The organism is Pseudomonas orientalis, from assembly GCF_002934065.1.
GTDB lineage: Bacteria > Pseudomonadota > Gammaproteobacteria > Pseudomonadales > Pseudomonadaceae > Aquipseudomonas > Aquipseudomonas orientalis_A.
The window spans coordinates 3,381,740-3,497,082 of sequence record NZ_CP018049.1 but is presented as its reverse complement, the minus strand read 5'-3'; the positions used below and the strand labels follow the sequence as shown (position 1 = coordinate 3,497,082).

General features: G+C 62.0%; 79 protein-coding genes (2 of these 79 running past the window's edge). 51 read left to right on the top strand and 28 right to left on the bottom strand.

Annotated elements, in window-relative coordinates:
- The 6 genes from oxdA to BOP93_RS15515 all read left to right on the top strand — a co-directional run.
- Positions 1-238: the 3' end of an aliphatic aldoxime dehydratase gene (oxdA, locus tag BOP93_RS15540; RefSeq protein ID WP_104503344.1), read on the top strand. Its footprint begins 821 nt before the window's first position; only the last 238 of its 1,059 coding nucleotides appear in the window; its start codon lies beyond the left edge, outside the window; its stop codon occupies positions 236-238.
- An 81-nt stretch (positions 239-319) separates the two neighbouring features.
- A complete protein-coding gene (locus BOP93_RS15535) occupies positions 320-1,186 on the top strand; it encodes a transporter (RefSeq protein ID WP_104503343.1) in 867 nt (288 codons plus the stop codon).
- Positions 1,187-1,337: 151 nt separating this feature from the next.
- Positions 1,338-2,852 carry an amidase gene (locus tag BOP93_RS15530; RefSeq protein WP_104503342.1) on the top strand — a complete coding sequence of 505 codons (1,515 nt, stop codon included), beginning with the start codon at positions 1,338-1,340 and terminating at the stop codon, positions 2,850-2,852.
- 70 nt (positions 2,853-2,922) lie between these two features.
- A complete protein-coding gene (nthA, locus tag BOP93_RS15525; protein WP_104503341.1) occupies positions 2,923-3,516 on the top strand; it encodes a nitrile hydratase subunit alpha in 594 nt (197 codons plus the stop codon).
- A gap of 38 nt (positions 3,517-3,554) precedes the next feature.
- Positions 3,555-4,211 (top strand): nitrile hydratase subunit beta, encoded by a 657-nt coding sequence (gene nthB, locus BOP93_RS15520; RefSeq protein ID WP_104503340.1) that lies wholly within the window; start codon positions 3,555-3,557, stop codon positions 4,209-4,211.
- Positions 4,208-5,461 (top strand): GTP-binding protein, encoded by a 1,254-nt coding sequence (locus BOP93_RS15515; RefSeq protein ID WP_104503339.1) that lies wholly within the window; start codon positions 4,208-4,210, stop codon positions 5,459-5,461. The genes nthB and BOP93_RS15515 overlap by 4 nt, the downstream gene beginning before the upstream one ends.
- 90 nt (positions 5,462-5,551) lie before the next feature.
- Here the strand turns inward: BOP93_RS15515 and BOP93_RS27995 are convergent, their stop codons facing one another.
- The gene (locus tag BOP93_RS27995; RefSeq protein WP_256095189.1) at positions 5,552-5,686 is read right to left on the bottom strand and encodes a hypothetical protein; all 135 of its coding nucleotides are present in this window, start codon (positions 5,684-5,686) and stop codon (positions 5,552-5,554) included.
- A 233-nt stretch (positions 5,687-5,919) separates the two neighbouring features.
- Here BOP93_RS27995 and BOP93_RS15510 point away from each other — a divergent pair, with 233 nt between their 5' ends.
- The 3 genes from BOP93_RS15510 (at position 5,920) to BOP93_RS15500 (ending at position 9,349) form a co-directional block, all read left to right on the top strand.
- On the top strand, positions 5,920-6,660 hold the full coding sequence (locus BOP93_RS15510) for a hypothetical protein (protein ID WP_104503338.1): 741 nt from the start codon (positions 5,920-5,922) through the stop codon (positions 6,658-6,660).
- A 140-nt stretch (positions 6,661-6,800) separates the two neighbouring features.
- Positions 6,801-7,082 carry a hypothetical protein gene (locus BOP93_RS15505; protein WP_104503337.1) on the top strand — a complete coding sequence of 94 codons (282 nt, stop codon included), beginning with the start codon at positions 6,801-6,803 and terminating at the stop codon, positions 7,080-7,082.
- A gap of 155 nt (positions 7,083-7,237) precedes the next feature.
- Positions 7,238-9,349: a TonB-dependent receptor family protein gene (locus BOP93_RS15500; protein ID WP_104505297.1), complete on the top strand. Its 2,112-nt coding sequence runs from the start codon at positions 7,238-7,240 to the stop codon at positions 9,347-9,349.
- Between the two features lies 1 nt (position 9,350).
- Here the strand turns inward: BOP93_RS15500 and BOP93_RS15495 are convergent, their stop codons facing one another.
- Positions 9,351-11,168, bottom strand: a complete 1,818-nt coding sequence (locus BOP93_RS15495) for a sigma-54-dependent Fis family transcriptional regulator (RefSeq protein WP_104503336.1) — start codon at positions 11,166-11,168, stop codon at positions 9,351-9,353.
- A gap of 358 nt (positions 11,169-11,526) precedes the next feature.
- On the opposite strand from BOP93_RS15495, the gene BOP93_RS15490 reads away from it, so the two are divergent.
- From BOP93_RS15490 to BOP93_RS15450, 9 genes are all read left to right on the top strand, one after another.
- Positions 11,527-12,621, top strand: coding sequence for an ABC transporter ATP-binding protein (locus BOP93_RS15490; protein WP_065885009.1), 1,095 nt, complete (start codon positions 11,527-11,529; stop codon positions 12,619-12,621).
- Positions 12,621-13,718: an ABC transporter ATP-binding protein gene (locus BOP93_RS15485; RefSeq protein ID WP_104503335.1), complete on the top strand. Its 1,098-nt coding sequence runs from the start codon at positions 12,621-12,623 to the stop codon at positions 13,716-13,718. The genes BOP93_RS15490 and BOP93_RS15485 overlap by 1 nt, the downstream gene beginning before the upstream one ends.
- Positions 13,715-14,581, top strand: coding sequence for a carbohydrate ABC transporter permease (locus BOP93_RS15480; RefSeq protein ID WP_003174635.1), 867 nt, complete (start codon positions 13,715-13,717; stop codon positions 14,579-14,581). The genes BOP93_RS15485 and BOP93_RS15480 overlap by 4 nt, the downstream gene beginning before the upstream one ends.
- Positions 14,582-14,612: 31 nt before the next feature.
- Positions 14,613-15,407, top strand: a complete 795-nt coding sequence (locus BOP93_RS15475; RefSeq protein ID WP_430758796.1) for a carbohydrate ABC transporter permease — start codon at positions 14,613-14,615, stop codon at positions 15,405-15,407.
- Between the two features lie 11 nt (positions 15,408-15,418).
- Positions 15,419-15,691 carry a DUF2160 domain-containing protein gene (locus tag BOP93_RS15470; RefSeq protein ID WP_003232363.1) on the top strand — a complete coding sequence of 91 codons (273 nt, stop codon included), beginning with the start codon at positions 15,419-15,421 and terminating at the stop codon, positions 15,689-15,691.
- Between the two features lie 161 nt (positions 15,692-15,852).
- Positions 15,853-17,595, top strand: a complete 1,743-nt coding sequence (locus tag BOP93_RS15465) for an ABC transporter substrate-binding protein (protein ID WP_065885013.1) — start codon at positions 15,853-15,855, stop codon at positions 17,593-17,595.
- A 278-nt stretch (positions 17,596-17,873) separates the two neighbouring features.
- On the top strand, positions 17,874-19,253 hold the full coding sequence (locus BOP93_RS15460) for an iron-containing redox enzyme family protein (RefSeq protein WP_104503334.1): 1,380 nt from the start codon (positions 17,874-17,876) through the stop codon (positions 19,251-19,253).
- A gap of 12 nt (positions 19,254-19,265) precedes the next feature.
- Complete coding sequence (locus BOP93_RS15455) at positions 19,266-20,210, top strand: methyltransferase (RefSeq protein ID WP_104503333.1); 945 nt, start codon at positions 19,266-19,268, stop codon at positions 20,208-20,210.
- A gap of 93 nt (positions 20,211-20,303) precedes the next feature.
- On the top strand, positions 20,304-21,548 hold the full coding sequence (locus BOP93_RS15450) for a zinc-dependent alcohol dehydrogenase (protein WP_104503332.1): 1,245 nt from the start codon (positions 20,304-20,306) through the stop codon (positions 21,546-21,548).
- Between the two features lie 120 nt (positions 21,549-21,668).
- On the opposite strand, the gene BOP93_RS15445 is transcribed toward BOP93_RS15450, so the two are convergent.
- Positions 21,669-22,100, bottom strand: coding sequence for a hypothetical protein (locus BOP93_RS15445; protein ID WP_104503331.1), 432 nt, complete (start codon positions 22,098-22,100; stop codon positions 21,669-21,671).
- 97 nt (positions 22,101-22,197) lie between these two features.
- Complete coding sequence (locus BOP93_RS15440) at positions 22,198-22,986, bottom strand: AraC family transcriptional regulator (RefSeq protein WP_104503330.1); 789 nt, start codon at positions 22,984-22,986, stop codon at positions 22,198-22,200.
- Positions 22,987-23,070: 84 nt separating this feature from the next.
- Between BOP93_RS15440 and BOP93_RS15435 the strand changes: the two genes are divergently transcribed.
- From BOP93_RS15435 to aqpZ, 4 genes are all read left to right on the top strand, one after another.
- Positions 23,071-24,069, top strand: coding sequence for a bile acid:sodium symporter family protein (locus BOP93_RS15435; protein ID WP_104503329.1), 999 nt, complete (start codon positions 23,071-23,073; stop codon positions 24,067-24,069).
- 172 nt (positions 24,070-24,241) lie between these two features.
- Positions 24,242-25,429, top strand: coding sequence for a sugar transporter (locus tag BOP93_RS15430; RefSeq protein WP_104503328.1), 1,188 nt, complete (start codon positions 24,242-24,244; stop codon positions 25,427-25,429).
- Positions 25,430-25,451: 22 nt separating this feature from the next.
- Complete coding sequence (locus BOP93_RS15425) at positions 25,452-26,012, top strand: hypothetical protein (protein WP_104503327.1); 561 nt, start codon at positions 25,452-25,454, stop codon at positions 26,010-26,012.
- Positions 26,013-26,802: 790 nt separating this feature from the next.
- On the top strand, positions 26,803-27,507 hold the full coding sequence (aqpZ, locus tag BOP93_RS15415; RefSeq protein WP_104503326.1) for an aquaporin Z: 705 nt from the start codon (positions 26,803-26,805) through the stop codon (positions 27,505-27,507).
- A 67-nt stretch (positions 27,508-27,574) separates the two neighbouring features.
- Here aqpZ and tal read toward each other — a convergent pair whose 3' ends face one another.
- On the bottom strand, positions 27,575-28,498 hold the full coding sequence (gene tal / locus BOP93_RS15410) for a transaldolase (protein ID WP_104503325.1): 924 nt from the start codon (positions 28,496-28,498) through the stop codon (positions 27,575-27,577).
- A gap of 572 nt (positions 28,499-29,070) precedes the next feature.
- Positions 29,071-29,322: a DUF6124 family protein gene (locus BOP93_RS15405; protein WP_065885027.1), complete on the bottom strand. Its 252-nt coding sequence runs from the start codon at positions 29,320-29,322 to the stop codon at positions 29,071-29,073.
- Between the two features lie 703 nt (positions 29,323-30,025).
- Here BOP93_RS15405 and BOP93_RS27845 point away from each other — a divergent pair.
- The 4 genes from BOP93_RS27845 (at position 30,026) to BOP93_RS15385 (ending at position 35,895) form a co-directional block, all read left to right on the top strand.
- Positions 30,026-33,766, top strand: a complete 3,741-nt coding sequence (locus BOP93_RS27845) for a hypothetical protein (RefSeq protein WP_237140359.1) — start codon at positions 30,026-30,028, stop codon at positions 33,764-33,766.
- On the top strand, positions 33,763-34,686 hold the full coding sequence (locus tag BOP93_RS15395; RefSeq protein ID WP_237140358.1) for an RHS repeat-associated core domain-containing protein: 924 nt from the start codon (positions 33,763-33,765) through the stop codon (positions 34,684-34,686). The genes BOP93_RS27845 and BOP93_RS15395 overlap by 4 nt, the downstream gene beginning before the upstream one ends.
- Before the next feature lie 8 nt (positions 34,687-34,694).
- Positions 34,695-35,093, top strand: a complete 399-nt coding sequence (locus BOP93_RS15390) for a hypothetical protein (RefSeq protein ID WP_157943507.1) — start codon at positions 34,695-34,697, stop codon at positions 35,091-35,093.
- Positions 35,094-35,487: 394 nt separating this feature from the next.
- Positions 35,488-35,895, top strand: coding sequence for a hypothetical protein (locus BOP93_RS15385; RefSeq protein WP_104503321.1), 408 nt, complete (start codon positions 35,488-35,490; stop codon positions 35,893-35,895).
- Positions 35,896-35,965: 70 nt separating this feature from the next.
- Here BOP93_RS15385 and BOP93_RS15380 read toward each other — a convergent pair whose 3' ends face one another.
- A complete protein-coding gene (locus tag BOP93_RS15380; RefSeq protein WP_065895963.1) occupies positions 35,966-36,217 on the bottom strand; it encodes a DUF6124 family protein in 252 nt (83 codons plus the stop codon).
- A 599-nt stretch (positions 36,218-36,816) separates the two neighbouring features.
- Between BOP93_RS15380 and BOP93_RS15375 the strand changes: the two genes are divergently transcribed.
- From BOP93_RS15375 to BOP93_RS15355, 4 genes are all read left to right on the top strand, one after another.
- The gene (locus tag BOP93_RS15375) at positions 36,817-49,755 is read left to right on the top strand and encodes a non-ribosomal peptide synthetase (RefSeq protein WP_104503320.1); all 12,939 of its coding nucleotides are present in this window, start codon (positions 36,817-36,819) and stop codon (positions 49,753-49,755) included.
- The gene (locus BOP93_RS15370) at positions 49,752-64,223 is read left to right on the top strand and encodes a non-ribosomal peptide synthetase (RefSeq protein ID WP_104503319.1); all 14,472 of its coding nucleotides are present in this window, start codon (positions 49,752-49,754) and stop codon (positions 64,221-64,223) included. The genes BOP93_RS15375 and BOP93_RS15370 overlap by 4 nt, the downstream gene beginning before the upstream one ends.
- A gap of 474 nt (positions 64,224-64,697) precedes the next feature.
- Positions 64,698-65,849 carry a macrolide transporter subunit MacA gene (macA, locus tag BOP93_RS15360; protein WP_065885031.1) on the top strand — a complete coding sequence of 384 codons (1,152 nt, stop codon included), beginning with the start codon at positions 64,698-64,700 and terminating at the stop codon, positions 65,847-65,849.
- A gap of 3 nt (positions 65,850-65,852) precedes the next feature.
- Entirely contained in the window at positions 65,853-67,811 is a 1,959-nt protein-coding gene (locus BOP93_RS15355) for a MacB family efflux pump subunit (protein WP_104503318.1), read from the top strand.
- 340 nt (positions 67,812-68,151) lie between these two features.
- Here BOP93_RS15355 and BOP93_RS15345 read toward each other — a convergent pair whose 3' ends face one another.
- Entirely contained in the window at positions 68,152-68,823 is a 672-nt protein-coding gene (locus tag BOP93_RS15345) for a LuxR C-terminal-related transcriptional regulator (RefSeq protein ID WP_104503316.1), read from the bottom strand.
- Positions 68,824-69,164: 341 nt separating this feature from the next.
- On the opposite strand from BOP93_RS15345, the gene BOP93_RS28015 reads away from it, so the two are divergent.
- A complete protein-coding gene (locus tag BOP93_RS28015; RefSeq protein WP_104503315.1) occupies positions 69,165-70,586 on the top strand; it encodes a M10 family metallopeptidase C-terminal domain-containing protein in 1,422 nt (473 codons plus the stop codon).
- Positions 70,587-70,592: 6 nt separating this feature from the next.
- On the opposite strand, the gene BOP93_RS15335 is transcribed toward BOP93_RS28015, so the two are convergent.
- A complete protein-coding gene (locus BOP93_RS15335; RefSeq protein WP_104503314.1) occupies positions 70,593-72,005 on the bottom strand; it encodes a PLP-dependent aminotransferase family protein in 1,413 nt (470 codons plus the stop codon).
- A 158-nt stretch (positions 72,006-72,163) separates the two neighbouring features.
- Here BOP93_RS15335 and BOP93_RS15330 point away from each other — a divergent pair, with 158 nt between their 5' ends.
- The 5 genes from BOP93_RS15330 (at position 72,164) to BOP93_RS15310 (ending at position 76,362) form a co-directional block, all read left to right on the top strand.
- The gene (locus BOP93_RS15330) at positions 72,164-72,346 is read left to right on the top strand and encodes a rubredoxin (RefSeq protein WP_057721870.1); all 183 of its coding nucleotides are present in this window, start codon (positions 72,164-72,166) and stop codon (positions 72,344-72,346) included.
- A gap of 27 nt (positions 72,347-72,373) precedes the next feature.
- Positions 72,374-73,243, top strand: coding sequence for a sugar phosphate isomerase/epimerase family protein (locus BOP93_RS15325; RefSeq protein ID WP_104503313.1), 870 nt, complete (start codon positions 72,374-72,376; stop codon positions 73,241-73,243).
- Between the two features lie 71 nt (positions 73,244-73,314).
- A complete protein-coding gene (locus tag BOP93_RS15320) occupies positions 73,315-73,947 on the top strand; it encodes a LysE family translocator (RefSeq protein ID WP_104503312.1) in 633 nt (210 codons plus the stop codon).
- Between the two features lie 78 nt (positions 73,948-74,025).
- Positions 74,026-75,084: a diguanylate cyclase gene (locus BOP93_RS15315; protein ID WP_104503311.1), complete on the top strand. Its 1,059-nt coding sequence runs from the start codon at positions 74,026-74,028 to the stop codon at positions 75,082-75,084.
- 48 nt (positions 75,085-75,132) lie between these two features.
- A complete protein-coding gene (locus tag BOP93_RS15310; protein ID WP_104503310.1) occupies positions 75,133-76,362 on the top strand; it encodes a M20/M25/M40 family metallo-hydrolase in 1,230 nt (409 codons plus the stop codon).
- Between the two features lie 54 nt (positions 76,363-76,416).
- Here the strand turns inward: BOP93_RS15310 and BOP93_RS15305 are convergent, their stop codons facing one another.
- From BOP93_RS15305 to BOP93_RS15290, 4 genes are all read right to left on the bottom strand, one after another.
- Positions 76,417-76,836 carry a hypothetical protein gene (locus BOP93_RS15305; protein ID WP_104503309.1) on the bottom strand — a complete coding sequence of 140 codons (420 nt, stop codon included), beginning with the start codon at positions 76,834-76,836 and terminating at the stop codon, positions 76,417-76,419.
- 6 nt (positions 76,837-76,842) lie between these two features.
- The gene (locus BOP93_RS15300; RefSeq protein WP_237140357.1) at positions 76,843-81,687 is read right to left on the bottom strand and encodes an RHS repeat-associated core domain-containing protein; all 4,845 of its coding nucleotides are present in this window, start codon (positions 81,685-81,687) and stop codon (positions 76,843-76,845) included.
- A gap of 110 nt (positions 81,688-81,797) precedes the next feature.
- Positions 81,798-84,872 (bottom strand): efflux RND transporter permease subunit, encoded by a 3,075-nt coding sequence (locus BOP93_RS15295; RefSeq protein ID WP_104503307.1) that lies wholly within the window; start codon positions 84,870-84,872, stop codon positions 81,798-81,800.
- Between the two features lie 2 nt (positions 84,873-84,874).
- Complete coding sequence (locus tag BOP93_RS15290; RefSeq protein WP_104503306.1) at positions 84,875-85,981, bottom strand: efflux RND transporter periplasmic adaptor subunit; 1,107 nt, start codon at positions 85,979-85,981, stop codon at positions 84,875-84,877.
- Positions 85,982-86,079: 98 nt separating this feature from the next.
- Between BOP93_RS15290 and BOP93_RS15285 the strand changes: the two genes are divergently transcribed.
- From BOP93_RS15285 to BOP93_RS15265, 4 genes are all read left to right on the top strand, one after another.
- On the top strand, positions 86,080-87,285 hold the full coding sequence (locus BOP93_RS15285) for a multidrug effflux MFS transporter (RefSeq protein ID WP_104503305.1): 1,206 nt from the start codon (positions 86,080-86,082) through the stop codon (positions 87,283-87,285).
- 76 nt (positions 87,286-87,361) lie between these two features.
- The gene (locus tag BOP93_RS15280) at positions 87,362-88,228 is read left to right on the top strand and encodes a pirin family protein (protein WP_104503304.1); all 867 of its coding nucleotides are present in this window, start codon (positions 87,362-87,364) and stop codon (positions 88,226-88,228) included.
- Positions 88,229-88,878: 650 nt separating this feature from the next.
- Positions 88,879-90,324: a mechanosensitive ion channel family protein gene (locus BOP93_RS15270; RefSeq protein WP_104503303.1), complete on the top strand. Its 1,446-nt coding sequence runs from the start codon at positions 88,879-88,881 to the stop codon at positions 90,322-90,324.
- A 93-nt stretch (positions 90,325-90,417) separates the two neighbouring features.
- Positions 90,418-90,855, top strand: a complete 438-nt coding sequence (locus tag BOP93_RS15265; protein ID WP_104503302.1) for a carboxymuconolactone decarboxylase family protein — start codon at positions 90,418-90,420, stop codon at positions 90,853-90,855.
- Between the two features lie 4 nt (positions 90,856-90,859).
- On the opposite strand, the gene BOP93_RS15260 is transcribed toward BOP93_RS15265, so the two are convergent.
- A complete protein-coding gene (locus BOP93_RS15260; protein ID WP_104503301.1) occupies positions 90,860-91,630 on the bottom strand; it encodes an AraC family transcriptional regulator in 771 nt (256 codons plus the stop codon).
- Positions 91,631-91,728: 98 nt separating this feature from the next.
- Between BOP93_RS15260 and BOP93_RS15255 the strand changes: the two genes are divergently transcribed.
- On the top strand, positions 91,729-92,859 hold the full coding sequence (locus BOP93_RS15255) for an MFS transporter (RefSeq protein WP_104503300.1): 1,131 nt from the start codon (positions 91,729-91,731) through the stop codon (positions 92,857-92,859).
- Here the strand turns inward: BOP93_RS15255 and BOP93_RS15250 are convergent.
- Together BOP93_RS15250 and BOP93_RS15245 are read right to left on the bottom strand one after the other, a co-directional pair.
- On the bottom strand, positions 92,849-95,011 hold the full coding sequence (locus BOP93_RS15250; RefSeq protein WP_104503299.1) for a TonB-dependent siderophore receptor: 2,163 nt from the start codon (positions 95,009-95,011) through the stop codon (positions 92,849-92,851). The genes BOP93_RS15255 and BOP93_RS15250 overlap by 11 nt on opposite strands.
- Positions 95,012-95,202: 191 nt before the next feature.
- Positions 95,203-96,096 carry a LysR substrate-binding domain-containing protein gene (locus BOP93_RS15245; protein ID WP_104503298.1) on the bottom strand — a complete coding sequence of 298 codons (894 nt, stop codon included), beginning with the start codon at positions 96,094-96,096 and terminating at the stop codon, positions 95,203-95,205.
- A 112-nt stretch (positions 96,097-96,208) separates the two neighbouring features.
- Between BOP93_RS15245 and BOP93_RS15240 the strand changes: the two genes are divergently transcribed.
- From BOP93_RS15240 to BOP93_RS15230, 3 genes are read left to right on the top strand one after another with little or no spacing between them, the layout of a single operon-like run.
- A complete protein-coding gene (locus BOP93_RS15240; RefSeq protein ID WP_104503297.1) occupies positions 96,209-97,213 on the top strand; it encodes an aldo/keto reductase in 1,005 nt (334 codons plus the stop codon).
- 16 nt (positions 97,214-97,229) lie between these two features.
- The gene (locus tag BOP93_RS15235; RefSeq protein WP_104503296.1) at positions 97,230-98,027 is read left to right on the top strand and encodes an SDR family NAD(P)-dependent oxidoreductase; all 798 of its coding nucleotides are present in this window, start codon (positions 97,230-97,232) and stop codon (positions 98,025-98,027) included.
- 28 nt (positions 98,028-98,055) lie between these two features.
- Entirely contained in the window at positions 98,056-98,472 is a 417-nt protein-coding gene (locus BOP93_RS15230) for an SRPBCC family protein (protein ID WP_104503295.1), read from the top strand.
- A gap of 13 nt (positions 98,473-98,485) precedes the next feature.
- Here the strand turns inward: BOP93_RS15230 and BOP93_RS15225 are convergent, their stop codons facing one another.
- The gene (locus BOP93_RS15225; RefSeq protein ID WP_104503294.1) at positions 98,486-99,019 is read right to left on the bottom strand and encodes an AAA family ATPase; all 534 of its coding nucleotides are present in this window, start codon (positions 99,017-99,019) and stop codon (positions 98,486-98,488) included.
- Between the two features lie 160 nt (positions 99,020-99,179).
- Between BOP93_RS15225 and dapF the strand changes: the two genes are divergently transcribed.
- Positions 99,180-99,995 (top strand): diaminopimelate epimerase, encoded by an 816-nt coding sequence (gene dapF / locus BOP93_RS15220; RefSeq protein ID WP_104503293.1) that lies wholly within the window; start codon positions 99,180-99,182, stop codon positions 99,993-99,995.
- Here dapF and BOP93_RS15215 read toward each other — a convergent pair.
- Together BOP93_RS15215 and BOP93_RS15210 are read right to left on the bottom strand one after the other, a co-directional pair.
- Positions 99,955-101,115, bottom strand: a complete 1,161-nt coding sequence (locus tag BOP93_RS15215; RefSeq protein WP_104503292.1) for a PAS domain-containing sensor histidine kinase — start codon at positions 101,113-101,115, stop codon at positions 99,955-99,957. The genes dapF and BOP93_RS15215 overlap by 41 nt on opposite strands.
- Positions 101,105-101,920, bottom strand: coding sequence for an alpha/beta fold hydrolase (locus tag BOP93_RS15210; RefSeq protein WP_104503291.1), 816 nt, complete (start codon positions 101,918-101,920; stop codon positions 101,105-101,107). The genes BOP93_RS15215 and BOP93_RS15210 overlap by 11 nt, the downstream gene beginning before the upstream one ends.
- Before the next feature lie 131 nt (positions 101,921-102,051).
- Between BOP93_RS15210 and BOP93_RS15205 the strand changes: the two genes are divergently transcribed.
- The gene (locus BOP93_RS15205; protein WP_104503290.1) at positions 102,052-103,251 is read left to right on the top strand and encodes a TPM domain-containing protein; all 1,200 of its coding nucleotides are present in this window, start codon (positions 102,052-102,054) and stop codon (positions 103,249-103,251) included.
- A 187-nt stretch (positions 103,252-103,438) separates the two neighbouring features.
- On the opposite strand, the gene BOP93_RS15200 is transcribed toward BOP93_RS15205, so the two are convergent.
- Positions 103,439-104,854 carry a purine-cytosine permease family protein gene (locus BOP93_RS15200; RefSeq protein ID WP_104503289.1) on the bottom strand — a complete coding sequence of 472 codons (1,416 nt, stop codon included), beginning with the start codon at positions 104,852-104,854 and terminating at the stop codon, positions 103,439-103,441.
- Between the two features lie 250 nt (positions 104,855-105,104).
- Here BOP93_RS15200 and BOP93_RS15195 point away from each other — a divergent pair, with 250 nt between their 5' ends.
- Positions 105,105-106,016, top strand: coding sequence for a LysR substrate-binding domain-containing protein (locus tag BOP93_RS15195; protein ID WP_065884768.1), 912 nt, complete (start codon positions 105,105-105,107; stop codon positions 106,014-106,016).
- Positions 106,017-106,137: 121 nt separating this feature from the next.
- Here BOP93_RS15195 and argE read toward each other — a convergent pair whose 3' ends face one another.
- The 5 genes from argE to BOP93_RS15170 form a co-directional block, all read right to left on the bottom strand.
- Complete coding sequence (gene argE, locus BOP93_RS15190) at positions 106,138-107,283, bottom strand: acetylornithine deacetylase (protein WP_104503288.1); 1,146 nt, start codon at positions 107,281-107,283, stop codon at positions 106,138-106,140.
- On the bottom strand, positions 107,280-107,957 hold the full coding sequence (locus tag BOP93_RS15185; RefSeq protein ID WP_065892920.1) for a DUF1028 domain-containing protein: 678 nt from the start codon (positions 107,955-107,957) through the stop codon (positions 107,280-107,282). Before BOP93_RS15185 ends, argE begins: the two co-directional genes overlap by 4 nt.
- Positions 107,958-107,968: 11 nt before the next feature.
- Positions 107,969-108,379, bottom strand: a complete 411-nt coding sequence (locus BOP93_RS15180) for a RidA family protein (RefSeq protein WP_104503287.1) — start codon at positions 108,377-108,379, stop codon at positions 107,969-107,971.
- 22 nt (positions 108,380-108,401) lie between these two features.
- Positions 108,402-109,733 (bottom strand): flavin-containing monooxygenase, encoded by a 1,332-nt coding sequence (locus tag BOP93_RS15175; protein WP_430758783.1) that lies wholly within the window; start codon positions 109,731-109,733, stop codon positions 108,402-108,404.
- Between the two features lie 208 nt (positions 109,734-109,941).
- Positions 109,942-110,544, bottom strand: a complete 603-nt coding sequence (locus tag BOP93_RS15170) for a response regulator transcription factor (RefSeq protein ID WP_104503285.1) — start codon at positions 110,542-110,544, stop codon at positions 109,942-109,944.
- Positions 110,545-110,657: 113 nt separating this feature from the next.
- Here BOP93_RS15170 and BOP93_RS15165 point away from each other — a divergent pair, with 113 nt between their 5' ends.
- Complete coding sequence (locus BOP93_RS15165) at positions 110,658-112,271, top strand: ATP-binding response regulator (RefSeq protein WP_104503284.1); 1,614 nt, start codon at positions 110,658-110,660, stop codon at positions 112,269-112,271.
- Here BOP93_RS15165 and BOP93_RS15160 read toward each other — a convergent pair.
- Positions 112,261-112,596, bottom strand: a complete 336-nt coding sequence (locus tag BOP93_RS15160) for a hypothetical protein (protein ID WP_104503283.1) — start codon at positions 112,594-112,596, stop codon at positions 112,261-112,263. The two genes, BOP93_RS15165 and BOP93_RS15160, sit on opposite strands and share 11 nt — an antisense overlap.
- 175 nt (positions 112,597-112,771) lie before the next feature.
- Between BOP93_RS15160 and BOP93_RS15155 the strand changes: the two genes are divergently transcribed.
- Positions 112,772-113,254, top strand: a complete 483-nt coding sequence (locus BOP93_RS15155; protein ID WP_104503282.1) for a GNAT family N-acetyltransferase — start codon at positions 112,772-112,774, stop codon at positions 113,252-113,254.
- A 115-nt stretch (positions 113,255-113,369) separates the two neighbouring features.
- Here BOP93_RS15155 and BOP93_RS15150 read toward each other — a convergent pair whose 3' ends face one another.
- Both BOP93_RS15150 and BOP93_RS15145 read right to left on the bottom strand, forming a co-directional pair.
- The gene (locus BOP93_RS15150) at positions 113,370-113,837 is read right to left on the bottom strand and encodes a copper chaperone PCu(A)C (RefSeq protein WP_104503281.1); all 468 of its coding nucleotides are present in this window, start codon (positions 113,835-113,837) and stop codon (positions 113,370-113,372) included.
- Positions 113,837-114,445, bottom strand: coding sequence for an SCO family protein (locus BOP93_RS15145; protein WP_065884732.1), 609 nt, complete (start codon positions 114,443-114,445; stop codon positions 113,837-113,839). Before BOP93_RS15145 ends, BOP93_RS15150 begins: the two co-directional genes overlap by 1 nt.
- A gap of 180 nt (positions 114,446-114,625) precedes the next feature.
- On the opposite strand from BOP93_RS15145, the gene BOP93_RS15140 reads away from it, so the two are divergent.
- Both BOP93_RS15140 and BOP93_RS15135 read left to right on the top strand, forming a co-directional pair.
- Positions 114,626-115,009 carry a DUF2946 domain-containing protein gene (locus BOP93_RS15140; protein ID WP_104503280.1) on the top strand — a complete coding sequence of 128 codons (384 nt, stop codon included), beginning with the start codon at positions 114,626-114,628 and terminating at the stop codon, positions 115,007-115,009.
- A gap of 62 nt (positions 115,010-115,071) precedes the next feature.
- Positions 115,072-115,343: the 5' end (the start) of a putative natural product biosynthesis protein gene (locus tag BOP93_RS15135; RefSeq protein ID WP_104503279.1), read on the top strand. It continues 274 nt past the right edge of the window; the window shows 272 of its 546 coding nt (coding positions 1-272); it begins with the start codon at positions 115,072-115,074; the stop codon falls past the right edge of the window.

Sequence of the window (115,343 nt, the reverse complement as noted above, 5' to 3'; positions counted from 1 at the left end):
CGACGTGAGCTACAACATCGGCCACTGGCGTTCGGTGGAGAAACTCGAACGCTGGGCCGAGTCGCACCCGACCCACCTGCGCATTTTCGTGACGTTCTTCCGTGTGGCTGCGGGTTTGAAAAAATTACGCCTGTACCACGAAGTGTCGGTGTCGGACGCCAAGAGCCAACTGTTCGAATACATCAACTGTCATCCCCACACCGGAATGCTGCGCGACGCGCAAACCGCAGCCGCCTGAGCCTGGCCACACGCAAAGCCCTGAATTCACCGGCTTGCCACCTCATCAGGTGGCACGGCACCCGTTTGCGAGGAATACACCATGAACAAGCTCCGCCTGCTCACACTCACCACGGTATTGCCGGTATTACCGGCGCACGCCGTTGAGGTCGCCCCCGGCGACTATGAGCAATACCCCGTTGGCGCGACTATCGGTGCGCTGTATTACCAGCACTCGACCACGGACTCGGCCTACGCCAAGGGGCATAAGACGAGTTCGGATTTCAGGCTGAATTCGGATGTCGGCATCCTGCGTCTGCTGCATGTGTATGCCCTGAGCGGCACCGTCACCATCGACCCGCAATTCCTGCTGCCCTTCGGGCATGTCTCCAGTGACGGTGACGCCTCGGCGCTGGGCAGTACCCGCGGGATTGGCGACCTGATCCTGACCGCACCGGTGAAGTGGCGCTTCAACGACGCCCGCGACACCCTGAGCATTGCGCCCTACGTCTTCGTCCCAACGGGCACCTACGACAAGGATGACGGGCTGAACATCGGTGAGAACCGCTGGAAATTCGAACTGCAGAGCGCCTACGTCAAGCACTTCACGCCACACTGGGCGGTGGACGTGGTGGGTGGCGCGACCTGGTATGGCGACAACACCGACTACGGTGCCAATGCCGATCGGCTCAAGCAGGATGTTTCCTACGCAGCGCAGCTGATGGGGCGCTATATGCCTGACGCCACCACCACCTTCGGGATCGGTTTTGGACGCACCTGGGGCGGTGAAACCAACGTCGAGCACGTCAACCAGGATAACGAACTGGGCACCACCAACGTCCGGCTGACGGCCACCAAGTTCGTCACCGCCCAGGACCAGATCCAGCTGCAACTGGGCAAGGATCTGTCGGTGGATAACGGGCCACGGGAAGATTTCCGCATGAACCTGCGCTACGCCCGCGTGTTTTAAGGTCACCGTCTTGCACGGCAGTGGCCGGCTGCCCTCGAGGGTTGCGCGGGGTGTCCGGCCCAGCCAAGTCGCTGTCCGTTTCAACCAAGCCTGTGCCCACTGGCGCAGATTATCTTGAGCGCCAGGCCACCCACGATAAGGACTGCCCTCCATGGCAATCGTTCGCCCCACTCTTGAGCAACTGCAGCACATTGCGAGTCGCTTGCACATGCAGCTTCGCCCCGAGCAAGCCAGTGAATACCTGGCCCTGATGCAGGGGAGCTTTGACGCTTATGACCTGATCGACGAACTGCCCGACTTCATTCCACCAACGCGCTACGAGCGCAGTGCGGGTTATCGCCCGTCGGCGGCGCACAACCGGCTCAACGCCTGGTATTACCGCACCGAAGTCAGCGGTGCCAGGGACGGCAAACTGGCAGGCAAGACGGTTGCGCTCAAGGACAATATCTCACTGGCCGGCGTGCCCATGATGAACGGCGCCAAGCCCCTGGAGGGCTTTGTGCCGTCGTTCGATGCCACCGTCGTCACCCGTTTGCTGGAGGCGGGCGCAACCATCCTCGGCAAAGCCACCTGCGAGCATTACTGCTTGTCCGGCGGCAGCCATACGTCCGATCCGGCGCCGGTGCACAATCCCTACCGCCAGGGCTACGCCTCGGGCGGCTCGTCTTCCGGCAGTGCGGCGCTGGTGGCCGCGGGCGAGGTCGATATGGCGGTGGGCGGCGATCAAGGCGGCTCCATCCGCATCCCTTCTGCGTTCTGCGGCACCTACGGCATGAAACCGACCCACGGCCTGGTGCCGTACACCGGCATCATGGCCATCGAAGCAACCCTCGACCACGCCGGCCCCATTACCGCAACGGTGCGCGACAACGCCTTGATGCTGGAAGTCATGGCCGGCGCGGACGGCCTCGACCCGCGCCAGGCCGCGCCGCAGGTCGATACCTACAGCGATTACCTGGACCGTGGCGTGCAAGGGCTGAGGATCGGTGTGTTGCGCGAAGGCTTCGAACTGGCCAACCAGGACCCGCGTGTCGCCGCCTCGGTGCGCACGGCCATTGCCCGGTTCGAGCAACTGGGCGCACAGGTCGAAGACGTGTCGGTGGCCGAACACCGGATTGCAGGCTCGCTATGGCACCCGATCGGTTGTGAAGGCCTGACCATGCAGATGATGCAGGGCAATGGCGCCGGGTTTAACTGGCAGGGGCTGTATGACCTCGCCTTGCTGGACAAGCAGGCCGGATGGCGCGAGCAGGCGGATGAGCTGTCGGCCTCCCTGAAGCTGTGCATGTTCGTCGGCCAATACGGGGTCGAGCGCTACAACGGGCGCTACTACGCCAAGGCGCAAAACCTCAGGCGAATGGCGCGCGCCGGTTATGACGCGGCGTTGGCCCGCTATGACCTGCTGGTGATGCCCACCGTGCCGATCATTGCCCAACCCCACCCGGAACCGGGTTGCTCGATCACCGATTACGTGGCCCGCGCCCTGGAAATGATCGGCAACGCCTCGGCCCAGGACATTACCGGCCATCCGGCCATGTCGATTCCCTGTGGCCTGGTGGACGGTATGCCGGTCGGGCTGATGCTCGTGGGCAAACACTACGCCGAAGGCACGATCTACCAGGCGGCCGCCGCGTTCGAAGCGGCCGTCGACTGGAAAACCGCCTAGCCGCTCCCGTGCAGCGCAACAACCATAACGCCAGGCGCTGCTTCGACCTTCACTGATGAGGAGCTCACCGATGACCACCCTTGAAAAACCCACATCAACCCCGGGCGAACGCGCGCAGGCGTTATTGCAGGTGCTCAAGCAAAAGGACCTGATCCCCGAGGGCTACATCGAACACATGACGCAACTGATGGCGCACGAATGGAGCCCGCAGAATGGCGCCAGGGTGGTCGCCAAGGCCTGGGTCGATCCGCAGTTCCGCGCGCTGTTGCTCAAGGACGGCACGGCCGCGTGCGCGCAGTTCGGCTATACCGGCCCGCAGGGCGAGTACATCGTCGCGCTGCAAGACACGCCGCGCCTCAAGAACGTCATTGTGTGCAGCCTGTGCTCCTGCACCAACTGGCCTGTGCTGGGCCTGCCGCCCGAGTGGTACAAGGGCTTTGAGTTCCGCGCACGCCTGGTCCGGGAAGGGCGCACCGTGTTGCGCGAGCTGGGCACTGAGCTGCCCGCCGACGTGGTGGTCAAGGTCTGGGACACCAGCGCCGAAACCCGTTACCTGGTGGTGCCGATGAGACCTGAAGGCTCCGAGCATATGACTGAACAACAGCTTCAGGCACTGGTCACCAAGGACGTGCTGATTGGCGTCGCCGTACCTCGGGTTGGCTGAGCCCAGCCCCTTATCGTTCAATTCCCGGAGGTTTCAGTATGGATGGCTTTCACGATCTCGGCGGTTTCCAGGGCTTTGGAAAAGTCCCCCACACCATCAACAGCTTGAGCTACCAACCGGTGTTCAAGCAGGACTGGGAACACCTGGCCTACAGCCTGATGTTCATCGGTGCCGATCACTTGAAGATGTTCAGCGTGGACGAAGTGCGCCATGCCGTCGAACGCCTGGACGTTCGCCAGCACGTCGGTACCCAGTACTACGAGCGTTATGTGATTGCGACCGCAACCTTGCTGGTCGAGAAAGGCGTGATCACCCAGGCGGAGCTTGATGAGGCCCTGGGGTCTCATTTCAAGCTGGCCAATCCTGCCCAGTCGAGTGGGCGTGCGGCACTCACCGGCCGCGCCCCCTTCGAAGTGGGCGACCGGGTGGTGGTGCGAAACGAATACGTGGCCGGGCATGTGCGCATGCCGGCTTACGTGCGCGGCAAGACGGGCGTGGTGCTGCACCGCACGGCAGAAAAATGGCCATTCCCGGACGCGATTGGCCATGGCGATACGCGTGCGGCGCATCAGCCGACCTACCACGTCGAGTTTCGCGTGAAAGACCTGTGGGGCGATGCGGCCGATGAGGGGTTGGTGGTGGTCGACCTGTTCGAAAGCTATCTGGACCACGCCGACGGCAGGGTGAGCGCATGACGGACGACACCTTGACAGGCCGACTGCCGGTGACGGTGCTGTCCGGTTTCCTCGGCGCCGGCAAGACCACGCTGCTCAACCATATCCTGCGCAACCGCGAAGGCCTGCGGGTGGCGGTCATCGTCAATGACATGAGCGAGGTCAACATCGACGCCGCCGAGGTGCAGCGCGATGTGTCGCTGCATCGGGGTCGCGACGAATTGATCGAGATGAGCAACGGTTGCATCTGCTGCACGCTGCGCGCCGATCTGCTGGAGCAGATCAGCGCCCTGGCACGTCAGCAGCGTTTCGATTACCTGCTCATCGAGTCCACCGGCATTTCTGAACCGATGCCGGTCGCGGAGACGTTCGCCTTTCTCGACGCCGACGGCTTCAGCCTCAGCGAACTGGCGCGGCTCGATACCTTGGTGACGGTGGTCGATGGCAGCCGTTTCCAAGGGTTGCTGGAGTCATCGGACACCGTCGCCCGCGACGACGCACAAGGCACGACCAGCCGGCCTCTGGCGGATCTTCTGATCGAGCAGGTGGAGTACGCCAACGTCATTCTCGTCAACAAACTGGACCTGCTCGATGCGCCGGGTTACCAGGCCGTGCAGGCGATCCTGGCGGGCCTGAACCCCAGCGCGCGGATCGTGCCGATGACCCACGGCAACACCGCGTTAGCCGGCATTCTCGAAACCCGCCTGTTCGATTTACCCAGCCTTGCGGCATCACCGGGCTGGATGAAACAGATGGAGGAGGGCGACGCAGCGGCCTCCGAGTCGCACACCTATGGCGTGACGTCCTGGGTCTACCGCGAGCGCGCACCTTTTCACCCGCAGCGCCTGCTCGACTTTCTCAGCCGCCCCTGGAGCAACGGACGCCTGTTGCGCAGCAAAGGTTATTTCTGGCTCGCCAGCCGGCATCAGGAAACCGGTCTGCTGGCACAAAGCGGCAGGCAGTTTCAGTGGGATTATGTCGGGCGCTGGTGGAATTTTATCGACCCGGCGCAATGGCCGCAGGACCACTATCGGCTGCAGGGCATCATGGCCAAATGGGACAGCATTGTCGGCGATTGCCGCCAGGAACTGGTCTTCATCGGCCAGGACCTGGACACCCCCGCACTGCAACGCGCGCTCGACACCTGCCTGCTGAGTGCCGAGGAAATTGCCGCCGGCCCTGTCGCCTGGCAGGCCCTGCCGGGGGCTGCAGTCTTTGATTCACGGGCGTTGTCCACGTCAACGCACGCCTTGCAGACCGATCCCCTCTAATGGAGACGTTCCGTGTTTTTTCAGCTGAACAGCTCGGCGTGGTCATCCTGGAACACTGACGCCAGACTGAAGTCGGCGCAAAACGATTCTCTACTCTACGGTGCAGATCCAGCGGTGATTGTGCCGATAGGGCGCGCGGGTGAAGTGCACGTCGGACACCAGATTCAGGCCACGCTCTTTCAGGGCTTGGGTCAGTTGTACGAGTGTTTCTGCCTGGATAGTCATTTCGCTTACCTCGTCAGATTGACTGCGTTCATAATTCTTGACCGAGAGGGCAACTCGCTAATTCAAATTTTCTACAGCGGCGATTGATGCGCTCTGAAAGCCATCGTCGCAACGCCCTGTAGTCCATTGCTTATCTGAACCCGTGGGGCTGCACTTTTTTCCATTCTCCTGATCTACCTCTGTTCCAGCTACCCGATTCCTACGGGTGGCCAACAGCCACAGACCCGGTGCCGATGGTTCGAACGTCAACTGCTTTTATCTCCCGATGGCCGCTCCTGCTGGCTGCGCTGTTCGCGTTATCTACCAATGGCTGCAGCCAGCAGCAGGGGCGTGACGTCGCCAGGCAGTTCAGCGAAGGCAAACCTGACGAGTTTTTCCAGACCAGCGTGGATCGCATGGCCACCCTGGGCATGCGCGACAACCTGCAAAGCCTCTATCTGCTGATGAGCAAGCTGTACCTGCGCAACCCCAGCCAGTGGCGCCAGTCCGGTTATCCGGATGCGGTGACCGCTGCGCGGACTATTCGTCAGGCGATCGAGAACCGTCAGCCATTGCCAGCGCTGGGGGAGCGTCGTGATCTGGCGGCCCTGAGTTATTCCTTGAGCCCGGAGTTTCGTGGTGATCGGGTGGGGGCGTTCATCTATGCGATCGGCAGCATGCTGGTGACCGCACACGGTGGGCGCACGCAGTTTTACGTGACCGACTCCATCAACCCGCAGTTCGTCAGCAATGCCGCACGTAATATCGAGAAAGCCACTTGGCTGCTCGGCCAGCGCCAGGACGCCAATGGCGTGTTGCTGCTGTTTTCCAACGAGATATCAGAGGAGGGCAGCAACCTCAGTTTCGCCGTCGAGTTCGGCAAGATTGTCGCGCGCCTCGACCTGCTGACCCAGATACTCGATGAGCGCTACCGACGCATTGGCCTCAACTACGCGCAAAGTCTGCTGCTGATGAATTTCTTGCCTGTGCAGTGACACGCCGGTTCCAACGAACGATTAATCGGTACGGTGCGTCCCTTTCCTCTGTAGGAAGTTGCCTATCCTGCCCTCGACCGCTTGAAACCCGCCCCCGGTCGGCCCTAGCCTCGGACTTTTCTTAAACATGAGGGCCTACCTTGGGTAAGCGAAAAACGGTTTGGCCTACTGATCGCGAAATCCGCCTGCGATTTATCCTGTTTGCCGTCATCGACGCCGCGAGTGTCCAAGGGGTCGCTTCGGAGGTGCTGATACCCGCGCACAAACTGCTGCGCGACGCGCCGACGGAGGCGCAGCTATGCGACACGCTGGCCGACATATTGGCCACCGATCAGATGTACGGTTTCAGGTTTCCCGTCGGCTCCGACGCTGACGATCTGATGCAGACGCTGGAGTGGTCGGGCAAGCAGGGCAGCGATTGATCACTGGGTTTTCATTTAAATAATCCTGATCCTATACGGTTGTGGGAAAAGTCCGTGACTTGAATCGCGCGTGACTTGGCGGGTGTGGGAGTCTTCCCATGACTGCTCGCGTGCCGGCATTGCCGTGCCCGCTCCCGTATTTCAAGGACCTGCCCATGCTGTTGCGCCAACCCCCGCTGCTGTTCGCCGCCCTGACCCTCAGTTCACTGGTACAGGCCGAAGACCTGCAGTTGGCGCCGGTCGAAGTCACCGCGTCCGAAGCCAGCGCCGGCGAGATCGCCCAGGCACAGCTCAACAGCGTGCCCGGCGGTACCAACTTCATCGACATGGACAGCGTGCAGCAGGGGCGGGTGAGCACCAACGAGGATGTCTTCAAGTATCAGGCCGGGGTGTACGCCAAGGCGGCGAATAACGAAGGGGTTAAGTTGTCCATTCGCGGTTCGGGTTTGAACCGTAGCCCGGGTTCCCATGCCTCCGGGCTGTATGAAATGTTCGACGGCCTGCCGCTGACCGGCCCCGGCGGCACGCCCTATGAACTCAAGGACCCGTTATGGCAGAGCCGTGTGCAAGTGCTGCGCGGCGCCAACGGTTTCGATCAGGGCGCGTTGGCCCTGGGCGGCGCCGTCAACTATGTGACCCGCACCGGTTATGACGCGCCCAAACTGCAAGTGCGCTATGAGGCGGGCAGCCGGGGTTACGCCCAGCGCGAAATCAGTTCCGGCCAGGTGCTCGGTGATGCCGATTACTACATCAGCCTCACCGATTCGCAGTCCGACGGTTACCAGCAGCAAAGTGCCGGGACGGGCAAGGGCATCGCGGCCAACTTCGGCTATCGCTTCAACCCCAACCTGGAAACGCGCTTCTATCTGCGCTACCGCGAAACCACCAATGACACGCCGGGCAAGCTCACCCGCGAGCAGATCAGCCATGACCCGCGCGCCGCCAACAGCCTCAACGCCGCCCGCGATTCCAAACGCTTGCAACCGGGTTCCACCTGGCTTGCCAACAAGACCACGTTGCAGTTGGATGATACGTCCCGCGTCGAGGTCGGGCTGGCCTATCACGACTACCCGATGGACCTGCGCGAAGGCACCAATCGCCTGAAAGTCGCCTACACCGACATCAGTGGCACGCTCAATTACATCCGCCAGGACAGCCTGTTCGGTCATGACAGCACCACCACCCTCGGCCTGCGCACCACCCAGGCGATGCCCAACAATGGCGCCTCGGAGTACGTGCGCGTCCCGGCTGGCAACACGGCGGGCTATGCGCCCGGCACCAAGACCCGTGACTACACCTACCTGGGCTCCGACACGGTGCTGCATATCGGCAACGAGCTGGAGCTGGTCCCCGACCTGTGGCTGACCACTGGCGTGGCCGCGATTTATACCCGCCGCGAAACCCAGGTCACCTATCCGGACGGCCAGGCACCGACGCGTCAGCACGATTGGGACTACGCGCCACGCATCGGCCTGCGCTATGACTTCACCCCGCAATTGCAGGTGTATGGCAACCTGAGTCGTTCGGTCGAGCCGCCGCACGCCTGGTCGATGATCTGGGGTTCCAATAAATACTTCAACGCTGGCCCTGCGAATGGGCTGGCACGCGAAGGCGTCAGCCTGAAGAACCAGACCGCTACCACCCTGGAAATTGGCGGGCGCGGCGAGGCCTGGTTTGGCCAATGGGACCTGGCGCTCTACCGCTCCGAAGTGCGCCACGAACTGTTGACCGTGGAAACCCAGGCCCAGACCGCGACCGCCAGTGCCATCGTCGCCGAAGCCAATGCCAGCCCCACCGTGCACCAAGGCGTGGAACTGAGCCTGCTAAGCCCGCTGTGGGACGGCGGCCGCCATGGACGGCTTGCGCTGCGCCAGGCCTATACCTTCAATGACTTCCACTACCGCGATGATGATCGTTTCGGCGATAACACCTTGCCCGGCATCCCCAGGCACTATTACCAGGCGCAACTGCGCTACAGCCACCCGAGCGGTTTCTACACCAGCCTCAACACCGAGCATGCCTCGCGGGTGGCGGTGGACTACGCCAACTCCTATTACGCGGCAGCCTACACCACCCTTGGCGCCACATTCGGCTACGACGCGCCCAGGCAGGACTGGCAAGCCTGGGTCGATCTGCGCAACCTGACCAACCGGCGTTATGCCAACACTGTTACGCCGGGTTACGACGACAAAGGCATGGACGTAGCCCGTTCCACACCCGCTGACGGGCGTGGTGTTTACACCGGCGTGTCGTGGCGTTGGCGCTGAATCAACCTTCGTGCTGGCGCAGGCGCTTATAGAGGGTATTTCGGCTCACGCCCAGCTCCCGCGCCAGGTGGGAAATGTTGCCGCCCGCGGCGGCCAGGCGTTGGTTGAGGTCAAGGTTGTCATCCAGGCGTTCGCGGCTGGACAGCGGCGCCGCCTGTTTCAAGTCGGAAAAAAAGTCATCGGGCAGGTGCTCCGGGCGAATCGGCTGTTCTTCGGCCATCGCCAACGCCACCTGCAACACACTGCTCACCTGACGCAAATTGCCCGGCCACGGATGCTGGTCGAACAGCTTGAGCACCTCGCCACTCAGCCCGGCCCATTGGGTGGGCTCGCGGTGTTGCTGCCACAGTTGCTGGAACAGCGCCTGCTTGTCGCTGCGCTCGCGCAACGGCGGCAGCTCCAGGGTCAGGCCGCCGATGCGGTAATACAAGTCCTCACGAAAGCGCCCGGCCTGTACCAGTTCCCGTAGCGCGCGGTTGGTCGCCGAGATGATGCGCAGGTCCACCGCGAACACCTCACTGCTGCCCACCGGTTGCACGCACCGCTCCTGCAGCACCCGCAGCAGGCGGGCCTGGGTCGGCAACGGCATATCGCCGATTTCATCAAGAAACAGTGTGCCCTTGTCGGCCTTGCGGATCAGGCCGATGCTGCCTTTTTGATTGGCGCCGGTGAATGCACCTTTTTCATAGCCAAACAGTTCCGATTCCACCAGCTCAGCCGGAATGGCCGCACAGTTCACTGCGATCAGTGCCTGCCGGCTGCGTGAACTGGCCTGGTGCAGGGCCTTGACGAACACCTCCTTGCCCACGCCGGTTTCGCCGTGGATCAACAACGGAATGTCCTTTTCCAGCAGGCGCTCGGCCTGGCGCACGGCTTTTTCCACACGCGCATCGCCGAAATGCAGGGTGGTGAGGCTAACGGCGGTTGGCTTCGACGGCGCAGGCGGATTGAACACCCGCGCCTGTACCGGCGTTTGCCGGGGCCGCTTGAGCAGGCACTGGAAGCGATTGCGTCCCGGCGCCTGCAGGGAAAACGGCAGCCCCTGCGGCTGGTTCAACAACTCCAGCAGCGATACCTTGAACAGGCTGTCGATCATCACCCGCGACAAACTGATGCCCAGCAGGTTGTCTGCGCGGCGGTTGGCCGACAGCACCTGGCCGCTTTCATCAAAGATCAGCAGGCCCGCCCACTGGCTGTCGAGGTTGCTCAGGCCGGTGTTGAACGTCAGCTGGAAATGCTCGCCGCGAAACAGGTTGAGGATCAGCCGGTTCTCCACGGTCTGGCTCATCATCTTGACCATGCCCAGGGTGTGGGAGGGCGGCAGGTAGCTGTCGCTGGACACATCCAGCACCGCAATGATCTCGCGTTGGGCGTCGAAAATCGGCGCCGCCGAACCGGTCATGAAGCGATTGGCCTTGAGGAAGTGTTCGTCGTGTTCGATATGCACCGCCTGGGCGCAGGCCAGGGCGGTGCCGATGGCATTGGTGCCGCTGGCGCGCTCCATCCAGCTGGCGCCTGCGCTGAAACCACGGGCCAGCCCGGGTTCGATAAACCGCTGGGTGCCCCACGACGTCAGGACCTGGCCCTGGTTGTCGGCGAGCATGATCAGGCAGTTGGAATTGCTCAGGATGTTTTCGTAGTAGGGCAGCACCTCCTGGTGGGTGGTCTGCACCAGTGAATGCTGGCTCTCCAGCAACTGCCGAATGCCCTCGGCGGGCAACTGATCGAAGCTGGGGACGCTTTGGTGATCCAGCCCGAACGCGCGGCAACGGCGCCAGGAGTCCTGGATGATGGTGTCGTGAGCCAGTGGTTCGGCCATGGGTGACCTTCTTTTTATTGTTATTGGGCTTACACAATCCAACGGATGTAACCAGACCCATGTGGGAGGGGGCTTGCCCCCGATAGCGGTGTATCAGTCAGCACTTCCGTTACTGATGTACCGCCATCGGGGGCAAGCCCCCTCCCACATTTGATCTTCATCGCCCATAAAGTGTTGTTCACAACTGTTCATTGTCAACTGCAAATCTGTTCAATTGTTCAGCCTGAACTGTTCATTTTATTCACGCTTGAACATGCCTCTGAGCCCATTCCCTTGTGAATCAATCACCTGCCATCCTTGGCACGAAACTCGCTCTGACAACTGGCCAGATTCATTCCAATAATAAAAAGGTCGTGTCATGTCATTGACCCTGGAACATGTCTCCCGCGTTGTTGAAGGTCAAACCTGGATCGACGACGCCACCCTGCGTTTCGAACCCGGTTCCTTCAACGTATTGCTCGGTCGCACGCTGTCCGGCAAGACCAGTCTGATGCGCCTGATGGCCGGGCTGGACAAGCCCGACAGCGGCCGCATCCTGATGAACGGTGTGGATGTCACGCAAAAGCCGGTACGCCTGCGCAACGTGTCGATGGTCTATCAGCAGTTCATCAACTACCCGACCATGACCGTGTTCGAGAACATCGCCTCGCCCTTGCGCCAGGCCGGTGTGTCCAATGAGCTGATCCAGAGCAAGGTGCTGGAAACGGCGCGGATGCTGCGTATCGAGAAATTCCTGCAACGCCACCCGCTGGAACTGTCCGGCGGCCAGCAGCAGCGTACGGCCATGGCCCGGGCCCTGGTCAAGGACGCCGAGTTGATCCTGTTCGATGAGCCTCTGGTCAACCTGGACTACAAGTTGCGCGAAGAACTGCGCCAGGAAATGCGCGAACTGTTCAAGGCGCGCCACACCATCGCCATTTACGCCACCACCGAACCCAACGAAGCCCTGGCGCTGGGCGGTACCACCACCATTCTTCACGAGGGCCGGGTGATCCAGAGCGGCAAGGCCGCCGAGGTCTATCACCAGCCGCAGACCGTACTGGCGGCCGAGCTGTTTTCCGAGCCGCCGATCAACCTGATGCCGGGGCGCATCAGTGGCAATGAAGTGAGCTTCGCCAACTTCGTGCACTTTCCGCTGAATGTCGACCTGCGTCCCATCGGCGAAGGCGAATTCCGTTTCGGCGTGCGCCCCAGCCATATCAGCCTGGTACCCAGCAACGACGATGACCTGGAACTGGCGGTGACCGTGGAGGTGGCTGAAATCAGCGGTTCGGAAACCTTCCTGCACGTGCGCAGCGAACATTTCCTGCTGGTGCTGCACTTGCCTGGGGTGCATGAGTACGACGTCGACGCGCCGATCCGCGTGTATATCCCCACCCATAAACTGTTTGTGTTCGATGGCCAGGGCCGTTTGGTCCAGGCCCCCGGGCGCCGTATTGCGAGGGTTGCCTGATGGCCGAGATCCATTTGCGCAACCTGGCGCACAGCTACAGTCCGACGCCGAATGGGCCGGAAGACTACGCCATTCGGGAAATGAACCACGTGTGGGAGCAGGGCGGTGCCTACGCCTTGCTCGGGCCGTCGGGCTGCGGCAAGTCGACCCTGCTCAATATCATCTCCGGCCTGCTCAGCCCGTCCGAGGGCCAGGTGTTGTTCGATACCCAGGTGGTCAACGACCTCACCCCGGAGAAGCGCAACATCGCCCAGGTGTTCCAGTTCCCGGTGGTGTACGACACCATGACGGTGTTCGACAACCTGGCGTTTCCGCTGCGCAACCAGGGCATGGCCGAGGCGAAAATTCACAGCAAGGTGCAGGAAATCGCCGAGGTCCTCGACCTGCAGAACCTGCTGAGCAAAAAAGCCCGCAACCTGACCGCTGACGAAAAACAGAAAGTCTCCATGGGCCGTGGCCTGGTGCGCGACGACGTCTCGGCAATCCTGTTCGATGAGCCGCTGACGGTGATCGACCCGCACCTGAAGTGGAAACTGCGGCGCAAGCTCAAGCAGATCCACGAGCAGTTCAATATCACCATGGTCTACGTCACCCACGACCAGTTGGAAGCCTCTACCTTCGCCGACAAGATCGCGGTGATGTACGGCGGGCAGATCGTGCAGTTCGGCACGCCGCGCGAATTGTTCGAGCGCCCCAGCCACACCTTTGTCGGCTATTTCATCGGCAGCCCCGGGATGAATCTGATCGAGGTGCAGGCCGAGACGGGCGGGGTGCGGTTTGCCGGCACCCACCTGCCACTGTCCGAAGCCTTGCAGCGACGCCTCGAGACCACCGATTACAAAAAGCTGCAGGTGGGTATTCGTCCGGAGTTCATCCACGTGTGGGACGAGCCCAACCCTGACGCGCTGCAGGCCGACGTCACCCACGTGGAAGACCTGGGCACCTACAAGATCATGACCCTCAACCTCGACGGCGCCACGCTCAAAGTGCGCCTGGCCGAAGACAAACCAGTGCCCGAAGGCCGCGCCTGCATCAGCTTCCCCGCGCAATGGCTGATGCTCTACGCCGATGATTACCTGCTGGAGGTGCTGCCATGAACAAGGTGCAGAACAACAAGGCCTGGTGGCTGGTGCTGCCGGTGTTCCTGCTGGTGGCGTTCAGTGCCGTGATCCCGATGATGACTGTGGTCAACTACTCGGTGCAGGATATTTTTGACCAGTCCAGCCGCTACTTCGTCGGCGCCGACTGGTACAAACAGGTGCTGCTCGACCCACGCCTGCATGACTCGCTGCTGCGCCAGTTCATCTATTCGGCCTGTGTGCTGCTGATCGAAATCCCCCTGGGCATCGCCATCGCCCTGACCATGCCGACCAAGGGCCGCTGGTCGTCGCTGGTGCTGATTGTGCTGGCGATCCCCCTGCTGATCCCGTGGAACGTGGTCGGCACCATCTGGCAGATCTTCGGGCGCGCCGATATCGGCCTGCTCGGTTACAGCCTCAATGCGCTGGGCATCAGCTACAACTACGCGGCCAACACGGCGGACGCCTGGGTCACCGTGCTGGTGATGGATGTGTGGCACTGGACATCTCTGGTGGCGCTGCTGTGCTACTCGGGGCTGCGCGCGATTCCGGATGTGTACTACCAGGCGGCGCGCATCGATCGCGCATCGGCCTGGGCGGTGTTCCGACATATCCAGCTGCCGAAGATGAAAAGCGTGCTGTTGATTGCGGTGATGCTGCGCTTCATGGACAGCTTCATGATCTACACCGAGCCGTTCGTACTCACCGGTGGCGGGCCGGGTAATGCCACCACATTTTTGAGTCAGACCTTGACCCAGATGGCCGTGGGCCAATTCGACCTGGGCCCGGCGGCGGCGTTTTCCCTGGTGTACTTCCTGATCATCCTGTTGGTGTCCTGGCTGTTCTACACCGCCATGACCCATTCCGATGCCAACCGCTGAGGCCGCCAACATGAGCAAGCGTCTTACGTTTATGAAGAAAGTTATCCCGCTACTGGTTTACATCCTGTTCCTGCTGGTGCCGATCTACTGGCTGCTGAACATGTCCTTCAAGAGCAACACCGAAATCCTCGGCGGGCTGACCCTGTTTCCGCAGGATTTCACCCTGGCCAACTACAAGGTGATCCTCACCGACCCCAGCTGGTACACCGGCTACCTCAACTCGCTGTACTACGTGAGCCTGAACACGGTGATCTCCCTGAGCGTGGCGTTGCCGGCAGCCTACGCGTTTTCGCGCTACCGTTTCCTCGGCGACAAGCACCTGTTCTTCTGGCTGCTGACCAACCGCATGGCGCCGCCGGCGGTATTTTTGCTGCCGTTTTTCCAGCTGTATTCGTCCATCGGCCTGTTCGATACCCATATCGCAGTGGCGCTGGCGCATTGTTTGTTCAACGTGCCGTTGGCGGTGTGGATTCTTGAGGGTTTCATGTCCGGCGTGCCCAAGGAAATCGACGAAACCGCCTACATCGATGGCTACTCGTTTCCCAAGTTCTTCGTGAAGATTTTCATCCCGCTGATCGGCTCCGGCATCGGGGTGACGGCGTTTTTCTGCTTCATGTTTTCCTGGGTCGAACTGTTGTTGGCGCGCACGCTGACCTCGGTCAATGCCAAGCCCATCGCGGCGGTGATGACCCGCACGGTGTCGGCCTCGGGTATCGATTGGGGCGTGCTGGCGGCGGCGGGGGTGTTGACCATCCTGCCGGGCATGCTGGTGATCTGGTTTGTTCGTAACCACGTGGCCAAGGGCTTTGCCCTGGGCCGGGTCTAGAGGAATCAATGATGGAATGGATGGCCTGGACCACCCCCACAGCCCTGTTCTTTGGCGGCATCGCGCTGATTCTGGCGGGCATGACCACCTGGGAGTTGCGCTCGCCGAGTATCCCTCGGCGCGGTTTTCTGCCGATCAGCACCACCCGTGGTGATCGCTTGTTTATCGGTCTTCTCGGCAGCGCCTACCTGCATTTGCTGGTCATCGGCGTTACCGACTGGAGCATCTGGGTGGCGTCCGCGCTCTCCCTGGTATGGCTGTTGAGTGTGATGCGTTGGGGCTAGGTGTGCACCACCCTGTAGGAGCGAGCGTGCTCGCGAAAATCGTCAACGATAACGCAGTGCTTCTGGTAGCCCGCGGTGTTTGTGAGTTTTTCGCGAGCAAGCTCGCTCCTACAAGAGAGGGGTGTCTGCGAGTCCCGTGTGAAATTAACCTGGAGGTCTCTATGTTGAATAAAAACAATAAGCTGCGACATAGCATTTCATTGGCCGCCGTACTGGCCCTCAGTGGTTTGAGCGCTTCGGCCTGGGCGGATGCGTATGAAGATGCGGCGAAAAAATGGATCGGCAGCGAGTTCAAACCGTCCACGCTCACCGAAGCCCAGCAGCTTGAGGAATTGAAGTGGTTTATCAAGGCCGCCGAACCCTTCCGTGGGATGAAGATCAACGTGGTGTCGGAAACCCTCACCACCCACGAATATGAATCCAAGGTGCTGGCCAAGGCCTTCAGCGAAATCACCGGGATCAAGCTGACCCACGACCTGCTGCAGGAAGGCGACGTGGTGGAGAAGCTGCAAACCCAGATGCAATCGGACAAGAATATCTATGACGGCTGGGTCAACGACTCGGACCTGATCGGCACGCACTTTCGCTACGGCAAGACCGAATCCATCACCGACCTGATGGCCAACGAAGGCAAGGACTTTACCTCGCCGACCCTGGACCTCAAGGACTTCATTGGCCTGTCTTTCACCACTGCGCCGGACGGCAAGATCTACCAGCTGCCCGACCAGCAGTTCGCCAACCTATACTGGTTCCGCGCCGACTGGTTCGAGCGCCCGGAGCTGAAAGCCAAGTTCAAGGAAAAGTACGGCTACGAGCTCGGCGTGCCGGTGAACTGGTCCGCGTATGAAGACATCGCCAAATTCTTCAGCGAAGACGTCAAGGAGATCGACGGCAAGCGCGTCTATGGGCACATGGACTACGGCAAGAAAGACCCCTCCCTGGGCTGGCGTTTCACCGATGCCTGGTTCTCCATGGCCGGTGGCGGCGACAAGGGTTTGCCCAACGGCCTGCCGGTGGACGAGTGGGGCATTCGCGTGGAGGACTGCCACCCGGTGGGCTCCAGCGTGACCCGCGGCGGCGACACCAACGGCCCGGCGGCGGTGTTCGCCACGCAGAAATACGTGGACTGGATGAAGGCCTATGCGCCACCGGAAGCGGCGGGCATGACCTTCTCCGAATCCGGTCCGGTGCCGTCCCAGGGCAACATTGCGCAGCAAATCTTCTGGTATACCGCGTTTACTGCGGACATGGTCAAGCCGGGCCTGCCGGTGGTGAACGCCGACGGTACGCCGAAATGGCGCATGGCGCCGTCGCCGGTCGGGCCGTACTGGGAGAAGGGCATGAAGAAGGGCTATCAGGACGTGGGTTCCTGGACCTTCCTCAAGTCGACGCCGGAGAAACAGAAACTCGCGGCCTGGCTCTACGCGCAGTTCGTCACCTCCAAAACCGTGTCCTTGAAGAAAACCATCGTCGGCCTCACGCCGATTCGTGAGTCCGATATCAACTCCCAGGCCATGACCGACATGGCCCCCAAACTCGGCGGCCTGGTGGAGTTCTACCGCAGCCCGGCCCGCACCGAGTGGTCGCCGACCGGCACCAACGTGCCGGACTATCCACGTCTGGCGCAACTGTGGTGGAGCAACATCGCCGCCGCCGCCAGCGGCGAGAAAACCCCGCAACAGGCGCTGGACAACCTGGCCAAGGAGCAGGACGCGATCATGACGCGCCTGGAACGTTCCAAGGTGCAACCGGTGTGCGGCCCGAAAATGAACCCCGAGCGCGACGCGCAATACTGGTTCGACCAGCCTGGCGCGCCGAAACCGAAACTGGCCAACGAGAAGCCCAAAGGCGAGACCGTGAACTACAACGACCTGCTCAAACAGTGGGAGGCGGCGCGTAAATAACAAAGCAGCAACCCAGGATGTAAAAAATGTGGGAGGGGGCTTGCCCCCGATAGCGGTGTGTCAGTGACGAATTCATTGACTGATCCACTGCTATCGGGGGCAAGTCCCCTCCCACATTTTCATTTTGCCCAGCTACCGCTTATCCCCCCTTCAACAACCTCATTTGAATTTTCCGCACCTCCCAAGGCTCTGCATTTTATAGGCGCGTGGTTCAAGCGCTTTTGCGGGGCCGCCTTGCAGGCTGGCCCGTTGTAACGGACTTTGCGGAAACTGCCACCATGACACTCCTCACAGCGCTGTCGGGCCAACCGGCCTCTGTCACAGACTCGGCCCAGGGTCGCCATCAACGGGTCTACCAACAGCTGTACGGTGAATCTGCGGATGCCACGCACGTGGCGCGTGATTACCTGCGGGATCAATTGGCCCAGGTGGAAGGGACCGTCAGCGACCTCCCGGATGTGCCCGAGCAGTTGCCGGCCTGGGTGGAACAGCGTTGCGCCGCCGTGGCCCAGGCCTACGCCGAGTACCTGGAGCAACGCCAGCAAGGCCGGCCGCGCCGCTACTTCCACAACAAGGCGCACGCGCTGTATGTGCTGCAACGCGTGGCCCCGACCAAACAGGTCGACGGTGCGTGGCTCTATGGCCTGCTGCGCTATTGGCAGGATCAGCGCTTCGACGGTCTGCTGACCACTTACCTTGAAGAGTTGGGCGACGGCGAAGCCGCACAGAACCATGTGGTGATCTATCGCAAGCTGCTCAGCGAGCATGATGCCGACAGCGAGGCGGGGCTCGAGGACGGCCACTATCTGCAAGGCGCATTGCAACTGGCCCTGGGCCTGTGTGCCGAGGAGTTCCTGCCGGAAATCATCGGCTACAACCTGGGCTATGAGCAGTTGCCGCTGCACCTGCTGATCACTGCCTACGAACTGAGCGAGCTGGGCATCGACCCCTATTACTTCACCCTTCACGTGACCATCGACAACGCCAGCAGCGGCCACGCCAGCAAAGCCGCGCAGTCGGTACTCAACCTGCTGCCGCTGGGTGAGGGCAGGGAAGACTTCTACCGTCGCGTCGCCGCCGGCTATCGCCTCAATGACCTTGGCCCAGGCACTACTGCGGTCATCGAAGGTTTTGATCTGCAGGATGAAGTGATGGCCATGCTCGAACGCAAGCGCAGCTTTGGCCAGCATATGCATTCGGACTACTGCCGCTTCGAAGGCAAGACCGTCAATCAGTGGCTGGCCAAGCCCGGGCAGATGGGGGAATTCCTCAGGGCGATGGAGGAAAAGGGTTGGATCAAACGCAACCAGGACCCCGCCGAAAGCCGCTTCTGGCAGTTGATCGAAGGCGCGGGCGCGGCGATGTTCGGGGTGTTCAGCGGCTATGAAAAACAGGTACTGCATGACTGGATCGCCGGTGACTGGATCGGCACCCAGCGTGTGACGCCGGTACGCCCCGGGCGCGGCAGCCGTTTCAGCCGCGAGCAGCACCGCCCGGCGGATCCGGATACCCAGGCCCTCGTCGAATCACTGTGGAGCCTGCCCGATGAGCAGCAACTGGGCGCGCTGATCCCGTGGATGTCGGCGCGGCGCCACTGCAGCCCTGCCGGGTTGTATGCCACCCGCCGCTTTATCCAACTGCGCGCGCGTCTGCGCTAAGGAAACCTGTCCATGTCTGCACAACAACTGGCCGATCGTGCCCTGCTCAACCTTGGCCGAGGCTTGAAGGAGAGCGGCTACCGTTTTATCACCCCGACACCACTGACCCACGAGCGCGTGTTCCGGCGCTTGTCGACCCCGCTGGCGATGAACCTGCGCGATGTGTTCGGCTGGTCCATGCCGTTCGACAACGACTTGCTGCCTGAGGCCTTTCGTGAAGAGCTGCAACAAGCCGGAGTGATTGAAAAACACGACGCGCTGTGGCGCAGCAGCGTGCGCTGGTCGAGCCTGGGTGACCTGTTGTTTGCCCATTCGCCTTATCCCACCGTGGAGTCGGACGCGGTGTTTTTCGGCCCTGACAGCTATCGATTCGCCCAGGTAATCGAAGCCCATTTGCAGCAGCGCTTCGAGCCGCTCAAGCGCGCGGTGGATATTGGCTGCGGGGCGGGGGTCGGTGCGCTGGTCGTCGCCCATGCGCGGCACGACGCCGAGGTGCTCGCGGTGGACATCAACCCGCGCGCCCTGCGCCTGACTGCGGTGAATGCCGAGTTGGCGGGCCTCGCGAATGTGAGTGTCTACCAGAGTGACGTGCTGACCAGCGTCGAAGGCGAATTCGACCTGATCGTCGCCAACCCGCCGTACATGAATGACGACCGCCAGCGCGCCTATCGCCATGGCGGTGGTGCGTTGGGCGAGCAGTTGTCGGTGCGCATCGCCGGCGAATCCCTCGGGCGCCTGGCCGTCGGCGGTTGCCTGTTGCTGTATACCGGCGTGGCGATGGTGGCCGGCGGCGATCCTTTCCTGGACGCGGTCAAGCCGTTGCTGGCCAGCGATGCCTATGGCTGGACCTACCGTGAGCTGGACCCGGACGTCTTCGGCGAAGAACTCGACAAGCCAGGGTATGAGCGCGTCGAGCGGATCGCCGTGGTGGCGCTCACGGTCACGCGCCTGCGCTGAACGACCATTTATCGCTTACCGCCGCACGGTGATGGAACACCCGGCGCGGGGCGTGCCCTTAACTAGTAAGTCCCCATCACAGGAGTGCAGCCCATGCGCGCGATGACCTACCAAGGCGCCCATAAAGTCCAGGTCGATACCGTCCCTGACCCGATCATTGAGCAACCCGACGACATCATTTTGCGCGTCACCGCCACCGCGATCTGCGGCTCGGACCTGCACCTGTACCGGGGCAAGATCCCGACGGTGGAGCACGGCGATATCTTCGGGCATGAGTTCATGGGCATCGTCGAAGAAACCGGTCCGGCGGTCACGGCGGTGCAGCGCGGTGACCGCGTGGTGATTCCTTTCGTGATCGCCTGCGGCGACTGTTTTTTCTGTCAGTTGCAGCAGTACGCCGCCTGCGAAACCACCAACGACGGGCGCGGCGCAATCCTGAATAAAAAGGCGATTCCCCCGGGTGCCGCGTTGTTCGGCTACAGCCGCCTGTACGGCGGCATCCCCGGTGGCCAAGCGGAGCTGGTGCGGGTGCCCAAGGCCAACGCCGGGCCGTTCAAGGTGCCTGGGTTGCTGGCGGATGAAAAGGTGTTGTTCCTCTCCGACATCCTGCCCACGGCCTGGCAGGCGGTGACCAATGCCGGTATCGGCAAAGGCGCAAGCGTCGCGATCTACGGCGCCGGCCCCGTGGGTCTGCTCAGCGCGGCGTGCGCGCAGATGCTCGGTGCAGAGCAAATTTTCATGGTCGACGATCATCCCTATCGCCTGGCCTACGCACAAAAGATGTATGGCGTGATCCCGATCAACTTTGAAGAGGACGACGACCCGGCCGACACCATCATCCGCCAGACCGCCGGTATGCGCGGCGTCGACGGCGTGGTGGATGCGGTGGGTTTTGAAGCCAAGGGCAGCACCACGGAAACCATTCTCACCACCCTGAAGATCGAAGGCAGCAGCGGCAAGGCCCTGCGCCAGTGCATCGCGGCCGTGCGCCGTGGCGGGGTGGTCAGCGTGGCCGGGGTGTATGCCGGCTTTATCCATGGCTTTATGTTCGGTGACGCATTTGACAAGGGATTGACCTTCAAGATGGGTCAGACCCACGTGCAACGCTTCCTGCCGGAATTACTTGAGCACATTGAACTCGGGCATTTGAATCCCGAGGCAATCGTTACCCATCGACTGTCTCTGGAACAAGCCGCGCGAGGCTATGAACTGTTTGATAAAGCCGAGGAGGAGTGCCGCAAGGTGATTCTGCTGCCGGGGATGAGCGAACGGCCGCTGACCGAGCCGCTGGAAGAACTGTCTCCCGAGCTCCGCATGCAAGGCGTTCCCGGTTTTTAATCTGCCAATACAAAACCAATGTGGGAGGGGGCTTGCCCCCGATTGCGGTGAGCCAGCTAAGCATTGGTTGGCTGACACACTGCTATCGGGGGCAAGACCCCTCCCACATTTGAAGTGCGTTCAAGTCGATGCTTGTGGCTGAATGTGCAACTGGTCATCGACATCCTTCACCAACCCGCTGGCCAACAGCAGCGGCGCCAGGCGCTTGTGCAGTTGTGGTTCAACGAACTCCTTCACCGTCTCCAGCGCCAATACACCGCTGAGCGGCAACTCGGCCTTGGTGTAAGACAACCAGGCCTTCTTCAGCACTATCAACACATCGCTGCCTGCCGTGGCGGCAAAGCGGCGGTGGGTGGGCTTGCCGTCGAAAGTGAACGTGTGCTGGAAGCCGTAGCCGGTTTCATCGCCACCGCTGGCGCTGCAGCGTATGCAGGTGCACGAACCGTCGCCGAACGCGCTGCGCAGGTAGGCGTTGAAGTCCACCACGGGCTTGAGTGACAGGCGCTTATCGACCTCGAACAGGTCTCCGGTCATTTTTTCGTCAGTGTCCAACGTCTATTCCTCGCAAGTCGGTAGCGGTGTTCCAAAGCGCGGCACAATACCAGCCGAGCGCGTGTTTGGGGATTTTTTGCAGTGGGCGGGCCAATCCTCAACGGAAAAATTCCCCCGGCGTGGCGTCGAATTGCTGGCGAAACGCGTTGATGAACGCCGACGTCGATTCATAACCACAGCCCAGCGCCACGTCCGTTACCCGCTCGCCTTGCTCCAGGGCGGGCAGGGCGCTCAGCAGGCGCAGGCGCTGGCGCCACGCGCGGAAGGTCAGCCCGGTGTCACTCAGAAACAAGCGGCTGAGGGTTTTTTCGCTGATCCCCAGCTTGCGGCTCCAATCCCCCAGGGTGGTCTGCTGCTCCGGATGCAGGTGCAGGCTGCGGTAGATCTGCCGCAAGCGGGCGTCATGGGGCAGGGGTAGCATCAAGTCCACCTGGGGCGCGGCGGCGAGTTGGTCGAGTATCACCTGGGCCAGGCGGCCATCGGGGCCATCTTCGGCATAGTCCGCCGGCCGTTCGCTGAAGCTGCGGATCAACTCGCGCAACAGGCTGCTCACCTCCAGCACGTGACAGTGCCCGGCCGCCCACGCCGTGACGCTGCAATCCAGGTACAGGCTGCGCATCTCGGTGTGGGGCGCGCTGTAGACGCGGTGCGGCATGCCCGCCGGAATCCACACCGCACGCTGGGGCGGGGCGACGAAGCGGCCGGCACTGGTCTGGATCTCCAGCACCCCGGAAATGGCATAGGACAACTGCACCCAGGGATGGCTGTGCCGCCGCGTCAGTGCGCGATTGGGCAGCGATTCGGTGCGTCCATACACGGGGCGCGGCAGGCTGGACAGCCCGGGAATCGTGCGTCGGACGGTTTTTTCCTGTCCTTTAGGCGGCATTTACTGGCTCATTGGCGTTAGTCGGTAATAGATCGTTACGTTAGAGTCGCCCAATGCGCTTGGCAACCCCTGGAAGATTTGCTTATGACCCGTCCGCGTTTCCTGCCCGATAACTTCACCCTGGCCCTGATCGCCACGGTGGTCCTCGCCTCGCTGCTGCCGGCCAGCGGCCAGACCGCCGTGGCGTTCGGCTGGGTCACCAACCTTGCCATCGCGCTGCTGTTTTTCCTGCACGGCGCCAAGCTGTCGCGCCAGGCCATCGTCGCCGGGGCGGGGCACTGGCGTCTGCATCTGCTGGTGTTCAGCCTGACCTTCGTGCTGTTCCCGCTGCTGGGCTTGGCGCTCAAGCCCGTGCTGTCGCCGCTGATCGGCAACGACCTGTACATGGGCATGCTCTACCTCTGCGCGCTGCCGGCCACCGTGCAGTCGGCGATTGCCTTCACCTCCCTGGCGCGCGGCAATATTCCGGCGGCCATCTGCAGCGCGGCGGCCTCGAGCCTGTTCGGTATCTTTCTCACGCCCTTGCTGGTGACCCTGCTGCTCAATGTACACGGTGATGGCGGCTCCACCGTCGACGCGATCCTGAAGATCAGCGTGCAGTTGCTGCTGCCGTTCGTCGCCGGCCAGATCGCCCGACGCTGGATCGGTGACTGGGTTGGCCGCAATAAATCCTGGCTCAAGTTCGTCGACCAGGGCTCGATCCTGCTGGTGGTCTACGGCGCGTTCAGCGAGGCGGTCAACGAAGGCATCTGGCACCAGATTCCGCTGTGGGAGCTGGGCGGTCTGGTGCTGGCGTGCTGCGTGTTGCTGGCGCTGGTGCTGGTGGCCTCCGCGCTGCTGGGCAAGGCGTTCGGCTTCAGCCAGGAAGACCGCATCACCATCCTGTTCTGCGGCTCGAAGAAAAGCCTGGCCACCGGCGTGCCGATGGCCCAGGTGTTGTTCGCCGGGGCGAGCATGGGCGTGTTGATTTTGCCATTGATGCTGTTCCACCAGATTCAGTTGATGGTGTGCGCGGCCTTGGCCCAGCGCTATGCCAGGCGCCCGGAAAGCATTCCCGAGTTGATGACGCAGGTGGATCCGTGAGTCGGGGCTGATCAGGCCGATTCAACCGGGCGCTTAGGGCGTCGCGCTGACCCGTCATGCGATAACCGGGCAGGATCAGGGCCAACAGCGCCGCGAGAAACCTATAGAATGCTCAACGGCCCCGCGTGTCCTGCGCGGCCGTTTGATCACTGTCAGAGTACCTCGCCCCGCAATGAGCCTTTCAGCCGCAACCCCCCAAGCCAATTGGCAACCGGTCATCGCCCTGGCGTTGGCCGCCTTTGTATTCAATACCACCGAATTCGTGCCGGTCGGCCTGCTCAGTGCCATCGGCGCCAGCTTTGACATGCCCGTGGCCAGCGTCGGCCTGATGCTCACTATCTATGCGTGGATCGTGTCGCTGACGTCTCTGCCGGTGATGCTGCTCACGCGTAACGTCGAACGGCGCAAATTGCTTATCGTGCTGTTCGGCCTGTTTATCGTCAGTCATATCCTGTCCAGCGTGGCCACCAGTTTCGGCCTGCTGATGGTCAGCCGGATCGGCATCGCCCTGGCCCATGCGCTGTTCTGGTCGATCACCGCCTCCCTGGCAGTGCGCCTGGCGCCACAGGGCAAGCAAGTGCAGGCCCTGGGCCTGCTCGCCACCGGCACGTCCCTGGCGATGGTGCTGGGTATTCCCCTGGGCCGCCTGCTGGGCGAGGCCATGGGCTGGCGCACCACCTTCCTGGTGATCGCCGCGTTCGCCGCCGCGCTGGTGTTCTGGCTGTGGCGCACCTTGCCGCCGTTGCCGAGCCAGAACTCCGGCTCCCTGCGCAGCCTGCCGCTGCTGTTCAAGCGCCCGGCACTGGTGGCGCTCTACGTGCTCACCGCGATGACCGTCACCGCCCAGTTCACCGCCTACAGCTACATCGAACCCTTCGTCGAAGGCGTCGCTGGTTTGGGCGGCAGTGCGGTCACCCTGATCCTGCTGGTATTCGGCGGTGCCGGCATCATCGGCTCGCTGCTGTTCAGCCTGGTGCATCGTTTCAATCCGCATGTCTTTGTGATCAGCAGCGTGTTTCTGCTCGCCGCGTGCCTGGCGCTGATGTTGCCGTTGAGCGGCGCCGAATCCTACCTGGTGGGCCTGAGTGTGTTCTGGGGTATGGCGATCATGGGCTTTGGCCTGGCGATGCAGTCCAAAGTGCTGGTGCTGGCACCCGACGCCACCGACGTGGCCATGGCGATGTTTTCCGGCATCTACAACATCGGCATCGGCGGCGGCGCGTTGATGGGCAGTTGGGTCGGCAGCCACTTCGGCTTCGCCTGGATCGGCGCGGCGGGCGGGTTGCTGGCGGGGCTGGCATTGGTGGGGTATTGCCTGGCGATTCGGCGGTTTGGGCAGGGTGTGCCGCTTAACAAATGAATTTCACAGGAAGTGGTGATTGATGAAGTACTTGATGGTTGCATGTGTGCTGTTAGCGCTCAGTGGCTGTGTGACCAACCAGTTGCACTTCGCGGCGTACTCGACGGAGGCCGAGTTGGCGGCAATCAAAGGAGGGGTTGTACAGGCCGACATCGTGCAAGTGACTGGGGCTGAAAAGTGTACGCGCTGCAAGGAGTCGAGCAAGGTCGTTTGGCATGCTGCGAATTACAAGGTCGGCCTTTACGAGGGTTTTGCCAACGTGCCTGTTGACGACTGGACCGAGTTCACCCGACGTGCGGTGGGCGTTTCTTCCACTTCGACACTCAAAACCAGCGTCGAAATCGACAGAGTATTCGTCAAGACTTGGAACGCTCCTGACTATTACGCCTGCGAGGTTAGCCTGACGGTGGACATCGCCGGCACGAAATACCCCGGGCGCTCCCGGCTCAAGTTGAAGCAGGCGGGGCAAAGCTTGATAGGTGACAAGCTCGCTGCTCTTAACGCGCAGGTACTGGATACTGTAGGCCTGACAGTTAAGGCGGCCTATATGAATGCTTTAAGCAACTATCATACTGTGCACTGATAAGTGCGGTTTTGCTGACTGACTGAGCTTATAGAGGGCGACCGCAAGGTCGCCCGTTTTCGTTTACGACATCCTTGCCCTTAGCCTGCGCCCTATCACACTCAGTGATTCGCTGATGCACCTCGGGCCAAATGTGGGAGGGGGCTTGCCCCCGATGGCGGTGTGTCAGTCACTGATGCACTTACTGACTCCCTCATCGGGGCATAGATATCTACACAACGTTGTAGGCCATAGAAGCGTGCGGTAACCACGATGCGCAGCGAGCCGCTTTTGATCTTAGGCGCCCCGTTAAACCACGCTGGCCGAACGCGGGCTTGAATTCGTGGGTAACCCGGCAGGACGCCGGGTTAGCCGCACTGGGCCATGGATGGCCCATTGCGGCGGCCCACGGATTCAAGCCTGCGTTCGGGCACACCGAGCCTGGGCGAGGTGCCGAGTGGTGGGGCAAGAGCCCTTTGGTTACTTTGGGGCTTTTTCCAAAGTGACCCGCCGTCAGGGCGGAACCCTAAGTGGCCGTTACCTAAATAATGGATATGTATTCGCTCTGATCCAAGATACTGGCTGGCTCTGAGGCCGCCATCGGGGGCAAGCCCCCTCCCACACAAAACGAACAGCGTATCCACCGGCGCTACGGATTTGGATAGTTTACCGTCGGTGGCACAAGCAGACGCCGGACATTGCTGATCCCGCGCGCAACTAAAACCGGACAATTCCTACAGGAGCCATCATTGCCCATTGCTACCGTCTCGCGGGACCGCCCACCTCCCGTGGTGACGGCACGTGAACAGCAATGGAGTCGATTGTGCAAAAGCGTTTGATCGCAGAGCTTCTGGGGACCTTCTGGCTGACCTTCTGCGGGTGCGGCAGCGCCATTCTGGCGGCGGCCTTTCCAGAGTTGGGTATTGGCTTCGCCGGGGTATCGCTGGCGTTTGGTCTGACGGTATTGACCATGGCCTATGCCGTGGGCGGTATCAGCGGCGGGCATTTCAACCCGGCGGTGACCATTGGCCTGTGGGCCGGGCGCCGTGTGTGCGGTGCGGATGTGCTGCCTTACATCGCGGCGCAGGTCAGCGGGGCCGTTGTGGCTGCCGTGGCACTGTACTTGATCGCCAACGGCCAGCCCGGTTTCGAGCCGGGTGGGTTCGCCGCCAATGGTTATGGTCCTTTGAGCCCCGGCCATTTCGACATGAAGTCCGCCGCCCTGGCCGAACTGATTGCCACGTTCTTTTTTGTGTTGATCATCATGCGCGTCACGGCGCCAGCGGCGGTGCCGGGCTTTGCGCCTATCGCCATCGGCCTGGCGCTGACCCTGATCCACCTGGTGCTGATCCCGGTGACCAACACCTCGGTCAACCCCGCGCGAAGCACCGGCCCGGCGTTGTTTGCCGGGGTGCAGTACCTGTCACAGCTCTGGTTGTTCTGGCTGGCGCCAATCGTCGGTGGGTTGATGGGGGCGTTGGCAGGGCGTGCGTTGGATGATCGCCCCGCGACCTGATGCTTGCGGCCGTGCAGGAGGGGCGTGCTCCCTCCTGCATTTTTTGATCACGGTTGATCTTGCCGCTTCACAGCGCAGCCAGTACCGCCTCCAGCTTCTCCTGATCCCTGGCAAACTGGCGAATCCCTTCGGCCAGCTTTTCGGTGGCCATCGCATCCTCATTGGAGGCCCAGCGAAATTGCGCTTCAGTCAATGACTGGCGCGCTTCACCTGCGGCGCCTGGCGCCAGCTTGCGTTGCAGTGGGCCGGTGTCCTCATCCAGCTTTTGCAGCAGTTCGGGGCTGATGGTCAGGCGATCGCAACCGGCCAATTGCTCGATCTGGCTGAGCGTGCGAAAGCTTGCGCCCATCACCACGGTGTCGATCCTGTTGGCCTTGTAGTAGTTGTAGATCCGCGTCACCGACTGCACGCCCGGGTCGTCCGCGCCGGTGTAGTCCAGGCCGGTGTGCTTGCGGTACCAGTCGTAGATGCGGCCCACGAACGGTGAAATCAGAAACACACCGGCATCGGCGCAGGCCTGGGCCTGGGCGAACGAGAACAGCAGGGTCAGGTTGGTCTGGATGCCGGCTTTTTCCAGGCGTTCGGCGGTGCGGATACCTTCCCAGGTGGACGCGAGTTTGATCAGCACGCGGTCGCGCCCGACGCCGGCCTGGTCATAAAGGGCGATCAGTTGATTGGCTTTGGCCCACAGCGCGTCTTCATCGAAGGACAAACGTGCGTCGACTTCGGTGGAGATGCGTCCCGGAATTACCTTGAGAATGCCGCAGCCCACCGCCACGGAAAACTGATCGCAGGCCAGGCCCAGATCGCCTTTGGACAGGTCGAGCGCGCTACGCAGGATATCGCCGTAATGCGCGATGGCCGAAGCCTTGAGCAGCAGAGAAGGGTTGGTGGTGGCGTCCACCGGTCGCAGACGGCTGATGGCTTCCAGGTCGCCGGTGTCGCAGACCACGGTGGTGAATTGCTTGAGTTGTTCGAGTTTGGACGTCATGCGTGCAGGCCTCCGATAAGGATTGGCGCAAACCCCTGTTGTACCACTTTCCGAGCAGTCATTGATGCATTCAGACAGGCGACACAGGCCAACTGTGGGAGGGGGCTTGCTCCCGATGACGGTGGGTCAGATACGGATTAATTGGCTGACCCACCGCATCGGGGGCAAGCCCCCTCCCACATGGGTTACGGGTTGCTGGCGGGGCCGGGTTGCAGGCAATCCAGTGCGCGGTCGGCGAGGGTGCGGGCATGTCGATCAAGATCAGGCGACACAGGCCAACTGTGGGAGGGGGTTGCTGGCGGGGCCGGGTTGCAGGCAATCCAGTGCGCGGTCGGCGAGGGTGCGGGCATGTCGATCAAGATCAGGCGACACAGGCCAACTGTGGGAGGGGGTTGCTGGCGGGGCCGGGTTGCAGGCAATCCAGTGCGCGGTCGGCGAGGGTGCGGGCATGTCGCTCAAGATCAGGCGACACAGGCCAACTGTGGGAGGGGGCTTGCCCCCGATGATGGTGGGTCAGATACGGATTAATTGGCTGACCCACCGCATCGGGGGCAAGCCCCCTCCCACATGGGTTATGGGTTGCTGGCGGGGCCGGGTTGCAGGCAATCCAGTGCGCGGTCGGCGAGGGTGCGGGCCATGTCGATCAAGTGGGCGGTGGAACAGGCCATGTCGCGTCGGGTGCCTTTGAGGCCTTCGGCGGTTTCGGTGGCCGTGGTGGCGGCGCAGCGTAGCAGCGAGGAAATGTTGGCGATGGCGTCTTCGAAACTCAGGTCTTCGTGGGCAACAAAAACGGGATAGGGTGGATCGGGGACGATTTTGCTCATGCGTGAAGCTCCTGCTTGGATTGGGAGCCATTCTTTTGCCGATCTCACACGTCAAAAGGTGGCAGCTATGTGCGGGGTGAGATACCGGAAAACAGGACCCGGCCAGACCGAAGTCTGCCCGCACATAGCCGCCATAGACGGTTGTAGCGCATGGCGCCTGCTCATACACGGGATCTCACACCCGATCGCTGATATGCAGCGACGAAGCGAAGGCTAGCCAGTGGATTGAGCAGGCGCAAGGCCGAAGGATTGTCTAGGAAACGTCCTGCAAATTAAAGGGATATGGCTTGCTGGCCTTTAACAATACATGTCGAGCAGGCGATGCAGATAAGGGAGATGATTACTGACTGGGGCAGTCAGCGATCCATCAGATTTATACGACGAAGACCTCGGAATCGTCCGACTTTACCCTAAGTAAAACTCTCTTCAAAGTTGGGCCTCCTGTAACTTTAAATGCTGATCTGCCTTGTTTTAAGAATGTGGAAATAACTCAGGAGATCCGGCTCAAGTAGTGCTATGAAACAGTTCTTCAGTTTTTTAAATTTAAATTTCACTTACTCTCTTCGTCTTGGATGTAAGCGAAGGCGATGAAGGTTCTAATCGCAATAAGCACGCTAAATAAATTTTTGCCGAATCGCTTTAATTGTTTGCTAGGCGCGATCAAGTCTGGCGGAAAAATTTATAACAAATGGAATTGTATATAATGAAAGAAAAAAGCTCGTCGAAAAAATCATCTTGCCTGCTCAAGTTTTTGTACGCTATGTCTGATGTAGACGGGAAATTTAAATCCGTGACATCAGTAACAATTGTTTTTTTAATCTGTTTGTGTTTTCCCGCTATCGCATCAAGTGCAGCTGTTTTCAACACGGCAACTACAGATCAGCGACCCCCGGTAAATGATCGAGAGTTTGAAGGCCAAGAGGGTGAGGTGGATTTCAGAAGCGGCAATCTCACTATTCAACAAAAAGATCTTGCTCTGCCTGGGAATGGTGGATTGAATATCGAGGTGTGGCGAACATACGACATGCAGTCCTCATCAGCTGGCCTGCTTTCCACCTATAACAAGTCGTACAAATGGACTGCGCTTGGTCCTGGCTGGAGTCTTGGGGTCGCACCTAGGATTAGGTTCAGATACAACGAAATTACTCGACAGCAGACCCCGGAAGATCCGGCAGAAACATCTACGTCTGACGCTTTGCTTTTACGTATATGTCGTGGCAGCGACGTGACCAGTTGGAACGGTGGTTCAGAAAATCCGGTTCTGGAACTTCCAAATGGTCAGCAAGAATTACTTTATGCTGCTGGCGGGCAAAAAGCTTATTCGAAAGGCGGTTGGAAACTAGACTGTATAGGCGGCACTATAACGACAACCTCTCCAGACGGCACAATTTACAATTTTGGAAACGTTGATCGGGATCGTTACTATGGGAACTTTATAATTGCCGACACCGACGTGTTGTTAGTCAGTAACCAATCTATCTATCAGGCGCCGAATCGAGCTGAAGGTTACCTTGTAGCAAAATCTGCACAAGATGTTAATGGGAATACGCTAACCTACGAATATCGCCCTGCAGCGACGACGCCTTACGCGGTGCCAGGGAAAAGGTTCCCCGGAATTGGATCATCAACGCTATATGACTTCGATCGCGGTGACGTGAAAATAAATTCCGTGGTCGCAAGTGATGGTCGTAGAATAAACTTTCAATACGATCCGGTAACGCAAAAACTCTTGTCGATCACTGACGGATCGCGTATCTGGAGCTACGAATATCTAAATCAAAATGCAAATAATTCAACTGTCTTGAACAGAGTATTACTGCCAAGTGGCGAGTCTTGGAGTTTTTCATATGCTCCAGGCCCCTTTTTAACCATTAAGAGCAGGGTAGATACCTATTCTCCTCTTAATCAGTCGACTATCATAAGCAGAAAGCTTACTGCAGTGACCAATCCCCGAGGAGGAATCACACGTTACTCATATGGTTGGGTAACCGATCGAATCACCATGTATGCCCCTGGACAGACCTACTCAGCCAAGGTTTATCGCGAGCGCATTAATGGCAAAACCCAATCGAGCGGAGCAGAATGGAAATACGGATACGCCTTAGGAAGTATTGGGAAATATGATACTACTACGGTTGCTGGCCCTGAAGGTACAACAACCTACAGTTTTATGAGTCATAGCTACGTTGTAGCCAATCAAGGGGTAAATTACCAGAGCCAAAACGTCGGCTGGACAATTGGGCAGTTATTCAAGGTTGATTTCCCTCTGGGTAAATCTCAAGATTTTGGTTATATTCCAAGAGTATTGGTTCCACTAAAAACTTCAGTCGTTGGGCTCGGAATAGTGTATGACGACAATGTCTGGTCCGCCGATTTAGCACAGAAGACAACAATAATTGACGGCGCGTCTTATGTAACGTCGTACTCGAACTATGATGTGTATGGTAATCCCGGCACTAGAGTAGAAACCGGCCCCAATGGCGGCTCGCGTACCACCACCTATACTTACTTCAACGATCCTGCGAGATGGATTCTGGGCAAGATCGCCAGCGAAACCTCTCCAGGTAAATCGCTCACCCGCACCTTCGACGCTAATGGTAACGTTCTAACGGAAACCCGCGATGGTGTCATCGTCAGTTTCACTTACGATACCCAAGGCAATATCGCCAGCAAAACCCTGCCCGGTGGCCGCGTCTACACTTACAGCAATTACAAGCGTGGCATTGCTCAAACCGAGACCCTTCCGGAAAACATCACCATCACTCGCGTGGTCGACGATGCTGGCAACATCAGCGCACACACCAATGGTGAAGGTAAAACCACTCTCTATACCTATGATGGCATCAACCGGCTTACCTCGGTCATTCCACCTGTTGGCAACCCCAGGAGCATTGCCTATACGCCCATCAGCAAAACCTCAACCCGCGGTCCGTTGGTTGAGACCACGCAGTACGATAACTTTGGCCGGACTACCGGCATTACGTTGGCCGGCATTACCCGCACCTTCAGCTACGATGGCCTGGGGCGTAAGACCTTCGAGTCCAACCCGGGGGAGACGGTCGGAACTAGCTATCTTTATGACGCGCTCAATCGTCTGACCCGCCAGACCAATGCTGATGGAACGTTCCAGACTTACAGTTATGGCCCGGCTACTGCTTCCGTGACTGATGAACGCGGCAACCTCACCACCTATACGTATCGATCATATGGTGACCCCGATCAGCAACTGCTGATGGCCATCACCACACCGGAAAATTCGGTCAACGTAACCATCGAACGCGGCGCCAATGACTTGATGACCTCGGTCACCCAGGCGGGGCTTACACGCACGTATGGCTATGACGCACACAACTACCTCATCAGCGTGTCCAATCCGGAAACCGGCGTAACCACCTATGGGCGTGACATCGCAGGCAATCTGACGAGCAAGCAGGTGGGTGCATCGGGCACCACCCGATACACTTATGACGAACTCAATCGACTGACCTCCACGGTCTACCCCGATGCCACTCCGGCCATCACCAATACCTACAACAAAAACAGCAAGTTGCTCAGTAGTAACAGCGCTGGTGGCAATCGTAGCTTTACCTATGATGCGGCGGACAACCTGGTTCAGGACAGCTTGGCACTGGATGGCCGAGTGTTCACTACACGCTTTGCCTATAACGGTAACGACAACCTGAGCAGCATCACTTATCCAGAGTCGTCACGTATGGTGAACTATGTCCCGGATGCCTTGGGCCGCCCTACCAGTATTTCTGGTTATATCAGCGCTGTTCAATACTGGCCGTCTGGCCTGATCCAAAGCATTACGTATAACAACGGTATCGTCTCCCGCTACGGACAAAACAGCCGTCTCTGGCCAGCCAGCTTCATCACGGAAACGCCTTTCACAGCGACTCACCTCAGCAGCAACTATACCTATGACGGCACCGGTAATCTCAAAACTGTCAGTGACGATGTCGACGCGAGTTTTAACCGAACGTTGGACTACGACGGGATTAACCGTTTGACCGGTGTCGCCGGTCTCTGGGGTCAAGGCAGCATTGCCTATGATGGCGGCGGCAACCTGATCAACCAGACTTTGGGCCAAGCCAGCCTGACCTATGCCTACGACGCCAATAATCGGCTGAGTAGTGTGAGCGGTTTTAGAACTGACAGTTACGGTTACGATGCTTACGGCAACGTCAGCAGCAGTCAAGACAGCACCTACACCTATAACGATGTGCCCAATCTGGTCTGTATCAACTGCGCCAGCCCGGCGGCCAAAGTGGAATACAGCTATGACGGCCTCAACCATCGTAGTGCTGTGGTCAAGGCCAGTGGCAAGGTGTACGAGATATACGACTCAAATGGCAAACAATTGATCGAACTGGACGGGGGCACACTCACCGAATACTTCTACTTGGGCGATAAACGTGTAGCACAGCAGGTAAGCCCATGAACACAGGTAAAGGAATTACCTCAATGGATACGATAAAGAAGTTGGGCAAACGAATCGGCGTGCTGTTACTGGCGCTGATGCTTAACAACGCCGCAATGGCCGATACTGTCACTTATTTTCACAACGATATATCCGGCAGCCCGATGGCCGCTACCGACGCAACGGGCAACCTGCTGTGGAAGGAAAACTATAAGCCTTACGGGGAGAGGCTGAACCAATCAGCGCCAAGCAGTAGTAATAAGATCGGATTTCACGGCAAACCGTTCGATGACGCAACGGGTTTGTCGTATATGGGGGCACGCTATTACGACCCGGTGCTGGGGCGCTTTATGGGGGTCGATTCGGTCGACTTCCAGGCGTCCAATCTGCACAGTTTCAATCGCTACACCTATGCGAATAACAATCCCTACAAATACATAGATCCGGATGGGCGTTTCGCCTTTCTTATCGTCCCTGCTTTCTATGCGCTTACTGCGCTGGCAGCCGCCGCAACTGTGAGCGCTGTGATTAAAGGCAGAGGCAGCGACGACACCGTGGGTGGTAGGGGGGTTGTGGCCTTTGAGACCCCAGTCTCTCAAATGTCGGACGTGCCGCGCACCACCACCTATCATAATGAGAAGGCCGGCGGCGAGGAGGAAGCTAAGCAAAGCAGTTCTAAATCCGATAAAGGTCAGCGTACTCGCGGGCGGCCGTGGAAGGGAGAACCTGGCTCCACTACAGATCGAGATGCTGGAGGCAATGCTCGTAGGTTCGGGCGCGACGGTTTGCCAGAAGTAGATTACGATGGCCCCCACCCTAATGAGGCAGGGGTCGGGAGCGGCCATCATACTCATAATTGGGATAGGCCCCCAGCTGGTCTCCGGCTAACGAACAAAGATCGCAACATAAGTACTCCTTATAGCCCGTTACCTAAAAGGTGAATATGTCTATGCTGTCCAGCACTTTTCACGACAAAGAATTAATATCGATAGCTGTGATAGATGATGCGCTGACTATTGAAATTTTAACTCAAGAAAGAAAAACTAAGATACGGGTTGGTGGGCTGCAAAAATTGCTTGTTACTGACTTTAAAGAAGGTAATATTATAAACGTTGTGCGAGTAATTCATACGGGATGCTCCACTGAAAGTGTGGGCGCGGTCAGGTCATTGCTACAATACGTTTATGAAATAAGTGATAACGAATTACAGCAGGATGCCAAGCTGTCATGCTCATTTGATGAAAAAATTAAGGAGTATGAGGAAGGTTCCATATTGATTTTTGAAATAGAGCCATCTTATGGTGCGTATTTGGTTGCCGTAGGTAGGGATATATTAGAAGGAGTCTGAAATAGCCGGATTCAAATGGTTATATGCCATCCGCTATGGCGAGAACGCCTAGCCATAGCGGCTACATAAACTTACTCAAGATCAATCTAGATAGTCTAGTCATCGAGCCATGCTTCGTGCAGCAAGCAAGAGTCGCAGGTTGGTTTTGTGGGTAGAGCCTCCAAAAATAATGGAGAACCGAACCCCAATCGTTCTGATAAACTTCCTACTTTCAGGTGTATGTAGACTGGAAGTAGTCGCTGCGAAGCGTTTTCAGCCGCTCAGATGGCTGGAACTATATTAGATCGATCAATTTTGCGAGCACCACAGATGGGTGGCGGGGAGTCAAATCCTGAGGGTGGGACATCGAAGCATCATCGCGTGCGGCCATTACAGTACTGAATGGAATATGAACATGTTCGAAGTACCCATGTATCGAAAAAATGGTAGCCGTATCGAGCTACAGAATTTATTAGAAAAGGTACCTGCTAATGATTGGGTATGGCTAATTATCGAATTTGATGGCGTTGCAAATTTGCCAAATGATGAGTCGATTGACGGATTTCAGAATCGTATTCGTTGCCTGCCCAAAGGACTCGTTAAAACCTGGGAAGATATATTGAGTTTTTCCCGATGTGTTGACTATACAATCGACTGCTTAATCGTGGCGGTTTCATGTATGGAGCAAGTGGGTGTAGAAAAATTACTGGGCGATGACTTTCAAAACTGTTTAGTTTTTATCCGCGCAATTGATAGCACCGATTGGATGCTGCACGCGTCAAACTCTGAGATCTTGGATGGCTTAAAAGTGGTCACAGGTTGATCATTTTGATCGTTCCCACGCTGAGCGTAGGAACGATCAAGCAGGCAACACGAGCCAAATGTGGGAGGGGTTATGGGGTGCTGGCGGGTCCGGGTTGCAGGCAATCCAGTGCGCGGTCGGCGAGGGTGCGGGCCATGTCGATCAAGTGCGCGGTCGAACAGGCCATGTCGCGCCGGGTGCCTTTGAGGCCTTCGGCGGTTTCGGTGGCCGTGGTGGCGGCGCAGCGTAGCAGCGAGGAAATGTTGGCGATGGCGTCTTCGAAGCTCAGGTCTTCGTGGGCAACAAAAACAGGATAGGGTGGATCGGGGACGATTTTGCTCATGGATATAGCTCCTACTCGGTTGGGGCGCCATCCGGTGCCGTTTCCACACGGCAGATTGGGTGGCAGCCATACGCGGGGTGGAAACCGGGGAGTAGGACCCAGTCAGACCGAAGTCTGCCCGCGTACAGCCGCCATTGAGCGTTTGCATACGATCATGACGCCTACTCATTCCCGGGTTTCCACACCCGATCGCTGATATGCAGCGACGAAGCGAAGGCTAGCCAGTGGATTGAGCAGGCGCAAGGCCGAAGGATTGTCTAGGAAACGTCCTGCAAATTAAAGGGATATGGCTTGCTGGCCTTTAACAATGCATGTCGAGCAGGCGATGCAGTTGGGGGAATCGACGCTCAAAAATGGCTCTCACACCACCGGATCAGTATTGGCCCTCAACCAACCCGGAACCATTCCCCATTTCCCTTGTCCCCGCTTCCCATGTCACCCCCCGCCCCGCAAATCCCTTAATTTTCCAAGCCTGCCGGAAGCCTCTCCAGGCCCCCGGCTGCGCCCGTTGTTTTTTCAGGGCGCAGAGCAGCCGATTCAAGCGGCACAACGGAATACGGACATTCTTTTCAACCGTGACTTATCAGGCGGGTTTCCCCATGCAGTTCAGCGAATTACTGGCAGCGATTTCCACCCATGCGATCCGTCTGCAGACGGAAGAGGGCGACCTGATCGTCCTGGGCGATGACGACGCGCTGGATCACGCGCTGTGGGACCAACTGATCGCGCATAAACCCCAACTGCTTGAGTGGGTCGCGGCGCATGGCGGTGACTGGTCGAGCCCGGCTTATGGCATCACCCCGGACATGCTGCCACTGGTCACGCTCGACCAGCCGGCCATCGACCGCATCGTCGCGGCGATCCCCGGCGGGGCGGCGAATGTGCAGGATATCTATCCCCTGGCGCCGCTCCAGGAAGGCATGCTCTACCACCATCTTCGCGCTCAGCAGGGCGACCCCTACGTGCTGCACGCGCAGTTCGTGTTCGACAGCCGCGCACGTCTGCACGGCTTCGCCGAGGCGTTGCAATGGGTGATTGATCGCCACGATATCCTGCGCACGTCGATGGCCTGGGAGCGTCTCGACGAGCCGTTGCAGGTGGTGTGGCGCAAGGCAAACCTGGCCTGTGAAGAGGCGCATCTGGACGGCGCCGACCGCCTGGCCCAACTGCTCGCACGCTACGATGCGCGCACCTATCGCATGGACCTGGGCCAGGCGCCGTTGCTGCGCCTGGTGTTCGCCGACGACCCGGCCAACGAACGCGTGGTTGCGATGCTGCTGTTTCACCACACCATCCTCGATCACACCGCCCTCGATGGGGTGCGCGAGGAAATCCAGTTGTACCTCGCCGGCAAGCAGGCGCATGCCGCGCCGCCGGTAGCGTTTCGCAGCTATATCGCCCAGGTGCGCCAGGGTGTGAGCGAGCAGGCCCACGAAGCCTTCTTCCGCGACATGCTCGCCGACATCGACGAGCCGACGTTGCCCTTCGGCCTGCAGGACGTGCAGGGCGATGGTCTGGGCATCGACGAAGCGCGCCTGCCGGTTGAGCATGCGCTCAGCCTGCGCTTGCGCAGCCTGGCGCGTCCATTGGGTGTCGGTGTGGCAAGCCTGATGCACCTGGCGTTGGCCCGGGTGCTGGGGGTGGTGTCGGGCCGTGAGTCGGTGGTATTCGGCACCGTGATGCTCGGCCGCATGGGCGCGGGCGAGGGCGGTGAACGCGCGTTGGGCATGTTCATCAATACCTTGCCGCTGCGCGTGGATGTCGGCGAGCAAGGCGTGCGCGCCGCGATCAAGGCTACCCACGAACGCCTCACCACCTTGCTTGAGCACGAGCACGCCTCCCTGGCGCTGGCCCAGCGTTGCAGCGGGGTGGCGGCGCCGGCGCCGCTGTTCAGTGCGATGCTCAATTACCGTCACAGCGCCGCCAGCGACATGCACGCGGTGATCGACGTGGCCGAAGGCATCCAGGTGCTCGGCGCCGAAGAGCGCACCAACTACCCGCTGACGGTCAATGTCGATGACCTGGGTGAAGACTTTGCGCTGACGGTGATGGTCGATGCGTCCATCAGCGCGCAACGCGTGGCCGGTTATCTGCACACGGCCCTGGAAAGTCTGGCCGATGCGCTTGAACAGCGACCGGATATGCCGCTCAGCGGCCTGAACATCCTGCCTGACCTCGAACGCCATACCCTGCTGCACCGCCTGAATCAAAGCCCCATCAACCAAAGCCCCGCGCACTACGCCGACACCGCCCTGATCCACCAGCAAGTCGAAGCCCACGCCGCCACCCGCCCCGACGCGATTGCCGTGCGTTTCGAACAGCGCTGCCTGACCTACCGTGAACTCAACGAACGCGCCAACCAGGTCGCCCATGCGCTGCTGGCCCAGGGCGTGCGCCCCGACGCGCGCGTGGCGATCTGCGTAGAGCGCGGCCCGCAGATGATCATCGGCCTGCTCGGCATCCTCAAGGCCGGTGCCGGTTATGTGCCGATCGACCCGGCGTACCCGCAGGAACGCATCGCCTACACCCTGGGCGACAGCGCGCCGGTGGCGGTGCTGGTGCAAGCCGACACCCGGCACTTGGTGGGCAACCTGGCGCAGATCGACCTCGACGCCCTGCACCAGCAGGCCACGGTCAATCCGTGCCTGCACCTGAGCCCGGCCAACCTGGCCTATGTCATCTACACCTCCGGTTCCACCGGCCAGCCCAAGGGCGTGATGATCGAACACCGCCAGGTGGCGCGCCTGTTCAGCGCCACCCAACATTGGTTCGGTTTCAATCAGCACGACGTGTGGGCGCTGTTCCATTCCTTCGCGTTCGACTTTTCCGTGTGGGAAATCTGGGGTGCGCTGATGCACGGCGGCCAGTTGCTGATCGTGCCGCAACTGGTCAGCCGTTCACCGGATGAGTGCTACGCGCTGCTCTGCGAAGCCTCGGTCAGCATCCTCAACCAGACGCCGAGTGCGTTCCGCCAGTTGATCGCGGCCCAGGGCAACAGCGACCAGGCGCATTCGTTGCGCCAGGTGATTTTCGGCGGCGAAGCGCTGGAACCGGGCATGCTCAAGCCGTGGTATGCGCGGGCGGTGAATGCCGGTACGCAACTGGTGAACATGTACGGCATCACCGAAACCACCGTGCACGTGACCTACCGCGCGCTGGAAGCGGCCGATGCGCAGTTGGTCGGCGTAAGCCCGATTGGCGTGCGCATTCCGGACTTGCAGTTGTACATCCTTGACGCACAGCGCGAGCCGCTGCCGTTCGGCGTGGTCGGTGAGCTGTATGTGGGCGGCGCCGGGGTGGCGCGCGGTTATCTGAACCGTGACGCACTCAACGCCGAACGCTTCCTGCACGACCCGGCCACCGGCCTGCGCATGTACAAGACCGGCGACCTTGGCCGCTTGTCGGCCGACGGCAGCGTCGAGTACCTGGGGCGCAACGACGACCAGGTGAAGATCCGCGGTTTCCGTATCGAACTCGGTGAAATCCAGGCCCACCTGGCCACCGCCGACGGCGTGCGCGACGCCGTGGTGATTGCCCGGGAAGACACCCCCGGCGACAAACGCCTGGTGGCCTACGTGATTGCCGACGGCGCGCCCACTGCGGCCGCCTTGCGCGACCATTTGCTGCTGAGCCTGGCCGATTACATGGTGCCCGCTGCGTTTGTGCTGCTGGAGCGGTTCCCGCTGACCACCAACGGCAAACTCGACCGCAAGGCCTTGCCCGCACCTGATACCGACGCGTTGGCCCGGCGCGGTTATGCACCGCCCCAGGGCGCGGTGGAAACCACCATCGCCACGCTCTGGCAGGACCTGCTCAAGGTCGACCGCGTGGGGCGCGAGGATAATTTCTTCGAGCTCGGCGGCCACTCGCTGTTGGCGGTCAAGCTGATCGAGCGCATGCGCCAGGTAGACTTGAGCGCCGATGTGCGCGTGCTGTTCGGCCAGCCGACCTTGGCGGCACTGGCGGCGGCGGTCGGCGGGCACCACGAAGTGCAGGTGCCGGCCAATCTCATTGAAGAACACAGCGCGGCCATCACCCCGGACATGCTGCCCCTGGTCGACCTCGACCAGGCCGCCATCGACCACATCATCCAGGCGATACCCGGCGGCATCGCCAATGTGCAGGACATCTATGGCCTGGCGCCGTTGCAGGCCGGGATTCTCTACCATCACCTGGCAACCGCAGAGGGCGACCCCTACGTGTTGCAGGTGCAGTTCAGTTTCGCTGACCAGACGGCGGTGGACGGGTTTGTCCAGGCGCTGCACAGCGTGATCGAGCGCAACGACATCCTGCGCACCGCGATCCTCTGGGAAGGCCTGGATGAACCGGTGCAGGTGGTGCTGCGCCAGGCACCCCTGGCGGTCGAGCGGGTCGAGGCCACGGGCGACGATGCCCTGGCGTCTCTGCAACAGCGCTTCGACCCTCGTCACTATCGCCTGGACCTGTCACGCGCGTCGCTGATGCGCCTGGCGTACAGCGAGGAAGCGGGGCGCCTGGTCGGCATCCTGCTGCTGCACCATATCCTGCTCGACCACACCGCCCTGCACGTGCTGGTGCAAGAGATGAGCGCCAGCCTGTGCGGCCGCAGCGCGCAGTTGCCCGACGCGGTGCAGTACCGCAACTACGTGGCCCAGGCGCGCCTCGGTGTGAGTCAGGCGCAACACGAAGCTTTCTTCAGCGAGATGCTCGGCGATATCGACGAGCCGACCCTGGCCTTCGGCTTGCAGGATGTGAATGGCGACGGCAGCGGCATCGTCGAAGCCCATCTGCCGCTGGAGTCGGGGCTGAGCCTGGCCCTGCGCGAACAGGCGCGGCAGTTGGGCGTGAGTGCCGCGAGCCTGGTGCACCTGGCCTGGGCGCAGGTGCTGAGCCAGGTGTCCGGCCAGCGCGACGTGGTGTTCGGCACCGTGTTGCTGGGGCGCATGCAGGGCGGCGAGGGCGCCGATCGGGCGCTGGGGATGTTCATCAACACCTTGCCGTTGCGGGTCAGCCTCGGCGCCACGGGCGTGCAGGCCGGTGTGCGCGCCACCCACGCACGCCTGGCGCAATTGCTCGGTCATGAACATGCTTTGTTGTCGCTGGCCCAGCGCTGCAGTGGTGTGCCGGCGTCGTTGCCGTTGTTCAGTACCTTGCTCAACTATCGCCACAGCGCACCGGATGAAGCACCGGGTGACAGCCCGTTCGCCGCGTCCGGCATCCAGGTACTCAGCTCCGAAGAGCGCAGCAACTACCCGCTGGTGCTCAACGTCGATGACCTGGGCGCAGGCTTCGCCCTCACCGTGCAAGGCATCGCCACGCTGGACGTGCAGCGCGTGGCGGACTACATGCTCACCGCGCTGCGCCACCTGGTGACGGCCCTGCAACAGGCGCCGACCACCGCGCTGCAAACGCTGTCGATCATACCGCCGACAGAGCGCCAGCAACTGCTGGTGGAGTTTAACGACAGTCGCCGCGACTACCCTGCGCATCTGAGCGTCGCCCAGCTGTTCGAAGCCCAGGCACTGGCACGGCCTGAAGCGGTGGCGGTGGTGCAGGGCAAGCTGTCCTTGAGTTACCGCGACCTCAATCGCCGCGCCAATCGCCTGGCCCACTACCTGATCGGCCAGGGCGTGCAACCTGGCGAGCCGGTGGCCCTGGCGCTGCCGCGCGGCATCGACCTGGTGGTCAGCCAAGTGGCCGTGCTCAAGTGCGCGGCGGTGTACGTGCCGCTGGACGTCAATGCGCCGGCCGAACGCCAGGCGTTCATGGTGCAGGACAGCGGCGCCCGCCTGGTGCTGGATGACCTGGCCGGGCTGAACCTCGACGGGCTGCCGGCCGACAACCCCGAGCGCGAACAGTCCGCCGACAGCGTCGCCTACATCATGTACACCTCCGGCTCCACCGGCACGCCCAAAGGCGTACTGGTGCCCCAGCGCGGCATTACCCGGCTGGTGATCAACAACGGCTACGCCGACTTCAATGCCCAGGACCGCGTGGCCTTTGCGTCGAACCCGGCGTTCGATGCGAGCACCATGGACGTGTGGGGCGCGCTGCTCAACGGTGGGCAGGTGCAGGTAATCGACCACGCCACCTTGCTCGACCCGCAGGCATTCGGCGCCGAGCTGGCGGGTGCCACGGTGTTGTTCGTCACCACCGCGCTGTTCAACCAGTATGTGCAACTGATCCCCGAGGCACTGGCCGGCCTGCGCATTCTGCTGTGCGGCGGCGAGCGCGCCGACCCGGCCGCCTTCCGCAGCCTGCTGGCCCAGGCACCGGCACTGCGCCTGGTGCATTGCTATGGCCCGACCGAAACCACCACCTACGCCACCACCTACGAAGTGCGCGCACTTGCCGATGACGTGGAGAGCGTGCCGGTGGGGCGGCCCATTTCCAATACGCAGATCTATGTGCTGGACGCGCAGTTGCAGCCGGTGCCCCTGGGCATCACTGGCGAAATCTGCATTGGCGGCGATGGCGTGGCCAAGGGCTATTTGAACCGTCCGGACCTGAGCGCCGAAAAGTTCGTGCACGACCCGTTTTCCGAACAGCCCCACGCCTTGATGTACCGCACGGGTGATCTTGGGCGTTGGTCGGTGGACGGCTTGCTCGAATGCCTTGGGCGTAACGACGACCAAGTGAAAATCCGTGGTTTCCGTATCGAGCTGGGCGAGATCGAGGCGCGTCTGGCGAGCTGCGCGGGCATCCGCGACGTCGCCGTGCTGGCCCGTGAGGACGTGCCGGGGGACAAGCGCCTGGTCGCCTATTTCACCTGGGCCGACGCCGCGCTGGGCATCGATGAGGTACACGCCCACCTGCAAGGCCTGCTTCCCGACTACATGTTGCCCTCGGCCTATATGCCGCTGGCCCATTTACCCTTGACCAACAACGGCAAGCTCGACCGCAAGGCCTTGCCCGCGCCAGACCCGCAGGCCCTGCTCAGTCGTGCCTACGAGGCCCCCCAGGGCGAAGTGGAAACCCTGCTGGCGCAGATCTGGCAGGACGTGCTCAAGCTCGAGCGCGTCGGCCGGCATGATCATTTCTTTGAACTGGGTGGGCATTCGTTGCTGGCGGTCAGCCTGATCGAGCGCATGCGCCGCGTCGACCTGAGCGCCGATGTACGCGTGCTGTTCAGCCAGCCTAGCCTCGCGGCATTGGCGGCGGCGGTGGGCAGCGGGCGCGAAATCGTGGTGCCGGCCAATGGCATCCCGGCAGGTTGCACGCACATCACCCCGTCGATGCTCAGCCTGGTGCAACTCGACGCGGCCGCCATTGAACGCATCGTGGCCAACGTGCCGGGCGGTGCGGCGAACGTGCAGGATATCTACCCGCTGGCGCCGTTGCAGGAAGGCATCCTCTATCACCATATCAGCGCCGAACAGGGCGACCCGTACCTGCTGCAATCGCGCATGGCGTTCGACAGCCTTGAGCGCTTGCACGCTTTCATGGGCGCGCTGCAACAGGTGGTGGCGCGCCACGACATCCTGCGCACCGGGGTGGTCTGGGAAGGCCTGGACAGCCCGGTGCAAGTGGTGTGGCGCCAGGCGCAGCTGGTGGTGCAGGCCGTCAGCCTGGACCCGGCCGACGGCGGCATCATCGAACAACTGCATGCGCGCTTCGATGCGCGGCATTACCGGCTGGACATCACCCAGGCGCCGCTGCTGCGCATGGTCTACGCCCAGGACCCGGCCAATCAGCGTGTCGCGGCGATCCTGCTGTTCCATCACCTCGCCCTGGACCATACCGCCATGGAAGTGGTGGGCCAGGAGATGCGTGCCTTCATGCTGGATCAGGCCGATGACTTGCCCGAGGCCGCGCCGTTTCGCAACTACGTGGCCCAGGCGCGCCTTGGGGTCAGCGTGGCCGAGCATGAGCAGTTCTTCCGCGGCATGCTCGCCGATGTCGACGAGCCGACGTTGCCGTTCGGCTTGCACGATGTGCAGGGCGACGGCCGCACCATCGAAGAAGCCGCACGGCAGCTGCCGGCCGAGCTGGCGCAGCGGGTGCGCGAGCAGGCACGCCACTTGGGCGTGAGCGCCGCGAGCCTGATGCACCTGGCCTGGGCACAGGTGCTGGGGCTGGTGTCCGGGCGCGACGACGTGGTGTTCGGCACCGTCCTGATGGGCCGCATGCAGGCCGGCGACGGGGCGGACCGCGCCCTGGGCATGTTCATCAACACCTTGCCGCTGCGGGTCGATGTGGCGGCCGCTGCCGCCGACGCGGTCAAGGCCACCCATGCACGCTTGAGCGCCTTGCTCGGGCATGAACATGCCTCCCTGGCCCTGGCCCAGCGTTGCAGTGGGGTGGCGACGGCCACGCCGCTGTTCAGCGCCTTGCTCAATTACCGCCACAGCAGCCCCGGTGAAATGGCCCGCGACGGTCAGGGGATCTGGGAGGGCGTACAACTGCTCGGCGGCGAAGAGCGCAGCAACTATCCGCTGACCCTGAGTGTGGATGACCTGGGCGAAGGCTTTGCGCTGGCCGTGCTGGCGTTGCCGCAGATCGGCGCCCAGCGCCTGTGCGACTACATGCACAACGCCGTGGCGCAGCTGGTCGACGCCCTGGAAAACGCGCCGGCCACCCGCTTGCACCACCTGCCGATTCTGCCGACGGCGGAACGCGACACGCTGCTGCGCGAATTCAACGCCACCGCCCATGACTTCCCGCGCGGGCACACCCTGCACGGCGCCTTTGAAGTCCAGGCCGAGCGTCAGCCCGAAGCCATCGCGGTGATGCAGGACGGTGTGGCGCTGACCTATCAGCAGCTCAATCAACGCGCCAACCAACTGGCCCATCACCTGCTCGGGCTTGGCGTGCAGCCGGATGACCGCGTGGCGATCTGCTGTCGTCGCGGCCCGCAGATGCTGGTGGGCCTGCTCGGCATTCTCAAGGCCGGCGCGGGCTATGTGCCGATCGACCCGGCGTACCCGGCGGAGCGGATCGCCTATCTGTTGCAGGACAGCGCACCGGTGGCGGTACTCTCGCAAGCCTGCACCCGCGACCTGCTCGGCGGCGTCGCCAGTGTCGACCTGCACGACCCCGGCTTGCAGCAATACCCTGTGAGCAATCCGCAACTCGGCGCACTGACCCCGGCGCACCTGGCCTACGTGATCTACACCTCCGGTTCCACCGGCCAGCCCAAGGGCGTGATGGTGGAGCATCACCACGTGGAAAACCTTGTGCATTGGCATTGCGAGGCCTTCGGCCTGCGGGCTGCCAGCCATACCAGCAGCGTCGCCGGTTTCGGTTTCGATGCGCTGGCCTGGGAAGTCTGGCCGGCGCTGTGCGTGGGCGCGACCCTGCACCTGCCGCCCGCCGAGGTGGGCAATGAAAACATCGACGAACTGTTGGCCTGGTGGCTGGCGCAGCCGCTGGACGTGAGCTTTCTGCCCACCCCGGTGGCCGAGTACGCCTTCAGCCTGAACCTGCAACACCCGACCTTGCGCATGCTGCTGATCGGTGGCGACCGCCTGCGCCAGTTCAGCCAGGAACGACGGTTTGCCCTGATCAATAACTACGGCCCCACCGAAGCCACGGTGGTCGCCACCTCCGGGCGTGTGCGTGCCGGGCAGCCTTTGCATATCGGCCGGCCTGTCGCCAATGCCACCAGCTATGTGCTGGATGCGCACCTGCGTCCGGTGCCGGTGGGCGTGGCCGGTGAGCTGTATGTGGGTGGCCGCGGCGTGGCGCGCGGTTACCTGAATCGCCCGGACCTGACCGCCGAGCGCTTCCTGCAAGACCCGTTCAACCCCGGGCGCATGTACCGCACCGGCGACCTGGTGCGCTGGCTGCCCGACGGCAACCTGGAATACCTGGGGCGCAACGATGACCAGGTCAAACTGCGCGGCGTGCGGGTTGAACTGGGCGAAATCGAAAGCCGCCTGGCCGCGCTCGACGGCGTGGCGGAAGCGGTGGTGCTGGTGCGCGAAGGCCGCTTGATCGCCTGGTTCACCGAACGCCAGGCGCTGTCGATCGACACGCTGCGCGCGCAACTGCTCGCGCAACTGCCCGAGGCCCTGGTGCCGGTGGCCTACGTGAAACTTGCGGCCTTGCCCCTGACCGCCAACGGCAAGCTGGACCGCAAGGCTTTGCCGGCCCCCGATCAAGCCGCGCTGCTGACCCGTGACTACGAAGCGCCCCAGGGCGAAGTGGAAACCCGCCTGGCGCGGATCTGGGCCGACGTGCTGCAGGTGGAGCAGGTGGGGCGCCATGACCACTTCTTCGAACTGGGCGGGCATTCATTGCTGGCCGTCAGCCTGATCGAGCGCATGCGCCAGGTCGGCCTGAGCGCCGATGTGCGCGTGCTGTTCAGCCAGCCGACCCTGGCCGCGCTGGCCGCCGCCGTGGGCAGTGGCCGCGAAGTGCAGGTGCCGGCCAACCGTATTCCCGACGGCTGCCAACGCATCACGGCGGACATGCTGTCGCTGGTGACGCTGGAGCAATCGACGCTGGATCAGGTGATCGACCAAGTGCCCGGCGGCGCCGCCAATGTGCAGGATATCTATCCGCTGGCGCCGTTGCAGGAAGGCATTTTCTACCACTACCTCACCGCAGAGCGGGGCGACCCGTACCTGCTGCAATCGCACCTGGCGTTTGACAGCCTTGAGCGCCTGAACGCCTTTGCCCAGGCGCTGCAGCAGGTGATCGATCGTCACGATATCCTGCGCACCGCAGTGGTCTGGGAGGGCCTGGTGCAACCGCTGCAAGTGGTGTGGCGCAAGGCTGAACTGGCCGTGCAATGCGTATCGCTGCAAGGCAACGTCATCGAGCAGTTGCACCAGCGTTTCGACCCGCGCCATTACCGGCTGCCGATGTCCCAGGCGCCGCTGATCCGCCTGGTGTATGCCGAGGCCCCCGGTCAGCAGCGGGTCGTTGCGATTTTGCTGTTCCACCATATTGCCCTTGATCACACGGCCCTCGACAGCGTACGTCAGGAGATGCAAGACAGTTTGCTCGGGCAGCCCCGGATCGCTGAAGCAGCCATTCCTTACCGCAACTATGTGGCTCAGGCGCGCCTGGGCGTCGAAGAGCACGAACATGAAGCGTTCTTTGGCCAGATGCTGGGAGACATCGACGAGCCGACGCTCCCGTTCGGCTTGCAGGACGTGCAAGGTGACGGCAGTGCAATCGAAGAGGTGCAGCAGAGCCTGGCCCCGGCCTTCAGCCAGCGTCTGAGGGCGCAGGCCCGCCTCTCGGGTGTCAGCGCCGCCAGTCTGTTTCATCTGGCGTGGGCCCGGGTGCTGGCCAGCACCAGCAGCCAGCACCGCGTGGTCTTCGGTACGGTACTGCTCGGCCGTATGCAGGGGGGCAAAGGCAGCGACCGTGCACTGGGGATGTTCATCAACACCTTGCCGTTGCGCGTGGATATTGATGAGACCGGTGTACGCGCGGCCGTCAAGCGCACCCATGAGCGTCTGACGGCACTGCTCGGCCATGAACATGCCTCCCTGGCTCTGGCCCAGCGTTGCAGTGGCGTCGCCGCGCCGCTGCCGTTGTTCAGTGCAGTGCTCAATTACCGCCACAGCGCCAGCCAGGAGGCGACGGTGTCGCAGGCATGGCAAGGGATTCACACCCTGGCCAGTGAAGAACGCACCAATTACCCCTTGACCTTGAACGTCGATGACCAGCGCGATGGTTTCCGCCTGACCGTCATGACGCCTGCGCACATTGGTGCGCAACGCGTCTGCGGTTATATGCAGACGGCTTTGCTTGGGCTGGTCGAGGCGCTGGAACAGGCGCCGCACCTGCCGATCAGCCGCGTGTCGATCCTGGGGCAGCAGGAGCGCGAGACACTGTTGCACGGCTTCAACGCGACCGCAGTCGATTACAACCTTGACCAGACCTTGCACGGCTTGTTCGAGGCGCAGGTCTTACGCACGCCGGATGCCGAGGCCGTGAAAGCGGGCGATCAACGCCTGAGCTATCGGCAACTCAACGAGCGGGCCAACCGCCTGGCTCATCACCTGCGTGAACTGGGCGTACGGCCCGAGTCCCGGGTTGGGGTGTGCCTGGAGCGTGGCCTGGACATGGTCATCGGCTTGTTCGCCATCCTCAAGGCCGGCGGCGGTTATGTCCCGCTTGACCCGGCCTATCCCCACGAGCGCCTCGCCTACATGCTGCACGACAGCGCACCGGTGGTGGTGCTGGCCCACGGCGCAACCCGCGCCTTGCTCGGTGATATACCCACCCTTGATCTGGACTGCGACACCTGGCAGCACCAGCCGAGCACCAATCCCAGCGTGCCGGAGCTTACTGCCCGGCATCAGGCTTATGTGATCTACACCTCCGGCTCCACCGGCCAACCCAAGGGGGTCATTAATGAACATGCCGGGGTGGTCAACCGTCTGCTGTGGATGCAGGACGCGTACGGCCTTAACGCGCAGGATGCGGTGTTGCAGAAAACGCCCTTCAGCTTCGACGTGTCGGTGTGGGAGTTCTTCTGGCCGCTGATGACCGGCGCCCGCCTGGTCATGGCGCGGCCGGGCGGCCACAAGGACCCGGCGTATCTGTGTGAAGTGATTGAGGCGCAGCGCATCACCACGCTGCACTTTGTGCCGTCGATGCTCGACGTATTCCTGGCCCACGGCGATGTCAGCCAGGCCGCCGGGCTGGTGCGCGTGATCTGCAGCGGTGAAGCGCTGCCGGGCAGCCTGGTGCGACGCTTCAAGCAGCAACTGCCGGGCATCGGGTTGTACAACCTGTATGGCCCGACCGAAGCCGCAGTGGATGTGACCGCATGGAACTGCGCACGCAGCGACGTGCCGGACAACACGCCGATCGGCAAGCCGATTGCCAACACACGCATGTACGTGCTGGACGCCCAATTGCAGCCGGTGCCGCTGGGGGTGGTCGGTGAGCTGTTCATCGGTGGCGTGCAGGTGGCGCGGGGGTATCTCAACCGTGCGCAGCTGACCGCCGAACGCTTCCTCGAGGACCCGTTCAGCGCGGGCCGGATGTACCGCACGGGCGACCTTGGCCGCTACCTGCCGGACGGCAATCTCGAGTACCTGGGCCGCAACGATGACCAGGTGAAAATTCGCGGCCTGCGCATCGAACTGGGGGAAATCCAGGCGCGACTGATCGAGCATCCAGCGGTGAAAGATGCCGTGGTCGTGGCCTGCGAAGATCGCCTGGTCGCCTACTACACCGGCGCGGCCACCGCCATCGACGCCCTGCGCAGCCAGCTCTTGCAGCACCTGCCGGACTTCATGGTGCCCGCGTTGTTCATGCACCTCGACGCGCTGCCCCTGAGCCCCAATGGCAAGCTCGACCGCAAGGCGCTGCCGGCCCCGGGCACGGCGTCGTTGAGTGTGCGTGAGTACGAAGCGCCCGAAGGCGACTGCGAAATACTGCTGGCCCGACTCTGGGCCGAGCTGCTGAAGGTGGAGCGAGTAGGGCGCCATGACAATTTCTTTGAACTGGGCGGGCATTCGCTGCTCGCCGTGAGCTTGATCGGGCGCTTGCGCCAGGAAGGCATGGAAGCCGATGTGCGAGGGCTGTTCGAGCAACCGACCCTGGCCGGCTACGCCGCAATGACCGAACGAATGGAGATCGTCCTGTGAACATCCAACAATTGCTGGCAACCCTGAAAACGAAGGATGTGCAACTGGCGCTCAAAGGCGAGCAACTGTCCGTACAAGGCAACAAGCAAGCCTTGAGCGACCCGGCGATCCTCGCTGCGTTGCGCGAACACAAGCCGGCCCTGATCGAACGGATCAAGGCGGGTGAATACTCGGCCGGCAAAGCCGGTGAGGTGCAAGTACCGGCCAACGGCATCGCCCCGGGCGCCGAGCGCATCACCCCGGCCATGTTGACCCTGTCCACCCTGAGCCAGGACGAGATCGAGCGGATCGTCGCCACCGTCGAGGGCGGCGTGGCGAATATCCAGGACATCTACCCGCTGGCGCCGTTGCAGGAAGGCATCCTCTACCACCACGCGAGCACGGAGCAGGGTGACCCGTACATCATGCAGTCGCAGTTCGCCTTCGACAGCCTGGCGCGCTTCGAGCAGTTTGCCAACGCCTTGCAGAGCGTCGTGGATCGGCACGATATCCTGCGTACCGGCGTGGTTTGGGAAGGCCTCGAACAGCCCTCGCAAGTGGTCTGGCGCCAGGCCCGGTTACCGGTGCAAGCCCTTGAGCTGGACCCGGCGGAGGGTGATATCGCAGAGCAGTTGCGCCAGCTGTTCGATGTTCGCCATTACCGCCTGGACGTGACCCAGGCGCCGATGTTGCGCCTGGTGCGCACCTGGGGCGAACCCGGCCAGCGCGTGGTGGCAATGCTGCTGTTTCATCATATGGCCCTGGACCACAGCGCGCTGGACGTGGTGCGCCATGAACTGCAGGCGCTGTTGCAAGGCCGTGGCGAACAATTGGGCCAGCCCATCCCGTTTCGCAATTACGTGGCGCAGGCGCGACTGGGCGTCAGCGAGCAGGAGCACGAGGCGTTTTTCCGTCAGATGCTCAGCGATATCTGCGAGCCGACCTTGCCTTTCGGTCTGCAGGATGTGCAGGGCGACGGCCGCGATATCGTCGAAGCGGACCTGCCGCTGTCGGCAGCGCTTAATCAACGTGTACGCGAGCAGGCACGCCATCTGGGCGTAAGCGCGGCGAGCGTGTTCCATATGGCCTGGGCCCAAGTGCTGAGTGTGTTGGCAGGCAAGCAAAGCGTGGTGTTCGGTACGGTGTTGATGGGGCGCATGCAGGGCGGTCAGCAGACCGATAGAGCGCTGGGGATTTTCATCAATACCTTGCCGTTTCGTGTGGACGTCGGTCATGCGGATGTGCGCACCGGCATCAGGGACACCCATGCACGGCTGACGACGTTGCTGCGCCATGAGCACGCCCCTTTGGCGTTGGCGCAGCGCTGCAGTGGAGTGACTGCGCCCACGCCACTGTTCAGTGCGTTGCTCAATTACCGGCACAGCGGTTCCGGCAATCAGGCCGAGGCAGTGGCGGCATGGAACGGCATCGAAATGTTGAGCTCGCAGGAGCGTACCAACTACCCGCTGACGCTGAGCGTGGATGACCTGGGCGATAGCTTCATCTTGCGTTTGCTCGCCTGCACCCAGGTCGACCCGCACCGCGTCTGCGCCTACCTGCAAACCGCACTGGAAAACCTGGTAAGCGCCCTGGAGCAGGCGCCGCACACCGCGCTCAACCAGTTGCCGGTGGTGCCGCTGGCCGAGCAGCGCCTGTTGCTCGAGCAGTTCAACGCAACCCAGGCGGTGTTCCCTCAGGGCAGCACCTTGCACGCGCGCATCGAAGCCCAGGCCGCGCTGACCCCGGATGCCATCGCGGCGGTGTGCCTGGACCGCACGCTGAGCTACGCCGAACTCAATCAGCAAGCCAACCTGCTGGCCCATCATTTGCTGGCGCTGGGGGTCAAGCCTGATGACCGCGTGGCCATCGTCGCGCGCCGTGGCCTGGACACCCTGGCCGGGTTGCTGGCGATTCTTAAGGCCGGCGCCTGCTACGTGCCGGTAGACCCATCCCACCCGGCCGAGCGCCTGAGCTACCTGCTCAGCGACAGCGCTCCGGTGGCCGTGCTGACCCAGCACGCCTTGCTCGAGCGCCTGCCGGAGCTGGAGGTGCCGGTGATCAACCTGGACCGCTACACCTGGCACCACCACTCGGCGAGCAATCCCGATGTGGCCATGACGGCGTCGAACCTGGCCTATGTGATCTACACCTCCGGCTCCACCGGCCTGCCCAAAGGGGTGATGGTGGAGCATCACACCGTGGCCAACCTGGTGGATTGGCATTGCAGCGCCTTCGACCTGCGCGCCGGGCGGCATACCGCCAGCGTGGCCGGTTTCGGCTTTGATGCGATGGCCTGGGAAGTGTGGCCGGCGCTGTGCGCGGGCGCCACCCTGCACCTGCCGCCGGCCCACGACGGCGCTGAAGACATCGACGCGCTGCTCGCCTGGTGGTGCGCGCAACCGCTGGACGTGTGCTTCCTGCCGACACCGGTGGCCGAGTACGCCTTCAGCCAGAACATCGAACACCCGACCCTGCGCACACTGCTGATCGGCGGCGATCGCCTGCGCCATTTCGGGCGGGCGCAGCGCTTCGAGCTGATCAACAACTATGGTCCCACCGAAGCCACGGTGGTCGCCACCGCCGGCAAGATCGAGGCGGGCCAGCCGTTGCATATCGGCAAGCCTATCGCCAATGCCAGGGTCTATCTGCTGGACGAACAGCTGCGCCCGGTGCCGTTGGGCGTGGCGGGTGAACTCTACGTGGGCGGCAAGGGCGTGGCGCGCGGCTATCTCAATCGCCCGGAATTGACCGCCGAGCGGTTCCTGCGCGACCCGTTCAGCAGCGGGCGCATGTACCGCACCGGCGACCTGGCGCGCTGGCTGCCCGACGGTAACCTGGAGTATTTGGGGCGCAACGATGACCAGGTGAAAATCCGTGGCATGCGCATCGAACTGGGCGAAATCGAAACCCGGCTCAACCAACTGCCGGGCATCCTGGAGGCGGTGGTGCTGGTGCGTGAAGAGCGGCTGGTGGCGTATTTCACCGAAAGCCCGCAACTGGATGCGCTGGCCGTCACTGATATCCGCGCGCACCTGGTGGCCCATCTGCCGGACTACATGGTGCCGGTGGCGTTCATGAAGCTCGACACGCTGCCCCTGACCGCCAACGGCAAGCTCGACCGCCAGGCGCTGCCGGCGCCGGATATGGCTGCGGTATTCAGCCGTGAATACGAGGCGCCGCAGGGCGAAATCGAAAGCGTGTTGGCGCAGATCTGGGCCGACGTGTTGCAAGTGGAGCGGGTTGGGCGGCGCGATCACTTCTTCGAACTGGGCGGGCATTCGCTGCTGGCCATGCGCATGGTCTCCCAGGTGCGCCAGCGCCTGGGAGTGGAGCTGGTGCTGGGCGACTTGTTCGCCAACGCCGAACTGGCGGCGGTTGCTCACGTGCTGGCCCAGGCGGGTCGCAGCACCTTGCCGGATATTCTGCCGGCCAATCGTGGCGAGGATGTGCCGCTGTCGTTCGCCCAGCAGCGCCTGTGGTTTCTGGCCAACATGGACGGCGGCAACAGTGCCTACAACATCCCCATAGGCTTGGCCCTGCGTGGGCAATTGCACGTGCAGGCGCTGCAAGAGGCATTGGCCTGCATCGTCAGGCGCCATCACACCCTGCGCAGCCGTTTTGTCCAGGTGGGCGATGACACCCAGGTGCTGACCGTGCCCGCCGACGATGCCATGCCGCTGCAGTCGCTGGACCTGCGCGGTCATCCCGAGCCGCAACAGGCCCTTGAAGCGCTGATCCGCCACGAGGCCTCGGCCACGTTTGACCTGGAGCGCGGCCCGCTGCTGCGTGGGCACCTGGTGATGATGGCCGACGATCATCATGTGCTGCTGCTGACCTTGCACCACATTGTCTCCGACGGCTGGTCCATGGGCGTGCTGACCCGCGAACTGATGGCGCTGTACCAGGCGTTCATCCACGGCCAGCCCGACCCGCTGCCGCCGTTGACCATCCAGTACGGTGATTTCGCCATTTGGCAACGTTTGTGGCTCAGCGGTGAAGTGCTGCACCGCCAGAGCGATTACTGGCAGCACGTGCTGGCGGATGCGCCGGCCTTGCTCACGCTGCCCACTGATCGTCCACGTCCGGCGCAGCAAGACTATGCCGGCAGCAGCGTCGAAGTGCATGTGGACGAGCGCCTGACAGCCGCGCTGAAGGCGTTGAGTCAACGCCATGGCGTCACGCTTTACATGACCCTTTTAAGCGCCTGGGCAGCGCTGCTGGCACGGTTGTCCGGCCAGCATGACCTGGTGATTGGCTCGCCGGTGGCAAACCGGACGCGCAGTGAAGTGGAAGGGCTGATCGGCCTGTTCGTCAATACCCTGGCCCTGCGCATCGATACCTCGGGTGAACCGAGCACCGAAGTGCTGCTGGCGCGGGTCAAGGCGGTGTCGCTGGCGGCCCAGTCCCATCAGGATCTGCCGTTCGAACAGGTGGTGGAGATTACCCAGCCGGTGCGCAGCCTGGCCCACACGCCGCTGTTTCAGACACTGCTGGCCTGGCAGGACGCCAGCGCGCCCACCCTGACGTTGGGCGATCTGGTGATTGAAGGCGTTGCTCAAGAGAGCCTGTTTGCCAAGTTTGAGCTGACCCTGGACCTGGGTGAAGACCAAGGCAGGATCCGTGGTGCGCTGCAATACGCTGTCGCGCTGTTCGATGAGGCGACGGTGCAGCGCTACGTCGGCTATTTCACCCGCCTGTTGCAGGCCATGGTCGCCGACGACCGTGCGGTGCTGGCCCATGTGCCGCTGATGGAGGAACCTGAGTGCCAGCGGGTGCTGGTGGACTTCAATGCGACATCGATGCCCAACAACGTCGAGCAGACCGTGCACGGGCTTGTCGCCGCTCAGGCCGAGCGCACGCCCAATGCCATTGCGGCCAAGGCCGGCGAGCACCACCTGACCTATGCCGAACTCGACAGGCACGCCAGCCATCTGGCAAATCACCTGCGCGGCCTGGGCATCAAGCCCGACGACCGCGTAGCCATCGTCGCCCGTCGCGGCCTCGACACCCTGGTCGGGTTGCTGGGGATCCTCAAGTCCGGCGCGTGTTATGTACCGGTCGATCCAGCGCATCCCGCCGAGCGCCTGGCCTATCTGCTCTGCGACTGCGCGCCCGTGGCAGTGCTGAGCCAGCGCGCGTTGCTGCCAAGGTTGCCGGCCCTCGACGTGCCGGTAGTCGAGCTGGATGGCGCTGACTGGCTTATCCCTGCGCAACTTCATCCCGAAGTCGCTGCCGGCCCGTCCAATCTGGCCTATGTGATTTACACCTCCGGCTCCACCGGCTTGCCCAAAGGTGTGATGGTGGAACACCACAGTGTGGTGAACCTGGTGGACTGGCACTGTCGTGCTTTTGATCTGCATGCCGGCGACCATACCGCCAGTGTCGCCGGCTTCGGATTCGATGCGATGGCCTGGGAAGTCTGGCCGGCGCTGTGTGTCGGCGCGACCCTGCACGTGCCACCGGCCCATGACGGCGTCGAGGATGTCGACGCACTGCTCGCCTGGTGGTGCGCGCAACCGCTGGACGTGTGCTTCCTGCCGACACCGGTCGCTGAGTACGCCTTCAGCCAGCAGATCGAACATCCGACACTGCGCACCTTGCTGATCGGTGGCGACCGCTTGCGCCAGTTCACGCGCCCGCAGCGTTACGCACTGGTCAATAACTACGGGCCCACCGAAGCCACAGTGGTCGCCACCTCCGGCCAGATCGAGGTCGGCCAGCCGCTGCATATCGGCAAGCCTGTCGCCAATGCCACGGTATACCTGCTCGACGAACAGCAGCGTCCGGTGCCGCTGGGGGTGGCCGGAGAAATGTATGTCGGCGGCCAAGGCGTGGCGCGCGGTTACCTGAACCGCTCGGAACTGAGCGCCGAACGCTTCCTGCATGACCCGTTCAATGCGGGTCGCATGTACCGCACCGGTGACTTGGCGCGTTGGTTGCCCGACGGCACCCTGGAGTACCTGGGCCGCAACGACGATCAGGTGAAAATCCGTGGTGTGCGCATCGAACTGGGTGAAATCGAAACCCAACTCAACCAGTTGCCGGGTATTCAGGATGTCGTGGTGCTGGTCTGTGACGAGCGGCTGGTGGCGTATTTCACCGCGCATCCGTCGGAAAGCCCCCTGGCTGGCGCTGATATCCGTGCGCACCTGGTCGCGCGTCTGCCGGGCTACATGGTCCCGGCCGCGTACATGCGGCTCGATGCGCTCCCGCTGACGGCCAACGGTAAGCTCGATCGCAAGGCCCTGCCAAAGCCGGACCTGTCGGCCCTGTTTATCCGTGAGTACATTGCGCCCGAGGGCGAGCTTGAAAGCGTGCTCGCGCAGATTTGGGCCGATGTGTTGCAGGTGGCGCAAGTAGGCCGGCGCGACAACTTTTTCGAGCTGGGCGGTCACTCGCTGCTGGCCATGCGCATGGTGTCCCAGGTGCGTCAGCGCCTGGGCATAGAGCTGCTGCTGAGCGATTTTTTCGCCAATGCCGAACTCAGCGCAGTCGCCGCCGTGCTGGCCCAGTCCGGTCGCAGCACTTTGCCGGATATCCTGCCGGCCAATCGTGAAGAAAACATCCCGTTGTCCTTCGCCCAGCAACGCCTGTGGTTCCTGGCGCTGATGGAAGGCGCCAATACCGCCTATAACATTCCCACCGGCTTGCGACTGCGCGGGCAATTGCATGTGCAGGCGCTGCAACGCGCCTTGGCACGTATTGTTGCGCGACATGAAACCCTGCGCAGCCGCTTTGCCCAGCACGGCGACGACGCGCGGGTGCTGATTGCACCGCCTGAAGAGGTGTTGCCGCTGCAACTGCAGAACCTGCGGCATCACTCCCATCCTCAGCAGGCCTTGGACGCATTGATCCACGGCGAAGCCTCGGCACCGTTCGACCTGGAACAAGGTCCGCTGATACGTGGACGTCTGGTGGCAATGGCCGACGATCACCATGTGCTGCTGCTGACCCTGCACCACATCGTTTCTGATGGCTGGTCCATGGGCGTGCTCACCCGGGAACTGATGGCGCTGTACCAGGCCTTCAGTCATGGCCTGCCCGACCCGTTGCCGCCGCTGCCGATCCAGTACGCCGATTTTGCCGTGTGGCAACGGCGCTGGCTGAGTGGCGAAGTCCTCAACCACCAAAGCGCCTACTGGCAGCAAACCCTGGCCGGCGCGCCGCCGTTGCTGTCCCTGCCTACCGATCGGCCCCGCCCGGCGCAGCAGAGCTATGCCGGAGATACGGTCCAGGTGCGCCTGGATGAGCGTCTGACCGCCGGGCTCAAGGCGTTGAGCCAGAGGCACGGGGTGACGCTGTACATGACAGTGATGAGCGCCTGGGCGTCGCTGCTTGCACGGTTGTCCGGTCAGCACGACCTGGTGATCGGCTCGCCGGTAGCCAACCGGGCCCGCAGTGAAGTGGAAGGACTGATTGGCTTGTTCGTCAACACGCTTGCCGTGCGCATCGACACCTGCGGCGAGCTGAGCACCGAGGCACTGTTGGCGCGGGTCAAGGCGGTGACGCTGGCGGCTCAGTCTCACCAGGACCTGCCGTTCGAAAAAGTCGTGGAGATCCTCCGGCCGCTGCGCAGCCTGGCACACAGCCCGATCTTCCAGGTGTTGCTGACCTGGCAGGACAGCAGTGCACCGGCGCTGGCCCTCGGCGACCTGACGCTGGAGGCGATCGTCGAGAACAGCCACTTTGCCAAGTTCGATCTGGCGCTGAGCCTGGGCGAAGTCGACGGCTGCATTCTGGGCACGTTGGAATACGCGGTGGCCTTGTTCGATGAGGCGACGGTGCAGCGTTACGTCGGCTACCTGATTGGTCTGTTGCAGGCGATGGTCGAAGACGACCAGGCGGTGCTGGAGCATACGCCGTTGCTGGGGGCGCGCGAGCGTCAGCAGGTGCTGTTTGATTTCAACGCTACGGCAGTCGACTACAACCTCGACCAGACCCTGCATGGCCTGTTCGAAGCGCAGGTTGAACGCACGCCGGATGCGATTGCGCTGAAGGCGGGCACGCAGCAATTGACCTATGCCGAACTCAATAGCCGCGCCAACCAATTGGCCCATCATCTGCTGGCGCTCGGTGTGCAGCCGGATGCCCGCGTAGCCATCTGCGCAGAGCGTGGCCTGGACATGGTTATCGCCCTGTACGCGGTGCTCAAGGCCGGCGCGGCCTATGTGCCGCTGGATCCGGCGTATCCCCAGGAGCGGATCGCCTACATGCTGCAAGACAGTGCACCGCAGGTGGTGCTTGCCCAGGTCGCTACGCGTGGTTTGCTGGGCGAGGTGGCGGTGCTTGAATTGGACCAGCCGTGCTGGCAGCACCAACCGACTGACAACCCGGCAGTACGCGGTGCAAGTGCTTACGTGATCTACACCTCAGGCTCCACCGGGCAGCCCAAGGGGGTGATCAACGATCATGGCGCGGTGGTCAACCGCCTGCTGTGGATGCAGGACGAATACGGACTGACCTGCGACGACGCAGTCCTGCAGAAAACCCCGTTCAGCTTTGACGTATCGGTGTGGGAATTTTTCTGGCCGTTGTCCATCGGTGCTCGGCTGGTGATGGCGCGTCCGGGCGGTCACAAGGACCCCGCTTACCTGTGCGAGGTCATCGAAGGTGAAGCGATCACGACGTTGCACTTTGTGCCGTCAATGCTCGATGTCTTCCTTGCCTATGGCGATGTCAGCCAGGTAGCGGGCCTGCAACGCGTGATGTGCAGTGGTGAAGCGCTGCCAGGCAGCCTGGTGCGGCGCTTCAAGCAGCAACTGCCGGGCGTCAACCTCTATAACCTGTACGGTCCGACTGAAGCGGCGGTGGACGTGACGGCGTGGTCCTGCCTGCCTTGCGACGTGCCGGAAAACACGCCCATCGGCAAACCGATCGCCAATACCCGCATGTACGTGCTGGACACGCAGATGCAGCCGGTGCCCCTGGGTGTGGTGGGCGAGCTGTTCATTGGCGGCGTGCAAGTGGCGCGGGGCTATTTGAACCGTCCTGAACTGACGGCCGAGCGCTTCCTTGATGACCCGTTTACCGAGGGACGCTTGTACCGTACCGGTGACCTCGGCCGTTATCTGCCCGACGGCACACTCCAATACCTGGGGCGCAATGACGACCAGGTGAAAATCCATGGCTTGCGGATAGAACTGGGGGAAATCCAGGCGCGACTGACCGAGCATCCCGCGGTCAACGAAGCGGTGGTGGTGGCCCGTGAGCAACGCCTGATCGCTTACTACACCGCCGACGCGTGCGACATCCATGAGCTGCGCAGTCACTTGGCGCAACAGCTTCCGGCGTTCATGGTGCCCGCTGTGTTTGTGCGCCTGGACGCGTTGCCGCTGAGCCCCAACGGCAAGCTCGATCGCAAGGCACTGCCTGCGCCGGACGTGGAGTCGGTGAGCGTGCGCGACTACGAAGCGCCCCAGGGCGATACCGAAATCGCCTTGGCCAGCGTGTGGGCCGAGTTGCTGGGGGTGGAGCGTATAGGGCGGCAGGATAACTTCTTCGAGCTGGGCGGGCATTCATTGATGGCCGTGAGTTTGATGGGGCGCCTGCGCCAGCTCGGGTTGTCGGCGGACATGAACGTGCTGTTCAGCCAGCCGACGTTGGCGGCCCTGGCGGCGACCCTGGGTGGCAGCCGGGAAGTGGCCGTACCCGCCAATGGCATCGCCGCCGATTGCGACGCCATCACACCGTCCATGCTGACGCTGGCGCGCCTGGATCAGCCGGCCATCGACCGTGTTGTCGCCGTCATCCCCGGCGGGGCCGCGAATGTGCAGGATATCTACCCGCTGGCCCCGTTGCAGCAGGGAATTCTGTACCACCACCGCGCGGTGCAGGAGGACGACGTGTATGTGCTGCAGGCGCAATTTGCCTTCGACAGCACGGCACGCTTGCACGCATTTGCCGAGGCATTGCAGGCGGTGATCCGGCGTCATGACATCCTGCGTTCCTCGTTCCATTGGGACGGCTTGCAAGAGCCGATGCAAGTTGTGTGGCGTGAGGCGTCCCTGCACGTTGAAAAGGGGCCGTTGCCGCAGCGCCTGGACCTGGCTCAGGCACCGGTGATGCGCCTGGTCTACACCGAGGAACCGCAGCGCGTGGTGGCCACCTTGCTGTTTCACCACTTGGTGATGGACCACGTGACCCTGGGCATCCTCAAGCATGACCTGCAGGCCTTCCTGGGCGGCAAAGGCGATACGCTGAGCGCACCGGTGCCGTATCGCAATTACGTTGCCCAGACCCGCCTGGGCATCACCGACCAAGAGCATGAAGCGTTCTTCAGCGACATGCTCGCCCAAGTCGATGAGCCGACCTGCCTGTGTGAGCTGGGCCCGATTGAACAGGTGCAAAGCCTGCTCGACCTTGTGCTGAGCCAGCGCCTGCGTACCCAGGCGCGTCGGGCCGGCGTGAGCGCTGCCAGCGTCATGCACCTGGCCTGGGCCCTGGTCATGGGCAAGGTGGCCGTGCGCGAGTCGGTCGTGTTCGGCACCGTGATGCTGGGCCGCCTGCAGGGCGGCGAAGGGGCCGAACGGGCCATGGGTGTCTTTATCAATACCTTGCCGCTGCGCGTCGACCTGGGTGAACACTCGGTGCGGGGTGCGCTGCGCGACACCCATGCGCGCCTGGCGCAGTTGCTCAAGCACGAACACGCGCCCCTGGCGCTGGCGCAGCGTTGCAGCAGCGTGCCTGCAGGCACGTCGTTGTTCAACGTACTGTTCAACTATCGTCACAGTGCCGAGGTACCCGGCACGCCAAATGACGATGTCGCAAAGGCATGGCAGGGCATCTATTTGCTCGAGGGCGAGGAGCGCTCCAGCTACGGCCTGTCGATGAGTGTGGACGACCTGGGCGACCGTTTCAGTCTGAGCGCTGCGGGTCAGGGTGCGCGGCGTCTTTGCGGCTACCTGGCCACGGCGCTTGAGCAGATGGTGACGGCGTTGGAGGGCACAGTCGACAGCGCCATCAGCGCTGTGTCGATCCTGCCGGCCGACGAGCGCCGACAATTGCTTGAGGACTTCAACGCTACCGCCCGCCAATTCCCCCGCGCACACACGGTGCAACGCTTGTTCGAGGCCCAGGCCGGGGCCCGTCCCGGTGCGCTGGCGGTGGTGCATGGCGAGCAGCGCGTGAGCTACGTTGACCTCAACCTTCGCGCCAACCGCTTGGCCCATCACCTGCTCGGCCTTGGCGTGCGCACCGGGGACAGCGTAGCGATTCTGCTGCCACGCGGCGTGGACTTGATAGTCGGCCAACTGGCCGTGTTGAAATGCGCCGCCGCCTACGTGCCGCTGGATATCAATGCACCCGCCGAGCGCCAGGGTTTCATGTTGCAGGACAGCGGCGCGGTGCGGCTGCTGACCCGCAGTGATATAGCCGTTGACTACCCGGCTCAACGCCTGGACCTCGATACCCTGACCCTGGATGTGCAACCTGACCACAACCCCGACCTGTCGCAATCGTCGGACAGCGTGGCCTACGTCATGTACACCTCCGGGTCCACCGGCACGCCGAAGGGCGTAGTGGTGCCTCATCGTGGCATCACCCGGCTGGTCATCAACAACGGCTATGCGGATTTCAACGCGGGTGATCGTGTGGCATTCGCCTCCAACCCGGCCTTTGACGCCAGCACGATGGATGTGTGGGGGCCACTGCTCAACGGCGGCCAGGTGCAGGTCATCGATCATTCCATATTGCTCGATCCGGTGGCGTTTGGCGCTGCGTTGGAGGGGGCGACGATACTGTTCGTCACCACGGCGCTGTTCAATCAGTACGTGCAACTGATACCCGATGCGTTGGCGGGGTTGCGCATCCTCCTGTGCGGCGGCGAGCGCGCGGATCCGGCAGCGTTCCGCAGCCTGTTGGCGCGCGCACCGGCACTGCGTCTGGTGCATTGCTACGGGCCGACGGAAACCACCACTTACGCGACCACCCATGAGGTGCGCGCACTCGCCGACCACACGGACAGCGTGCCGATCGGCCGACCGATTTCCAATACTCAGGTCTATGTCCTGGATGCGCAGTTGCAGCCGGTGCCGTTGGGCGTGACTGGTGAAATCTGTATCGGTGGCGACGGCGTGGCCCTGGGGTATTTGAATCGTGCGCAATTGAGCGCCGAACAGTTTGTGCACGACCCCTTCAAGCCCGAGGCCCTGATGTACCGCACCGGCGACCTGGGTCGCTGGAACGCGGACGGCTTGCTGGAGTGCGTGGGGCGCAACGACGACCAAGTGAAAATTCGCGGTTTTCGTATCGAACTGGGCGAGATTGAAGCACGCCTGGCGACCCACGCCGCCATTCAGGAGGCGGTGGTGCTGGCCCGTGAAGACGCGCCGGGCGACAAACGCCTGGCGGCCTATTTCACCTGGGCGGCGGAGCCTGTTGGCATCGATAGCCTGCGTGCCCATCTGCAGGAACAACTCCCGGACTACATGGTGCCGTCAGCCTATATGTCACTGGAGCGGTTACCCCTGACGGCCAATGGCAAGATCGACCGCAAGGCCTTGCCGGTCCCAGCGCTGCAAGCGCCGGCTGACCGCGTGTTCGAACCGCCTCGCGATGCTTTGGAGCACAGGCTGGGTCAGCTATGGGCCGACGTACTCAAGCTTGAGCAGGTCGGCCGCGATGACAGTTTCTTCGAATTGGGCGGTCATTCCCTGCTTGCCATTCGCCTGGTCGGCCTGATGGAGGAGGCGGGTCTGCAGGTGAGCCTGGCCGAGCTCTTTGAGCACGTCAGCGTGGCGAACGTGGCCTCGATGTTGCGCGAGCGTGACGAGCAGGCAACGCGCTGCACCACGGTGGTAACCGTGCGCAGCAGCGGTGCCCAGCCGGCCTTGTTCCTGGTGCACGAGTTCAGCGGCATGGACGTGTATTTCCCGGCGCTGGGTCAGCACCTGCCGGGTGACTACCCGATCTATGGTCTGCCGGGCCTGGCGCTGGGTGAGGCTCACCTGAACACCATGGAGGGCTTGGCGGCGCGCATGGTCGGCCTGATTCGCGAGATCCAGCCGCACGGTCCCTACCGTGTGGCGGGATGGTCGTTCGGCGGGGTGCTGGCCTATGAAGTGGCCATGCAGCTGTTGGGGCTGGACGAAAGCGTCGCGTTCCTTGGCCTGATCGACACCTTCGTGCCGCGCATGACCGATCAGGGCAAGGCACGCTGGGAAGGGCCGCAGGCGCTCAAGCGGCATCTGCTGCTGCAGTGCACGGCCCATTGGACCGTACAAGGAGGCACGCATGAAGTGGCGAGATTGGCGCAACTGGAAGCAGACACTCAACAGCTGGACCTTGCGGGCCTGCTGCAATGTTGTCGCGATGAAGGTTTGTTATACCCGCAAATGGCGGCGGCCGCGGACGCCGACTTGATCAGTTTCATCGAGCGCGAAGTCGGGCATGGGCATGCGCTGGCGCATTACAGCCTGTTCCCGCTGCCGATTCCGGTGCATCTGTTCAGCGCCCGGGAACGGCCGACCGAACTGTCGCGGCGCAGTGAGTCGTTGGGCTGGGAGGACGCGCTGGCATCCGGTCAACTGCGCCAGATTGAAGTGCCCGGCAATCACCAGAGCATGATGCAGGCTCCGCATATCCGCAGCCTGGGCGCGGCGATGGCCCAAGCGTTGGCTGAGTCTTTACCGGTGATGGAGGCGACGCATCAGCCCTTGCTGCGTATCCAGGGCGGCAAGGCCGGGCATGCGCCGGTGTTCTGCGTGCCCGGTGCGGGCGACAGCGTGACCGGCTTCGTCGGCTTGAGCGAGGCGCTGGGGCGGGACTGGCCGTTGTATGGCCTGCAGCCGCGCGGGCTGGACGGTGAAGCGGTGCCGCACAGCCAGGTGGAAGCGGCGGCGCAGTGTTACCTGACGGCGCTGATTCATGAGTGCCCGGCGGGGCCGGTGCACCTGGTCGGGCATTCGTTTGGCGGCTGGGTCGCGCTGGAAATGGCGCTGCGCTTGCAGGCGATGGGCCGCGAGGTGGCGTCGTTGACGGTGATCGACAGTGAGTCGCCGGGGGGTAATGGTGTGGTGGGGCGGCCGTATACGTCGACGGCGGCGTTGTTGCGGTTGATTGAGGCGATGCAGTTGGCGGCCGGGAGATCCCTGGGGATCGATCCGCTGGATTTTGCCGCGAGTGATGAGGTGGCGCAGCGCCAGGCGTTGCATGCGGGGATGGTTGGGGTTGGGTTGTTGCCGGCGCGGTCTGCCGGGGATGCGATGGTTGGCCCGGCGCGGACTTATGCGGCGGCGTTGCGTACGGTGTATCGGCCGCAGGGGCGGTATGACGGGGTGGTGCGTTTGGTGCTGGCGCGTGACCCGGCGCTGGATGCGGCGGGTAATCAGCGTGAGCAGGGGTTGATGATTGAGGGGTGGCGGGGGCAGGGGCGTGGGTTGCAGGTTTGGTATGGCGGGGGGAATCATTTCACTTTGCTCAAGGCGCCGAATGTTTCGGGGTTGGCCAGGTGGTGGGTTGAGGGGGTTGTGGTTGGGGAGGTGGTGTCTTGATGGCCGCCCAATGTGGGAAGGGGGTTGTTCCTGATACACCTCGGTTCAAATGTGGGAGGGGGCTTGCCCCCGATGGCGGCCTCTGGGCCGACCAGTATCTTGGATCAGACCGGGTACATATCCGTTATCCAGGTCACGACCACTTAGGGTTCCGCCCTGACGGCGGGTCACTTTGGAAAAGCCCCAAAGTAACCAAAGGGCTCTTGCCCCACCACTCGGCACCTCGCCTAGGCTCGGTGTGCCCTCACTCCGGCTTGAATCCGTGGGCCGCCGCAATGGGCCATCCATGGCCCAGTGCGGCTAACCCGGCGTCCTGCCGGGTTACCCACGGATTCAAGCCTGCGTTCGGCCAGCGTGGTTTGACGGGGCGCCTGAGATCAAGATCAAAAGCCAGATCAAGAGCGACTCGCTGCGCATCGTGGTTAGGGTTTGGATTTCCTTGCTCAATCAAAAAGCTCAACTTTATGGTCATTTATGCAAACGTCTAAGTTACGCAAAATCGGGATATTCGCCGTGCTGGCGGTTGCCATCGGCTTGATCATTTACACCGTCAAGGCGCCTGCCGATGCGCCCCAGTACCTCACGGCCACGGTTGAACGCGGCGATATTGAAAACGCCGTTCTCGCCACCGGCTTGTTGGAGGGCGTCAAGCAGGTCGATGTGGGCGCGCAGGTTTCCGGTCAGTTGAAGTCGCTCAAGGTCAAGGTCGGTGACAAGGTCAAGAAAGGTCAGTGGCTGGCTGAAATCGATCCGCTGATTCTGCAGAACACGCTGCGCAAGGCCCAGGTCGATGAGGAGAATCTGCAGGCTCAACGCCGCGCCACGGCGGCGCAGGTCAAGCAGGCCAGGTCGGTGTATGAGCGCTATAAGGGCTTGCAGGCCGATGAGTCGGTGTCGCGCCAGGATTTCGAGGACGCCGAGTCGACCTTTCAGGTGCAGCAGGCCAATCTGTTGTCTCTGGATGCGCAGATCAAGAGCGCGCACATTCAGATCGACACGGCCAAGGTCAACCTGGCTTATACCCGTATCAATGCGCCCATTGACGGCGATGTGGTGGGTATCGTTACCCAGGAAGGTCAGACGGTCATCGCCAACCAGTTGGCGCCGGTGCTGCTCAAGCTGGCCGACCTGGATACCATGACGGTCAAGGCCCAGGTGTCGGAAGCGGATGTGATTCACATCAGCCCCGGCCAGCAGGTGTATTTCACTATTCTCGGTGAGGCCGACAAGCGCTACTACGCCAAGCTGCGTGGCACTGAACCGGCACCGCAGAATTTCCTCGAAACCCAGACCGCCGGTGCGCCCAAGCAGAATACGGCGGTGTTTTATAACGCGCTGTTCGATGTGCCCAACCCCGACCACCGCTTGCGCATCGCCATGACCGCCCAGGTGCGTATCGTGCTCGACACCGCCGAGGCTGCGCTGATGATGCCGGTGGCGGCGCTGGGCGCGCGCAATGCCGAGGGCGGCTATGCAGTGCGGGTGCTCGACGCCAAGGGCAGGGCGCAGGTGCGTGAGGTGAAGACCGGTATCAACAACAACGTCAAGGTGCAGATCCTCGACGGCCTGGTCGAGGGCGACAAGGTGGTGATTGGCGACGCCTCGCCTGCCGTGGCGGGGAATTGAGCCATGACTCAACCTCTGCTGGAGCTCAAGGGCATCACCCGCAGTTTCATGGCCGGCGAGCGCGAATTCATCGCGCTCAAGGGCATCGACCTGACCATTCACGCCGGGGAAATGCTGGCGATCATCGGCGCCTCGGGTTCGGGTAAATCGACGCTGATGAACATCCTCGGCGGCCTGGATTACGCCACCGCCGGCAGCTACAAAATCAACGGCATCGAAACCCGTTCCCTGGGCGATGAGCAACTGGCGGAACTGCGCCGCGATTACTTCGGGTTTATCTTCCAGCGCTACCACCTGCTGGCGCACCTGAGTGCCTTGCACAACGTGGAAATGCCGGCGATCTATGCCGGCATCCCGGAAGGCCAGCGCCACAGCCGCGCGCGGGAGTTGCTCGCGCGCCTGGGCCTGTCGGGGCATATCACCCATCGGCCGAGCCAGTTGTCCGGTGGGCAGCAGCAGCGCGTGAGTATCGCCCGGGCCTTGATGAATGGCGGCGAGGTGATCCTGGCCGACGAACCCACGGGCGCCCTCGACACCCATAGCGGCAAGGAGGTGATGCGCATCCTCGCCGAGCTGCACGCGGCCGGGCACACGGTGATCATCGTCACCCACGACCCCAAGGTGGCGGCCAATGCCCAGCGTATCGTCGAGGTGTGCGACGGCGAGATCGTCAGCGACAAGGCCAACGACAGTGCCGACCTGGAGCTGCCCGGCGAAGCGCCGCTCGAACCCCGGCGCAGCGGCGCGCGGCGCCTGGTGGCAAGCCTGGGGTTGTTCAAGGAAGCGTTCAACATGGCCTGGGTCGCGCTGATTTCCCATCGCATGCGCACCTTGCTGACCATGCTCGGTATTGTCATCGGCATCACCTCGGTGGTGTCGATCTCGGCCATCGGCGAGGGCGCCAAGCGTTATGTGCTCAAGGACATCCAGGCCATCGGCAGCAACACCATCGATATCTTTTCCGGCACCAGTTTCGGTGACAGCCGCGCCTCGGCCATCGAGACCCTGATGCCGTCAGATGTGGACGCGTTGAACCAGCTGTATTACGTCGACAGCGCCACCCCGGTGGTGGGGCGCAACCTGTTGCTGCGCTTTGGCAATATCGATGTGGATGCACAGGTCAACGGCGTCAGCGACCGCTACTTCAAGGTCAAGGGCGTGAAGCTCGAAGCCGGTATCGCCTTCAGCGAAAGTGATGCACGGCGTCAGGCGCAGGTGGTGGTGATCGACCACAACACCCGGCATCGCCTGTTCGGGGCGAACGTCGACCCCCTGGGCCAGGTGATCCTGGTGGGCAACCTGCCGTGCACGGTGATCGGGGTGACGGCGGACAACAAGAACCTGTTCGCCGCCAGCAAGGTGCTGAACGTGTGGGTGCCGTATGAGACGGCGGCGGGGCGCCTGTTGGGGCAGCGCCATCTGGACAGCATCACCGTGCGTATCAAGGACGGCCAGCCGAGCAAGGTGGTAGAGGACAACGTCAATAAGCTCATGCTGCAACGCCACGGCACCAAGGACTTCTTCACCAACAACCTCGACAGCATCATGCAGACCGTGCAGAAAACCAGCCGTTCGCTGGCGCTGCTGTTGTCATTGATCGCGGTGATTTCGTTGTTGGTGGGTGGTATCGGCGTGATGAATATTATGCTGGTGTCGGTCACCGAACGCACCCGCGAGATTGGCATTCGCATGGCCGTAGGGGCGCGGCAATCGGATATTCGCCAGCAGTTTCTGGTGGAGGCGGTGATGGTGTGCCTGATCGGCGGGATTATTGGTATCTCGCTGTCCTATGCCATCGGCTATCTGTTTTCGCTGTTTGTGAAGGAGTGGGAAATGGTGTTTTCCCTGGGCTCGATCATCACCGCATTTGCCTGCTCCACGCTGATCGGTATCGTGTTCGGCTTCGTGCCGGCGCGCAACGCGGCGCGGCTGGACCCGATCGAGGCGCTGGCTCGGGACTGATCTCTATCTGCCATTAAGTAACCAATGTGGGAGGGGGCTTGCCCCCGATGGCAGTGTGTCAGTCCATGCATAAGCAAGCTGACCCACCGCTATCGGGGGCAAGCCCCCTCCCACCTTTTGACCGATGTCGGCTTAGAGGCTGGTGGTACGAAGGCCTGCGCGCAATGCGGCGCGGCTGGACCCTATCGAGGCACTGGCTCGGGACTGATCTCTATCTGCCATTGAGTAACCAATGTGGGAGGGGGCTTGCCCCCGATGGCAGCGTGTCAGTCAATGCATAAGCAAGCTGACCCACCGCTATCGGGGGCAAGCCCCCTCCCACATTTGGACCGATGTCAGCTTAGAGACTGGTGCTGTCTTCGGTGGCATACATCCACCGCAACAACGAATGCCGCCCGCTGATGCCCAGCTTGATCGCCGCGCGCTTGAGGTAGCTCTCGATGGTATTGACCTTCAGCGCCAACTGTTCGGCCAACTCCGGCGCGGTGCGCCCGGCCAGGAGGCCTACGCACACTTCCAGTTCACGGTTGGACAGGGTCAACCCCGATTGCACCAGGCGCTCCTGAATGCGTCGCCGCAAGGTCTCGATGCCTTGGTTCTGTGGTTCCTGCGGCGTATTGCCTGGGGGGCATGGCTGGATCGCGCTGATGTGGTTTTCCACCATGGGCAGCAGCAGCGTGGAAAAATCCTCCAGCATGCTGCGCTCTTGCGCCGAGAAGGTTTCGGACTGGTGCGAGCGGTACACCGACAGCACATACCGCACATCGTCCTTGCGGCGGGTGAGGTGCAGTTGCGCGGCCGGTTGCTCTTCGCCCAGTGCCACCGCGGAGTCGGTATAGACCGGGCTGATCCTGCGGCGAGTGTGGCCAGCGGCACTCACTCGCAGTTGCGTGATATGGGTGGCGTCCACTGCCAGTTGGGTGAGAATCAGGTCATGCAGCATACGTGGGAAGTGGCGACTGCCGGTGCTGGCGATGACCTTGCCTATATGTGGGAACAGGTGTGAGTTCATCAATTCGTCCATGAGTTTCGGGTGCAGGTATTCGGCCTTATAGCGACGGGGATTAAGAGACTAGCCAATGCGAATAACCTGCAGTGATAGTGCTGCCCGTCGAGACGTATGCTAGTACAGCCTGACCAAAGGGTGGGGATCCAATCGTTAAAAAACAGATTAAAAGCGCATAACGACCATGGCGCGTGATTTCGACGCCAGTGTAAAGATGTCGCCTACGACGTCGGTGGTCGATGCCCAAGTGCACTTGCGTAAGCGGCTATCGAGCATTCGTACGTAACGTACATCGTGTCGGATCTGGAACGCCCAAGATAAGGCTCCCGCCAGATAGGAGTACCCGTATGACGACCGTTGCTTCACGCCCCAGTGATGCGCTGCAGCTTATAGAAGCGTTTGGGCACCGAGATGATCGCGGCGGCGAAATCCGCCATAACGGCTTGCCTTCCAAATCTGCCGAGGACGTGGCCTCGCACCTCTGGCGAAAAAGCCCCGGATGGCCGGACAGGAACGGCGATGGCCGCTATGACGTGACCTACGAATTTCGTACCCCGCCCGCCGGGAATGACGTCCGGCAGTTCGGTAAAACCGGGCTCACCCACATCCTGGAGAACCAGCGCCAGCAGATCCGGCTCAGCCTGCAGAGCATTGCAGACGTTGCGAATGTCAGGTTTACCGAAGGGCCGAGAACCGCAGGCAGCGAAGGGCACATTACCCTCGGGAACTTCGGTCAGAGAATCGACGATACAGGTCAGCCCTACAACGATACGAGTTATGCCGTACTGCCCACGCCGGGTGTTGCCAGAAGTGGCGAGGTATGGTTCGCGGTGAGGAAAGGCGAAACGTCGGTGGTGGATGCCGCGTTGGGAAATGCGGGCCGTGACACCCTCGTCCACGAGCTTAATCATGCGATGGGACTCGCCCATGCGGGGGACTACGACAGGACGCTCAAACAAGAGCAAGTGAGTTATCACGAAGATTCTCAAAGCCATACCGGCATGAGCTATCGAGACGAACGTACCGGCTACATGCATCACGGGGGGGGGCGCTCTTCGGCGCCGCAGCTTGACGATATCAGCGCCTATCAACGCAAGTATGGCGCCAACCACGACACCCGCGCAGACGATACCACCTACGGCTTCAATTCCAATACGGATCGGGACTTCCTGAGCTTCAACACGGCGCGGGATAAAAGGGTCGCGGCCATTTGGGACGGTGGCGGCAATGATACCCTGGACTTTTCCGGCTACACGCAGGTGCAGCGAATCAGCCTGCGGGAGGGGACCTTCTCTGATGTCGGCGGCCTCAAGGGCAATATTTCGATTGCCTATGGCGTGACGATCGAAAATGCCATCGGCGGCTCCGGTAACGATTTGATGGTAGGTAACGAGGTGGCCAACGAACTCAAGGGGGGCGACGGCAACGACTGGTTGTATGGCGCGCAGGGGGCGGACACGTTGTGGGGCGGCAAAGGCAAGGACCTGTTCGCTTACGGGCGGATCAGCGACTCGCCCCAGACCGCGCCCGACCGGATCATGGATTTTGTCAGCGGCGAAGACAGGGTCGATGTGTCGGGCGTCAGAGCCTCGCTGGGCATTGCGCAACTGAACTTCGTCGAGGCATTTTCCGGCGCGATGGGTGAAGCCATGGTGACTTACAACCCAGTGCTGAAAATGAGTAGCTTGGAAATCTGCGCGACGCCGAGTGAGCCGAACTTCGTGCTGGTCGTAGAGGGTCAGTTGCGCCGCGGTGATATCGTCAGTTGAGCCTTTTCAGGCTTGCGCAACCCGATGCCGCAGCAGCGCCTCGAACACCCGTTGCGCCCGTGGCTCATCACTGTGAGCCACATTGAAGCGCATCAAATCCCGGTGCGCCGGGTCGTAGCCAAACAGCGTGCCGGGCGCCAGCACCATGCTGCGCTTCAAGGCCTCCTGGGCCAGCAGTTCACCGTTGACGCCCGGCGGCAGGCGCGCCCAGATGAACATGCCGCCTTCGAAAGCCATCGGCAGTTCGCAGCCGCAGCGCTTGAGCCATTGCTCGACGCGCCCGCCAGCTTCCATCAGGCGCTGGACCATGCGCTTGCGGTGCTTGGCATAGCTGCCTTCGCTGAGCATGCGGTACACGATCTGCTCGAACAGCTCCGAGGTCACGCCGCCGCTCATCAACTTCATATTGGTCAGGTTGGCGGCCAGTTGCGGCGCGGCCACCACATAGCTGACACGGGTGTTGGCGCTGAGGATCTTCGAAAATCCCGACAGGTAGGTGACCTGGTCCAGACCGGCGACGGCGGCCAGGCGTGGCGGTGGGTTGGGGTGCAGGTCGCCGTAGAGGTCATCCTCGATGATATGGCAGTGATACTGCTGGGTCAGTTGCAGAAGGCGAAACGCCTGGCTGGGGCTGAAGGAATGGCCCGTCGGGTTATGCAACACGCTGGTGGTCAGGTACAGGCTGGGACGGTGTTCGGCCAGCAAGTGTTCGAGGGCGGTGAAGTCGAAGCCGTCGGGGCGGCGTTCGAGCGTCACCACCTTGACCCCATGCAGGGCCAGGTTGGCGTGGAAGTTGAAATAGCACGGCGCGTCCAGCAGCACCGTGTCGCCGGGACGCGCCAGCAGGCGCATGAGCATGTCCAGGCCTTGCACGGTGTTGGGTGTGGTGATGATCTGGTCCACCGGCACCGACAGGCCTTCGCCGTGGAGTTTGTGTTGCAGCGCCTGGCGCAACGGCAGCAGCCCGGCCGGCGTGCCGAGCCCGGCGATGCGCAGCGACGGCGCGCGTACCACGCTGCGCATGGCCTGTCGGATAGCTTCACCGTTCAGCCAGTCCTCCGGCAAGTGCCCGCCACCGGGGCGCAGCTCGCCACTGGCGGTGACCAGAGGCCTGCGCAACACGCTGAGCAGGTCCTGGGGCAGCAAGTCGACCCAGGTCACCGCCGCCGGGCGTGCACTGTCCATCGCCACGAAATAGCCACGGCCCTGGCTGGAGGTGAGCAGGTTACGCCCGCGCAGACGGTCCAGGGCCTCATTGAGGGTGAACTTGCTCACACCGAGGATTTCGGTCAACTCGCGCACCGACGGCAACTTGCTGCCGGGCGCCCATTCACCGGCCTCGATGGCCTGGCTGAAAGCCTCCACGATCTGCTGGACCTTGGGCGTGCCTTCCACAAAGGCGATGGCGGATACCAACATGAAACGTCCTTATGTTTGCCGGTGGTTTTACCGGTGAAGTCAGGCCGGATTAGGCATCACTTTACCTGCCTGGCGCAATGCCATTCCCCTAGACTGCGCGCCATCTCGCCAGGAAATGGCGAAATTTCATACACGCGAGCAATGGATTTTGCATTCTCATGAAGACTTATATGTGTGCACCCTGCGGTTTTATGTACGTAGAAGAATTGGGCATTCCGGAGGACGGAATACCCGCCGGCACCCCTTGGGAAGAGGTGCCTGAAGACTGGACATGCCCGGATTGCGGCGTGACCAAGGCCGATTTCATGGCCATCGAACTTGCTGACGCTGTACCCGCCTGACCCTCCATCAACGAAAGGAATCGCTCCATGGAAAGTAAATTGATCAACCCCGCCGTGCCGTTCTGTACCGGTGTGGCCCACCAGAAATACCTGGCTGCGGAGCCGGGTCTGCAAGCTGCCATCGAAGGGCAGTGCACCCACTGGTATGTGGACGGCAGCCTGTTCGGCGAAATGGTCGACGACTGGACCGATGCGCGCATCGAAAGCCTGCAGGCACAGATCGCCGCCAGCGGCGTCAAGCCGGTGTTCCATGGCAACTTCAAGGCACCGCTGGGCAGTGACGTCGAGGCGTTTCGCGTGGCGGCGGTGGCCTATGTCAAGCAAGAGATCGATATTGCCAGTCGCCTGGGCGCGCCGCTGATCATTCACGGTGGCTGCATCGTCGAACCGAAAATGGTGCTCAAGGCCAAGAAAGTCGCGCTGGAGCATTACCTCAAGTCCGTCCAGGAACTGGCGACTTACGCGGCGACCAGGGGCACGGATATCTACCTGGAAAACCTGTCCAACTACGTCAACTATCGCCCCTTCCACTACATCTTTACCCATGAGGCGGAATATGCGTTTGTATTCGAGCGCCTGCAGGCCCACGACAACGTGTATTTCTTCCTCGATGCCGGCCACGCCAACATCGAAAACGGCCTGCCGGCGGCCGTGGTGCGCAAGTATCACCACCTGATCAAGGGCATTTCCTTCAGCAACAACAACGGCGTGCAAGACCAGCACTTCGGCATTCACGACGGCAACTGCGACTACGCCGACGTCATGCAGGCCATTGTCGAAACCAACTGGAAAGGCCTGGTGGCGTTTGAAACCCGCAACCAGACCGCCAAGGCGGCCCTGGCCGACCTGGCCTTGATGTACCGCGAATCCCTGACGACCGAAATCGCCGTCGCCTGATGTCATCCAGGGGTGCGCGCCTGTGGCGTGCGCCCCGTTGTTGCCGTTCTCTCCATTCAAGGTCCCGGACCATGACAAGTGCGTTAACGCTGTCTTCGTTTCTCTACTTTCTGCTGTTCTGCGCCACCATGACCTTCAGTCCCGGTCCCATGACCCTGTTGCTGTTGAGCCTGGGCTTGAAGGATGGCCTGCGCAGTTCGATTCCGGCGCAGATCGGCGCCAGTGTGTCGTACCTGATTTCGATCCTGATCTTTGCCGTGGGCTTTTCGGAGCTGATCAAGGGCAACCTCGCGATTACCCAGGCCATCCAGTTTGTCGGCGTGGCCTACATCCTTTACCTGGCCTACAAGCAGTGGACCAGCAGCGGGGTGTCGATCGACAAGGCCGGCACCGTGGAGGGCTCGCGCAGCCTGTTCGGCAAGGGTTTGCTGACCGGCTTTTCCAATCCCAAGACCATCATCATGTTCAGCGCCGTGTTCCCGCAGTTTGCCGGGGCGGGTGAGCACAGCTCAGCGGCGGATATCGCCATCCTCGGCCTGACGTTCCTGCTGCTGCAATTTGCCAGCGGTTGCCTGTACTGCTATTTCGGCCAGCGAATCAAGCACGTGCTGGAAAATCCCAGGCGGCGAGTGCTGCTGCAGCGGATCACGGCGGTGATGCTGCTCGGCGTGGCGGTCATGCTGGCACGCGGCTTTTCGCAATGAAGCATTAGCCTGCAAGCAGTAGTGGCGTTTTGACTTTGCCCTGATAGACTTCAGGGATTCACCCAGGATGCCCCTATCATGCCAGCCGTCGGAGGAAATGGACTTCCGCTCGCTTCGCGCTTGTACAAATCCCGTCTCCTGGGTATGACGCTCGGCTTTGTGTGCGTGGCGTTTGCGATGCATCCGCTGAACCCGTCCCCATGGGTGTGGGCCTGGATGCTGATCAACGCGTTTGCCTGGCCGCACCTGGCGTTTCAAGCGTCGTTGCGTGCCGTCCATGCGTTGCGCAGTGAGCGCCGCAACCTGTTGTTCGACTCCTTCTGCGGCGGGTTCTGGGTTGGCGCGATGCACTTCAATCCGCTGCCCAGCGTCACCACGTTGTCGATGATGAGCATGAACAATGTCGCCATCGGCGGGCCGCGCTTCATGCTGGCGGGGTGGGTGGCCCAGGCCCTGGGTATCGCCACGGCGCTTTTGATATTCGCGCCGGCCTTTATTGCCGTGACCAGCCAGGTGCAGTTGTACGCCTGCCTGCCGATCCTGATGCTGTACCCCCTGGTTCTGGGCTGGATCTGCTATCGCCAGGCGCTGACACTGGCGCGGCACAAGCGTGAATTGCTGGCCCTGAGCCGCACCGACAGCCTGTCGGGCCTGCTCAACCACGGCGCCTGGAAAGACCATCTGGAAGTCGAGTTCCAGCGTTGCCGCCGTGGCCCGGCGGGAGCGGCCATTGCGCTGATCGATATCGACCACTTCAAACTCATCAACGACACCTATGGCCATGTCACCGGTGATATCGTTTTGCGCCAATTGAGCAAGGTCTTGCGCCAGAACCTGCGCGGCACCGACCTAGCCGGGCGCTACGGCGGCGATGAGTTCTGCGTGATCCTGCCGGACATGCCGCTCAACCGCGCCACTGAGGTGATGGACGCCCTGCGTGATCGTTTCAACGCCTTGGCGTATGCCCAGGACCCCACCCTGCGTGCCAGCTTGAGCATCGGCCTGGCGCTGTATCACCCCGGCCATGCCGACTCCATCAGTTGGCTCAATGATGCCGACCGTGCCTTGTACGAAGCCAAAAGCAGCGGGCGCAACCGGGTCAACTCACTGCAGGGGGCTTGGTTGCGGTCCGTTTAGTGGGGTAGGGTGTGGCGATCTCCCTTCAACAAAAACAAGGACCGGTTCATGCCCTTCACCTTCCCCCGTACCCTTCTGGCCGCCACCCTGGCCTTGTCCTTCGCCCTGCCGGCCTACAGCGCCGAACCGCACAAGCAAATCCAGGCGGATGCCGTACAGTACAAGGCCGACGCCCTGAAACTGCTGGAGCGCCTGGTGAATATCGACTCCGGCTCCGGATACGAGCCCGGCCTGACCCAAGTGCGCGATATTGCCGTGGATGAATTGAAACAGCTGGGTTTCAGTATCCAGCTGGTGCCGGACAAGGCCGCCAACAGCAGCCATGTAGTCGCCACCCTCAAGGGCACCGGCAAGGCCAAGATCCTGCTGATGGCGCACATGGACACCGTGTTCAAGGAAGGCTCGGCCGCCGAGCGTCCGTTCCATATCAAGGATGGCCGTGCCTATGGCCCTGGGATAATGGACGACAAAGGTGGCATCGTCGCCGGCATCTACGCGCTGAAAGTCCTGAAAAACCAGGGTTTCAAGGACTATGCGCAAATCACCTTCCTGCTCGATGCCAGCGAAGAAACCGGCTCCGACGCCGCGTCCGAACTGATCCGCACCACCGCCAAGGGCCATGACGTGACCCTCAACCTGGAACCCGGCCGTCCGGCCGATGGCCTGGTGGTCTGGCGCAAGGGCAGCGCTACCGCCGTGGTCGAAGTCAAAGGCAAAGCCGCACACGCCGGCGTCGCGCCCGAATTGGGGCGCAACGCCGCCATGGAAGTCGCGCACCAGATCCTGCAACTGGGCAAGCTGGGGGACGAGGAAAAGAAAACCACCATCAACTTCACCGTGCTCAAGGCCGGCGACCGCACCAACGTCATCCCCGACCAGGCCACCGCCAAGGCCGACGTGCGCGCGGCGTTGCCGGAAGAGTTCGACCGCATCGAGAAAGACCTGGCGCGGGTTTCAGCGGACAAACTGATCCCCGAAACCGAAGTCAAGACCACCCTGCAACGCGGGCTGCCGCCAATGCCGCAAACGGCGGAATCGGACAAGCTCGTCGCGATTGCCCAGGGCATCTACGGGGAATTGGGCAAGACCCTGACCATCGAAGGCAGCGGCGGTGCCGCGGATGCAAGCTTGTCGGCCGGGGTAGGGACGCCGACGCTGGATGGGTTTGGGATCGTGGGCGGGAATATTCATACGTCGGAGGAGTATGCCGAGGTGGAGAGTGTGGTGCCTCGGGTTTATTTGTTGAGTCGGATGATTATGGAGTTGGCCAAGCGTTGAAGTAGGTCATGCACTTGTGGCGAGGGAGTTTGTTCGCTCGCCACAGGCGGTGGGTTACCAAGTTGATTGGTCTTCGCGGCTGGCTTTTTGGAGGTCGTCTTTCCAGACTTCATTGGCGAGTCGGTAGATGTCGGCGAAGAAACCTCGAAGGTCGACTATTTCTGTTTCATCCCAGGCCATCGTAGTGTATTTGTCTGGATCGACCTCAAAGTAAGATTGGAAGTTGAAATTCACGGTGTTTAAGGCGAAGGATAAGCTTTCTATTAATTTGTATCTGTGTCGATAGGAGAGTCTTTTGTATGGGTCTAAGCAATATTTCAGTATGAGATTTTCTCTGTCTTTACTGTTATTCGGGTTATAGCGAGCGAGTTCTTTCCCCTTGGTTTCTTCCCTGTCATAAATATCAAAAACTCCCACGAAATAGTAAAGGCTGGCGTCGAATGGGACGGTGTCGGAGCCGGGGTGATATAACATTTATTGTCATTCCTTAATGGGGAATAAGGTGAAAGGTGTGCCGTCATCTCGAAATTTCATTTCTACAGCATTCATGGATGGGTTAAAGGTTGGGTTGGTTGGGTCTCTTCTGTTTGGCCTGTAGCCTCGTCCAGCTCCTGGTAATTCTAAACGTACAATATCGTTTCTGCTGTCATCAACGCCGGTGTAGCGCGGTAGCCCCCGCTCTGTCCGCGAGGTGGCTTTTGTCCATGCCTGAAGCTGAAACTTCCAACTGTTAAATTGCGAACTCGGGACGCCCCTTCTATTTATTGGCGTTCTACCCGTTATTGGGTCTGTTCCATCAAACGATCGCCTTTCCACCTTGTGATGCTCTACCTCCGGGCTGTGCTTGCCGACCATATGCATGTCGTACTTTTCTTCGTACTCCAGGATTCGACGCTTCGCATTGGCCTCGGTAAGTTCCTCAATCCTGGCCTGTCTAGCTGTCAGCCGCGGCTCGGGAGTTCGTGGCTCACCAGAGTCAACTCTAGCGGAATCAAAAGGACTTTGGGCTTTATAAGCTGGTCTGCATTCAGCGGATTCCGGACAAGAACTTAATCCCAGCGGATCCACCCACCCCGTTGGGTTGGGCACGTACTGGTACCCATTGATCCCACCCGCCAGCTTCACCGGGTCAGGCGTCAGGTAACGGCCGATATTCGGGTGGTAGTAGCGATGGCGGTTGTAATGCAGACCACTTTCCTGGTCGTAGTACTGGCCTTGGAAGCGCAGCGGATTGTCGACTTTGCCGACGTCGAGGCGGCTGATTTCGCCGTAGGCGCGGTGGTGCGCGGACCAGACGATTTCACCGTCTGGGGTGGTGAGTTCCTGCGGTGTGCCGAGGTGGTCGAGTTGGTAGTGGTAGGGCTTGGTCTCTTCCGGCCCGAAGCCTTCCAGCAGTGCCAACGGACGGAAGCTGTCGGGTTCGTAGAGGTAGCTGCGATGTTGATCGGCATGGTGTTCGGCGATCAGCTTGTCGCCTTGCCAGAAGAACTCCGTGGTTTTCTCTTCGAGGGTTTTGCTGATGCGCCGACCAAACGGGTCATAGCGATAGCTCGCGGTTTGGCCGTTGGGCTTGGTGACGCCGATCAGCCGGTGCTGGCAGTCGTAGCGGTACTCGGTGACGAGTGAATGACCTTTGCCGCGCCGTTCTCTTATTAGATTTCCAAAAGCGTCATAGTCGTAATGGTGATCGCCTTGGATCATCAGACGATTGCCCGCCAAGATGTCCGGCCCCGGCCTGTCTTGCATAAGCAAATTGCCGGCGGGGTTGTGGCCGAAACGCTCCTGCACGTCTTGCGAGTGATCGGCGCGGGTCAGGCGGTTTAGCGGGTCGTAGCGATAACGGTGTTCGCCTTTGCGGGTGTCGAGCAGGCGGGTGAGGTTGCCGGCTTTGTCGTAGTCGTATTGGCGTTGGTAGAGATGGTTTCCCTGTTGAGTGACGGCGTGGGCGTGCAGGCGGTTTTGCTCGTCGTAGTGGTAGTGGCTGAGCAGTTGGCCTTGTTGGCGTTGGTGTTCGCGACCGGCATGGAACAGGTGGGAGGTCAGCAGTGAGCCATTCAGGTCGACGGTGGCCAGGTGGCCGCCCTTGTCGTGGTTGAAGGTGACGCGGTTATTGTCCGGCAGGCGCAGATTTTTCAGTTGACCGCAGGCATCGTAGCCATAGCGCAAGGTGCCCCAGCCCTGATGTTCGGCGGTGAGGCGGTTTTGTTTGTCGTACTCGTAAGCCAGCGCCCAGTGGCCGTCTTCGACGCTGAGGAGGTTGCCTTGGCGGTCGTAGGTGTAGTCGACCGTATTGCCATCGGGGAGGGTTTTTCTTACAAGACGACCGGCATGGTCGCGCTCGTATTGGGTAACAAGCTGACTGCCGTCGTCGCCATGTTCGGTCTTTTCCAGCAGGTTGCCGTTGAGGTCGTAGGCATAGGCGGTGCGTTGGCCGTCGAAGCCGGTTTCCTGTCGGATCAGGCCGTTGGGGTGGTAGTCCAGTTGATAGGTTTCGCCAACTTCGTTTTCGATTTCAGTCAGCAAAAGGCGGGCGTTGTCGTAGCGATACTTGACCTGGGTACCATCGGCGTTGATGCGGCGGCTGATCAGGTGCAGGCCGTCGGCGTATTCGTAGCGGGTGAGGTGGCCGAGTTCATCGCGTTCGGCGATGATTTTTCCGTAGGGGTTGTAGCTGAATTCCCGATAGGTACCGTCGGATTGGGTCAGTTTCAGCAGGCGTCCTACAGCGTCCCATTGGTACTGGGTCAGCGCGCCATGCTCATCCTCACGCGACAATTGCCGGCCCAGATCGTCATAGCGATAACGCTTGATCCCGCCATTGGGCAGCTGTTCTTCAACAAGCTGCCCGCGCTCATTCCACACCAAACGATGACAGCTGTTGTCGGGATACCAGACCCCAGTCAGTTGCCCCCGCTTGTCGTAGCTGTAGTCGGTCGCGTTGCCCTCCGGATCAATCCTGCGGATGACATCGCCTTGCTCATTACGCTCGTATTTCCAAACCGCCTCACCACGCCGCACGACCCGTACGAAACCATTGTCATGCTCGTAGGACGTCGGCTCATCCTCCCCCGGAAACAGCGCGACCAAGCGTCCGGCGTCGTCGTATTGATACGCCGTCACCGCGCCCAGTGGGTCCTGCTCGACGGTCAGTCGGCCCTTGTCGTCGTAGGATTTGAAATGCCGGGCGCCGTCGGGATCGATGCGCTGTACCAGTCGCGCCCGGTCGTCATGGACATACACTTCCTGGCTGCCATCGGCGTTGTGCACGTTGACGCTGCCGTCATCGCCCCATACATACCGTGTGTCCATCTGCGAAAAACTGGCCCAGTGCCGGACACAGCGTGCGGCTTTACCAGACCTTTCCCACGCCCAGAAGAAACTCGCCCCACCGGCCAACTGCCGCTCAAGAATGACGTGCTGTTCGTCGTACCGATAAACCTCGCGCTCACCGACCGCATTGGTCGCCGATACCAGTCGTCCGGCATCGTCGTAGGCGTAGGAAACGACGTTCTGCTCGGTCACCCACACGAAGGGTCCATGGCCTTGGGCGCGATGAACCTGGTAGTCCACTGCTACGATGCGGTCGAATTCATACCGCAAAAAAAGCGAGCGCCCGGCACGGTTATCCAGCCGCTCAATACGCCCCAACCGATCCCGGAAAATGCGCAATCGGTTGTCATACGCATCGCTGATCGCGGTCAGCACACCGCCGCAAAAGTGATAAAACCGAGAGGACTGGGCCAGCACCAACTCGTCAGGCGCAGACCCCAAGTAGATCGCCGCTTCCGCCAGACTGTTGGTAATCGCCGGCCGAGCAGCCGTCGGCAAGGGCAGGGTGGTCGAGCGATTCTCATGGTCCGTCCACACCACCGAGTTGCCTGACACAGAAAGCCGATGCGCTAGCGCATGACTCCAGCCAAACCCCAACCCGCAGTCCACCTCCACTGCACTGGTGCGATACAAGCGCGTCCACTCGAACGGCAAGATGCCGTCCAGCGTGCCATCGGTCAGAGTCAGCAGTTCCTCGCCGGTGACCATCGACACCGGGCAGCCGTTCGTAACGGTTTTATCCGCAGAAGCCGCCGCATCGCCCTTCGGATTCGACGCCATGGCAGGCACATCATCCACCGGCTCCTGGCGCACCAACGCCGTACGCTGCGTTTTGTTGCGAACCATCGGTACGGGGTTCGAAACCAGCGTATCGCCCGCCTTCAACGGCGCCACCGGCACTGCCTTGATCGGCGTCGCCGCACTGCCCAGCAGCACCGGCTTGGCCGTCTGCACATGGGTTTCCAGCCCAGGCCCCGGCACCTGCCTGGCCAGCAACTCCAACAGCGCCCGCGCCCGCCCGGATTTAATAGAACTCAACACCTGAGTGCCCAGCCGAAGCTGCACCCCCATCCCCCGCGTGGCCCATATCAGCAACAGGTTGATCAGGACTTCGCCGGTGAGCTCACCCAACAGCTCGTACATTTCGGGCGGCGGCAGCAGGCGTATCCAGGCCACCATTGCTGACAAATAGATAAACAGCAGCGGTTCGTCACTGAGCACCAGAAAGCCTTGGGCGAGCGTGTCTTTACCCAGTTTGAGTAACTGGTCCAGTTCGGCCTGGGAAAGGTACTGCAGCAACTTTTCGCTGTTGGACTTGAGATTCGCCAACAGGTCGTACAGCTCGGTGATGTTGTCCCACAGGTTGTAAAACGCCTTGCCAATCCCGCTTGCAAAGGCCGCACCCTGTTTCGCGCTGCGCTTGAAGGGCGGGGCTTTGGCAAAATCGGCCCATTGAGGCTCGAAGCGCTCGCGCCACTGCTTGCGCAGATCCGCTTCCAGCCCGGCGATGACCGACTGGTAGGACGCATACAGCGCATTGACGTGATCTTTGGAAACATTGGGGTAGAAAGTGACTCGGTATCGCTGGTCGCGAGTACATTCGGGCACTTCAAGCATGCCGCTGGGGCCGATGGTGCGGTGCAGCGGCGCGCCCATGGGCGTGCCGTCCGGTGCAATGGCTTGCAGCGTGACCGGCGTGTTGCCGATAGGGACGAAGCGGGTGCTCTCGAACAGATGCACCAGGGTCAGCCCACCCTGGGCCTTGCATTGAGCGACGGTGCGACTGGGCGTGTCGGAAGAGATCGGCGCGACCAGTGCGACGTCGTCACCGACCTTGAACACCTGCTCTACTTCCAGTGCCGAGCCACTGAAAAAGCTGTCGGCCCACGCGTCGAAGGTGTTCAGGCAATTGCGCAAATCCCCAAGCACGTTTTCAACATCCGGCGCTTTGGGGTCCATGGGGGCCAGGACGAAGCTGGCTATCACCGGAATCAAAAGACGGCCCCGACAACCGGGGCTCTAACGAAAAAAACCATCTGCAATCCCTCGCACTGAATAATCAGGCGAGGGACTTTGCAGCGATTTGCGGGGCAGGGGAGTAGAGCTTATCCGGCAGTTGCGTGGGAAGTTTCAACAAGCCTGTCGCGCAGCACCAGGCTGCACAGCGCCGGCAAAAACAACAGCGTCAACACCGTGCCCACCAGCACTCCGCCGATCAGCACATAGGCCAGGGACGACCAGAACACCGACAACGTCAGCGGAATAAAGGCCAGCGCCGCCGCCAGGGCGGTGAGGATCACCGGTCGCGCACGACGCACGGTGGCTTCGACAATCGCTTCGCGTATGGGCATGCCGTGGTCCTGGTTCTGGCGAATCTGGTCGGTGAAGATCAGTGTGTTGCGCATCAGAATCCCGCCGATGCCGATCAGCCCGAGGATCGCGTTGAACCCGAACGGCTGGTTGAACAGCAGCAAGGTCGGTACCGCGCCAATCAGGCCCAGCGGCGCCGTGGCGAAGACCATGAACATCACGCCGAAGGAGCGCACCTGGAACATGATCACCGTGAGCGTCAGCAGGATCATGATCGGGAACAGCGCCGCCAGGGCGACGTTGGCCTTGGCGCTTTCTTCCACGGGGCCGCCGATATCGATGTGGTAACCGGCAGGCAACTTGGCGATCAGCGGCTGCAGGTCCTTGTACACGGCCATTTCCACATCGGGCGGTTGTACGCCATCGATGATGTCGGCGCGCACTTCCACCGTGGTCGCGCGGTTGCGGCGCTTGAGGATCGGTTCTTCCATCACCGTCTGGAAATGCCCGACCTGGGCCAGCGGTACCGAGGTGCCGGCGCTGTTGGTCAGGGTCATGTTGTTGAGGTTGTCCAGGTCTTCGCGTTGACTGCCCTGGGCGCGGGCCACCACCGACACCGTGCGGTTGCCTTCACGCACTTCGGTGATCGGGTTGCCGCTGAGCAGGGCATTGAGCTGGGACTTGACCTCGTCGGGCGTGAAGCCGAGCAGGCGCAGGCGATCCTGGTCCAGTACCAGGCGATAACCACTGGCGCGCTCGCCCCACTCGAGGAAGGCGTCCCGGGTCAGCGGGTTGTCGGCCACCACTTGACGCACGTGCTCGGAGAGCCCGCGCAGCACGTCCAGGTCCGGTCCGGAGACGCGGAACACCACCGGGAACGGCACCGGCGGGCCGAACACCAATTGCGTGACGCGCACCCGCGCCGCCGGAAACTCACCGGCGGCGATACGTTCGCGCATGCGCACTTTCAACGCATCGCGGGCGTGGGAGTCCGGGGTTTGCACAATCAACTTGGCGAACGCCGGGTCCGGCATCTCAGGGTTCAACGACAGGAAAAAGCGCGGAGCGCCACCGCCCACATAGGTGTCGACCATGCTCGTCTGCGGTTCCTGCAGCAACGCTTTCTCAACCTGCGCCGCCACCGCTTCCGTGCTTTTGAAGGCGCTGCCGGGGGGCATGTACACCTCCAGGATCAGCTCCGAACGGTCGGAGTCGGGGAAGAACTGTTTCTTCACCACTGCCATGCCCAGGCCGCACAGCACAAACGCCGCCACCACCATCCCGGTCACCAGCCAGCGCCCGCGCACGCAGATCTCCACCAGGCTGCGCAGTTTCTGGTAATAGCGCCCGGCGTAAATCGCATCGTGCCCGCCGGGCACCGGCTTGATCTGCGGCAACAGCTTCACGCCCAGGTACGGCGTGAACACCACCGCCACCAACCAGGAGGAAATCAGGGCAAAGCCCACGATCCAGAAGATGTTCCCGGCGTATTCGCCGGCCCCGGAGCGCGCGAATCCCACGGGCAGGAAGCCGATGATCGTCACCAGCGTGCCGGTCAGCATGGGCGCCGCCGTGGAGCTCCAGGCGTAGGTGGCCGCATGGATACGGTCGAAGCCTTCTTCGAGTTTTACCACCATCATTTCAATGGCGATGATCGCGTCGTCCACCAGCAGGCCCAGGGAAATGATCAGGGCGCCGAGGGTCACGCGGTCAAATTCGCGTCCGGTGACCAGCATGATCACGAACACGATCGACAGCGTCAGCGGCACCGCCGCCGCCACCACCAGCCCCACACGAAAGCCCAGGGCCAGCAGGCTGATCAGCATCACCACGGCCAGGGCGACGAAGAATTTGAGCATGAACTCGTTCACCGCCAGGCTGATGTTTTTTGCCTGGTCGGACACCTTGGCGAAATTCACGCCCAGGGGCAGGTCGGCCTGAATCCTGGCTTCCTGGGCCTGCAGGCGCTTGTCCAGTTCCAGGCCGTTCCAATGCTTCTCCATGATCACCCCGAGCATCAGCGCCGGGTCGCCCTGGTGGCGGATGCGGTAGCTGGGCGGGTCTTCATAGCCACGCCGGACGGTCGCCACATCGGCGATGCGCAGCACGCGGCCATTGACTTGCAAGGGCACGTTCTCGATCAGCGCCAGGCTGTCGAAAGCACCATCGATACGGATATAGGCGCGGGCGCCGGCGGTTTCGACGAAGCCCGAAGGCGCCACGGCGTTCTGCGCGGCGAGGGCGGCGAAGATCTGTTCGGGCTTGATGCCCAGGGTCGCCAGGCGCTCATAGGAGAACTCGACGAATACACGCTGGGCCTGTTCGCCAAGGATATTGACCTTCTTCACCCCCGGCAGGTTGAGCAGGCCCTGGCGCAGCTTTTCGGCCATTTGCACTTGCTGGCGATGGGGCAGGTGCTCGGCCTCCAGGGCGTACAGCGCAAAGTACACATCCGAATATTCATCGTTGAAAAACGGCCCGATCACGCCTTTGGGCAGGTTCGCGGCTTCGTCGCTGAGTTTTTTACGGGTCTGGTAGAACAGGTCCTGTATCTCGCTCGGCCGCGTGGACTCGAGGAAGGTCATGCGCATCGAGACGAAACCCGGCTGGGCGATGGTCTCGACGCGGTCGTAGTAATCGAGTTCCTGCAGGCGCTTTTCCAGGCGGTCGGCCACCTGTTCCTGCATTTCCTCGGCGGTAGCGCCGGGCCAGGCGGCGGTGATGGTCATGACCTTGACCGTGAACGACGGGTCTTCGGCGCGCCCCAGTTTGCCGAACGCGAAGATCCCGGCGGCGATGATCGCGATGATCAGGAACAGCGTGACGGCGCGGTGCTTGACCGCCAGTTCCGAGAGGTTGATTGCACGCATGCTCATTGGTCCTGTTTGCGGTTGAGGGCCAGCGCCTGGGCGGGCAGCAGGCGCACCCGGTCACCGCTGTGCAGCAGGTGCGCGCCGAGGGCGACGATGGTTTGGCCAGGCGTGACGCCGCTGTCGAGCAGCGCCTCTTCCTGGCCGAGACTGGCGACTTTCACCGGGGCAAAACTGATCGTGTTGTCGTCACCAATCAGCCACACGCCGGTGCCTTGCCCCGCATCCTGCAACGCACCGATGGGCACGCGGGTTTGCTGGGCCTGGCCGTCACCTTGCAGGCGCACGGTAATGGTGGAACCGAGGGCGAAACGCTCCACCGCGCCGTGCAGCACGTAGCGCGCGCGGTAGGTGCGGGTGGTGGGGTCGGCGCTGGCGGACAGCTCGCGCAGCGTCGCGGTAACGGCCTGGTCCGGCGCACCGAACGGGAAGGCCAGGGCATTTTGCGCAGCCCGGGCGCGTTGCTGTTCCGGCAGGTTGACGATGGCTTCGCGGGCACCGTCATGGGCCAGGCGCGCCACGATCTGCCCTTCGGCGACCACCTGGCCGCGATCAGCCAGCACGTCGGTGATGATGCCGTCGCCATCGGCCTTGAGCACCGAATAGGTGCGACGGTTCTCGATCTGGCTGGCATCCGATTGCGCCGCCGCCAGTTCCGCTTCGGCAACGCGCAGGTTGGTCGCCGACTGGTCGAAGATCTGCCGCGACACCGCCCCGGTGCTGGCCAGGCGTTGGTAGCGGTTTTCGTCGTCGCGGCGCTGGCGCAACTGTGCCTGGGCGGCGTTGACGCGGTTTTTCGCCGAGCGCAACGCCAGCTCGAAGTCGCCGATATCCAGCACCAGCAGCGTGTCGCCACGGGAGACGTGCTGGCCGGGATCGACCTTGCGTTCGATCACTTTGCCGCTGACCCGAAAGCCCAGGTTGCTTTCGGTGCGGGCCGCCACCACGCCGGTATACGCGCTTTGCTGGGTGCCGCCAGCCTCGACCTTGACGGCCAGCACCGGGCGCGGTGGCGAGACTTGGGCGGCGTTGTCGGCCTGGCTGTTGCAGCCGCTGAGGATCATCAATAAAGCCAGGGGCGTGAAGAGGCGCAGGTGGAGAGGGGGCATGACGAACTCCTGGGTGAGCATGGGAAAAAATTATGGACATAATTTTTTGCTCATATTATGGTCGAAATATAAATTAATCCAGCCCCCGGATATTCCCCATGGCAAACGCCCCGGCACCTTCACGCAGCTTGTTGTTTTTGCTGGTTGCCCTCACCGCATTGGGTGAAGTCTCGACGCAACTGATCATCCCGGGCCTGGGTGCCATCAAGCAGGCGCTGGCGGCGCCGCCAGGCTCGGCGTTGATGGCGCTGTCGGCGTTTGTCGGTGCATTCGGCCTGGGGCAGTTGCTGTTCGGGCCACTGTCGGACCGCATCGGCCGCCGCCCGGTATTGCTCGCCGGCCTGACGCTGTATGTGCTGGCGACGCTGTCAATGCTGCTGGTCACCGACATTCACCAATTTATCGCCGCCCGCGTGCTGCAGGGCCTGGGCGCATGCGCCGCGCTGGTGCTGGCGCGCACCGTGGTGCGTGACGTATGGAAAGCCGAGGCAGGCCCGGCCCTGGCGCTGACCATGATCGGCATGCTCTATGCCATCGTGGTGGCGCCGATGACGGGCGGCTTGCTGATCAAGCTGTTCGGCTGGCATGCGCCAATCATTCTCGCCCTGGTGATCGGCAGCGTCGTGTGGCTGCTGGCGGTGCTGTTCTTTCGCGAGAGCAACCATTACCTCGACCCCAAGGCCGCGCATTGGCGCACCCTCGGCGGGCAGTACCTGGATTTGCTCAAGGGCCGCCCGTACCGCGCTTACGCGGTGGCGCTGGCCTGTACCTACGGCGCCATGTTTGCGGTGATTGCCGGTTCGTCGGCGGTGTACATCAATCTGCTGGGCCTGAGCAGCCTGGAGTACGGCATCAACTTCGGCCTGATTGTGTCGATGCTGATCGTCGGTTCCACCTATACCCGGCGCAATATCCTGCGCCTCGGGCCGCAGCGGATTGTGACGATGGGCGTGACGCTGGTTGCCGCGGGCGGGGTGTTGGCACTGCTGATTTATGCGCTGTTCGGGCTCTCCGTGGCGGGCCTGGATATTCCCATAGCCCTGGCCACGCTTGGCGGCGGGCTGGTATTGCCCGGTGCGGTCACGGGCGGGGTGATGCCCAACGCCCACCGCGCCGGGCTGGCGGCCGGGTTGATGGGCTTCGCGCAGATGTTCGGCGCCACCTGCAGCGGCGTGCTGTTGAGTCAGCTACGCGATGGCAGCGCGACGCCGATGATCGTCATCCAGGCCGCCTTTGCCGTCACGGCCTTCGTCGCCTTTCATCTACTGCGTCAGCGCGCGCCCAAGGCACTGTCCTATACATAGGACGATCAGGGCCGCTTTCGCCGGCTAGTGCTCTGCGGCTTTGGGACTTATGGTGTAGGCACTTTGGAGGTACACCATGAAAAAACTGATCGGTCTCTACACCAGCCCCCGCGCCCATTGGGTCGGCGACGGCTTTCCGGTACGCACGCTGTTTTCCTACGACACCATGGGCAAACACATCAGCCCATTCCTGTTGCTGGACCACGCCGGCCCGGCCGATTTCACCCCCACCGAAACTCGTCGCGGCGTCGGCCAGCACCCGCATCGCGGCTTTGAAACGGTGACCATCGTCTATGACGGCGAAGTCGAGCACCGCGATTCCACCGGCGCCGGCGGCAAAATCGGCCCGGGCGATGTGCAATGGATGACGGCGGCCAAGGGCATTCTCCATGAGGAATTCCACTCTGAGGCCTTTGCCCGCACAGGCGGGGCATTGGAGATGGTGCAACTGTGGGTCAACCTGCCGGCCAAGGACAAAATGGCCGACGCCGGTTACCAGACCATCGTCGATGGCGACATCCCGGTATTGCCGCTGGCGGGCGACGCGGGGCAACTGCGCCTGATCGCCGGTGAATTCGCCGGTACCCAGGGGCCTGCCCGTACCTTCACGCCGATTGACGTGTGGGACCTGGGCCTCAATCCCGGCAAGGCGGTGACGCTGGACCTGCACGCCGGACGCAACACCGCGCTGGTGATCCTGAGCGGAACCGTGCAAGTCAATGGCGATGAAGTCGCGCGCCAGGGGCAGTTGGCGTTGTTCGAACGTGACGGTGACCGCATCACGCTGGAGTCCAACGACGACGCCAAGGTGCTGCTGCTCAGCGGCGAGCCGATTGACGAGCCCATCGTCGGCCACGGCCCGTTCGTGATGAACACCGAGCAGGAGATCCACCAGGCGTTTGCCGATTTCCAATCCGGCAAGTTCGGGCGGATGCAGGCCTGAAGGCCAGTCTGTTAAGCGTAAACCGCCTTCTATAGGAGCGAGGGTGGGGCGCCTAGCTCTTGCTCGCGAAAAACGTCAACGATAACGCGTGCCTCCTGAATCAACGCGGCGCCTGTGAGTTTTTCGCGAGCAAGCTCGCTCCTACATAAAGCAGCCGCGCCCACCCGTAACCACGATGCGAAGCGAGTCGCTTTTGATCTTGATCTCAGGCGCCCCGTTAAACCACGCTGGCCGAACGCAGGCTTGAATCCGTGGGTAACCCGGCAGGACGCCGGGTTAGCCGCACTGGGCCATGGATGGCCCATTGCGGCGGCCCACGGATTCAAGCCTGCGTTCGGGCACACCGAGCCCAAGCGAGGTGCCGAGTGGTGGGGCAAGAGCGTTTTGCTTACTTTTGCGCTTTTCAAAAGTGAGCCGCTGTAAAAGCGGAACCCATAGCAGCCGTGACCGCAGAAACGGATATGTACCCAGTCCAACCCAACATCCTGGCCAGCCCAGAGGCCGCCATCGGGGGCAAGCCCCCTCCCACAGTGGGCCGCGGCATGTCAGTTGAGTAGCCGTCGGCCGGCAGCAAACCCCCTCCCACATTTGCTATACCCGCCAATCCCATTTCATGCGATCTTCTCGGCATTCGCCCTGGAGTCGCCTGGATGCCCTCATTTATCGCTGAAAACCCAATGCTGTGCGCCCTGGCGCTGATCCTCATCGACATTGCCGTATGGCGCCTCATCACCCCCACGCTGGCCAACTGGAAACTCGCCGCGCGGCTGGTGATCTTCGCGGTGTTCAGCGCAGTGTTGTTCAACGACGGCATGAACCCCATGCAGGCGGCGCCCTATGTCGACGACACCGCCCGGCACCTGGCGGCCACAGCGTTGCAGATCGGCTGGTGGCTGTTCGCCGCGCGCACCCTCACAGTCCTGCTCGGCGCGGTGATGATGCAGCGGGTCGGCCACACCGGGCGCTTGTTGCAGGACCTGATGGGCGCGGTGATTTTCCTGATCGCGATCATCGCCGCCATGGCCTACGTGCTCGACCTGCCGGTCAAGGGCGTGCTCGCCACCTCCGGCGCCGTGGCGATCATCGTCGGCCTGGCGCTGCAAAGCACCCTGAGCGACGTGTTTTCCGGGATCGTGCTCAACACCACCAAGCCTTACCAGATCGACGACTGGATCTCCATCGACGGCACCGAAGGCCGCGTCACCGATATCGACTGGCGCGCCACACGCCTGCAGACCTCCCAGGGCAGCCTGGCGGTGATCCCCAACTCCCTGGCGGCCAAGGCCAAGATCATCAACTTCTCGCGCCCGGCAGACATGTTCGGCCTGACGGTCAGCCTGCAAGTCAGCCCCCATGCGCGCCCGCAAACCGTGATCGAGGCCCTGGAGCGGGCGATGCAGGGCTGCCGCGCGCTGTTGGCCAAGCCGGCGCCCAGCGTAGCGTTCAAGGCCTCGGCCAGTGGCGGCGTGGAATATGAAATCAGCGGTTTCGTGCCGGCCATGGGCCTCAAGCGCGAAGTGCGCAACCAGCTTTACGACCTGGCCTTCCGACATTTGCAGGCGGCGGGCGTGGGGCTGTTATCCGCCACCGAAGGCAGCACGCCCGCCACGGTCTCCGGCGCGCGGGCACTGCTTGAGCGGTCGTCGATCTTCTCCACCCTGCGCCAGGAAGAAAAAGACACCTTCAGCCAGAACATGACCCTGCACACCTACCGCGCCGGCGACATGATCCTGCCGGCGGGGGAGGTCAGCGATCACCTGTTCATCATCGAGTCCGGCGTGGTCTCGGTGATGCTGGTCAAGGGCGGCCACACGTTCGAGGCCGGGCGCATGGGGCCGGGCGAGGTGATTGGCGAATCGGGCATCCTCACCGATCAGGCCACCCTGGCGGATTTCACCGCCAAGACCTACTGCACGCTGTACCGCATCGAAAACGAATACCTCAAGCCTTGCCTGGACGCGCGCCATGACATCGGCGAAGCCATGAAGGCCCTGCTGGACTTCCGCGTGCACGCCGCCCAGGCGCTGACCGAAGACGCGCCGGTGGTGCCGGTGAAGAAAGGTTTCCTGCAGTGGTTGAGGAGCCGTGGCCTGTAGATTGGTCACCTGTTCTTCGCCCGGATTGGCTATTTCTCCAGAGCGCCCAGGTGACTAACCTGCGCACCAACCCCAACGTTCTGGAGCTCCGCCATGCAAACCCGTACCGATTTCTACACCGCTTCCCCGGACGCCATGAAGGCCATGCTGGCCCTGGAAGCTGCGGTCGGCAAGCTGTCCATCGAACTGCCGCTGCTGGAACTGGTGCGCCTGCGCGTCTCGCAAATCAACGGCTGCGCGTTCTGCCTGGACATGCACACCGCCGACGCACGCAAGGGCGGTGAAACCGAGCGCCGCCTCTACACCCTGTCGTCCTGGCGCGAAACGCCGTTCTTCACCCCCCGTGAACGCGCCGCCCTGGCCTGGGCCGAAAGCCTGACCCTGCTCAGCCAGACCCACGCCCCCGATGAAGACTTCAACGCACTGGCGGCCGAGTTCAGCGCGCAGGAGCAGGTCGACCTGAGTGTGGCGATTGCCACCATCAACAGCTGGAACCGCCTGGCGGTGGGTTTTCGCAAGATGCCCAAGTAAGCGCTCAGCCGGACTTGAAATAGCCACGTGGCGTGGTGCCGGTCATGCCTTTGAAGAAAGCGATCAGCGCACTGTCGCTGGCAAAGCCCAGTTCAAAGGCGCAGTAGCCCAGGCTGCGCCCCGTGGCGAGCAGTTCGATCACCCGCATCAGACGCCACTGTTGGCGCCACTGCTGATACCCCAGGCCGGTTTCCTTGAGGAAAATCCGGCCGATGGTCTTGGTGCTGGCGCCAATGTGCTTTTCCAGCGCCTGCAACGTCGGGGGCAGGCGGTCGAGCCGGGCCAGCAGCGGGGCCAGGCGTTTGTCCCGTGGCAACGGCAGGAGCAGCGGCTGTACGGCGGCGTGGCGGATTTCATCGAGGCACAGGCCGAGCAAATGCGCATGGCGGCCCGCGTGCCAATCGGTCTCGAACGGGGCCAGGGCCATCGGTTCCAGCACCGCCCTGAGCAGGGCGCTCACTTCGATCACCCGCACCTGCGCCGGTAGCTGCTCGGCCAGGGCCTCGCTCACGTACACCGAACGATAATCCACGGCCTGCTGCATCACCGCGCGATGTGGCAAGCCGCCGGGTATCCAGGCCGCGCGTGTGGGTGGCAGCAGGCACAGTTGATTGTCCAAGGTGATCCGCGTGCAGCCTTGCTGGGTGAACAGCAACTGCCCACGCTGGTGCCGGTGCAACCCGGAGTCGTGGTTGCCCAGCAACGCGGCGATGCCGATCACGGGCGCCGCGAATGCGTCGGGGTTGAAAGACTCGGTGGCCTCAAGCCAAGCCATGGGATGTCCGATTTCAGGGATAAAGTGTCGAAGTCCGGATAATACCCCAGACGTGCCGCTCTAGAATCCCTGCAATATGTTTAGGGATGGATCTGGTGATGAAGTCGAAAAATATGTTGATACTGGCCATGGCCCTGCTGATGTTCCCGCAGCTGGCGCAAACCCTGTACAGCCCGGCCCTGGACGATATCGGCCGGGCGTTTGCGGTGGCGCCCGAACGGGCCGGGCAGACACTGTCGGTGTACTTTCTGGCCTTCGCCGTGGGCGTGGTGGTATGGGGCCGTTTGAGTGATCGTTGGGGGCGGCGGCCCGTGATGTTGACTGGGCTTGCGATCTACGCGGGGGCCATGGCGCTGGCGTTGAACGTGGTAACGTTCAACGTCTTGCTGCTGGCCCAGGCCGCTGCCGCCTTCGGGGCTGCGGTGGGGTCGGTGGTCACGCAGACTGTGCTGCGTGATCGTTTCCACGGGGCTGAACTGGCCCAAGTGTTTTCCGCGATGGGGATTGCGCTGGCGGCGAGCCCGGCCATCGGACTGTTCAGCGGTGCGAGTCTGGTCGAGTTTTTCGGTTATCGCGGCGTGCTCGGTGGGTTGTTGCTGTTGGCGCTGCTGTTGTGGAGTTGGAGCCTGTGGGCCTTGCCGGAAACGCGTCCGGCCACGCTGCCCACAGCCGCCCTTGGCCAAACACTCGGCCTGATGCTCAAGGATGCCGGGATCTGGCGCTCGGTCGGGTTGGTCGCGGCGTTCAATATTGCGCTGTTCAGTTACTACAGCGTGGGACCATTTATCTTCGCGCAGCAAGGGCGATCCACGGCCGAGTTCGGCTACAGCGGCGTGCTGCTGGCCCTGGGGTCCGGGTTGGGCGCGTGGCTGAATAAAATTCTGCTCAGGCGCGGGATGGACAGCGATCAGTTGGTGTTCGTCGCTGCGGTGCTGGCGGTGCTCGGCAGTCTGTTGGTATTGGCGCTGCAGCACAGTGCGCTGCTGGTATGGCCGATGCTGCTGGTAGTGTTGGCATTCGGCATGGCAATCCCCAACGTGCTCGGGGCGGCGCTGGTCGATTATCGTGATCGTCTCGGCACCGCCGGCGCACTGTTTGGTTTGTTGTATTACCTGGTGATTGGCAGCGGCCTGAGCCTGGTGGCCTGGTCCCAGGACCTGGGCTGGAGCCTGCTGGTGTGCGGCTTTGCGGCGTTGTGGCTGGCAACGCCGCAGCTCTTTAGAAGTTGACCGCTGCACTCAGGCGCGCCGTCAACGGCGCGCCCTGGAACAGGTAGTCATCGCCCATGTACTCGCCGGCGTCGCGCCAGTAGCGCTTGTCGAACAGGTTGTCGACGCTCAGGCGAAACACGGTTTCATAGCCATCGACGTTGGTGGTGTAGCGGCTGCCGATATTGACCACTGCATAATCGCCCACCTCCACATTGCCGGTGCGGTTGGCGTACTTTTTGGCGCTGTATTGCACACCGCCGAGCACCGCCAGGCCGTTGACCCACGGCAACGCATAATCGGCGTACAGGCTGGCGCGCAGCGTGGGCACGTTGATCGCCTGGTGGTCTTCGTAGCCCGGCGTGCCGCTGCCGCTCACCCGTGCCCGAATCGCGGCCACGCTGGTTGCAATCTGCAAGCGGTCGGCGGCCCAGCCATTGGCGGACAGTTCGATCCCGGTGTTTTTCTGCTGGCCTTGTTGCATGTAGGTGAAGCCGCCACTGTCGGGCTTGGCGTACTGGTAAGCCTGGCGCGTCTGGAACACGGCGGCGGCGAAGCTGATACGGCGCCAGTCGTATTTCACCCCGGCTTCGAGTTGGCGCGAGAGCGTTGGCGCCAGTGTCTCGTCCGCGTTTTTTGCGAACCACGGCGCAGTGCCGCCCAAAGACAGGCCCTTGCTGTAACTGGTGTACAGCGAAACGTTGTCTACCGGTTTGTAGATCAGTGCGGCCTGGGGCAGGAACACGTACTGCTGGGTGTGCCGTGTTTGCTTGCCGGTGACGCCGTCGAAGGCTTTTTCATCCAGGCGCACTTCGCGGCCACCGAGGACGGTTTGCCATTGCTCGTTGAAGCGGAGGCGGTCGGTGACGAACAGCCCGTACTGGCGGCTGTCGAGGTTGCGGTGGCTGTCGTTCAACGGCTTGTCGGTGGGGGTAAAACTCGGCACCTGTTCGTCGATATTGGCGGTGCCGATCATCTCATTGATCGACTTGCGCTTGTCGATCACCCGGCGAAAGGCGCTGGTGCCGAAGGTCAGTTCATGGCCGATGCCGGCGGTGTCGAACAGGCCGGTCATGGCCGCCTGGATTTCATCATCGCGGCGCGTATCGTCGGGGCTGCGGTAGTCGTAGACGTCGTAATTGCCTTCGGGGCTGAAGTAGTTCGGCACGCTTGCCGAGCTGCAACTGGTCGAGCCGTAGCAGCCCCAGGCAAACGAGCTGTAATCGTCAATCACCACCTTGCTGCGTGCCGCGCTGATGTTGCCTTTCCACTGATCGCTGAAACGGTATTCGAATTTGCCGTTTAGGTTCAGTGAATCAATGCCCACCTGCTTGCCCCCGGTCTGATGCCCCAGCAGCTTTTTCGGTGAAGCGTCGCGAGGCACTTCAGTGCCGCCCAGCAATTGATAACCCGGCACCGAGCGCTGCTGTTTGTTCTGGTATTCGGCATCCAGTTGCAGCACGGCGTCGGGGCTGATGTTCCAGTCAAAGGCCATGGATACAAAATCGCGCTGGCCGTTGGCGTGTTCCACGTACGAGTTGAGGTCCTCATGGGCGACGTTGGCGCGCAGGCCAAATTGTTGCTCGCTGCCGAACCAGCCGCCCACATCAGTGGCGACATAACCGCTGCCGCGATCATCAGTGGACACCGTCACTGAACGCACATCCTCGGGGCGCTTGGTCACGTAGTTGATCACGCCGCCGGGTTCGGAAATGCCGCTCTGCAACCCGGCCAGGCCCTTGAGCACTTCGACCTGCTGCTTGTTTTCCAGGGCGACGTTCTGCTCGCCGGTGATGGTGCGCCCATTGATCTTGTAGCTGCTGGCCGCATTCAGCGAAAACCCGCGCACCACGAAGTTTTCGTAGTAGCCGATGGGCGCGTAGCTGTCGCCCACCGAGGCGTCGTTGCGCAGCACCTCGCTGAGCAGGCGGGCTTGCTGGTCCTTGATCAGTGCGGCGTTGATCACGCTGATGGAGGCCGGGGTATCGAGCAAGGGCGCTTCATCGAAGCCACCCACCGAGGCGGTTTCACTGCGATAACCGGACTCGTCCTGGCCCTGGACCTTCACCGCCGGCAGTTCGATCTGCGCTGCCAGGCTGTTGCCGATGCCACCACTGAGCAAAAGGCCGAGGGCGAAACGTGAAGTGACGACGGGGCGAATACGCAAAACCATGGGGCAAGGCCTTAAAGCGCTGGGCGGGGGGCGCATAAGCTAGGGGGAAGCGGGGGACTTTACAAGATGCCAGTACGGACTCGGTCAAACTGTGGGAGGGGGCTTGCTCCCGATAGCGGTGGATCAGTCAGCTCATCTATGGCTGATCCACCGCTATCGGGAGCAAGCCCCCTCCCACAGTTTGGATCGCGTCAGGCTTGGGCGGCGGTGAGCACCTTGCGAAACGTCTCCACCAACGGCCGCAGGTTGATCCGGTGCCATGCCGCCCACAGCGGCGTGGTGTAGCTCAGCCATGGCAGTTCGCGCAGCACCACGCCGGGCGGTGCGTTGCGGCTCAGGCCTTTTTGCACCATCGCCACGCCCAGTCCCGAGGCCACCAGGCCCAATGCGGTGAAGGGTTCGCCGGCTTCCATGGGGATCTGCGGGGTGAAACCGGCGCGGATGCACGCCGCCACGAAATCATCTGCCGGGTTTGCGCCGGGCTTGCGTTGCACCCCGATCCATTGCTGGTCGGCCAGGTGCTCGGGCAGCAACTCGCGCTGGCGTGTCAGTGGATGATGTTCCGGCAAGGCCAGCAGCATCGGGTCATCGAGCACCTGCCGGGCGGTCAGGTCCGGATCTTCCGCCGCTGGCGGTTCGCCCACCAGGGCAATGTCCAGGCTGCGCTGGCGCAGGCCTTCGAGCTGTTCGAAGGAGGGCAGGTTATACAGCTTGATATGCACGGCAGGCCGGTCATCGCGCAGCACGCGCAAAGCGTTGGGCAGTACACCGGCGTGCATGGCGTTCTCGATATAGCCGATGCACAAGCCGCCTTCTTCACCCCGGCCCAAGCGCTTGCCCAGGGACTCCAGGCGGTTGGCGTGGGTCAGCAGCGCCCTGGTTTCGGCAAGGAAGGTCTGGCCGTCGCGGGTCAGGCGGATACGTTGCTGGCTGCGTTCGAACAGCGTCAGGCCCAGGCGTTCTTCAAGCTGGGCGATCTGCCGGCTCAAGGGCGACTGGGAGATGTGCAGGCGCTCGGCGGCGCGGCCGACATGTTCCTCTTCGGCGACCACTTCGAAGTAGCGCAGTTGGCGTAGATCAATCATGTAAGACCTGTTGGGACTCAAGTTGGTCGCAGTATGTCTTGGACGGTCTTATCCAGGCAATCTAGGATCTGCTCAACGGTCAACGCGACCTTGAACCGATTGAGGAACCATCATGAGCTTGAAAGACAAACTACCCGGCGTATTGGGCTTTGGTACCGCACCGCTGGGCAATATGTTCCGCGCCATTCCCGAAGACGAAGCCCGGGCCACCGTCGAGGCCGCCTGGAATCATGGCGTGCGTTATTTCGATACCGCGCCGTTCTACGGTTCGGGGTTGTCGGAAATCCGCCTGGGCCAGGCGCTGTCGCACTACAACCGTGACGACTACGTGCTCAGCACCAAGGTCGGCCGGGTGATTCTGGACGAGGTCGAAGACAGCGCCCGTGACCTGGGCGAGAAAAGCGGTGTGTTCGAACATGGCCGTCCGAACAAAATGCTCAATGACTACAGTGCCGATGCCACCCTGCGCTCGATTGAAGACAGCCTGGAGCGCCTGCAGACCGATCGTCTGGACATCGTGTGGGTTCACGATATCGCACAGGACTTCTACGGCGACCAATGGCTGGACTACTTCAACCAGGCCCGTACCGGCGCCTTCAAGGTGCTGACGCGCTTGCGCGAAGAAGGCGTGATCAAGGCCTGGGGCCTGGGGGTGAACCGCGTCGAACCGTGCGAACTGACCCTGGACCTGGCCGAAGCCCAGCCCGACGGCTTTCTGCTGGCTGGCCGCTACACACTGCTGGACCACGACCGCGCCTTGCAGCGCCTGATGGAGGCGTCACTCGCGCACAACGTTGAGATCGTGGTCGGTGGTCCCTACAGCTCCGGCATCCTCGCCGGCGGCGCGCACTTCGAATACCAGCAGGCCAGCCCGGCGATCATTGCCAAAGTCGAGCAGATCCAGGCGATTGCCCAGGCGTTTGGCGTGAGCGCCAAGGCCGCTGCGCTACAGTTTTCCCTGGCGCACCCGGCCGTGGCGGCAGTCATTCCCGGTGCCAGTCGTCCGGGGCGGATTGCCGAAGACGTGGCGGCGTTGTCAGAGCAGATTCCAGCAGCTTTCTGGCAGGCGCTGCGCGATGCACAGTTGATTTCACCTCGCGCGCCTCTGCCGCTTTAACTTCAGGAGTTCAACCATGAAAATCGATGTAAGCGGCAAAGTGGCGATCGTCAGCGGCAGCACCGCCGGCATCGGTCTGGGCATCAGCCAGGCCCTGGCGCAATCCGGCGCGACCGTGGTGGTGATCGGGCGTGATTCCGGCAAGGTGGACGCTGCATTGGCGGGCATTCGCCAGGCGGTGCCGGGCGCCAATCTGCGCGGCCTGGTGGCCGACCTGGGTACGGCCGAAGGCGCCGAGACACTGTTCGCCGCCGAACCGCGCGCCGACATCCTGGTCAACAACCTGGGCATCTTCAATGATGTGGATTTCTTCGAGGCGCCGGACAGTGAATGGACGCGCTTCTATGAGGTCAATGTGATCTCGGGCGTGCGCCTGGCGCGGCATTATGTGCCGGGCATGGTCGAGCAGGGCTGGGGGCGGGTGATCTTCGTGTCATCCGAATCCGGCGTGGCGACCCCGGCGGACATGATCAACTATGGCGTGACCAAAAGCGCCAACCTGGCGGTGTCTCATGGCCTGGCCAAGCGCCTGGCAGGTACCGGTGTGACGGTGAATGCGATTCTGCCGGGGCCGACCTTTACCGACGGGCTGGAACACATGCTCAAGGACGCCACGCAGAAATCCGGGCGCACCGCACGGGACGAAGCTGACGTGTTCGTGCGCAGTGCGCGGCCGACATCGATCATCCAGCGCGCGGCGAATGTGGATGAAGTGGCCAACCTGGTGGCGTACATTGCTTCACCGCTGTCGTCTGCCACCACCGGTGCCGCGTTGCGGGTCGACGGTGGTGTGGTCGACAGCATGGCGATCTGAATTCTTTTAACGATTTGGAGTATTTATTGTGGCAACAGCCTCTTCTGTGATTGAAATCCCCGCGTCGGCGGACCAGGTGTGGGCACTGATCGGCGGCTTCAACAGCCTGCCCGACTGGCTGCCCTTTATCGCCAAGAGCGAGCCGGGCGAAGGCGGCCGCGTGCGCCACCTGCATACCGCGGATGGCGGCCAGATTGTCGAGCGGTTGCAGACCTTCGACAATGTGGCGCGCACCTACAGCTACACCATTGAGCAGTCGCCGTTTCCGGTGAGCGCTTACTTGGCGACCGTGCAGGTTGAAGCGCTGACCGAATCGTCTGCCAAAGTAACCTGGTCCGGCGTGTTCACGCCGGCTGAGGGCACCACGGATGCAGCGGGGCAGACGTTGTTTGCCGGCGTGTACAACGATGGCCTGGAGGCGTTGCGCGCCAACTTCCCCGGCTGACGCCAACCCTCTGTCAGGGCTCGTTCCCATGCCCACGCGGAGCGTGGGGACGATCAAGCAGTGCATGGGCCGACGCGATGGCCTGTGCGGGTGTGAGCCGCGCTGTATCGAGCAGGAAAGGCGGCTCATCCCAGGCTTCGTATTCATGTGCCAGCACCGACTGCCAAGTCGGCGGCCGCAACCCTGGAATATCGCTTTCACGGCTCTCGACCCTGCGCCGATGCTCCTGCTGGTCAGAACAAATCACCTGGATATCGACCAGCTCAACGCCCGCCGCCCGCGCTACGGCTCGCCAAGCCTCGCGGCTCTCCCTCACCGGGTTCACACAGTCAGCGATCACTCGTTGCCCCAGGCGCACATTACTCAGTGCCAACGCATTCGCCACGCCATAACCGCTGGCACCCACATCGCCCGCCAGCGCGCCAGCCTCCCGCAACGATTGCTCGATCACGTCGATGCGCAGGTAAACCGCACCCATCTGCCGGGCCAACTCCCTGGCAATCGTGGTCTTGCCGGTACCGGGCAGGCCGCTGAATACGATAAGCATGGTCCGTCAATCCTTTTGTAGGAGCGAGCTTGCTCGCGAAAAACCTCAACGATAACGCGTAGTTCCAGGAAAAAACCTGCTGTCCCTGCGTTTTTCGCGAGCAAGCTCGCTCCTACAGGGGTGTTAGAGTAGGGCTGCTCAGTTGACCACAGGACTGCCCATGACTTTACCCTTCGTGAAGATGCACGCCCACGGCGACGACTTCATCATCATCGACCGCCGTGGCCAGGATAACCCTATTACCCCGCAGATCGCCCGGCGCCTGGGGGATCGACACACCGGTATCGGTTTCAATCAGCTCGCCGTGATCCTCGACTGCGAAGACGCCGCCGCCCGCGTGCAGTTCTGGAACACCGACGGCACGCCCCTGCAAACCTGCGGCAGCGCGACACGCGGCGTTGCTGATCGCCTGATGCATGAAACCGGCACCCACGCCATTGTGCTGCGCACCGACCGAGGTTTGCTGACATGCGTGCGCGTCAGTGGCCAGCGCGTCTCGATAGACATGGGTGCGCCTTCGTTGGAATGGGCCGGCGTGCCGCTGGCCAGGGCGATGGACACCCGCGTGCTGCCTATCGATGGCGAGCCGGCCGCCTGCGGCATGGGCAATCCGCATTGCACGTTTTTCGTGGACGACATCGCCGTCGTCGATGTCGAAGCCGTGGGCCCGGCCCTGGAACGCCACCCGCTGTTTCCGGCGAAAACCAACGTGCATTTTGTCCAGGTGCTCGACCGCAACCGTATCCGCCTGCGTATCTGGGAGCGTGGCGGTGGCGTGCCTTTAGGCTCCGGGTCGTGTTGCTGCGCGGCTGTGGTCAACGGGGTGCGGCGCGGGCTGCTCGATGACAAGGTAGAAGTCGAATGCGACGGCGGCACGCTGACGGTGCAGTGGGACGGGCAGGGCGGGGTGGTATTGACGGGCAGCGTCGAGCCGATCATGCAAGGTACGGCGTACCTGCCTGGAACGTCACGCTGAAGGTGGTGCCGCGCGTCGCGCAGGAGCTAACCGCCACATCGCCGCCGTGCACCCTGGCCAGTTCGCGCACGATATACAGGCCCAGGCCTACGCTGCGCACATCGCTGCCCTGGTGAGTGCCGCGGGTCATGGGCTCGAACAGCCCGGCCAGCAACGTCTGCGGAATCGGCGCGCCGTAGTTGTGTACCGACACCTCGGCGCCCCTGGGACCCAGGCGCGAGGTGACAGTGATCGGCTGTTGCAGGTCGCCATAGGCCACGCTATTGGCGACCAGGTTGCCGATCACCTGCTGCACCCGGTCGGCATCCAGGCACGCATCGCCCCGGCCCTCGGCTTGATGCACCAGCGTGGCCTTGGGGAAGGCCACCCGCAGTTCGTCTACGGCGCGATGAATCACACTGTGCAAATCCAGCGGTTGGGCGCGGATGGTGATGCCCTGGCCGACCCGCGCCTGGGTGAAGTCCAGCAGGTCAGCGATCATGCGCTGGGCACGTTCGGACGACTGGCCGATATGCCCAAGCAACTGCTGCTCCTTGGGTGTGCGCTCGCCGCGTCGGAGAAAATCGGACGCCATGCGGATCGCGGTCAGGGGGTTTTTCAAGTCATGGCTGACAATCGCCACCATCTGCTCGGCGAACAACGCGCGTTGCTGGGCAATGGCATAGGCCTCGCTCAATTCGGCCTGGGCCTGGTGCAGTGCCTGTTCAGTCGCGGTTTTCTCCTGAAGCAGCGCTTCGGCCAGCTTGCGTGCGTTGAGCAGCTCGCGCTCGTACTTGTCGCGGTCGGTGGTGCCGAACAGCGCCAGGTCGTACACCACCTCGTCGTCCTGCTGACGTTTATGGGCGTTGAGCAGCACGGTCACTTTGTGGCCGTCGCGATGGCGAATGTCGAGCTTCACCTCGTTGACGCCGCCATGCATACGCAGCATCGGCGCCAGATGGGTCTGGTAGAAAATCCGTCCGCCCATGGTCAGCAGGTCTTGAAAGCGTTGCCCGATCAGTTCGGCCGCGCCGAGGCCGAGCCAGTCGCTCAAGCGCTGATTGGCCTGCACAATCGTGCCGTCTTGGCGGGTTACCGCCAGGGCACAGGCGGCGTTGTCGAACAGCGACTCAGCCGGCACTGACGGTCGCCCAGGGCGCCAGGAACTGATCCATGGCCGCCGCGCACGCCTGGGGCGCACTCATGTGCGGGCAGTGGCCGATGTTGTCCACCAGGTGATAGGTGCTGTTGGGCAGCACGCTGTGCAGGTATTCGCCGACGGCCACGGGGGCGATCAAGTCGTCGCTTGACTGCAGGATCAGTACGGGCGTGGTCAGGCCGATCACATCGTGGCGGTTGTCCGACAGAAAGGTCACCCGTGCAAATTGCTTGGCGATGTCCGGCTCGGTGCGGCAGAAACTCGCGGTCAGTTCGGCGCTCAGTTCAGGTTGGTCCGGGGCGCCCATGATCACCGGCGCCATGCTGCTGGACCAGCCCAGGTAGTTGCTGTCGAGGGTGTCGAGCAGGTCGTCGATATCGCCGCGCTTGAAACCGCCGACATAGCCGTCGGTGTCGATATAGCACGGCGATGGGCCAATCATCACATGCGCCGACACGCGCCCCGGGGCGAGACGGTCGGCAAGGGTGCCGATCATTGCGCTGACCGAGTGCCCCACCAGAATCACCGGGCCTTGGGCGTAGGCGTCGATAATTTCGTTGAGATCGCGGGCATAGCTGCCCAACGTCGCGTATTTGTCTTTATCGAACGCGCTGAGGTCCGACAGCCCGGCACCGACCAGGTCATACAGGACCATGCGAAAGCGTTCGAGAAAATGCGGCGCCAGGGCATTCCACATCGCCTGGTTGCAGCCAAAGCCATGGGAAAACACCAGGGTCGAAGAACCGTGGCCCATCACAATGACGTTGTTGCGGTGACGTAGGTCCATGGCGTTCTCGTAGATGGCTTAGTGCTATGCGGCGTAGCGGCAGTTTAGAGAGTCGCGGGCCCTGGGTCACGCGCTTGCACGCAGATAGGGTAAAGTCGGCGCCTTCAGGAAGAAACTTCAGGTAACAATACATGATGGTGATGCTACGGCAATCAGTCTTGAGCGTGCTGGTTCTGGTACTGGCCAGTCTGTTGATCGCCGCCAGGGCCGACACTTCGCCTATCGGCGTTGCGCTTGACCAGCGGGTCATTGACCTGACGAACACCCTCGACTCCGACAGCGTCCAGCGCCTCAAGCAGCAACTGGCCGACCTTGAACAGCGCAAAGGCGCGCAAGTCGCCGTATTGCTGGTGCCCAGCACCGGTGATACTGGCATCGAAGACTATGCCAACCAATTGTTCCGCGCCTGGAAGCTGGGGCGCAAGGATGTCGATGACGGCATTCTGCTGGTGGTGGCCAAGAATGATCACACCCTGCGCATCGAAGTGGGCTACGGGCTGGAAGGCACGGTCACCGACCTGCTGGCCCATCGCATCATCGAAGAGCGCATCACCCCGGCGTTTCGCCAGGGCGACTTTGCCGGTGGTGTGCAACAGGGCGTGGACGCGCTGACCGTGCTGGTGGACGGCGGCGACTTGCCTGAAGTCGCCAAACGCGGAATCAACCCGCAATTCATCGCGCTGCTGGCGGCGTTCGCTCTGGGTGGCCTGCTGGGTGTGCTGCTCGCCGCCGGAAAGCTGCATTGGCGCAAGGCCTTGATCATCACGGTGGCGGCCACGCTGCTGCTGGCGCTGCTGGGGGGCGGTCAGGAATGGCCGATGTTTCTGTTTGTCATGCCGCTGACCATGTTGATCGGCGGTGCCCTGTTTGGCGCATTGTGGCAGGTGCGGGCGCTGTTCTACGGCGTGATCGGGCTGTTGGTCTATATCGCCGCTCTGGTGGTGGCGGACCGCTACGTGGACGTCAGTTTCATCCATTGGCTGCTGTGGCCGGTGTGCGTGTTGGTGGTGCTGGGGTTGTACCTGGTGCTGCTGATGATCATGCGGCACACCTGGCGAACCAGCCGCACCGGTTTTATCGTGCGGCTGGTGGCGGCGGTCGTGGTGTATGGGGTGGCCGGGCTGGTGATCGATCACGGCCGCGACGGCTGGCTGCTGGCGTTCCCTATCGCGTCGTTCGTGGCGTTGATTCTTTTCGGCAAGGTCGGCGAGGGCTCGGGGTCTGGGTCGGGTGGTGGCTCGGGTTCGAGTTCCAGTGGTTCCAGTTCCGGCAGCAGCTCGTCCGGTGGTGGTGGTTCCAGTGGTGGCGGCGGGGCGTCGGGGAGTTGGTAACGAGGTGGAAGACGCCACTGAGATCCAAATGTGGGAGGGGGCTTGCCCCCGATAGCAGTGGTTCAGTCAATACCTACAGTGACTGATACACCGCCATCGGGGGCAAGCCCCCTCCCACAGTTTTGACCGAGTTTGGCATGCCAGGTTGGCTGGTTGCAGCTCGCTCACAACCCACTGAGACTCTGTATCAAATCCCACTCACCAACTTCCCGCCGTCCATCCGGCGCTTATAAGCACTGTCGCGACTGGCCAGCCAGAAGTACAACGGCGACGTCACCACCAACCCCACCACCCACGACAGGTCCGCGCCGTTGATGTGTTCGGAGATCGGCCCCACGTACAGCGGCGTGTTCATGAACGGAATCTGCACCGCGATCCCCACCGCATACGCCAGCAGCGCCTGGGGGTTGTACTTGCCGTAGATGCCGCCATCCACGCGGAAGATCGAGGCGATGTCGTATTGGCCTTTGTGGATCGCGTAGAAGTCGATCAGGTTGATCGCGGTCCACGGCACCAGCACCACGAGCAGCACCAGCACCATGTCGACGAAGTGCCCGATGAAGTCCTTGGAGGCGAACACCGCCGCAATTGCGCAGGCCACCAGCACCACAATCGAGATCACCGCGCGGCTTTTCGCCGTGGGGATCCAGCGGTAGGCGAAGGTCTGCACCAGGGTGATGATCGACAGCACCGCGCCGTACAGGTTGAGGGCGTTGTGGCTGATCACGCTGAGCAGGAAAAGCACCAGCATCAAGGGGCCGATGGAACCGGTGGCGAGTTTGACCGCCTCCATGGTGTCCATGCCGACGGGCGTGGCGAGCACGGCGACGGCGCCGAAGATGAAGGCCAGGCTCGAACCCAGCGCCGAACCCAGGTAGGTGGTCCAGAAGGTGGAGGCGACAGGCACATCGGCCGGCAGATAGCGCGAGTAATCCGAGACGTACGGCGCAAAGGCGATCTGCCACAGCGCGGCCAGGGACACGGTGGCCAGCCAACCGGAAATGTTGAAGCTGCCACGGGTCAAAAAGTCGCTGGTCTGCACATGGGTAAAGATGTAGCCGAAGCCCAGCACGATGCCGGCACCGAGTACCCAGGTGCCGATACGGTTGAGCACATGAATGAAGCGATAGCCGATGATGCCGATGATCCCGGAACCGATGGCGCCGATCACGATGCCGACCGGCACCGGTACCGCATCGACCACGCCGTGCAGGGATTTACCTGCCAGCACGATGTTGGAGGCGAAGAAGCCGATGTACATCACGCCGGCAATCACCACCACCAACAACGCACCGAGGGAGCCGAACTGGGCACGGCTCTGGATCATCTGCGGAATGCCCATCTGCGGGCCCTGGGCCGAGTGCAGCGCCATCAACACACCGCCGACCAAGTGGCCGACCAGGATGGCGACGATGCCCCATACCAGATTGAGGTGGAACAACTGCACCCCCAGGGCGCCGGTGACGATCGGCAGCGGTGCGATGTTGCCGCCGAACCACAGGGTGAACAGGTCTCTTACCTTTCCATGGCGATCTTCCGGGGGCACGTATCCAATCGTGTGTTTTTCGATAAGCGGGGCGGAGGATGTTGCAGTGGTAACCATGACGAGCTCCAAGGCAAGGTGAGTACGTGGACGTACTTCGCTGTGCGCAGCAACGGCGGCGCTTTGTTGTTGCAGCGATCATCTGCAATGGACACGGGGAGGTAAATTAGTAAGTTTGTTGCTACAGACCTTAAAAAAAGTATCTCGCGGTGATTTTTGCTCCGGTATGTTGCATGGGCTCGGATCGATAAAAAAAGCCGGCTTTTCCTGCACTGGTCTGGGGCAAAACACCCTGTTTTTCGGAGGCCCGATGGCTGCCTACAACCTGCGCCAACTCAGATATTTCGTCACCACGGCCGAATGCGGCAGCGTCGCCGAGGCGTCGCGCAAGCTGTATATCGCGCAGCCGTCGGTTTCCACGGCGATCAAGCAGTTGGAAGACAGTTTCGGCGTGCAGCTGTTTATCCGGCATCACGCCCAGGGCGTGTCCCTGACCCCCAGCGGCGCGCGGTTCTATCGCAAGGCGCTGGAGCTGTTGCGCGTGGCCCACGAGTTCGAACAGAACGCCTTGGCGGACAATGATGTGGTGGCCGGACAGATCGATATCGGCTGCTTTGAAACCGTGGCACCGCTGTACCTGCCGCGCCTGATCGCCGGTTTCAAGGCGCGTTGGCCGGGGGTGGAGATCCGTATTCGCGATGGTGAGCAACAGGAGCTGGTACAGGCGCTGACGGCGGGCACCATCGATGTGGCGATGCTGTTCGAGCACGACCTGGGCGGCTCCATCGAAACCACGCCGCTGATGCCGCCGCAGCAGCCGTACGCGTTGTTGCCGGCCGATCATCGCTTTGCCCGGCAGGCCAAAGTGTCGTTGGCGGACCTGGTACTGGAACCGATGATCCTGCTGGACGTGCTGCCCAGTCGGACCTACTTCGTGAGCATCTTTGAAGAACGCGGGTTGACGCCGAACATCGTGTTCAGCTCGCCGTCCATCGAGATGGTGCGCGGGATGGTGGGGCGTGGGTTCGGGTTTTCGATCCTGGTGACCAAGCCGTTCAGCGAGTACACCTATGATGGGCAGCAGGTGGTGTGTATTCCGTTGGTGGAAACCGTCACCGGCTCCGGGTTGTCGGCCGTGTGGCTCAAGCGCGCACCGCTGACCAAACCGGTGCAGTTGTTCGTCGATTACTGCCGTGAAGAACTGGCGCGATTACTCGGGTAAAAACACAGGGTCCAATGTGGGAGGGGGCTTGCCCCCGATTACGGTGGATCAGCTACAGATAAGTTGACTGATACACCGCTATCGGGGGCAAGCCCCCTCCCACATTGGATTTGTAGTGTATTTAGATGCGGATTGAACTCAGCATCCGCTGCAACATCGCATCGCAACCCTTGAGCTGTTCCAGGCTGACAAATTCATCCGGCTTGTGCCCCTGGTCCATGCTCCCCGGCCCGCACACCACGGTGGGGATACCGACTGCATCAAACAGCCCACCCTCGGTGCCAAACGCCACGGTGCCGAACGCCCTGGAACCGGAAAACGCTGCAATCAGCTCGGCGGCCTGGCTGCGCTCATCGGTGACCAAGCCCGGGTAGGCCGACAACTCGGTGAACCGGATCGAGCTCTGCCGGCTCACGGCCTGCATGCGCGGCAGTACCTCTTGCATGGCGTAGGCTTGCAACGCCTCGGCCACTTCACCTGGTTCCGTCGAGGGCAGGGCACGTATTTCAAAATCAAACCGGCAATCGGCCGGCACGATATTCAGGGCCTTGCCGCCGCTGATCACTCCGGTCTGCACGGTGCTGAACGGCGGATCGAAGCGCGGGTCCTGGCGTGCGCGCAAGCGTTGGCCGATGCGCCCCAGTTCGCCGATCAACTCGGCGGCATGCTCGATCGCATTCACACCGGACGGTGCATACGCTGAGTGACACGCCTCGCCATGCACCTCGCAGCGCATCGCCAGCTTGCCCTTGTGGCCGAGCACGGGTTTGAGCTCGGTCGGCTCGCCGATAATGCACAGCAACGGTTTTACCGGCCGTTGTTCCAGCACGCCAAGCAGCGAACGCACGCCGAGGCAGCCGACTTCTTCGTCGTAGGACAGGGCGATGTGCACCGGCAGGCGCAACGGCGCCTCGATCAGTTCCGGCACCAGCGCCAGCACGCAGGCGATATAGCCCTTCATGTCGGCGGTGCCACGGCCATACAGCTTGCCGTCACGCTCGGTCAGTTGAAACGCTGGCAGGGTCCAGGGTTGCCCATCCACCGGCACCACGTCGGTGTGCCCCGACAGCACAATGCCGGGCAGTTCCACCGGGCCGATGCTGGCGAGCAGGTTGGCCTTGCTGCGCGATTCGTTGTAGATCAACTCACTGGCTACGCCGAAGCCCGCCAGGTAATCGCGCACAAATTCGATCAACTGCAAATTGGATTCACGGCTGGTGGTGTCGAACCCCACCAGCGTCTGCAGCAGTTCACGGCTGCGGCTCATCGCTCGTCACCGGCCACGCCGTAGCCCGGCGAGCGGTCGGGGGCGAGGGCGCGGTCGATATAGTCCTGCACTTGCGGGCGGTAGGCGTCCCAGAGTGTTTGCAGTTCGTCGATGGGCGCTTCATCGGCCCAATCCACGCGCAAGTTGATGATCGGCCAGGTCAGCTCGCCCACCACCACCAGCGCGGCCGAATGCACTGGACCTGCTTCGCCGCCGGCGGCGATGGCGGCATGCATGGCCGCGAGCAAGCGGTCGGCCAATTGGCCTTCGCCGTGCTCGAAAGCCTGGACCATTGCTTCGATCACCCCCCGGTCAGCGAGCATATTGCCCGCCGCTACGCACTGTTCGCCCGACACGGCGTTGTGGGTGCCCAGGGTTTCGCTGCCGCTGAAATGCACGCTGCGGCCCAGGTGATCGATTGCGGTCAATTGCCGGTATTGGCTGTAGCCGTTGCGCGTCAAGGCGGTGTCGATGGCATCGGCAGGCGTGAGGCCTTGTTCGAGCAAATCGAGCACGTCGGGGCCGAGGGCCGGCAATGTGATGTTTTGCGTAGCGACCGCGCCCACACCGGGGCGCAGCCATGGGCAGCGGGCGCCCACGGCGATGCTCGATGAGCTGATGGCGATGCCCAACTGGCCGGTGTCCGCGCAGCGGCCGACGATTGAAAAGGTCATGGCTCGCCTCCTTATTCCGGGATAACCGCGATCACATCAATTTCCATCAGCCACTGCGGCTGGCCCAGGGCCGAAACCACCAGCCCGGTGGAGATCGGGAACACGCCCTTGAGCCATTTGCCGACTTCCTGATACACCGGTTCGCGGTAGCGCGGGTCGATCAGGTAGGTAGTGGTCTTGACGATATGACTGAGGTCGCTGCCGGCTTCTTCCAGCAACTGCTTGACGTTTTTCATCGCCTGTTCGGCCTGGGCGCGTGGATCACCAAGGCCCACCAGGTGGCCATCGAAATCTGTGCCCACCTGACCGCGCACATACACGGTATTGCCAGCGCGCACGGCCTGGCACAGGTCGTTGTCCAGGCTCTGGTTGGGGTAGGTTTGCTTGGTGTTGAACATGCGAATACGGGTGTGAGTAGGCATTGTAAAAACTCCGGCAAAGGGATCAGGCGCTGACAGGGGACGGGCGAACCAGCGAGGCGGGCGCGCGGTACTCAAGGTATTGACGCTGGATGGCGATGTGGTCAGCCACGTACTTGGCGTCGTGCCACACGCCCCAGATAAACGACGAGCCACGCCGTGACTGCCAGGGCAGCCCGAGGAAATAAATCCCGGCCTCGCTGGAGACGCCGCGCTGGTGCCGGGGCTTGCCGGCCGCATCGAACGCATCCACCTGGAGCCAGCTGTAGTCCACGGCAAAACCGGTGGCCCAGATGATCGAGGTGATGCCGGCCTGGGCCAGGTCCAGTTCCAGGATCGGCTGCTGGATGCAGTCGGCATCCGGGAACACGCGGCGGGCTTCGGGCTCAAGGGGCAGGTCGAGGCCGTTGCGCTCGATGTAAGCGTCGGCTGCATCCAGCAGGGCCAGGTAGTTCTCGTCGCCACGGGCCAGGTTGTCCACCAGATTGGGTTGGAACGTAGCCACGTTGCCATTGAAGGAGTGGGTGAGGCCGACCAGGGTCATGCCTTGCTGGGCCAGCTCACGAAAGTCGATGGTCTTGCCGCCGTGAGCGCCACTGACGGCGATGGTCACGTGCTCACGTCCCGGTTTCATCGCCGCTTGGTCCCACTCGCCCAGTACCCCCAGCCACCAGCAGAAGTCGCGGTTGCGATAAGCGCGCGGCGGGCGGTCATGGGCGCCGACCGACAGGTACACCTGGCGACCGGCACGCTGCAATTCATCGGCGATCTGCACCCCGGAAGAACCGGCACCCACCACCAGCACGGCACCTGCCGGCAATTGCGCAGGGTTGCGATACTCGGCGGAATGAATCTGGTGCAGCGCCGCGTCTTTCGGCGCAATGGCCGGGATCACCGGCTTCTGGAACGGCCCGGTGGCGGCCACCACCCGGTTGGCTTCGATCACGCCTTCGTTGGTGTGTACGGTAAAGCCTGGGCGACCTTCGTTGCGCACCACCGACGTGACTTCCACGCCCGTGCGAATCGGCGCATTGAACTTGCGTGCATATGCTTCGAAGTAATCCGCTACGCGCTCCTTCGGCGCAAAGCCGTCGGGCGACACATCATCGAATTCCAGACCCGGGAAACGGTCATGCCAGGCCGGCCCGTTGGCGACCAGCGAGTCCCAGCGCCCGGTACGCCAGCGCTCGGCGATGCGGCTGCGTTCCAGCACCAGGTGCGGCACGCCGTGCTTGCTCAAATGCTCGCTCATGGCCACGCCGGCCTGGCCGGCGCCCACCACCAGGGTGTCTGTTTTTGTTATTGCTTGGGTCATGTGTCTGTCCTTGCGTAATGCAGTTGGATTCAGCTTGGGCATGACTTCAAGGCTAGGGGGAGGGTGGTTTTTAATAAAATATTATTAAGCTGGGAAGTGAGCATAAATATCGGATGCAGAGCGGGGGAGGTTAATGGGTGCGCCATAGTCCAATGTGGGAGGGGGCTTGCCCCCGATGGCGGTGGATCAGTAACAGATTGGCTGACTGACACACCGCATCGGGGGCAAGCCCCCTCCCACATTTTTGGATCTAGAACTCCCCGGAGTATTTCACCGCCGCCGCCGCCCGCGTCGTCACCTTCAAGCTGCGCAGCAACGACGACACATGAATGCGCACGGTAAACGGTGAGATAGCCAGGGCCTTGGCGATTTCCTTGTTGGTCTTGCCTTGGGCAATCAGGCGCAGCACGTCTTGCTGGCGGGGGGTGAGGGTATGGGTGCCCAGCGGCAGCAGGCCGGAGGGGACGAACTTGACCAGCACTTCACCGTCGCGAATCGCCAGCAGCGCCTGGCCGATTTCGTCGGGGGCGATGTTTTTGCCGATAAAACCGTCGACACCCAGGGCCATGACCTGTTCGATCAGCGCCGGATCATCCACCATCGAGACAACGATCAACGTGGTACGCCGCAGTTGTCGGCGCAGGTCGGCGAGCTGGCTGATGCAGGTCAGGCCGGGAAAACGCAGGTCGAGGATCAGGGTGTCGATGTCGCTTGGGTCAAGCAGCAACACGTTCACCGCATCCAGGTCGCCGGCTTCCTGTACCTGGGCCTCGGGTAGCAGGCGTTGCACGGTGCGCGCCATGGCTTCGCGAAACATCGGATGGTCGTCGGCGATGATGATCCGGCCGATCATGGTGAGCTCCTTGCTGGGGCATGGCTGTGCGCAGCATGCTATTTTTATTATCGGGCCCAATGCCCGCTTCGCTCGTACAGAGGGCCAAGACGATGACAACAAGGACGTAACCCATGGGGCTCGAGACCAACTCCGAACTCGACCAGGCTAACCTGCGCATCGTGGTTGCAACTATCGCCATTGTGTATATAAGCGTGCTGGGTTTTTTGCCCGGGCATTCGCTGGACGCCTACTGGCCGGTGATCCTGTATATCTTCCTGTTCCTGCTGGCGTCCATTGCCTTGCGCCAAGTAATCGCTCGTTGGCCCGGGCATCATCCGGCGCGGCGGATCTTCGGCATGCTCCACGACTACACCGGCACTTCGTTCGGCCTGGTGGTGGGCGGTGAGGCGGCTTTGCCGCTGTATGCGGTGATGGTGTGGGTCAACCTCGGCAACGGCATGCGCTACGGGTCGCGCTACCTGGCGATTGCCACGGGGTTGGCGTTGCTGGCGCTGTTGATCGTGTACCAGCTCACACCGTGGTGGCAGGCACAGCCGTTCGTGGTGCTGATGCTGATGATCACCAGCACGGTGATTCCGATCTACGCGCATATCCTGCTGGAGCGTACGCGCAAGGCCTCCGAACAAGCCATCGCCGCCAACCTGGAAAAATCCCGTTTTCTCGCCCAGGCCAGCCATGACCTGCGCCAGCCGATTCACTCCATCGGTCTGTTTACCGCCTGCCTGCGCGAAGCCCGCCTGGGCGATGACGAACGGCGGCTGGTGGACAATATCGATCGCTCGCTGCTCAACGTGTCGCAGTTGTTCCGTTCCATTCTCGACCTCTACACCCTGGACAACGGGCGTCTGCTGCCCAAATACCAAGTGATCCATCTGGGCGATTTTCTCGCCGACCTGGTACGCCAGAACGCCGAAGCCGCACGCTGGGCGGGCGTGGAGTTGCGCTTGCGACCCTGCGCCCACTGGGTGCTGGTGGATCCGGGCATGCTGGCGACCATGGTGCAAAATCTGCTCTCCAATTGCTTCAAGTACGGCGCGCAACGGCCAGTGCTGATCGGTGTGCGTATTCGCGATAACCGCTTGGTGGTAGAAGTGTATGACCAGGGGCGGGGGATTGCAGGGGAGCATCAGGCAAAGGTCTTTGAGGAGTTTTATCGCGTGCGCCAACTGCGCGACAAGGACGTCGAGGGCGTTGGCCTGGGGTTATCCATCGTTAAGCGCCTGGGGCAATTGATGGGGATGCAGGTGAGCCTGCGTTCCCGGGTGGGCCGTGGCACGTCGGTAAGTCTGCACGGCCTGACCCTGGCCACTGCACCGGCTCAACCGGCATCGCGTGACGACGCACGCCAGGCCGGCCTGCTCACCGGTTTGAAAGTGTGCCTGGTGGAGGATGACCACAATGTGCTGCTGGCCACCCAGGCGCTGCTCGAGCGCTGGGGCTGCGAGGTGCAGGCCGAGTCCACGGGGCACGGCCTGGTCAGCGACTGCGACATCATCGTCGCCGACTATGACTTGGGCAACCACGCCACCGGCATCGAATGCATCGACCACTTGCGCCGGCAGCGCGGCTGGGCGGTGCCGGCGCTGATCCTTACCGGGCACGACGTTGAGAAAATCCAGACTGCGTTGCACGACCGTCAGATCGCCATCCTGTCCAAACCGGTGCGCCCTGCGGAACTGCGCGGCGCCTTGCGTGAGCTCAGCCAGGAAAAAACTATTGTGTGAACGGCGTCAACCCATTGCCCCGCGCACCCTTGGGCATGCAATAGGCCGCGGGTTTCATCAGGCCAAAGCTGGCAATCGCAAACAAGCCGCCGCTTGCACCGCTGGGCACTGAGCAGTTGTACTCGCCGGACGCAGTGTTGGCCACGTAGTAGGTGCTCATGGAGTCGCTGCGTACATTGGAGACACGTTTGACCGGTTCGCCCAGGTTGGTCTCTGAGAGCTTCTTGAGATGGTCCTCGGTGGGTTTGATATTGCTGCAACCGGCAACGCTGATGATCAAGGCGCCGAGCAGAGCAAGGCGCGTCACAGGGGAGTGGAGTTTCATAATGCTTCTTCCTTGGGATTGTTTTGGTTTTTCCTGCGCGCAACGACCCCTCGCGCATTGAGTGCGCGGTGTCTGCTGAGCGTTGGAAGTGCCGGGGAATATAGCGCCGCAGAAGGCGCGGGTCGATTAGCACACATGGGCTAATGGCACATTGAAGTCATGGAGGGAGAGTGCTGTGTTGCAGATAAAACGAGCTACGCCAAATGACGCCGACAGCGCATTTGAGATTCGTCGTGAGGCGATACTCGGCCAATGCATCGGCGCCTACACCGCAGAACAAATGGCGCTCTGGACGCGTGGCAGTGCGAGCGATGGTTACAGCGTGCTGATGGAAAAGCACTTCTATCTGGGCTGCGTGAACGGCGAGCCAGTCGCCACCGGCATGCTTGATCCAGCCAATAACGAAGTCGGCGCCTTGTTTGTACGGCCCGCATTCACTGGGCGAGGGTATGGCAAGGCAATGCTCGATCACTTGGAGACGGTCGCGCGCCACATCGCCGTTGAGGAGGTGGTATTGGATGCGACGCTCAATGCGATGAGTTTCTACAGGGCGTGCGGCTATGTGGGGGATGAGCAGGCGATGTATCGCTCGCCGTCGGGGTTGGTGTTGGCGTGTGTGCCGATGGTGAAACGCCTGCGGCTCATGAGTCTGTCTTGAGCCAAATGTGGGAGGGGGCTTGCCCCCGATGGCGATATGTAAGCCACCTATACGGTGACAGGCACCCTGCTATCGGGGGCAAGCCCCCTCTCACATTTCTAACCGAGTTCGATCTTCAATGCATCTTGCTATGGTCCATCCCATCCAGACCACGCGCTGGCGCTTTTACTTCGATAGTCTGCTCAGTGCCCTTGGCGTCTTTTACCGTAAGGGTCAGCGGTACCTGGTCGCCTTCCTTGATCTGACCGGTCAGGCCCATCAGCATCACGTGGTAGCCATTCGGGTCGAGCGTGACGGCTTTGCCTGCGGGCAGGGCTACCGAATCCACCGGGCCCATGCGCATCACATCGTCCTTCATGCTCATTTCATGGATCTGCACGTCCTTGGCCACCGGTGAAGCCACGCGCAGCAATTGGCTGTTGCTGTCGGCGGTGACGGTCATGAAGGCGCCGCTGGACGGTTGGCCCGGCACGGTGGCACGTACCCAGGCGTCGCTCACTTGCACCTGGGCGCTGGCGTGGGCGGCGAGGCCGAGCAGGGTGAGGCCGAGGGTGAGACGCTTGAGGTGTTGAACGGCAGTCATTAGCAGACCTCCATGACGGTGAGCAGGTCTTCTGCGCACTCTTTAGCGGTAAGGGATGCCTGCAAGCCAAGGCGCAGGTTGCCACGGGTATCGAACACGAAACTGGTGGCGGTGTGGGACAGGGTGTAGGTGTCGCCGGCGGGAATCTTTTCATAAAAGATCCCGAACTCCTTGGCAGCCACGGCGATTTCCTCCGGGGTGCCATACAGGGCTTCGAAGCTGGGGTCGAAGGCCTTGACGTATTTGTCGAGTATCTCGGGGGTGTCGCGCTCGGGGTCCAGGGTGATGAACACCACCTGCATGATTTCACCGTCGCGGCCCATCAGCTTCTTGGCCTGGGCGGCGCGCGCCAGGGTGGTCGGGCAGACCGCCGGGCACTGGGTGAAGCCGAAGAACACCACGGGCATCAGGCCACGGTACGAGCTTAGGGTGACGGTTTCGCCGTCGGTGTTCTTGAGCTTGAAGGTGCGCCCCATGATCTTGTCACTGAGGTCCTTGCCGTACTTGAAATCCAGCCTGGGGCTGTAGTCACAGCCGCCCAGCAGGCTGCCCAGGCCCAACAGGCCCATGCCGGTCAGCACTTTGCGGCGGGTGAATAACGTACTCATCAACTGTGCATCCTGTGAAACGCCTGAATGGCTCTGGAGTTGCCCACCCGGCTTTGAAAAGGAGTAACGAGAAGGGTGCAGAGTCTAGCAACCCTGGGCACCTCACGTAATCTGCGACGTTCTGCCACAGGGGCGCGCTGCGCTTCATCCTTTTGTGGCTTCGGTGGTAGAGTCGCGGCCATGAAATCGAGCTGCCCCGACCGTGCGCTGATTGCCTGGGCCCTGTACTTCTGCGTACTGGTGAACCTGTTCGTATGCGGTTTGGGACACGGGCAGATGATGGGCCAACAGCTCAATGGGATCGGTGGTCAGTTCTGTTCGGTGGACGGCGGCCAGCCGGCAATTTCCGACAAAGGGTTGGCTGACCCGTCTACCAGCAACATCTCGAACTACTTTGCCTGCCCGATGTGCAGCGCCGTTACGGTCGCCGTCGTATTTCTGATCGGCCTGGCGTGGTTGCTGAGCCTCAAGCAACGCCCGCGTCCTGCCCATGAGCGGCGCAATAAGGCACCGCCGCGTTATACCTGGCCATCGGCCAATCCCCGCGCTTCCCCCACCGTCTGACGTGTGTCCTGGGCCTCCTGTAACCGGGAGGCATTCTATCGTCACGACTGTGAGTGCGTTCCATGAACCATCAGTTGCCAGCGCGCGCCCGTCGCTTGGTCAGCAAGGCCGCCGGGCGTTCGCGTGCGGAACCGGCGTTGCCTGACTACCCGAGTAATGCGCGCTGTTTCGTGCATCTGGATGCACGCTTGCTACCCCACTGGCACACCGTTTTCGATGTGTGCCCGGCATTGCTCAAGCTTGATCCACCGGAGGGCTTGAACCTGTTCCGCAGTTTCATGACCTGGGCCTATCGCCACCAGCTACCCCTGGATTGGACTTATCATTTGAACCT

Coding starts and splice junctions, on each gene's coding strand:
- BOP93_RS15535 (WP_104503343.1), top strand. CDS start 320: ATGAACAAGCTCCGCCTGCTCACACTCACCACGGTATTGCCGGTATTA.
- BOP93_RS15530 (WP_104503342.1), top strand. CDS start 1,338: ATGGCAATCGTTCGCCCCACTCTTGAGCAACTGCAGCACATTGCGAGT.
- nthA (WP_104503341.1), top strand. CDS start 2,923: ATGACCACCCTTGAAAAACCCACATCAACCCCGGGCGAACGCGCGCAG.
- nthB (WP_104503340.1), top strand. CDS start 3,555: ATGGATGGCTTTCACGATCTCGGCGGTTTCCAGGGCTTTGGAAAAGTC.
- BOP93_RS15515 (WP_104503339.1), top strand. CDS start 4,208: ATGACGGACGACACCTTGACAGGCCGACTGCCGGTGACGGTGCTGTCC.
- BOP93_RS27995 (WP_256095189.1), bottom strand. CDS start 5,686: ATGACTATCCAGGCAGAAACACTCGTACAACTGACCCAAGCCCTGAAA.
- BOP93_RS15510 (WP_104503338.1), top strand. CDS start 5,920: ATGGTTCGAACGTCAACTGCTTTTATCTCCCGATGGCCGCTCCTGCTG.
- BOP93_RS15500 (WP_104505297.1), top strand. CDS start 7,238: ATGCTGTTGCGCCAACCCCCGCTGCTGTTCGCCGCCCTGACCCTCAGT.
- BOP93_RS15495 (WP_104503336.1), bottom strand. CDS start 11,168: ATGGCCGAACCACTGGCTCACGACACCATCATCCAGGACTCCTGGCGC.
- BOP93_RS15490 (WP_065885009.1), top strand. CDS start 11,527: ATGTCATTGACCCTGGAACATGTCTCCCGCGTTGTTGAAGGTCAAACC.
- BOP93_RS15485 (WP_104503335.1), top strand. CDS start 12,621: ATGGCCGAGATCCATTTGCGCAACCTGGCGCACAGCTACAGTCCGACG.
- BOP93_RS15480 (WP_003174635.1), top strand. CDS start 13,715: ATGAACAAGGTGCAGAACAACAAGGCCTGGTGGCTGGTGCTGCCGGTG.
- BOP93_RS15475 (WP_430758796.1), top strand. CDS start 14,613: ATGAAGAAAGTTATCCCGCTACTGGTTTACATCCTGTTCCTGCTGGTG.
- BOP93_RS15470 (WP_003232363.1), top strand. CDS start 15,419: ATGGAATGGATGGCCTGGACCACCCCCACAGCCCTGTTCTTTGGCGGC.
- BOP93_RS15465 (WP_065885013.1), top strand. CDS start 15,853: ATGTTGAATAAAAACAATAAGCTGCGACATAGCATTTCATTGGCCGCC.
- BOP93_RS15460 (WP_104503334.1), top strand. CDS start 17,874: ATGACACTCCTCACAGCGCTGTCGGGCCAACCGGCCTCTGTCACAGAC.
- BOP93_RS15455 (WP_104503333.1), top strand. CDS start 19,266: ATGTCTGCACAACAACTGGCCGATCGTGCCCTGCTCAACCTTGGCCGA.
- BOP93_RS15450 (WP_104503332.1), top strand. CDS start 20,304: ATGCGCGCGATGACCTACCAAGGCGCCCATAAAGTCCAGGTCGATACC.
- BOP93_RS15440 (WP_104503330.1), bottom strand. CDS start 22,986: ATGCCGCCTAAAGGACAGGAAAAAACCGTCCGACGCACGATTCCCGGG.
- BOP93_RS15435 (WP_104503329.1), top strand. CDS start 23,071: ATGACCCGTCCGCGTTTCCTGCCCGATAACTTCACCCTGGCCCTGATC.
- BOP93_RS15430 (WP_104503328.1), top strand. CDS start 24,242: ATGAGCCTTTCAGCCGCAACCCCCCAAGCCAATTGGCAACCGGTCATC.
- BOP93_RS15425 (WP_104503327.1), top strand. CDS start 25,452: ATGAAGTACTTGATGGTTGCATGTGTGCTGTTAGCGCTCAGTGGCTGT.
- aqpZ (WP_104503326.1), top strand. CDS start 26,803: ATGGAGTCGATTGTGCAAAAGCGTTTGATCGCAGAGCTTCTGGGGACC.
- tal (WP_104503325.1), bottom strand. CDS start 28,498: ATGACGTCCAAACTCGAACAACTCAAGCAATTCACCACCGTGGTCTGC.
- BOP93_RS15405 (WP_065885027.1), bottom strand. CDS start 29,322: ATGAGCAAAATCGTCCCCGATCCACCCTATCCCGTTTTTGTTGCCCAC.
- BOP93_RS27845 (WP_237140359.1), top strand. CDS start 30,026: ATGAAAGAAAAAAGCTCGTCGAAAAAATCATCTTGCCTGCTCAAGTTT.
- BOP93_RS15395 (WP_237140358.1), top strand. CDS start 33,763: ATGAACACAGGTAAAGGAATTACCTCAATGGATACGATAAAGAAGTTG.
- BOP93_RS15390 (WP_157943507.1), top strand. CDS start 34,695: ATGCTGTCCAGCACTTTTCACGACAAAGAATTAATATCGATAGCTGTG.
- BOP93_RS15385 (WP_104503321.1), top strand. CDS start 35,488: ATGTTCGAAGTACCCATGTATCGAAAAAATGGTAGCCGTATCGAGCTA.
- BOP93_RS15380 (WP_065895963.1), bottom strand. CDS start 36,217: ATGAGCAAAATCGTCCCCGATCCACCCTATCCTGTTTTTGTTGCCCAC.
- BOP93_RS15375 (WP_104503320.1), top strand. CDS start 36,817: ATGCAGTTCAGCGAATTACTGGCAGCGATTTCCACCCATGCGATCCGT.
- macA (WP_065885031.1), top strand. CDS start 64,698: ATGCAAACGTCTAAGTTACGCAAAATCGGGATATTCGCCGTGCTGGCG.
- BOP93_RS15355 (WP_104503318.1), top strand. CDS start 65,853: ATGACTCAACCTCTGCTGGAGCTCAAGGGCATCACCCGCAGTTTCATG.
- BOP93_RS15345 (WP_104503316.1), bottom strand. CDS start 68,823: ATGAACTCACACCTGTTCCCACATATAGGCAAGGTCATCGCCAGCACC.
- BOP93_RS28015 (WP_104503315.1), top strand. CDS start 69,165: ATGACGACCGTTGCTTCACGCCCCAGTGATGCGCTGCAGCTTATAGAA.
- BOP93_RS15335 (WP_104503314.1), bottom strand. CDS start 72,005: ATGTTGGTATCCGCCATCGCCTTTGTGGAAGGCACGCCCAAGGTCCAG.
- BOP93_RS15330 (WP_057721870.1), top strand. CDS start 72,164: ATGAAGACTTATATGTGTGCACCCTGCGGTTTTATGTACGTAGAAGAA.
- BOP93_RS15325 (WP_104503313.1), top strand. CDS start 72,374: ATGGAAAGTAAATTGATCAACCCCGCCGTGCCGTTCTGTACCGGTGTG.
- BOP93_RS15320 (WP_104503312.1), top strand. CDS start 73,315: ATGACAAGTGCGTTAACGCTGTCTTCGTTTCTCTACTTTCTGCTGTTC.
- BOP93_RS15315 (WP_104503311.1), top strand. CDS start 74,026: ATGCCAGCCGTCGGAGGAAATGGACTTCCGCTCGCTTCGCGCTTGTAC.
- BOP93_RS15310 (WP_104503310.1), top strand. CDS start 75,133: ATGCCCTTCACCTTCCCCCGTACCCTTCTGGCCGCCACCCTGGCCTTG.
- BOP93_RS15305 (WP_104503309.1), bottom strand. CDS start 76,836: ATGTTATATCACCCCGGCTCCGACACCGTCCCATTCGACGCCAGCCTT.
- BOP93_RS15295 (WP_104503307.1), bottom strand. CDS start 84,872: ATGCGTGCAATCAACCTCTCGGAACTGGCGGTCAAGCACCGCGCCGTC.
- BOP93_RS15290 (WP_104503306.1), bottom strand. CDS start 85,981: ATGCCCCCTCTCCACCTGCGCCTCTTCACGCCCCTGGCTTTATTGATG.
- BOP93_RS15285 (WP_104503305.1), top strand. CDS start 86,080: ATGGCAAACGCCCCGGCACCTTCACGCAGCTTGTTGTTTTTGCTGGTT.
- BOP93_RS15280 (WP_104503304.1), top strand. CDS start 87,362: ATGAAAAAACTGATCGGTCTCTACACCAGCCCCCGCGCCCATTGGGTC.
- BOP93_RS15270 (WP_104503303.1), top strand. CDS start 88,879: ATGCCCTCATTTATCGCTGAAAACCCAATGCTGTGCGCCCTGGCGCTG.
- BOP93_RS15265 (WP_104503302.1), top strand. CDS start 90,418: ATGCAAACCCGTACCGATTTCTACACCGCTTCCCCGGACGCCATGAAG.
- BOP93_RS15260 (WP_104503301.1), bottom strand. CDS start 91,630: ATGGCTTGGCTTGAGGCCACCGAGTCTTTCAACCCCGACGCATTCGCG.
- BOP93_RS15255 (WP_104503300.1), top strand. CDS start 91,729: ATGAAGTCGAAAAATATGTTGATACTGGCCATGGCCCTGCTGATGTTC.
- BOP93_RS15250 (WP_104503299.1), bottom strand. CDS start 95,011: ATGGTTTTGCGTATTCGCCCCGTCGTCACTTCACGTTTCGCCCTCGGC.
- BOP93_RS15245 (WP_104503298.1), bottom strand. CDS start 96,096: ATGATTGATCTACGCCAACTGCGCTACTTCGAAGTGGTCGCCGAAGAG.
- BOP93_RS15240 (WP_104503297.1), top strand. CDS start 96,209: ATGAGCTTGAAAGACAAACTACCCGGCGTATTGGGCTTTGGTACCGCA.
- BOP93_RS15235 (WP_104503296.1), top strand. CDS start 97,230: ATGAAAATCGATGTAAGCGGCAAAGTGGCGATCGTCAGCGGCAGCACC.
- BOP93_RS15225 (WP_104503294.1), bottom strand. CDS start 99,019: ATGCTTATCGTATTCAGCGGCCTGCCCGGTACCGGCAAGACCACGATT.
- dapF (WP_104503293.1), top strand. CDS start 99,180: ATGACTTTACCCTTCGTGAAGATGCACGCCCACGGCGACGACTTCATC.
- BOP93_RS15210 (WP_104503291.1), bottom strand. CDS start 101,920: ATGGACCTACGTCACCGCAACAACGTCATTGTGATGGGCCACGGTTCT.
- BOP93_RS15205 (WP_104503290.1), top strand. CDS start 102,052: ATGATGGTGATGCTACGGCAATCAGTCTTGAGCGTGCTGGTTCTGGTA.
- BOP93_RS15200 (WP_104503289.1), bottom strand. CDS start 104,854: ATGGTTACCACTGCAACATCCTCCGCCCCGCTTATCGAAAAACACACG.
- BOP93_RS15195 (WP_065884768.1), top strand. CDS start 105,105: ATGGCTGCCTACAACCTGCGCCAACTCAGATATTTCGTCACCACGGCC.
- argE (WP_104503288.1), bottom strand. CDS start 107,283: ATGAGCCGCAGCCGTGAACTGCTGCAGACGCTGGTGGGGTTCGACACC.
- BOP93_RS15185 (WP_065892920.1), bottom strand. CDS start 107,957: ATGACCTTTTCAATCGTCGGCCGCTGCGCGGACACCGGCCAGTTGGGC.
- BOP93_RS15180 (WP_104503287.1), bottom strand. CDS start 108,379: ATGCCTACTCACACCCGTATTCGCATGTTCAACACCAAGCAAACCTAC.
- BOP93_RS15175 (WP_430758783.1), bottom strand. CDS start 109,733: ATGCCCAAGCTGAATCCAACTGCATTACGCAAGGACAGACACATGACC.
- BOP93_RS15170 (WP_104503285.1), bottom strand. CDS start 110,544: ATGATCGGCCGGATCATCATCGCCGACGACCATCCGATGTTTCGCGAA.
- BOP93_RS15165 (WP_104503284.1), top strand. CDS start 110,658: ATGGGGCTCGAGACCAACTCCGAACTCGACCAGGCTAACCTGCGCATC.
- BOP93_RS15160 (WP_104503283.1), bottom strand. CDS start 112,596: ATGAAACTCCACTCCCCTGTGACGCGCCTTGCTCTGCTCGGCGCCTTG.
- BOP93_RS15150 (WP_104503281.1), bottom strand. CDS start 113,837: ATGACTGCCGTTCAACACCTCAAGCGTCTCACCCTCGGCCTCACCCTG.
- BOP93_RS15145 (WP_065884732.1), bottom strand. CDS start 114,445: ATGAGTACGTTATTCACCCGCCGCAAAGTGCTGACCGGCATGGGCCTG.
- BOP93_RS15140 (WP_104503280.1), top strand. CDS start 114,626: ATGAAATCGAGCTGCCCCGACCGTGCGCTGATTGCCTGGGCCCTGTAC.